General features: G+C 59.7%; 108 protein-coding genes and 2 pseudogenes (2 of these 110 running past the window's edge). 66 read left to right on the top strand and 44 right to left on the bottom strand.

Annotated elements, in window-relative coordinates; genetic code table 11:
- Nucleotides 1–1,247, bottom strand: partial view of a PP2C family protein-serine/threonine phosphatase gene (locus tag AC3RLQ_RS06105; RefSeq protein WP_493035313.1) — the 5' portion only. It extends 535 nt beyond the left edge of the window; only the first 1,247 of its 1,782 coding nucleotides appear in the window; its start codon is at nt 1,245–1,247; its stop codon lies off the left edge, out of view.
- A 247-nt stretch (nt 1,248–1,494) separates the two neighbouring features.
- Between AC3RLQ_RS06105 and AC3RLQ_RS06100 the strand changes: the two genes are divergently transcribed.
- Nucleotides 1,495–2,346, top strand: coding sequence for an MYG1 family protein (locus tag AC3RLQ_RS06100; protein ID WP_493035311.1), 852 nt, complete (start codon nt 1,495–1,497; stop codon nt 2,344–2,346).
- A 39-nt stretch (nt 2,347–2,385) separates the two neighbouring features.
- Here the strand turns inward: AC3RLQ_RS06100 and AC3RLQ_RS06095 are convergent, their stop codons facing one another.
- The 7 genes and pseudogenes from AC3RLQ_RS06095 to AC3RLQ_RS06065 form a co-directional block, all read right to left on the bottom strand.
- A complete protein-coding gene (locus tag AC3RLQ_RS06095) occupies nt 2,386–3,009 on the bottom strand; it encodes a hypothetical protein (RefSeq protein WP_493035309.1) in 624 nt (207 codons plus the stop codon).
- Between the two features lie 214 nt (nt 3,010–3,223).
- Nucleotides 3,224–5,185 carry a threonine--tRNA ligase gene (thrS, locus tag AC3RLQ_RS06090; RefSeq protein ID WP_493035307.1) on the bottom strand — a complete coding sequence of 654 codons (1,962 nt, stop codon included), beginning with the start codon at nt 5,183–5,185 and terminating at the stop codon, nt 3,224–3,226.
- Between the two features lie 167 nt (nt 5,186–5,352).
- Nucleotides 5,353–6,219 (bottom strand): transglutaminase family protein, encoded by an 867-nt coding sequence (locus AC3RLQ_RS06085; protein ID WP_493035305.1) that lies wholly within the window; start codon nt 6,217–6,219, stop codon nt 5,353–5,355.
- Nucleotides 6,216–7,058 (bottom strand): transglutaminase-like domain-containing protein, encoded by an 843-nt coding sequence (locus tag AC3RLQ_RS06080; RefSeq protein WP_493035303.1) that lies wholly within the window; start codon nt 7,056–7,058, stop codon nt 6,216–6,218. Before AC3RLQ_RS06080 ends, AC3RLQ_RS06085 begins: the two co-directional genes overlap by 4 nt.
- A 79-nt stretch (nt 7,059–7,137) precedes the next feature.
- Nucleotides 7,138–7,248, bottom strand: a pseudogene (locus tag AC3RLQ_RS06075) (alcohol dehydrogenase); the annotation flags it as partial.
- 13 nt (nt 7,249–7,261) lie between these two features.
- On the bottom strand, nt 7,262–7,471 hold the full coding sequence (locus tag AC3RLQ_RS06070) for a hypothetical protein (RefSeq protein WP_493035301.1): 210 nt from the start codon (nt 7,469–7,471) through the stop codon (nt 7,262–7,264).
- Nucleotides 7,472–7,539: 68 nt separating this feature from the next.
- Nucleotides 7,540–8,166: a hypothetical protein gene (locus AC3RLQ_RS06065; protein ID WP_493035299.1), complete on the bottom strand. Its 627-nt coding sequence runs from the start codon at nt 8,164–8,166 to the stop codon at nt 7,540–7,542.
- 223 nt (nt 8,167–8,389) lie between these two features.
- Between AC3RLQ_RS06065 and AC3RLQ_RS06060 the strand changes: the two genes are divergently transcribed.
- From AC3RLQ_RS06060 to ppsA, 19 genes and pseudogenes are all read left to right on the top strand, one after another.
- Nucleotides 8,390–9,313 (top strand): universal stress protein, encoded by a 924-nt coding sequence (locus AC3RLQ_RS06060; RefSeq protein ID WP_493035297.1) that lies wholly within the window; start codon nt 8,390–8,392, stop codon nt 9,311–9,313.
- A 118-nt stretch (nt 9,314–9,431) separates the two neighbouring features.
- The gene (locus tag AC3RLQ_RS06055; protein WP_493035295.1) at nt 9,432–9,716 is read left to right on the top strand and encodes a hypothetical protein; all 285 of its coding nucleotides are present in this window, start codon (nt 9,432–9,434) and stop codon (nt 9,714–9,716) included.
- Nucleotides 9,717–9,746: 30 nt separating this feature from the next.
- Nucleotides 9,747–10,163, top strand: a complete 417-nt coding sequence (locus AC3RLQ_RS06050; protein WP_493035293.1) for a c-type cytochrome domain-containing protein — start codon at nt 9,747–9,749, stop codon at nt 10,161–10,163.
- Nucleotides 10,164–10,170: 7 nt separating this feature from the next.
- A pseudogene (locus tag AC3RLQ_RS06045) lies at nt 10,171–10,706 on the top strand (flavin reductase family protein).
- A 67-nt stretch (nt 10,707–10,773) separates the two neighbouring features.
- Nucleotides 10,774–12,033: an ATP-binding protein gene (locus AC3RLQ_RS06040; RefSeq protein ID WP_493035291.1), complete on the top strand. Its 1,260-nt coding sequence runs from the start codon at nt 10,774–10,776 to the stop codon at nt 12,031–12,033.
- A gap of 2 nt (nt 12,034–12,035) precedes the next feature.
- Nucleotides 12,036–12,482, top strand: coding sequence for a response regulator (locus tag AC3RLQ_RS06035; RefSeq protein ID WP_493035289.1), 447 nt, complete (start codon nt 12,036–12,038; stop codon nt 12,480–12,482).
- Between the two features lie 8 nt (nt 12,483–12,490).
- A complete protein-coding gene (locus AC3RLQ_RS06030) occupies nt 12,491–13,576 on the top strand; it encodes a sensor histidine kinase (protein WP_493035287.1) in 1,086 nt (361 codons plus the stop codon).
- A 33-nt stretch (nt 13,577–13,609) separates the two neighbouring features.
- Complete coding sequence (locus AC3RLQ_RS06025; RefSeq protein ID WP_493035286.1) at nt 13,610–14,686, top strand: fatty acid desaturase; 1,077 nt, start codon at nt 13,610–13,612, stop codon at nt 14,684–14,686.
- Between the two features lie 328 nt (nt 14,687–15,014).
- The gene (locus AC3RLQ_RS06020; RefSeq protein WP_493035284.1) at nt 15,015–15,461 is read left to right on the top strand and encodes a response regulator; all 447 of its coding nucleotides are present in this window, start codon (nt 15,015–15,017) and stop codon (nt 15,459–15,461) included.
- Nucleotides 15,462–15,467: 6 nt separating this feature from the next.
- Complete coding sequence (locus AC3RLQ_RS06015) at nt 15,468–17,972, top strand: PAS domain S-box protein (RefSeq protein ID WP_493035282.1); 2,505 nt, start codon at nt 15,468–15,470, stop codon at nt 17,970–17,972.
- The gene (locus AC3RLQ_RS06010; protein ID WP_493035280.1) at nt 17,965–18,636 is read left to right on the top strand and encodes a response regulator; all 672 of its coding nucleotides are present in this window, start codon (nt 17,965–17,967) and stop codon (nt 18,634–18,636) included. The genes AC3RLQ_RS06015 and AC3RLQ_RS06010 overlap by 8 nt, the downstream gene beginning before the upstream one ends.
- 17 nt (nt 18,637–18,653) lie before the next feature.
- Nucleotides 18,654–19,373, top strand: a complete 720-nt coding sequence (locus tag AC3RLQ_RS06005) for a L,D-transpeptidase (RefSeq protein ID WP_493035278.1) — start codon at nt 18,654–18,656, stop codon at nt 19,371–19,373.
- Nucleotides 19,374–19,477: 104 nt separating this feature from the next.
- On the top strand, nt 19,478–20,086 hold the full coding sequence (locus tag AC3RLQ_RS06000) for an Hsp20/alpha crystallin family protein (RefSeq protein ID WP_493035276.1): 609 nt from the start codon (nt 19,478–19,480) through the stop codon (nt 20,084–20,086).
- A gap of 65 nt (nt 20,087–20,151) precedes the next feature.
- On the top strand, nt 20,152–20,844 hold the full coding sequence (locus AC3RLQ_RS05995) for an SRPBCC family protein (protein ID WP_493035274.1): 693 nt from the start codon (nt 20,152–20,154) through the stop codon (nt 20,842–20,844).
- A gap of 11 nt (nt 20,845–20,855) precedes the next feature.
- Complete coding sequence (locus AC3RLQ_RS05990; RefSeq protein ID WP_493035272.1) at nt 20,856–21,224, top strand: hypothetical protein; 369 nt, start codon at nt 20,856–20,858, stop codon at nt 21,222–21,224.
- Between the two features lie 124 nt (nt 21,225–21,348).
- Nucleotides 21,349–21,939 (top strand): hypothetical protein, encoded by a 591-nt coding sequence (locus tag AC3RLQ_RS05985; RefSeq protein ID WP_493035270.1) that lies wholly within the window; start codon nt 21,349–21,351, stop codon nt 21,937–21,939.
- Between the two features lie 42 nt (nt 21,940–21,981).
- On the top strand, nt 21,982–22,251 hold the full coding sequence (locus AC3RLQ_RS05980; protein ID WP_493035268.1) for a DUF2934 domain-containing protein: 270 nt from the start codon (nt 21,982–21,984) through the stop codon (nt 22,249–22,251).
- A 153-nt stretch (nt 22,252–22,404) separates the two neighbouring features.
- Nucleotides 22,405–23,106, top strand: coding sequence for a dienelactone hydrolase family protein (locus tag AC3RLQ_RS05975; protein ID WP_493035266.1), 702 nt, complete (start codon nt 22,405–22,407; stop codon nt 23,104–23,106).
- An 88-nt stretch (nt 23,107–23,194) separates the two neighbouring features.
- Nucleotides 23,195–25,609 (top strand): phosphoenolpyruvate synthase, encoded by a 2,415-nt coding sequence (ppsA, locus tag AC3RLQ_RS05970; RefSeq protein WP_493035264.1) that lies wholly within the window; start codon nt 23,195–23,197, stop codon nt 25,607–25,609.
- Nucleotides 25,610–25,689: 80 nt separating this feature from the next.
- On the opposite strand, the gene AC3RLQ_RS05965 is transcribed toward ppsA, so the two are convergent.
- From AC3RLQ_RS05965 to AC3RLQ_RS05955, 3 genes are read right to left on the bottom strand one after another with little or no spacing between them, the layout of a single operon-like run.
- The gene (locus AC3RLQ_RS05965; RefSeq protein WP_493035262.1) at nt 25,690–26,346 is read right to left on the bottom strand and encodes a lipid-binding SYLF domain-containing protein; all 657 of its coding nucleotides are present in this window, start codon (nt 26,344–26,346) and stop codon (nt 25,690–25,692) included.
- A gap of 59 nt (nt 26,347–26,405) precedes the next feature.
- Nucleotides 26,406–27,203 (bottom strand): trehalose-phosphatase, encoded by a 798-nt coding sequence (gene otsB, locus AC3RLQ_RS05960; protein WP_493035260.1) that lies wholly within the window; start codon nt 27,201–27,203, stop codon nt 26,406–26,408.
- Nucleotides 27,204–27,212: 9 nt separating this feature from the next.
- Entirely contained in the window at nt 27,213–28,715 is a 1,503-nt protein-coding gene (locus tag AC3RLQ_RS05955; protein ID WP_493035258.1) for an alpha,alpha-trehalose-phosphate synthase (UDP-forming), read from the bottom strand.
- A 103-nt stretch (nt 28,716–28,818) separates the two neighbouring features.
- Here AC3RLQ_RS05955 and AC3RLQ_RS05950 point away from each other — a divergent pair, with 103 nt between their 5' ends.
- Nucleotides 28,819–30,438, top strand: coding sequence for a trehalase family glycosidase (locus AC3RLQ_RS05950; protein WP_493035256.1), 1,620 nt, complete (start codon nt 28,819–28,821; stop codon nt 30,436–30,438).
- Between the two features lie 343 nt (nt 30,439–30,781).
- The gene (locus AC3RLQ_RS05945; RefSeq protein WP_493035254.1) at nt 30,782–31,894 is read left to right on the top strand and encodes a hybrid sensor histidine kinase/response regulator; all 1,113 of its coding nucleotides are present in this window, start codon (nt 30,782–30,784) and stop codon (nt 31,892–31,894) included.
- A gap of 12 nt (nt 31,895–31,906) precedes the next feature.
- Here AC3RLQ_RS05945 and AC3RLQ_RS05940 read toward each other — a convergent pair whose 3' ends face one another.
- Genes AC3RLQ_RS05940 through AC3RLQ_RS05930 form a run of 3 tightly spaced genes read right to left on the bottom strand, consistent with a single transcriptional unit; the run spans nt 31,907 to nt 32,822 of the window.
- A complete protein-coding gene (locus AC3RLQ_RS05940; protein ID WP_493035252.1) occupies nt 31,907–32,167 on the bottom strand; it encodes a DUF5985 family protein in 261 nt (86 codons plus the stop codon).
- 2 nt (nt 32,168–32,169) lie between these two features.
- Nucleotides 32,170–32,430: a DUF5985 family protein gene (locus AC3RLQ_RS05935; RefSeq protein ID WP_422322050.1), complete on the bottom strand. Its 261-nt coding sequence runs from the start codon at nt 32,428–32,430 to the stop codon at nt 32,170–32,172.
- Nucleotides 32,427–32,822 (bottom strand): hypothetical protein, encoded by a 396-nt coding sequence (locus AC3RLQ_RS05930; RefSeq protein WP_493035250.1) that lies wholly within the window; start codon nt 32,820–32,822, stop codon nt 32,427–32,429. The genes AC3RLQ_RS05935 and AC3RLQ_RS05930 overlap by 4 nt, the downstream gene beginning before the upstream one ends.
- A gap of 361 nt (nt 32,823–33,183) precedes the next feature.
- Here AC3RLQ_RS05930 and AC3RLQ_RS05925 point away from each other — a divergent pair, with 361 nt between their 5' ends.
- The 6 genes from AC3RLQ_RS05925 (at nt 33,184) to AC3RLQ_RS05900 (ending at nt 43,583) form a co-directional block, all read left to right on the top strand.
- Complete coding sequence (locus tag AC3RLQ_RS05925; protein ID WP_493038827.1) at nt 33,184–40,194, top strand: HAMP domain-containing protein; 7,011 nt, start codon at nt 33,184–33,186, stop codon at nt 40,192–40,194.
- Nucleotides 40,195–40,202: 8 nt separating this feature from the next.
- Nucleotides 40,203–41,891 (top strand): response regulator, encoded by a 1,689-nt coding sequence (locus tag AC3RLQ_RS05920; RefSeq protein ID WP_493035248.1) that lies wholly within the window; start codon nt 40,203–40,205, stop codon nt 41,889–41,891.
- An 86-nt stretch (nt 41,892–41,977) separates the two neighbouring features.
- Nucleotides 41,978–42,307 (top strand): hypothetical protein, encoded by a 330-nt coding sequence (locus AC3RLQ_RS05915; protein ID WP_493035246.1) that lies wholly within the window; start codon nt 41,978–41,980, stop codon nt 42,305–42,307.
- Nucleotides 42,308–42,418: 111 nt separating this feature from the next.
- On the top strand, nt 42,419–42,976 hold the full coding sequence (locus tag AC3RLQ_RS05910; RefSeq protein ID WP_493035244.1) for an HD domain-containing protein: 558 nt from the start codon (nt 42,419–42,421) through the stop codon (nt 42,974–42,976).
- Between the two features lie 82 nt (nt 42,977–43,058).
- Nucleotides 43,059–43,226: a DUF1328 domain-containing protein gene (locus AC3RLQ_RS05905; RefSeq protein ID WP_493035241.1), complete on the top strand. Its 168-nt coding sequence runs from the start codon at nt 43,059–43,061 to the stop codon at nt 43,224–43,226.
- A gap of 60 nt (nt 43,227–43,286) precedes the next feature.
- Nucleotides 43,287–43,583, top strand: coding sequence for a hypothetical protein (locus AC3RLQ_RS05900; protein WP_493035239.1), 297 nt, complete (start codon nt 43,287–43,289; stop codon nt 43,581–43,583).
- Here the strand turns inward: AC3RLQ_RS05900 and AC3RLQ_RS05895 are convergent.
- On the bottom strand, nt 43,566–44,132 hold the full coding sequence (locus AC3RLQ_RS05895) for an SRPBCC family protein (RefSeq protein ID WP_493035237.1): 567 nt from the start codon (nt 44,130–44,132) through the stop codon (nt 43,566–43,568). The genes AC3RLQ_RS05900 and AC3RLQ_RS05895 overlap by 18 nt on opposite strands.
- A gap of 190 nt (nt 44,133–44,322) precedes the next feature.
- Here AC3RLQ_RS05895 and AC3RLQ_RS05890 point away from each other — a divergent pair, with 190 nt between their 5' ends.
- Nucleotides 44,323–45,000, top strand: a complete 678-nt coding sequence (locus AC3RLQ_RS05890; RefSeq protein WP_493035235.1) for a response regulator — start codon at nt 44,323–44,325, stop codon at nt 44,998–45,000.
- 36 nt (nt 45,001–45,036) lie between these two features.
- Here AC3RLQ_RS05890 and AC3RLQ_RS05885 read toward each other — a convergent pair whose 3' ends face one another.
- Entirely contained in the window at nt 45,037–45,735 is a 699-nt protein-coding gene (locus AC3RLQ_RS05885) for a response regulator (RefSeq protein WP_493035233.1), read from the bottom strand.
- 218 nt (nt 45,736–45,953) lie between these two features.
- On the opposite strand from AC3RLQ_RS05885, the gene AC3RLQ_RS05880 reads away from it, so the two are divergent.
- From AC3RLQ_RS05880 to AC3RLQ_RS05865, 4 genes are all read left to right on the top strand, one after another.
- Nucleotides 45,954–46,613, top strand: a complete 660-nt coding sequence (locus AC3RLQ_RS05880; RefSeq protein ID WP_493035231.1) for an ATP-binding protein — start codon at nt 45,954–45,956, stop codon at nt 46,611–46,613.
- Nucleotides 46,614–46,758: 145 nt separating this feature from the next.
- On the top strand, nt 46,759–49,671 hold the full coding sequence (locus AC3RLQ_RS05875) for an ATP-binding protein (protein ID WP_493035229.1): 2,913 nt from the start codon (nt 46,759–46,761) through the stop codon (nt 49,669–49,671).
- 121 nt (nt 49,672–49,792) lie between these two features.
- Complete coding sequence (locus tag AC3RLQ_RS05870) at nt 49,793–50,503, top strand: response regulator transcription factor (RefSeq protein WP_493035227.1); 711 nt, start codon at nt 49,793–49,795, stop codon at nt 50,501–50,503.
- A 273-nt stretch (nt 50,504–50,776) separates the two neighbouring features.
- On the top strand, nt 50,777–52,006 hold the full coding sequence (locus tag AC3RLQ_RS05865) for an IS481 family transposase (protein WP_493035225.1): 1,230 nt from the start codon (nt 50,777–50,779) through the stop codon (nt 52,004–52,006).
- Between the two features lie 176 nt (nt 52,007–52,182).
- On the opposite strand, the gene AC3RLQ_RS05860 is transcribed toward AC3RLQ_RS05865, so the two are convergent.
- From AC3RLQ_RS05860 to AC3RLQ_RS05820, 9 genes are all read right to left on the bottom strand, one after another.
- On the bottom strand, nt 52,183–52,815 hold the full coding sequence (locus tag AC3RLQ_RS05860) for an RNA polymerase sigma factor (RefSeq protein WP_493035223.1): 633 nt from the start codon (nt 52,813–52,815) through the stop codon (nt 52,183–52,185).
- Between the two features lie 151 nt (nt 52,816–52,966).
- A complete protein-coding gene (locus tag AC3RLQ_RS05855; protein ID WP_493035221.1) occupies nt 52,967–53,392 on the bottom strand; it encodes a response regulator in 426 nt (141 codons plus the stop codon).
- A gap of 412 nt (nt 53,393–53,804) precedes the next feature.
- A complete protein-coding gene (locus AC3RLQ_RS05850) occupies nt 53,805–55,430 on the bottom strand; it encodes a sialate O-acetylesterase (RefSeq protein ID WP_493035219.1) in 1,626 nt (541 codons plus the stop codon).
- Between the two features lie 31 nt (nt 55,431–55,461).
- Complete coding sequence (locus AC3RLQ_RS05845) at nt 55,462–55,923, bottom strand: ferritin-like domain-containing protein (protein ID WP_493035217.1); 462 nt, start codon at nt 55,921–55,923, stop codon at nt 55,462–55,464.
- A 51-nt stretch (nt 55,924–55,974) separates the two neighbouring features.
- On the bottom strand, nt 55,975–57,150 hold the full coding sequence (locus tag AC3RLQ_RS05840; protein WP_493035215.1) for a phospholipase D-like domain-containing protein: 1,176 nt from the start codon (nt 57,148–57,150) through the stop codon (nt 55,975–55,977).
- Between the two features lie 38 nt (nt 57,151–57,188).
- On the bottom strand, nt 57,189–58,958 hold the full coding sequence (locus AC3RLQ_RS05835; RefSeq protein ID WP_493035213.1) for an AI-2E family transporter: 1,770 nt from the start codon (nt 58,956–58,958) through the stop codon (nt 57,189–57,191).
- A 162-nt stretch (nt 58,959–59,120) separates the two neighbouring features.
- Entirely contained in the window at nt 59,121–59,336 is a 216-nt protein-coding gene (locus AC3RLQ_RS05830; protein ID WP_493035211.1) for a DUF3185 domain-containing protein, read from the bottom strand.
- A gap of 238 nt (nt 59,337–59,574) precedes the next feature.
- Nucleotides 59,575–59,718 (bottom strand): entericidin A/B family lipoprotein, encoded by a 144-nt coding sequence (locus AC3RLQ_RS05825; RefSeq protein WP_422323133.1) that lies wholly within the window; start codon nt 59,716–59,718, stop codon nt 59,575–59,577.
- Between the two features lie 95 nt (nt 59,719–59,813).
- On the bottom strand, nt 59,814–60,116 hold the full coding sequence (locus AC3RLQ_RS05820) for a hypothetical protein (RefSeq protein ID WP_493035209.1): 303 nt from the start codon (nt 60,114–60,116) through the stop codon (nt 59,814–59,816).
- 236 nt (nt 60,117–60,352) lie between these two features.
- Between AC3RLQ_RS05820 and AC3RLQ_RS05815 the strand changes: the two genes are divergently transcribed.
- Both AC3RLQ_RS05815 and AC3RLQ_RS05810 read left to right on the top strand, forming a co-directional pair.
- Nucleotides 60,353–60,913, top strand: coding sequence for a L,D-transpeptidase (locus tag AC3RLQ_RS05815; RefSeq protein WP_493035207.1), 561 nt, complete (start codon nt 60,353–60,355; stop codon nt 60,911–60,913).
- Nucleotides 60,914–61,011: 98 nt separating this feature from the next.
- Nucleotides 61,012–61,260: a GlsB/YeaQ/YmgE family stress response membrane protein gene (locus tag AC3RLQ_RS05810; protein ID WP_422323127.1), complete on the top strand. Its 249-nt coding sequence runs from the start codon at nt 61,012–61,014 to the stop codon at nt 61,258–61,260.
- Nucleotides 61,261–61,635: 375 nt separating this feature from the next.
- On the opposite strand, the gene AC3RLQ_RS05805 is transcribed toward AC3RLQ_RS05810, so the two are convergent.
- The 3 genes from AC3RLQ_RS05805 to AC3RLQ_RS05795 all read right to left on the bottom strand — a co-directional run bounded on the left by AC3RLQ_RS05805 (nt 61,636) and on the right by AC3RLQ_RS05795 (nt 64,115).
- Nucleotides 61,636–62,091 carry a hypothetical protein gene (locus AC3RLQ_RS05805; RefSeq protein WP_493035205.1) on the bottom strand — a complete coding sequence of 152 codons (456 nt, stop codon included), beginning with the start codon at nt 62,089–62,091 and terminating at the stop codon, nt 61,636–61,638.
- 19 nt (nt 62,092–62,110) lie between these two features.
- On the bottom strand, nt 62,111–63,643 hold the full coding sequence (locus AC3RLQ_RS05800; RefSeq protein ID WP_493035203.1) for a phenylacetate--CoA ligase family protein: 1,533 nt from the start codon (nt 63,641–63,643) through the stop codon (nt 62,111–62,113).
- Nucleotides 63,644–63,737: 94 nt separating this feature from the next.
- Nucleotides 63,738–64,115, bottom strand: a complete 378-nt coding sequence (locus tag AC3RLQ_RS05795; protein WP_493035201.1) for a peptidase inhibitor family I36 protein — start codon at nt 64,113–64,115, stop codon at nt 63,738–63,740.
- 140 nt (nt 64,116–64,255) lie between these two features.
- Here AC3RLQ_RS05795 and AC3RLQ_RS05790 point away from each other — a divergent pair, with 140 nt between their 5' ends.
- Genes AC3RLQ_RS05790 through AC3RLQ_RS05780 form a run of 3 tightly spaced genes read left to right on the top strand, consistent with a single transcriptional unit; the run spans nt 64,256 to nt 65,412 of the window.
- Nucleotides 64,256–64,711, top strand: coding sequence for a DUF6496 domain-containing protein (locus AC3RLQ_RS05790; RefSeq protein ID WP_493035199.1), 456 nt, complete (start codon nt 64,256–64,258; stop codon nt 64,709–64,711).
- Nucleotides 64,712–64,771: 60 nt separating this feature from the next.
- Entirely contained in the window at nt 64,772–65,047 is a 276-nt protein-coding gene (locus AC3RLQ_RS05785) for a hypothetical protein (protein ID WP_493035198.1), read from the top strand.
- Nucleotides 65,044–65,412 carry a hypothetical protein gene (locus AC3RLQ_RS05780; RefSeq protein WP_493035195.1) on the top strand — a complete coding sequence of 123 codons (369 nt, stop codon included), beginning with the start codon at nt 65,044–65,046 and terminating at the stop codon, nt 65,410–65,412. Before AC3RLQ_RS05785 ends, AC3RLQ_RS05780 begins: the two co-directional genes overlap by 4 nt.
- Before the next feature lie 90 nt (nt 65,413–65,502).
- Here the strand turns inward: AC3RLQ_RS05780 and AC3RLQ_RS05775 are convergent, their stop codons facing one another.
- Nucleotides 65,503–65,733 carry a YMGG-like glycine zipper-containing protein gene (locus AC3RLQ_RS05775; RefSeq protein ID WP_493035193.1) on the bottom strand — a complete coding sequence of 77 codons (231 nt, stop codon included), beginning with the start codon at nt 65,731–65,733 and terminating at the stop codon, nt 65,503–65,505.
- 195 nt (nt 65,734–65,928) lie between these two features.
- On the opposite strand from AC3RLQ_RS05775, the gene AC3RLQ_RS05770 reads away from it, so the two are divergent.
- The 4 genes from AC3RLQ_RS05770 (at nt 65,929) to AC3RLQ_RS05755 (ending at nt 68,828) form a co-directional block, all read left to right on the top strand.
- Nucleotides 65,929–66,216 carry a hypothetical protein gene (locus tag AC3RLQ_RS05770; RefSeq protein ID WP_493035191.1) on the top strand — a complete coding sequence of 96 codons (288 nt, stop codon included), beginning with the start codon at nt 65,929–65,931 and terminating at the stop codon, nt 66,214–66,216.
- Nucleotides 66,217–66,310: 94 nt separating this feature from the next.
- The gene (locus AC3RLQ_RS05765; RefSeq protein ID WP_493035189.1) at nt 66,311–67,600 is read left to right on the top strand and encodes an amidase; all 1,290 of its coding nucleotides are present in this window, start codon (nt 66,311–66,313) and stop codon (nt 67,598–67,600) included.
- Between the two features lie 7 nt (nt 67,601–67,607).
- Nucleotides 67,608–68,378 carry a hypothetical protein gene (locus tag AC3RLQ_RS05760; RefSeq protein ID WP_493035187.1) on the top strand — a complete coding sequence of 257 codons (771 nt, stop codon included), beginning with the start codon at nt 67,608–67,610 and terminating at the stop codon, nt 68,376–68,378.
- Nucleotides 68,379–68,462: 84 nt separating this feature from the next.
- Entirely contained in the window at nt 68,463–68,828 is a 366-nt protein-coding gene (locus tag AC3RLQ_RS05755) for a four-helix bundle copper-binding protein (RefSeq protein WP_493035186.1), read from the top strand.
- A gap of 36 nt (nt 68,829–68,864) precedes the next feature.
- Here AC3RLQ_RS05755 and AC3RLQ_RS05750 read toward each other — a convergent pair whose 3' ends face one another.
- A complete protein-coding gene (locus AC3RLQ_RS05750) occupies nt 68,865–70,451 on the bottom strand; it encodes a hybrid sensor histidine kinase/response regulator (RefSeq protein WP_493035184.1) in 1,587 nt (528 codons plus the stop codon).
- Between the two features lie 230 nt (nt 70,452–70,681).
- Between AC3RLQ_RS05750 and AC3RLQ_RS05745 the strand changes: the two genes are divergently transcribed.
- The 13 genes from AC3RLQ_RS05745 (at nt 70,682) to AC3RLQ_RS05685 (ending at nt 87,216) form a co-directional block, all read left to right on the top strand.
- Entirely contained in the window at nt 70,682–71,170 is a 489-nt protein-coding gene (locus AC3RLQ_RS05745; protein WP_493035182.1) for a cupredoxin domain-containing protein, read from the top strand.
- Between the two features lie 281 nt (nt 71,171–71,451).
- Complete coding sequence (locus AC3RLQ_RS05740; protein ID WP_493035180.1) at nt 71,452–79,161, top strand: SDR family NAD(P)-dependent oxidoreductase; 7,710 nt, start codon at nt 71,452–71,454, stop codon at nt 79,159–79,161.
- Nucleotides 79,134–80,492, top strand: coding sequence for a condensation domain-containing protein (locus AC3RLQ_RS05735; protein WP_493035179.1), 1,359 nt, complete (start codon nt 79,134–79,136; stop codon nt 80,490–80,492). The genes AC3RLQ_RS05740 and AC3RLQ_RS05735 overlap by 28 nt, the downstream gene beginning before the upstream one ends.
- An 8-nt stretch (nt 80,493–80,500) precedes the next feature.
- Complete coding sequence (locus AC3RLQ_RS05730; RefSeq protein ID WP_493035177.1) at nt 80,501–81,457, top strand: fatty acid desaturase family protein; 957 nt, start codon at nt 80,501–80,503, stop codon at nt 81,455–81,457.
- A 64-nt stretch (nt 81,458–81,521) separates the two neighbouring features.
- Nucleotides 81,522–82,196 (top strand): ABC transporter ATP-binding protein, encoded by a 675-nt coding sequence (locus tag AC3RLQ_RS05725; protein ID WP_493035175.1) that lies wholly within the window; start codon nt 81,522–81,524, stop codon nt 82,194–82,196.
- 1 nt (nt 82,197) lies between these two features.
- Nucleotides 82,198–83,313: an ABC transporter permease gene (locus AC3RLQ_RS05720; protein ID WP_493035174.1), complete on the top strand. Its 1,116-nt coding sequence runs from the start codon at nt 82,198–82,200 to the stop codon at nt 83,311–83,313.
- Nucleotides 83,314–83,334: 21 nt separating this feature from the next.
- Nucleotides 83,335–84,084, top strand: a complete 750-nt coding sequence (locus tag AC3RLQ_RS05715; protein ID WP_493035172.1) for an outer membrane lipoprotein-sorting protein — start codon at nt 83,335–83,337, stop codon at nt 84,082–84,084.
- A 20-nt stretch (nt 84,085–84,104) separates the two neighbouring features.
- Nucleotides 84,105–84,425, top strand: a complete 321-nt coding sequence (locus tag AC3RLQ_RS05710) for a hypothetical protein (RefSeq protein ID WP_493035170.1) — start codon at nt 84,105–84,107, stop codon at nt 84,423–84,425.
- 109 nt (nt 84,426–84,534) lie between these two features.
- Nucleotides 84,535–84,897, top strand: coding sequence for a bactofilin family protein (locus AC3RLQ_RS05705; protein WP_493035168.1), 363 nt, complete (start codon nt 84,535–84,537; stop codon nt 84,895–84,897).
- 2 nt (nt 84,898–84,899) lie between these two features.
- Nucleotides 84,900–85,337: a response regulator gene (locus tag AC3RLQ_RS05700; protein ID WP_493035166.1), complete on the top strand. Its 438-nt coding sequence runs from the start codon at nt 84,900–84,902 to the stop codon at nt 85,335–85,337.
- A gap of 45 nt (nt 85,338–85,382) precedes the next feature.
- A complete protein-coding gene (locus AC3RLQ_RS05695) occupies nt 85,383–85,880 on the top strand; it encodes a hypothetical protein (protein WP_493035164.1) in 498 nt (165 codons plus the stop codon).
- A 44-nt stretch (nt 85,881–85,924) separates the two neighbouring features.
- The gene (locus AC3RLQ_RS05690; RefSeq protein WP_493035162.1) at nt 85,925–86,188 is read left to right on the top strand and encodes a hypothetical protein; all 264 of its coding nucleotides are present in this window, start codon (nt 85,925–85,927) and stop codon (nt 86,186–86,188) included.
- A 68-nt stretch (nt 86,189–86,256) separates the two neighbouring features.
- A complete protein-coding gene (locus AC3RLQ_RS05685; protein WP_493035161.1) occupies nt 86,257–87,216 on the top strand; it encodes a YihY/virulence factor BrkB family protein in 960 nt (319 codons plus the stop codon).
- On the opposite strand, the gene AC3RLQ_RS05680 is transcribed toward AC3RLQ_RS05685, so the two are convergent.
- Nucleotides 87,213–87,572, bottom strand: coding sequence for a hypothetical protein (locus AC3RLQ_RS05680; protein WP_493035159.1), 360 nt, complete (start codon nt 87,570–87,572; stop codon nt 87,213–87,215). The genes AC3RLQ_RS05685 and AC3RLQ_RS05680 overlap by 4 nt on opposite strands.
- Before the next feature lie 15 nt (nt 87,573–87,587).
- On the opposite strand from AC3RLQ_RS05680, the gene AC3RLQ_RS05675 reads away from it, so the two are divergent.
- Nucleotides 87,588–87,785, top strand: a complete 198-nt coding sequence (locus AC3RLQ_RS05675; protein ID WP_493035157.1) for a hypothetical protein — start codon at nt 87,588–87,590, stop codon at nt 87,783–87,785.
- A gap of 375 nt (nt 87,786–88,160) precedes the next feature.
- Here the strand turns inward: AC3RLQ_RS05675 and AC3RLQ_RS05670 are convergent, their stop codons facing one another.
- From AC3RLQ_RS05670 to AC3RLQ_RS05645, 6 genes are all read right to left on the bottom strand, one after another.
- Nucleotides 88,161–88,883 (bottom strand): response regulator, encoded by a 723-nt coding sequence (locus AC3RLQ_RS05670; protein WP_493035155.1) that lies wholly within the window; start codon nt 88,881–88,883, stop codon nt 88,161–88,163.
- A gap of 55 nt (nt 88,884–88,938) precedes the next feature.
- Nucleotides 88,939–89,964 carry an ATP-binding protein gene (locus tag AC3RLQ_RS05665; RefSeq protein WP_493035153.1) on the bottom strand — a complete coding sequence of 342 codons (1,026 nt, stop codon included), beginning with the start codon at nt 89,962–89,964 and terminating at the stop codon, nt 88,939–88,941.
- Nucleotides 89,965–90,219: 255 nt separating this feature from the next.
- Nucleotides 90,220–90,345: a DUF2934 domain-containing protein gene (locus tag AC3RLQ_RS05660; protein WP_493038826.1), complete on the bottom strand. Its 126-nt coding sequence runs from the start codon at nt 90,343–90,345 to the stop codon at nt 90,220–90,222.
- On the bottom strand, nt 90,296–90,535 hold the full coding sequence (locus AC3RLQ_RS05655; protein WP_493038854.1) for a hypothetical protein: 240 nt from the start codon (nt 90,533–90,535) through the stop codon (nt 90,296–90,298). The genes AC3RLQ_RS05660 and AC3RLQ_RS05655 overlap by 50 nt, the downstream gene beginning before the upstream one ends.
- Nucleotides 90,536–90,669: 134 nt before the next feature.
- Nucleotides 90,670–91,176, bottom strand: coding sequence for a YciE/YciF ferroxidase family protein (locus AC3RLQ_RS05650; protein WP_493035151.1), 507 nt, complete (start codon nt 91,174–91,176; stop codon nt 90,670–90,672).
- Between the two features lie 389 nt (nt 91,177–91,565).
- Entirely contained in the window at nt 91,566–92,027 is a 462-nt protein-coding gene (locus AC3RLQ_RS05645) for a hypothetical protein (protein WP_493035149.1), read from the bottom strand.
- A gap of 282 nt (nt 92,028–92,309) precedes the next feature.
- Between AC3RLQ_RS05645 and AC3RLQ_RS05640 the strand changes: the two genes are divergently transcribed.
- The 6 genes from AC3RLQ_RS05640 (at nt 92,310) to AC3RLQ_RS05615 (ending at nt 98,287) form a co-directional block, all read left to right on the top strand.
- Entirely contained in the window at nt 92,310–94,232 is a 1,923-nt protein-coding gene (locus AC3RLQ_RS05640) for a response regulator (protein ID WP_493035147.1), read from the top strand.
- Between the two features lie 85 nt (nt 94,233–94,317).
- Complete coding sequence (locus tag AC3RLQ_RS05635; RefSeq protein ID WP_493035145.1) at nt 94,318–94,788, top strand: universal stress protein; 471 nt, start codon at nt 94,318–94,320, stop codon at nt 94,786–94,788.
- Nucleotides 94,789–94,860: 72 nt separating this feature from the next.
- Nucleotides 94,861–94,989: a hypothetical protein gene (locus tag AC3RLQ_RS05630; protein ID WP_493035144.1), complete on the top strand. Its 129-nt coding sequence runs from the start codon at nt 94,861–94,863 to the stop codon at nt 94,987–94,989.
- A 291-nt stretch (nt 94,990–95,280) separates the two neighbouring features.
- Nucleotides 95,281–96,639: a cytochrome B6 gene (locus tag AC3RLQ_RS05625; protein ID WP_493035141.1), complete on the top strand. Its 1,359-nt coding sequence runs from the start codon at nt 95,281–95,283 to the stop codon at nt 96,637–96,639.
- Nucleotides 96,640–96,784: 145 nt separating this feature from the next.
- Nucleotides 96,785–97,483: a response regulator gene (locus AC3RLQ_RS05620; RefSeq protein WP_493035139.1), complete on the top strand. Its 699-nt coding sequence runs from the start codon at nt 96,785–96,787 to the stop codon at nt 97,481–97,483.
- A gap of 165 nt (nt 97,484–97,648) precedes the next feature.
- The gene (locus tag AC3RLQ_RS05615) at nt 97,649–98,287 is read left to right on the top strand and encodes a DUF892 family protein (RefSeq protein ID WP_493035137.1); all 639 of its coding nucleotides are present in this window, start codon (nt 97,649–97,651) and stop codon (nt 98,285–98,287) included.
- Nucleotides 98,288–98,498: 211 nt separating this feature from the next.
- Here AC3RLQ_RS05615 and AC3RLQ_RS05610 read toward each other — a convergent pair whose 3' ends face one another.
- Nucleotides 98,499–99,137, bottom strand: coding sequence for an RNA polymerase sigma factor (locus AC3RLQ_RS05610; RefSeq protein ID WP_493035136.1), 639 nt, complete (start codon nt 99,135–99,137; stop codon nt 98,499–98,501).
- A gap of 194 nt (nt 99,138–99,331) precedes the next feature.
- Here AC3RLQ_RS05610 and treY point away from each other — a divergent pair, with 194 nt between their 5' ends.
- Nucleotides 99,332–102,100, top strand: coding sequence for a malto-oligosyltrehalose synthase (treY, locus tag AC3RLQ_RS05605; protein WP_493035134.1), 2,769 nt, complete (start codon nt 99,332–99,334; stop codon nt 102,098–102,100).
- Nucleotides 102,101–102,154: 54 nt separating this feature from the next.
- Here the strand turns inward: treY and AC3RLQ_RS05600 are convergent, their stop codons facing one another.
- From AC3RLQ_RS05600 to AC3RLQ_RS05575, 6 genes are all read right to left on the bottom strand, one after another.
- On the bottom strand, nt 102,155–102,490 hold the full coding sequence (locus tag AC3RLQ_RS05600) for a hypothetical protein (RefSeq protein WP_493035132.1): 336 nt from the start codon (nt 102,488–102,490) through the stop codon (nt 102,155–102,157).
- An 83-nt stretch (nt 102,491–102,573) separates the two neighbouring features.
- Nucleotides 102,574–103,158: a YciE/YciF ferroxidase family protein gene (locus tag AC3RLQ_RS05595; RefSeq protein WP_493035131.1), complete on the bottom strand. Its 585-nt coding sequence runs from the start codon at nt 103,156–103,158 to the stop codon at nt 102,574–102,576.
- Between the two features lie 74 nt (nt 103,159–103,232).
- Entirely contained in the window at nt 103,233–105,365 is a 2,133-nt protein-coding gene (glgX, locus tag AC3RLQ_RS05590; protein ID WP_493035129.1) for a glycogen debranching protein GlgX, read from the bottom strand.
- Nucleotides 105,366–105,444: 79 nt separating this feature from the next.
- The gene (locus AC3RLQ_RS05585) at nt 105,445–107,499 is read right to left on the bottom strand and encodes an amylo-alpha-1,6-glucosidase (RefSeq protein WP_493035127.1); all 2,055 of its coding nucleotides are present in this window, start codon (nt 107,497–107,499) and stop codon (nt 105,445–105,447) included.
- Nucleotides 107,496–109,388 (bottom strand): malto-oligosyltrehalose trehalohydrolase, encoded by a 1,893-nt coding sequence (treZ, locus tag AC3RLQ_RS05580; RefSeq protein ID WP_493035125.1) that lies wholly within the window; start codon nt 109,386–109,388, stop codon nt 107,496–107,498. Before treZ ends, AC3RLQ_RS05585 begins: the two co-directional genes overlap by 4 nt.
- Nucleotides 109,389–109,496: 108 nt before the next feature.
- On the bottom strand, nt 109,497–110,267 hold the full coding sequence (locus AC3RLQ_RS05575; protein WP_493035123.1) for a metallophosphoesterase family protein: 771 nt from the start codon (nt 110,265–110,267) through the stop codon (nt 109,497–109,499).
- Nucleotides 110,268–110,355: 88 nt separating this feature from the next.
- Between AC3RLQ_RS05575 and AC3RLQ_RS05570 the strand changes: the two genes are divergently transcribed.
- From AC3RLQ_RS05570 to AC3RLQ_RS05560, 3 genes are all read left to right on the top strand, one after another.
- Complete coding sequence (locus AC3RLQ_RS05570) at nt 110,356–111,156, top strand: nucleotidyltransferase family protein (RefSeq protein WP_493035121.1); 801 nt, start codon at nt 110,356–110,358, stop codon at nt 111,154–111,156.
- Nucleotides 111,157–111,248: 92 nt separating this feature from the next.
- Complete coding sequence (locus tag AC3RLQ_RS05565; protein ID WP_493035119.1) at nt 111,249–112,907, top strand: ABC1 kinase family protein; 1,659 nt, start codon at nt 111,249–111,251, stop codon at nt 112,905–112,907.
- A gap of 119 nt (nt 112,908–113,026) precedes the next feature.
- Nucleotides 113,027–113,932 carry the 5' portion of an NAD(P)H-dependent oxidoreductase gene (locus AC3RLQ_RS05560; protein WP_493035117.1) on the top strand. It continues 603 nt past the right edge of the window, so the window shows 906 of its 1,509 coding nt (coding positions 1–906); the start codon lies at nt 113,027–113,029; its stop codon lies beyond the right edge, outside the window.

Raw genomic sequence — 113,932 nt, 5'->3', positions numbered from 1 at the left:
TGATTGATCTGAGTGAGCAGGTGGCCGGGATCAAGGTCTGTCCCGCTGTGCTGCTCCAGCAGCGCGCGCATCATGCTGGTGACGAGGGCGGCGCGTACGCCATGGCCCATGACATCGCAAATAAAGACGCCGACCCCGGTTTCCGAGACAGGAAAGACGCTGAAGAAGTCACCGCTCACCACGCCTGCGGGCTGATAGATGGAAAAGAACTGCAGGGCGCTGTCCCCGACGGCAGCGGAGCGGGGAACGCTGGGGAAGTGATCCGGCAGCAGTGCAAACTGCAGCTCGCGCGCCATCGTCAGCTCCTCCTCCATCTGCTGGTTCTTCGCGCTCAGCTCCCGCGTGCGCTCGGCGATGCGCTGCTCCAGTTCGCGGTTCAGCGCCTCCAACGCAGCCTGCGCCGCATTGCGCTCGCTTTCCGCTTTGTCGATGCGCCGCCCCACCAGCCGCGCCACCTGGGAGATCACGGCGGTGATGATCAGGATGTAGAGCAAGGTGGACAGCGCCGAAGTCAGCGCGGGATTCAGCGTCCAGTCGATGATGTAATGGGTGCGCAGCAGGCCCTCTGCCAGAGCCACCAGCACGACTGCAGGCAGGAACCAGCGGAGTAGCAGTGCCCGGGTGGAATCCCCCTGCCAGTTTCGAAACGGCCAGCACTCCGCACCCACGGCCGCGATGATGCTGCTGCCGAGCAGGATGAACGCCGCCGCCGTGGGCAGCGCCACCGGGATGATGGTTCCACCATAGAGCAGCGGCGTGCCATGCATGTAGCCCAGCACGACCACTGCACTGATAGCCAGCACCACCGCTGCAGCAGGCCCCGCCCAGAAACGCAGCCTCACCTTCAGCAGCGCCAGAATGGCCACACAGATGACCAGAAAATTCAGCGCGGTGATCGGCGACATCCGCCCCGTGCGCACGGCGCCAAACATCGCCGGATCTGCCACCAGCCATTCTTCCACGCCGAGACTCCTGCCGCTGAAAAACTCCACCAGCTTCCCGCTGGCCACGATCCCAACCACGACCAGCAGCAGCTCAGCCACCGGCCGCCGGAACTTCGGATGCTCCCTCAGCAGCATCAGCATGCCAAGCAGCGTAAACGCCAGCGCCGTGCTCGGTGCCATCGGGATGTAAGTCGTGCGGATGCTCGCCAGCACTTCCAGTCCTGAAACCCAGCCGATGAGTGTGAGCGCTCCCAGTGCGCCTGTCAGCAAGGCGCATACAAAGCTGATTCGGCGATAGATCATCTTCATACGAAAGCGATTCCCGCAGATGGTTGGTTGGACCAGCGGCCAGACAAAAACACCCTTGGGACAAAAGACAATGGAAACCGCACGTGGTGGTGGATGCCACATAGGCTGGATTTTCAATAATCCAGCATTGGCAGTGCTCAGTCATCGTGCATCGCCCTTCATGACTATTCCTTGACCTCTCGGCCACCTGCGCTCCGCTCCAGCCCCCCAATCGGACTGTCTCCCAATCTCATTTTCTTCCATGTCTCTGACCCTCATCCTCACCCATCCCGGCGGCGCACATAAAGACGAGCTCCTCGCCTGCAGCCTCCTCGCCGCCGTGCACCGCGTGCCCATCGTCCGCCGCGAACCCACCCCGGAGGATCTCGCTGATCCCACGATAGCTGTCGTCGATGTCGGCGGCGAGCATGCCCCGAAGTGCAACAACTTCGACCATCATCAATTCCCTGCCGATCATCCGCCCGTCTGCGCGCTGAGTCTCGTTCTGCAGCATCTCGGCGTCTATGAAGACGCCCGCCAGTTCTGCGACTGGCTGGAGCCTGCCGAGTGGTTCGACACCCGCGGCCCCAACGTCACCGCCAAGTGGCTCGGCGTGGACCGCGGCACCATGAACAAGCTCAACTCCCCCATCGACATCACCGTGCTGCGCCGCTTCGCCAAAGCCAAGCGCCTGGAGCCCGGCGAGCCCCTCTGGGAAATCCTCAGCTACATCGGTGCCGATCTCCTCGAGTACCTGCGCGAACTTCGCACCCGCCTCGACTACATCGCCCAGCAGGCGCAAATCTGGACCGTGGACGACCACGAAATTCTCTTCCTCCCCCGCACCGATCCCATGCCCGACGAGCCCTCCGCCGGCATTGATCGTTATCTCGCCACCATCGGCAAAACCACCACCGTCGCCGCCCTCATCTACCCCGACCGCCGCGGCTCCGGCTACGGCCTCTCCCGCCACAACGACAACCCTCTCTACGACTTCACCCGCATCGAAAAACAACCCGACGTCCACTTCGCCCACGCCCGTGGCTTTGTGGCGAAGACCTCGGCGGCGGAAATTGAGCGCGTGAAGGAGCTGCTGGGATTGGCGCGGGTGTAGGGATCATAGCCAGAAAGCAGAGCCCGTCGGCCGCATGGACTATTCTCCAGGCATCATCACCGACAGGTCATCAACATCGCAGAATCCTTCCGCTTTCAGCCAATCAACAAGCTGACGACCGTGTTCCACCAATCTGGCATCGTGGGGCAAAGTATGATTGGCCTCCAAGTTAATCTGGCATCGACGCCCTCTCAGCCGATGTGTCATCTCGACCAGAAAACCCCGGTGAGGTTGGAGCAATGCCAAGACCTGATCGGACTCAAATTGCTCTTCAAAATCTCCAAACACAGCCATCCGTTCGCGAATCCGAGTGAATGAGTATTCCTGAGGATGCCCAAAAAACAGCATGCTCGTGGATGGCAGGTTCATTGTCATGCCAAGGCCGTCCGGAGTCTCAAGGTTTACCAATGTTCCCGAAGCACCGGCTTCCACAAAGGTGCTCCAGTTCCTGTCGCGGGGATATGAGGTATCTCTCCGTATGCTCCACTCAATGAGCTCCTCCATGGAAAACGGCGTCACATCAAGTCGCGTCAGCTCATCTGGATCATGCCACCACACATAAATCTCACCCGAATCACTTGAGATAAAGTAAGCATGCCCATCAGAATCGCCACCTAACTCAAAACAACGATCAGGCGACTTGATCAGATCGCTCCCTGGCATTGATTGCAATTCTTCAATCGAACCTCGAAGACTTACGATATGATCTGAAAGACTTTCTGTTGGGGGGCAGACCCAGCACTCTCCTCGCGCAAATGACAATCGGGATCGAGCCCAGAGCCGTCCCCCAAGATTCGAATTCGGAGCCGAGAATGAACCGAAATCCTGACCTGGGGAACTCAAGCTATGGAACCGCATGGGTTAAAGATCAGAGCCTCTACAGCCTCCGCTCCTTCACCTCCGCCGCAATCTCAGCAAGGAACTCAGCAATCGGCTTCACACCCAGATCACCCTTCTTGCTATGGCGCACCGCCACGCACTGCGCTGCCGCTTCCTTCTCACCCAGAACGAGCATGTAAGGAATACGATCAAGCTGGGCCAAACGGATCTTCGCACCGATCTTGTCAGCATCGTTATTGAGCGACACACGCAGGCCAGCATCCTTGAGCTGCGCATAGATCTCATCGGCAAAGGCGTCCACCTTCTCGCTGATGGTCAGGATGCGCACCTGCTCAGGCGCAAGCCATGTCGGGAAGTGACCGGCGAAATGCTCGATGAGCACGCCGCAGAAACGTTCCATGCTGCCAAACGGCGCACGATGGATCATCACCGGACGATGCGGACGGTTGTCAGCGCCGTTGTAGGTCAGGTCAAAGCGCACGGGCAGGACGTAGTCCACCTGCACAGTGCCAAGCTGCCATTCGCGGCCGATGACATCCTTGATCACGAAGTCGATCTTCGGTCCGTAGAACGCAGCTTCGCCGGGCTCTTCGGTGAAGGGCACGCCGAGGGTGGCGGCGGCTTCGCGGCAGGCGGCTTCCGCCTTGTCCCACTGCTCAGGATTACCGGTGAACTTGCTGCTGTCCGGATCACGCAGACCCACGCGCACGCGGTAGTCGTGCATGCCCAGGGTGTTGAGCACGATCTTCACGAGGCTGAGGCAGCCGAGAACTTCCTTGGCCACCTGGTCTTCGGTGCAGAAGAGATGCGCGTCATCCTGCGTGAAACCACGCACGCGCGTCATTCCATTCAACTCACCACTCTGCTCCCAGCGATACACCGTGCCGAACTCGGCCAGGCGCACCGGCAGGTCGCGATAGCTGCGCGGCTGGCTATCGTAAATCTTGATGTGATGCGGGCAGTTCATCGGCTTCAGCAGGAAGCCGTCGAGCAGCTTGTCATCCGGCAGCACCCGGTCCTCAGTGATGACCTCCTTGCCGGCACGCTCATTGAGCTGCTGGCGCATGCGGGCAGACACGGCACCGAGACGCTCCATGACTTCACAGCAGCCGCAGCCTTCCTTGATCACCTTGGCGAGATCGTCGTTCTCAATGACGGGCGCGAACTGACTGTCCTTGTAATAAGGGAAATGTCCGCTGGTCTTGTACAAACCCACCTTGCCGATGTGCGGCGTGAAGACCTGGCTGTAGCCCTGCTTGCGCAGCTCTTCGCTGATGAAATTCTGCAATTCCTGACGCAGGATCGCGCCGTTCGGCGTCCACAGGATGAGCCCCTGCCCCACTTCTTCGTCGATGTGGAACAGCTTCAATTCCTTGCCCAGCTTGCGGTGGTCGCGCTTCTTGGCCTCTTCGAGCTGTTCCAGATGCTTGGCGAGTTCTTCGCTCGTCGGGAAAGCCGTTCCATACAGGCGCTGAAGCTGCGGCTTCGTGTCGTCGCCCATATAGAAGGCGCTGGCCACGGACATGATTTTGACATGCTTGCACTTGCCGCTGTAGCCCACGTGGGGTCCGGCGCAGAGGTCAATGAAGTCCCCGTTCTGGAACGTCGAGATCTGCTCGCCTTCAGGAATCTTTTCCAGCAGGTCCAGTTTGAACGTGCTCGGATTTCCCGGACGCTCCGTCAGACCACCCAGACGGCCGGACTTTGCCATGGCGATGGCTTCCTCACGGGTGACGCCCTTCCATTCAAACTTCTGGTTCTCCTTCGAGATCTTCTTCATCTCCGCCTCGATCTTCTCGAAGTCATCCGGCGTGATGCGGTGATCCGGGAGATCAAAGTCGTAGTAGAAGCCGTTTTCGACCGGCGGGCCGTAGGCAAACTGGGCGTTTGGCCACAGGCGCAGGATGGCGGTGGCCATCACGTGGGCACAGGAGTGGCGCAGGCGGTCGATGTCAGACATCTGAGCGCGTTCTTCGAGGGTCTTGCGGGCTTCGGACATGGTTGTAAGTGGGGCCGTGTCCATGCCGCAGGACGCGACGAGATTCAAGATGATAACGACAGGGAAAGCAGCCGGGGGTCATCTCTGCCACCCGTCACCCCTGTTACCCTCCACTTTTGGCAAGTCACCGCCCACATGGAAGGCTTCTCCCAAAGGAGGCCCTACTGCTACGGCGTCGAAAACTCCACGCCGACCTGCATGCTCAGAAACGCTCCGGACGGCCCGAAATACCGTCCGCTCACCGGCATCACGCCGCGCGGATGGTGGCTCGTCCCGGTGACGATGTGCCGGTGCTCGCACCGTTTTCCCGTCGTCGGGTCAAAGCCACGCCAGCCAAGCTGGGGAAAATACACCTCCGCCCACGCATGGGTCGAGCCACGTGCCGCACGCGTTGCCTGGCAGTCCAGGTAGCCGCTGGCAAAGCGCGCGGCGATGCCCAGATGCCGCAGCGTTTCCATCATCAGCGTCGCCACATCGCGGCACGATCCGCTGCCCAGAGACAAAGTTGTCCCTGGCGTCTGCCCCCCCTTCTGCTCGCGGCGCATGTAGCGGACCTTTTGGTGAATGCCTTCCGCCACTTGCAGCACGAAAGCCTCGGCACTGGGAAATTCCCTCGGGTTTGGCAGCGTGGCGATCCACGCATCCATCGCGGCCGTTTCCTCGGCGAAGACCGGTGTCATATAGCCCTTCAGGATGGCCTGCTCCAGCAGATCATATTCCAGCGGATAGGGATTGGGGCTGTGTGACTTTTGGGGGGGCGTATCCGGCGAAAAAAAGCGCCTCACCACCACATCCACATCAAATTTCAACTCCCTGCCCGGCTCACTAAAATGCGCGTAGGCGATTGAGTTTCCAAAAATATCCCATGCCCACGTCACATCCGCCGCAGGCGTGATGGACAGACTCAGCTGCTCCACCCGCAAGTCGTGCCCCTCTCGCGGGCGGATCACCAGACGATGCATGTCGAAGGTCACCGGTTCCGCGTATTGGTAGTGCGTGCGGTGAATGATTCTCAGCAGATGGCTGTCACTCATGGCTCGATCAGTACGGCCCTGCCCGCCAGATCGGCGGCACTGAGCGGTTGAAATTCATCCGACACACAGGACACCGACATGCCGGTCATCTGCATCTGTCCAAAAATCGTGGCCACGGCGGCGTCCGCAGCATCGCGCCCGGTGGCGGTGCGGACCAACCCGTTGAGCGCAGCCCGTTGCGTGGGATCAAAAATGAACCACCGGTTTCCGATGCAGGCCTCAAAACAGGCGTGAAAATCTGGCGGCTGCATGCCGCAGGCATATCCCGCAAAATAACGGGCCGGGATAGAAAGCGCCCTGCAGAAAACGATTCCAAGGTGCGCAAAATCACGGCACACACCCGCACGCTGTGTCACCGTGTCATAGGCGGAGGTCTCCTCATTCGTCGTGCCGCTGAGGTAGTCAATGTTTTCAAAGATCCAGTCCGCGATGGCCACCGTCTGATGATAGGGATGCTCGATGTTGCCAAACATCTTCATCGCCAGCCGCCCCATCCGGTCAGACTGGCAGTAGCGGCTCGGGAACAGATACGAAATGGCCGAACGATGGATCTCCGAGATCGGGATGCCCTGAATCTCTTCGTGCTCGACCATCTTGTGCCGCGTCTCGGCCACCACCGCGTAGCTCACTTCCAGCTTTGTGGCATCTCCTGTTTCCAATCGGATGTAGCGGTTCCCGCTCGCACCTGCCGGCAGTTCTTCCCACACCACGCCAGGCGTCACAGAGAAGGATTCCAGCCGCAGCTTTTGATTCTTTGTGGCAAGCGCATGGATGCTCAGCAGCATCGTGCTTCTCATCAGCACGTCATATTGAAGTTCAGTGTTGATTTGAAAAGCCATGTCTCGGAGCATCGCCCTGAAGAATGAACAAGCAACGGGCCAATCGCCAGGATCTCACATCACTCTCAGCGCAGGTCGGCGGGAAACAGGCGCGCGCATCCGCCACCGCATGCTCGGCATAGCCGCCGTCGAGGGTAACGCCGGTGAACTTGGCCTCATCGCACAGGTCTTCGCGATCACTGCCGCTGTAGACCGAAAGTTATTCAGCGCCCACCACGCGCGGACTGTGATTTCGGGCTCGCTTTCACCTGACGAACCCCTCGGTCCTCGCGCAGATCTTTGGACTGCTTGAAGTTGTTGTCATGCTTGCGGGGCCGGCTGGCGGTCTCGCTGTGGTTGGCCCCCAGCTTGCGTGGAAGAGGCTTCGCTGGGGTTTCAGGGGTGGCGTTCGCGGCTGTGGTTTTCGTTTTCATGGCGGTGATGTGATCTTGTCATGGGTACGCATCTGCGGCTGCTCGTGATTTGGTCATTGCCGGGCCGATCATGCGCTGACGGGAGGCTTCGCTGCGGGTGCGTCATTCTTCTCAATGTCCTCAAACGAACGCCTCACCGTTTCAATCTGCTGCCGGTAATGCTCGGCGTCGCCGTAGTCGAAGAAGTGCCGGTAGCGGCTGTGCATGGACTTCATGCGCAGCGCGTGCTTGATGGGGCACCAGTACTGCTCCGTGCGCGCGGCGATCTCCGAGGCGCAGGCCAGCACGCCATTGGCATAACCGCAGTACTCGCAGTTGAACTTCTCCGCCCAGTTAAGGTAGGCCAGGTGCCGCCGGTCCAGCCGGATGTAGTCGCTGCGCTTCACCTTCGGAATGCCGTAGACAGGAAAGCAGATGGCCTGGTACACGATCATGGCCACATCCAGCAGTGCGATGGGGATGAAGCACGCCCAGATCACCGGCGTGGTGAGCAGGATCATGAAACGCGAATCACGGATGTAGCTGGCAAATCTCTTCACCAGCAGCTTGTGCCGTGCGTGTGCTTCCTCAGTGAAGCGCACCTTGCCCTGGCGCACCTCGTAGAAGAACTCCAGCTCCTTCTTCTGCAGCTCGCGCAGAATTTCCTTTTCCAGCGCGTGCATCTTTTCCAACAGGGTGTCGAGTTTTTCGTTCATAAGCTGAAGATTTAAATCATCCTCCGAAGCTGAGGCCCGAAGCGGCTCATGGCGATGCTTATCATGCAGCGCGGGTTGTCTTCCATGCCTCCATGGGTGCGCCCAGGAGCTAAAGCTTAGGATCAATATCCGCACAGGATTCGCAATGATATGACGCGAAGAGCCCTTTTATCAGCCTGCGGGATTACGTTTAAATGAGTGACAATTTCATCCCATCCATACCATGAACACGCTCAACACCATCCTCGTTGCCGTTGATTTCTCCACCGGATCTCGCGCCGCGCTTGAACAGGCTTCCCGGATTGCCCGGCTGCAGGGAGCCAAACTCCACGTGCTGCATGTCGTGGATTTCTCAGCCGTGGCCACCCTGGCCGCCAGCCGTGAATCCGCCTATGAAAGCCAGGCCACCACGGCGACGGAGGGTGCCCGGACTGCGCTCCATGCCTGGCTGGCACAGTCAGAGGTGCCTGCCGATACCGAGGTCACCATTGCCATGGGCACCCCGCTGCATGAAATCCTTGAGCACGTGCGCAGCTTGAAGGCGGACCTGCTTGTGGCCGGGATCGCAGGCACAGGCCAGACACTCGCAGGAGCGGGATCCGTCTCCGGCAAACTCGCCCGCAAGTCTCCGTCCCGCGTGCTGCTTGTGCGCTCCACTCACCCGCATGCCTTTAAGAAGGTCGTAGCCTGCATTGACTTCTCAGACACCGCCAAAGAAGTGGTGGCTGCGGCGCGCCGTATCGCCATCAAAGACTCGGCCAGCGTGGATTTCCTGCATGTGTGGCAGGAGCCGCTGATCTCCTCACCCTATGGCGGGTCAGCAGATGCATTGATCGGCATTGGCCGCCCCACCGTGGTATTCACGCCTGCGGAGCGGCAGACGCTCATCGAGGGCCTGCGCCGGGAGCTGCACGAGTTCGTCAAGGAGGCCGCCGAAGGCATCCAGGCCGGAGAAGTGCTGCTGGAATCATTGAACTACGGCAATGGCATCGTCGCTCATGCCGAGGAGGCAAAGGCCGACTTGATCATCGTCGGCGGCAAAGGCCGCACCAATCTGCGTTACGTCCTCATGGGATCCACGGCGGAGCGTTTGCTCACCCGGCTGCCATGCTCGGTGCTCGTGGTCAGGCCGCCCGTCGCAGCCTGAGCCGTTTTGTCCCCGCACCTTGACTGCACAAGAACGGAACCAAACACGCCACCTCAGGCTGAGCAGGCCGGCATGCCGCGTGTCATCATTCAACCAACCATCCACCCACCCCACCACCATGATCGCCAAATTTGAAATCGAATACGTCATCCACCCTCAGCACAACCACCGCGTGGACACTCACCGCACGGACGATCCCGTCGAAGCTGAGGACTTCCTCATGAACCTGCTCGTCGTCGGCGCACGCATCCATTCGATCAAGCATGAGGGCGCCGAACTCGAAGCGGGGCAGGCAGACCGCATGCTGCGCGTGGCCGCAGAGCGCCTGGCCTCGCGCCTGCTGGGCAGGTCTCTGGATCTGGACTCGGTGCAGGTGAAGCATCGCTTCGGCTTCGCCGCCTGATTCACTGCCCCCTCCACCCATCCCCTCCCTATGAAACTCAAGCTGTTCTCCGCCATGACGGCACTGCTGGGATTCGCCTCCTGCATGCAGATGGAGCCCCCTCACCAGGTGGACTTTGTGACCGAAGTGAAACCTCTGCTCGAAACACGCTGCCTGGAGTGCCACCAGCACCACTACGTCTGCGCAGGGCTGAATCTGGAGACGAAAAAACTGGCCATGAAGGGCGGCCGCAGCGGTGCGGTGATCATTCCCGGCTCACCTCACCAAAGCCTTCTCTACAAAGTACTGCTGCTGGGCCACGAAAGCCCCGTGGCCATGCCCCCCACACCGGAAGGCATGGAGCAGGAAGGCGCTCAGCTTCTGCATGACTGGATTCAACAAGGCGCCACCTGGCCGGAGAACACACGTCTGGTGCCGCCACAGGAATGGAAGAAAAAACACAGCTGATCAAGCCATGGCCCGCAGATCCTACCCTTTGTCCAAGGTTTACGGACTGCTGGAGCCCGGCCCCGTCATTCTCGTGACGACAGCCCACAAGGACCGCCGCGACGTCATGACGCTGTCTTGGCACATGATGCTTGAGTTTGAGCCCCCGCTGGTGGCCATCGTCATGAGTGACCGCAACCATTCCTTCGACCTGCTCAAAGCCAGCAAGGAATGCGTCATCAACATCCCCACCCTGGAACTGGCAGACAAGGTGGTGGGCTGTGGCAACACCACGGGTGCGAAGATCGACAAATTCAAACGCTTCAGCCTCACGCCGATGCCTGCCAAAAAGGTCGGCGCACCACTCATCGCCGAGTGCCATGCCAGCCTGGAGTGCCGGGTGGTGGACACGCGGATGGTGTCCCAATACTCGCTGTTCGTCCTCGAAGTCGTTCAGGCATGGATGGATCCCGCCGTGAAAAATCCCGCACCCTGCATCATCGCGGCTACGGCAGCTTCATGGTGGCCGGTGAAACGATCAAACTGAAATCGAAGATGAAGTAACAGGATCTGCACCTGCTCGTTTTTTTCATTGTGCTTTGGCATGGAACCTCGCCACAATTAAGCACGAATGACTGACTACTCCGGCATGACCAAAGCTGAGCTCATTGAACGGCTCAAACTCCTCGAGGCAGACCACCTGCCCGGGGTCAAACCGCCCGACGGGCAGCACATTCTGGTCAAGGAGTTGATCGATCTCAAGGCGGCGCTGGACGCCCATTCCATCGTCGCCACCACAGACGCACGCGGCATCATCACCTATGTGAATGACAAGTTCTGCGAGATCTCCAAATACAGCCGCAGCGAGCTCCTCGGTCAGGACCACCGCATCATCAATTCCGGCCATCATTCCAAGGAGTTCTTCCACGACCTCTGGAGCACCATCGGCCATGGCAAAACATGGAAAGGTGAAATCCGCAACCGCGCCAAGGACGGCAGCATCTACTGGGTGCACACCACGATCTTCCCCTTCGTGGACGCCGCCGGCAAGCCCCAGCAGTACATCGCCATCCGCACCGACATCACCCAGCGCAAGCGCGATGAAGAAAAGCTCGCCGAACTCGCGCAGACCCTCGCCGAAAAGAACAAGGAGCTGGAGGCCATCGTTTACGTGGCATCGCACGATCTGCGCTCCCCCTTGGTGAACATCCAGGGCTTCAGCCGCGAGCTTGCACGCACCTGCGAAGCCCTGCACAAAACCCTCGCCTCCACACCAGACGCCACCGTGCCCAAGGCCGATCTGCGGCCGGCCATCGAGGAAGACATCCCTGAATCCCTGGGCTTCATCCAGGCCGGTGTCTCCAAAATCGACTCCCTGCTCAAAGGCCTGCTGCGCTTCTCGCGCCTGGGCCGTGCGGCCCTCACGGTCGAGCCCTTGTCCATGCAGGAGATGATCCAGCAGATCGCCCACTCCATGGAGTTTCAGCTCCAGCAGGCCGGCGCCCGGCTGGATATCAGCCCTCTTCCCGACTGCCTCGGTGACGCCACGCAGATCAACCAGGTCTTCTCCAACCTCCTCGACAACGCCATCAAGTACCTCGATCCCACGCGCCCCGGACTCATCAGCATCAGCGGCCGGACGGAGGGCACCCACGTGACCTACGAGGTCAAGGACAACGGCATCGGCATCGCCCCCGCTCACCAGCAGAAGGCATTCGAAATTTTTCACCGGCTGAACCCCTCGCACAGCCAGGGAGAAGGCCTCGGCCTCACCATCGCCCAGCGCATTCTGGAGCGCCTGGATGGAAAAATCTGGGTCGAGTCCAGTCCGGATCATGGCAGCATCTTTTTTGTCAGCTTGCCAGCCTTGCCCACCAAGTCTAAGCGTTGATCATGACAGAAGAGGTAGTGATAATCATCGCCGAAGATGACGCCGGCCACGCACGGCTGATTCAAAAAAATCTGGGCCGCGTGGGCCTGCACAATCCAGTTCAGTTCTTTGAGAACGGCCAGGATGTCCTCGACTTTCTCTTTCGCCGCGGTCCCGGACCGCACCGCAAAAGTGACACCGCCTATCTGCTGATGCTGGACATCCGCATGCCCAAGGTGGACGGCGTGGAGGCCCTGCGCCAGATCAAGGAAGACCCCTCCCTGCGCAAGCTGCCCGTGATCATGCTCACCACCACGGATGACCCGCGCGAGATCGAGCGCTGCCACCTCCTCGGCTGCAACAGCTACATCGTCAAACCCGTGGACTATGACAAGTTTGCCGAGGCCATCAAGCAGCTCGGCATGTTCGTCTCCCTCGTGCAGGTGCCTGAGATCAACGGCAAGCCCTGATCCCCGTCATGTCCGCCACTCCGCCGCCAGTCACAATCCTTGTGGTGGATGATGATCCGGGGCTGACCCGCCTGATCGGCCGCGCACTGCAGCGGGAGGGTTATCAGACCACCGCAGTCGGCTCAGGCCTGGAGGCCACGGAATGGTTGAAGCACCACCGCGCAGACCTGCTCCTGCTCGATCTCAAACTGCCGGACATGGAAGGCCCCGCTCTCATTGAGTCCATGGTGATCATGGGCCGCTCCGTGCCCTTCATCATCATCACCGGTCAGGGGGACGAACGCGTGGCCGTGGACATGATGAAGCGCGGCGCTCTCGACTACCTCGTCAAGGACGTGAACTTCATCGAGTTCGTCCCCACCGTGGTCCGCCGTGCGCTCTCGCAGTTGGACAAGGAGCAGCGCCTTGCCGCCGCCGAGGCCGACCGCCACCGGCTGGAGCAGGAAATCCTTCAGATCAGCGAACTGGAGCAGCAGCGCATCGGCCGGGATCTGCATGATGATCTCGGCCAGCAGCTCGCCGGCCTCAGCATCATGGCCACCATGCTCAGCCGCAGCCTCGCCAGCCGTGCCGCGCCCGAAGTGCCTGAGGCCGCCAAGATCACCGAGCTCCTGAAAAAGACCGTCGCCATGACCCGCAGCCTGGCCCGCGGCCTCCACCCCGTGGCCGCAGAGCCAGACGGCCTCATGTCCGCCTTGCATGATCTTGCCGCACGCATGACCAGCTTGTTTCATATCGACTGCCAGTTTGAATGCTCCGGCTCGGTTCAGATGAATGACAACACGGCGGCCACGCACCTCTATCGCATCGCCCAGGAATCCGTAAGCAACGGCGTCAAGCATGGTCACGCCAAGCATGTGCTCATCGGGCTCTCGTCAGATTTGGAAACCCTCACTCTCACCATCAAAGATGATGGCATCGGCATCGGCACGCCCGATCCGCAGCGGCAGGGCATGGGCCTGCGCATCATGCATTATCGTGCTGGCATGATCGGTGCCAGACTCGCCATCGAGAAGCAGCGCAGCGGCGGCACCCGCGTCACCTGCAGCCTGCCCAGGGAACAAAACGGGGCAACGAATTCGCAAGACCCGTAGTGCATTGCGCCGCAGGTGTGGTAATGTGTTTTCATGAGCACCACCCTTCAACCGGTGCCGACTCAAGAAAGCCGGATCCCCAGGCGCGACACAGCCGCTTGGAAGGCGATTGTTTTGAGATATCAGCAGCCCTCCCTCGGGCGCGCCATCTGGCAGTTGGTCGACACCCTCGTCCCTTATGCGGCACTCTGGTACTTGATGTACCTCAGCCTCTCCTACTCCTACTGGCTCACCTTTGCCCTCGCGGCGCTGGCGGGTTTGTTTCTCATCCGCATTTTCATCATCTTTCATGACTGTGGGCACGGCTCCTTCTTCAAGTCACGCCTGGCCAATGACATCGTCGGTTTCATCACCGGCGTGCTGACGCTCACCCCCTACTACCACTGGCGCTGGGAGCACTCCATCCACCATGCCACGGCAGGCGCGCTGGACCGGCGCGGCACCGGCGACGTATGGACCATGACCGTGGAGGAATACCTCAAAGCCTCACGTTGGAAGCGCTTTGCCTACCGTCTCGCTCGCAATCCCTTCGTGCTCTTTGGCATCGCCCCTCTTTATCTCTTCGTCATTTCACAGCGCTTTCCATCCTCCACGGCCAGCCCGCGCGAGCGCGCCTCCGTGCATTGGATGAACCTGGCCATTCTCAGCGTCGCCGTGCTGCTGAGCTGGGCGTTCGGGATCATCCCTTACCTCCTGATTCACATGACCATCGAGATGGTTGGCGGCGGCATCGGCATCTGGATGTTCTATGTGCAGCACCAGTTTGAAGATGTGTACTGGGAGCGCGATGAAAACTGGGACTACACCGCAGCCGCCCTTCAGGGCAGCTCCTTCTACAAGCTCCCCAAAGTGCTCCAGTGGTTCTCCGGCAACATCGGCTTTCACCATATCCACCACCTCAGCCCGCGCATCCCCAACTACAATCTGGAGCGCTGCCACAAGGCCGACCCCATGTTCCATGAGGTCAAGCCCATCACCCTCTTCTCCAGCCTGAAGTCCCTGTCACTCCGTCTGTGGGATGAAAAGCTCGGCAGGCTGGTCGGCTACCGCCACATGAGAAAGGTGCGCAAAGAGCGCGCCGCCGCATCGGGACCCGATCCTCGTTCATAAGCGCCCACCGTCTTTCTGGGGCCCCTCAGAATGGTTAAAATTGGGCATCAAGATGACAGCGGCGGCTGAGCCTGCAGGCCAGCCCTGTGGCAGGATGGAATTCATCGTGCCCCGTGCCATGCCTGTCCCAAACCATCCTTCCGAACGCACCGCCGCGCAAAAGTCGTCTCAGAGAAAACTCGCAGGCCATCTCAGCCATCGGCTGAGACGTGAACTTCCTCTGCCTCGTTGTTGCCTCCACCTGAGTGGTTCATTTTCAATGCGTATTGAACATGAAAACTGAAGTCCTTCTGCAGACCCTGGCCCCCACCTCGAGGAATCCATGACCATGATGCAGGAATTGGTGATCATCATCGCGGAAGACGACGCCGGACACGCACGGCTGATTGAAAAAAGTCTCAACCGCGGGGGACTTCACAACCCCATCCTGCGCTGCGAAAACGGCCAGGAGGTGCTGGATTTCCTCTTCCGTCTGGGACCCGGCCCACATCGCAAGACGGACACTCCCTACCTGCTGCTGCTCGACATCCGCATGCCCAAGGTGGATGGCGTCGAAGCCCTGCGCCAGATCAAGGAAGACGTCTTTCTGCGCAAGCTGCCGGTCATCATGCTCACCACCACGGATGATCCGCGCGAGATCGAGCGCTGCCATCTGCTGGGCTGCAACAGCTACATCGTCAAACCCGTGGACTACGACAGGTTCGCCGAGGCCATCGCGAAGCTCGGCCTCTTCGTCTCCCTCGTGAAGGTCCCCGAAATCAACGACCAACTCTGACCCCTCATGGCCCAGCCGCACACGCCAGCGACCATTCTTGTGGTGGATGATGATCCGGGCATCTCTCGCCTCATCACGCGTGAGCTGGAACGAGACGGCCATCATGCCCCCGCCGTCCACTCCGGCGAAGATGCCGTTGTTTGGTTGAAGGACAACGCCGCAGACTTGGTTTTGCTGGATCTAAAGCTGCCGGGGTTGCGTGGAAACGATCTGATCGACCACTTGGATGGGTTTCACGATCACCTGCCCTTCATCATCATCACCGGCCAGGGGGACGAGCGCGTGGCTGTTGAGATGATGAAACGTGGGGCTCTCGACTACTTGGTCAAGGATGCAAACTTCATCACCATGGTGTCCACCGTGGTGCAGCGCGCGCTGGCACGACTGGAAGAGCAGGCGCGCCTCACCGCCGCTGAGCAGGCGCTGGCCCGTTCCCACGCCGAACTCGAGCGCCGTGTGATCGAGCGCACCGCGGAACTCACCCAGGCCAATCAGTCGTTGCGCGACTCACGGGTTGCGGCGCTCCATCTGATGGAAGAAGCCATTGATGCCCGGGAAAAAGCCGAGCAGGCTCAGGCGGCGCTGCGCGAGAGCGAAGCACGGTTCCGCGGCTTTTTTGAAAACGTCGGCGTTGGCACCGTCGAAGTCGGGGCCGATGGGTGTTTCACCCGGGTCAATGACCGCTTCTGCTCCATCACCGGTTACAGCCGCGAGGAACTGCTGGCCGGCATGTCCCCACGAGACCTCACCCATCCAGACGATGAAGTTATCAACCGGGAGCGCGTGGAGCAGGTCTTGCATGGAAAGCTCCCCACCTATGAAACGGAGCGCCGCTACCTGCGCAAGGACGGTGCCACGATCTGGGTCAGCGGCACAGCCACGACCCTCTACCATGAGGACGGCTCCGTTCGCTGCATTGTGGGCATCGCGGAGGACGTCACCGACCGCAAGCAAACTGAGCAGGCCCTGCTCGCCAGTGAGGAGCGCCTTCGCCTCTTCATCAAAAATGCACCCGCACCCGTGGTGATGTTTGATCGCGACATGCGCTACCTCATCGTTAATGACCGTTGGGCGAAGGATTTCCGGCTCCAAACCGGCGACCTCATCGGCCGGTCACATTATGAAGTCTTCCCTGACATCCCTGAGCGCTGGAAGCAGATCCACCAGCGTTGTCTGGCCGGTGCCACCGAGAGCTGCGCGCGCGACCAGTTCCCCGGCGCAGACGGCAGCATCGACTGGGTGAAATGGGAGTGCCGCCCCTGGTTCGATGCGAAGGGCAAAATCGGAGGCATCATTCTCTTTGCCGAAATCATCAATGACCGGGTGCAGGCAGAAGATGAAATTTTGAAAGCACGGCACTTCGCCGAGTCCACGCTGGAGGCCATACCTGCAAGCATTGTCGTGCTGGATGCCCACGGCAGGATTATCAGCGCGAACAAGTCCTGGACAGCCTTCGTCCAGGAGAATGGTGGAACCATCAATGCCGGGGGCATCGGCTCAAACTACCTGGAAGTGTGCGATTCGGCTGCGGCGAAGGGATTCGAAGAGTCGGCACGCTTTGCCGCCGGCATTCGCGATGTCATGAGCGGTGAATCCTCGCGCTTCAGCATGGAATACGCATGCCATTCCCCCACCCAGCGGCGCTGGTTTGTCGGTTACGTCACACCTTTCACTGGCAACGGCCCTCATTCCGTCGTCATCGCCCATGTCGATGTCAGCGAACGCAAACGCGCCGAGCAGGTGATCCGCCGGCTCAATGACGAACTGGAGAAACGGGTGGAGGAACGCACCCTTCAGCTTCAGCACACCAATGCCGAATTGAAACAGCAGATTGCCGCGCGCAAAAAGCTCGAAAAGGAAATCCTCCACATCAGTGAGCACGAGCAGCAGCGCATCGGCCAGGATTTGCACGATGACCTGGGCCAGCAGCTCGCCGGCCTCTGGCTGCTCAGCGACTTGCTCAAATCCCGCCTGATCGAGCAGAAATCATCCGAAGTCGAAAGCGCGGACAAAATCGCCAGCCTGCTCAAGGAAGCGCTGGCATTGACACGGTCACTCGCGCGCGGGTTGCACCCTGTGGCCGTGCAGGCGGGCGGTCTCGTTGCCGCGCTGGATGAGCTGGCCGCGCGCACCAGCCAGATGTTCCGCATTCAATGCCGCTGCAAATGCCCGCCATCCATGGAGACGGACAACACCACGGCCACGCACCTCTACCGCATCGCCCAGGAAGCAGTGACCAACGCCGTCAAGCATGGACAGACCAAGGAGATCGACATTGAACTCTCCACCAATCCCCACCGCACCGTGCTTTCCATTCACGACAAGGGCAATGGCAGGGGCATCACCGAACTGGACCCCAAACGCCTGGGCATGGGCCTGCGCATCATGAAGTACCGCGCGGACATGATTGGCGGCATTCTTGACATCCAGCGCAATCAATCCGGCCTCGGCACCACCGTTTTCTGTACCATTCCCACATCACATACCTCAACCCAGCACCACCATGGCTAAAACAGCATCCGGCCCGCCCGCTAAAAAAGTGTTCATCGTCGATGACCACCCCGTCTTCCGCGATGGCCTCGTCCGCATCGCCGCAGCCATTCCCGGTGTCGTTGTCTGCGGTGAGGCCGACAACGCCCGCGACGCCTTTGACTCCATCTCAAAGCTCAATCCCGATCTCGTCCTCATGGACATCAACCTCCCCGGAAAAAGCGGCCTTGAGCTTCTTCAGGACGTCCATGCCATCCGGCCTGAACTTCCCGTGCTCGTCATCTCCATGCATGATGAGCAGCTCTATGCCGAGCGTGTGCTGCGTGCCGGCGGGCGCGGCTACATCATGAAACAGGAAGGCCCCGAAAAGATGCGCGATGCCATCACCAAAGTTCTCAACGGCCAGGTCTATGCCAGCGAGCGCACCGCCTCCGCCATCCTCGACGCCCTCTCCCGCCCCCGTTCATCAACCAGCACCTCCACCGTGGGAAAACTCACCGACCGCGAACTCGAAATCCTCCGCCTCACCGGCCAGGGCAAGGACAACCGCGCCATCGCCCAGGAACTCCACATCAGCCTCAAAACCGTGGACACTCATCGCGGCCACATCAAGGAAAAGCTCGGCCTGAAAAACGGCACCGAACTCATCCACTACGCCGTCCGCTGGGTGGGGGAGCAGGTATGAAGCTTCCTTGTCCTGCCATGTCTTTATTGGCCCGCTTTACCCTCCTGATCTGCCTGGCATGCCAGGTCTGGCTGGGCCAGACCACGCTGCATGCCGAAGCGCCGCTGGAAGCCGTGACTTTCGCTTTGGTGCCCGGTGTCATTTACGTGCCGCTCAATGAAGCAGCGGATCAGTTGCACTGGAAAGTGCAGCGTGATGAGATTGGCCGCTGTATTCGTCTTCACGACGTTGCCGTGCCCGCCGGTTCATTGCGCCAGCTCATCGATGGCACGGAGCTCATCCGCACCAGTGATCTCGAACTGGCAGGCGCAAGAGTCTTCATCCGTGACGAAGACGGCCGCATCGTGGTCGGGTGGGGCTTTCACCGCTTCACCCTCATCGTCAGCCCCAAGCAGGTGGAAGTCAGCCTGGCCAAACAACAGCTCCGTGCCTGGCAGGGCAGCCGTCTGGTGTTGCAAACCCACATCAGCTCCGGCCGCAATGGCCGCACCCCGGCCGGCAACTTTACCGCAGGCCCTTTCCGCCAGCGGATGCATTACTCCAAGCTTTTCAACAACGCGCCCATGCCATGGAGCGTGCAGATCTACGGCAACGTCTTCATCCACGGCTTCACCTCCGTGCCAAATTACCCAGCCTCCCATGGCTGCATCCGCGTCCCCTTGGACGGCGGCAATCCCGCCAAATTCTTCTACGAGTGGGTGGACAACGGCAGCCCCGTGCGCGTGGTGCGGAACTGATGCGGGCATTCGGCCACCAAGCCGGGATCGCCTCAGCCATTGGCTGAGATGCGTCGGGAGAGTCTCCCCATTGCCCATGCCTGCGCACATTTTAGCATCGGCGCATGAGAACTGGAAACTTTCAGCAGGAGACACCAGCCGCCGGGAACGTCCGCCATCTGAGACAGGAAATTTTAAGCGAAATTTCCGGTGGTTGCATGCCCGCACACTCCAGGCAGCTCCGGCCATTTTTGTCTGACGGTGAAGATTCAGACGGAGGAAACTGCCACACTTCCCGCGATCTGAATCTGACCAGTCTCGCCCGTCGGTTCGGCTCACTTTTCAAGCACCGCTGGCTGAGGGACCTTGGCAGCCAGCGTAAACTGCATTCGCAACCGGCTTTAAACCCGGCCTGTGACTTCCTTGAGTGTGAGCATGAATACATGGTCACGGCACACCTGGCGGAAGTCGGGCACGATCAAGTCATCGCGATGGTGAACGGCGATGTGCTGACCATCTCCGCTGAGCTCACCAGCGAATTTGAGGAGAACAACAAGGAGAAGCATTATCACCGCCTCACCAGCCAGCACAGCAGCTTTTTGCTGAACTTCACCCTGCCGGAGGATGTGGTCAGCGAGGCGGCGAGCATGGAGTTCAAGGGGGATCTTCTGATCGTCCATCTGCCCAAGCGTGAAAAACCTCGCACCCGCATGACCGACGTCGAAGCACGCTAGCGCCGCATGGCGGCCCTTCGTCCGCCTCCCCCCCAGCAATCCCACTTATGAGCCAACCATCAGCCATGAAAATCAAGCGTTATCGCCAGGAGCGCAGACACCGCGGCCACGCCACCCGGCGGCATTCCCAGTTCCCACGAATCAAGGCCGGCAAACAGAAACGGATGCCACCGCCCCCTAAGCAGCAGGATGCGGGCACTGAGCCTTCCTCATTGGAAATCGTGTGCGAAGATGCGGTGCTTTCTGGAGACGGACTGAACCTCATCCTCAGCACCTTCAGCGATGAAGAAGGATCTTATCTGGTCATGTCCATCGAGGTGCCGGTGCCGTTCACTGCAGCCTATGATGCCTGGATCAGGTTTGATGAGTTTCCCCATTTCATGCGGGGTACTGAGCTGCCCGAGTCTCATGATGGCAGCCGCATGACCTGGCGCATCCGGACTACGTTCGACCAGTTTGCGTGGCAGGCGAAAGTTTGCGAGCAGGTGCCCTTTGACCGCATCGCCTGGAAGAGCGTTCAGGGCACACCTCACCCCGGCTTTGGTGCCGTATGCTTTGAGCCAATCAGCCATCTCCGCACCTGGATCATGGTGCAAGTCGGCTTCGACTTGAGCGGCGTGTACCGATGGCTTGGCGATCCCATGCCTTCGCTCAGCCGCTCCCTGGAGCATAGCATGAAACGCTTTCAAGACTGCATGGCCCAAACCGTGCACGCAGTGAAAACTCAAGAAACAAACCTTGCAAGAATTGAGAGCTGATCTCGCATCCCATGAAACAAGCACTCCAGGTTTTCGCCATTCGTGCGGCAGTTTCTGATGCAGAGCGTCAGCCGCCCTACCGCAACTTTCTCATCATCGCCCCTGAGCCCGTCGCATGCGGCTCGGTTGCCCTTCCGCCCGATGACAGGGTGAAGGCTCTGGCGCACCACCTCAACCACGATGGCTATGCCTATGTGGCGCGCTCCAGCCAGACGGAGATGGAGGACGATTCAGAAGGCGTCCGTTATCTGCCGCTCCATGAAGTTCTGCCCTCATTTGCCGTGATGACAGCCGTGATCGTGATTGCTGACGCAGCATGGGCGGCACGCGCAGCGGCTGCGTATCCCGGGGCTGACATCTTTCTGCTGAAGCTGTCCTGAAGCACATGTGCGGTGGCAGCATTCCTCCTCCCCGCCGGACTGAGAGCCAATAAGCCATTGGATGATAAGCACAGAGAGACTCTGCTCATTGTCAGATTTTTCACCCCTCAGCATCCTCCCTGCCATGCAACACACCGCGCCAGCACCCACACTGCATCAACCGAACGCCAGGGCATCCAAACCCGCTTTTTCTGTCATTGCCATTCATGATGGCTTCTTCACCGGCATTCGTGCGATGGAGGCCTTGGAATGGCTCAAGTTCACCCTGTGTCCCGATCTGCAGGTCTATCCGGTCACATGGAGCTTTGACAAGTTGGAAAGAGTGGAGGAGCGCCCCACGTCCATCCGTGCGGCAGCGGCGGCGGATTTGCTCATCGTCTCCGCCGCAGACGAGTCGCCGCTGCCCCGGCACATCAAACAGTGGTTTGACTCGGTTCACAAACTGCAGCGCGAGAGACGTCCCGTCATTGTCGCCCTGCATGAAGACGACTCCGGGTTCAACAGCAAAGCGGGACCGCTTTGCGCTCATCTGAAAGAGCTCGCTGACACTTGGCAGACCGAATTCATGTGCAACGAAGATTTTGACCAGCGCCTGGACTGCAACTTTGCCACGCAGCTCGTCGGCAGCAAGAGTCCCGCCTCCATTCATCACCGGGCCAAGCCCTTCGGCGGGGAGTTCCAGTCCGCTCCACGTTACTGGGGCATCAACGGCTGAAGCAGCCTCAATGAGACTTTTTCATTCCCATACCACACGCCCATGAACACCATGCCCAACCACCGCACCGAAGACCGCTTTGAAATAACCAGCCAGATTGCCCACCACCTTTGGCGAAAGGCTGGTTGTCCCCCTGTCGAGGATCTCAATTTATGGCAGCAAGCCGAGAAACGGTTTTTTGACAACCTCGACGGGCAGTCCACCGCCAAAGCAAAAGCAGCAAACGCGGCCAGGCCTGCCACTGCGTCCTCTGGCAAAAGACTGGTCAAGAGCCAGCCCAAGTCCGCACAGCAGCACGCCAAATCCCGGTAATTTTTCGGTGCAGCTGGCCCCGCGCACCAAAAGCTAAATGATGGGGCCATAAGGCGGAGGCAGCCGGTGTCACGCTCGCCGGCTGTTTCTCCTCTGTGATTTTCGCGCCCCATTTTTGTGAGAAATTTCAAACCGGGAGAAATGAGCAACTTCATGAAAACATTCACTGCCATTCCCTCATTTGCATCGCGCGCCACCGTGAAAATCCCCGCTGGCCATGTGGAGCTCGAAGGTGAGCTGAAACTGCCGGATGACGCACCCGGCGTGGTGCTGTTAACACCTGGCAGTGGCAGCAGCCTGCACAACCTTCACGAACAATATCTCGCAAAAATGATTCGCGAGTCAGGCCTCGACACTTTGCAGTTTGATCTGCTGACACACAAAGAAAAGCAGCAGGATGCAAGCACCCCTGCCTTGCGCGTTGACATAGACCTGCTGGCACAACGCCTGATCGGCGTCACACGCTGGCTGGAAAAGCAGACGGCGACGCGTGGCCTCAAAGTGGGATATTTTGGTGCAAGCACCGGCGGCGCAGCCACGCTCATGGCGGCGGCGGCACTTGGTGAGCGCATTGCAGCCGTGGTCTCACAAGGCGGACGACCTGATCTCGCAGGCAATGTGCTTCATTTGATTCGCTCTCCTACGCTTTTTGTCGTGGGTGGCTGCGATGACTTGGTGCTCTGCTGGAATGATGAGGCCTATGGCAAGCTGTGCTGCAAGAAGGATTTTCGCGTCATTCCCTGTGCCACGCATCATTTTGAAGAGCCTGGCAAAGTGGAGCAGGTGGCTCACCTCAGCACACACTGGTTCAGCCGTCATATGGGCCCATCCACCGACCGGGAGGAAACCGCTTGAACCCGGCTCATTCGCGCAGGCCACATGATCGGCCCAGTGTTCGCCAATGCTGGCCGAGCAAGTCTGCCAAGACGTGAAAGTTTATATCATGACCACATCACCTCGTTTCATCCGTTGGTTCGCCGATATCTCGATTGGCGACATTCCACTCGTCGGCGGCAAGAATGCTTCGCTTGGTGAGATGTTCCATGAGCTGAGCTCCCAAGGCGTAAAAGTGCCCGATGGCTTTGCCGTCACTGCGGAGGGCTACCGGCATTTCCTTCAAAGCACGGGCCTGGACAAGCGCATCCAGGAAATCCTCGGTGGATTGAACACCGCCGACATGGACAACCTCCAGCAGCGCGGCAGCGAGGTGCGTCAGGCCATCCTCGCCACGGCGCTGCCTGAGGATCTGGAAGATGAAATCCTGAAAGCTTATCTGGATCTCAGCGGCCCCGGGAAGCTGCCGCTGGATGTCGCCGTACGCAGCAGCGCCACGGCGGAGGATCTGCCAGATGCCAGCTTTGCAGGCCAGCAGGAGACGTACCTCAATGTGCAGGGCAATGCCTCGCTGCTGGAGCACTGTCGGCGTTCGTTTGCCTCACTCTTTACCGACCGCGCCATATCCTATCGCGTGGATCAGGGCTTTGAGCACACCGCCATTGCGCTTTCCATCGGCGTGCAGCGCATGGTGCGGTCTGATCTGGGATCTGCGGGCGTCATGTTCACCATCGACACCGAGACCGGCTTCCGCGACGCTGTGCTCATCAATGCCGCTTATGGTCTGGGCGAGAACGTCGTGCTCGGCTCCGTGAATCCAGACGAATACTATGTCTTCAAGCCCACCTTGAAACAGGGCTTCCGGCCCGTTCTGCAGAAGCGCGTAGGATCCAAGGAGTTCAAGCTCATCTATGACAACGGTGGCGGCCGCATGGTCAAAAACGTGCCCGTCTCCCGCGGAGACCGCGCACGCTTCGCGCTCAGTGACGATGACATTCTGCAACTCGCCAGGTGGGCCTGCATCATCGAGGACCACTACTCCGCCAAACGCGGCCAGCCGACGCCGATGGACATTGAGTGGGCGAAGGATGGCCGCACGGGCGAGTTGTTCATCGTTCAAGCCCGGCCTGAGACCGTGCAGGCGCAGAAAGACCGAGACGTCATCCAGAACTTCAAGCTCAAGCAGCGCGGCAAGGTGCTCATCACCGGCCGCAGCGTCGGTGAGAAAATTGCATCCGGCCCCGTGCGCGTGGTGAAGAGTGTGGAGTTCCTGCGTGAGTTCCGCGAAGGCGACATTCTCGTGGCCGACAAGACCGACCCCGACTGGGAACCGGTGATGAAGAAGGCCGCCGCCATCGTCACCAATCGCGGTGGCCGCACCTGCCATGCCGCCATCGTCAGCCGCGAACTCGGCGTGCCCGCCATCGTCGGCACCGAGCACGGCACCGAACTGCTCAAGGAAGGTCAGGTTGTCACGCTCTCCTGCGCAGAAGGAGACACCGGCTTTGTCTATGAAGGCAGTCTCCCCTTCGAGGTGCAGCAGACCAACATCAAAGACCTCCAGCGCCCGCGCACCAAGGTGATGATGAACCTTGCCAATCCCGAGGAGGCCTTCGTTCTTTCATTCCTCCCCAACGATGGCGTCGGCCTCGCCCGCATGGAGTTCATCATCAACACCTACATCAAGGTCCATCCGCTCGCGCTGCTGGACTTTGACAAGCTCGCGGACCAGGCGGCCAAAGCGGAGATCGAAAAGCTCACCAGCACCTACACGGACAAGCCGCAGTTCTTTGTTGATCGCCTCGCACAAGGCGTCGCCATGCTCGCAGCAGCATTTTATCCGAAGGACGTTATCCTCCGCCTCAGCGACTTCAAATCCAACGAGTATGCCAACCTCATCGGCGGCAAAGCCTTTGAGCCCGTGGAGGAGAACCCCATGATCGGCTTCCGTGGTGCCTCCCGCTACTACCATCCGCGCTATCAGGCGGGCTTCGCCCTCGAATGCCAGGCCGTGCGCCGCGTGCGTGAAGACATGGGCCTGACCAATCTCAAAGTGATGATCCCCTTCTGCCGCACCATCGAAGAAGGCCAGCGCGTGCAGGCGGAGATGGAAAAGCATGGTCTCAAACGCGGAGCCAACGGGCTGGAGATCTACGTCATGTGCGAGATTCCGAGCAACGTCATCCTCGCAGCCGAATTCGCCGAGATCTTTGACGGCTTCAGCATCGGCTCCAACGATCTCACCCAGCTCATCCTCGGTGTTGATCGCGACAGCGAGATCGTCGCTCCCATCTTCAACGAACGAAACCCAGCGGTCAAAACCATGATCGCTCAGGTCATCAAGGTCTGCCGCGAGAAACACCGCAAGATCGGCATCTGCGGCCAGGCTCCGAGCGACTATCCCGAATTTGCCCAGTTCCTCGTCGAGCAGGGAATCGACAGCATCTCGCTCAATCCAGACACCGTTCTGAAAACCAGCCTCGCCATTTTGGAAAAGGAGCGGGCGCTGGCCGCAGCTCCATGAGCTGCGGCGCGTCACCGACGAGACAGGCTCTCAACTGACTGCAATGCGGTTTGAGGAGCCTGAGGACTTCGGTTGAAATGTCACAGGCTGCTGATCAACTGCCCGGAACTGGCGGGTTTGTGCCCGTTGCCTCGCAGGATGGAACTCGCGCTGATAGGGGTCTGGTAGTAGCGCTGATTCGCCTTCTTGTTCGTGGCGACCACCGCTCCTTCGAGCGATGCGCCGGCAAACAAGCCCTGGCTGCGGCTGTAGGAGTACACGGCCGCCTTCGGCGTCACCCCCGCTTCGGCATTTCTGCCCACCGGTCCGGCTGCCACGCTGAGGGAGCCGCCCAGTTCCACATTGGCATCCTTGGCAAACGCCTGCACGGCTTCCGGTGTGTTCAGCACCAGCACGTATTCCGTGACTTCAGCACCGATCTGCGCACCGAAGCCGACACCGCCGGTGCGGATGAACGACGGCCCGGACCAGCCGTTCTTCGTCCGTGCCACCACGACGCCGTGGCCACCTTTGCCCGACCAGATGAATCCACCCTTGGTCACGGTGAGAATGGCCAGACCTTTGGCATCACGCATGACGTGGTGTGGGATGTTCTTTTCAGGCATGGATCTGAAGCGATGCATGATCGCGGCGGCCTGCTGTACTTCCTGGTCTTCTTTGGTTCCCGCTTTCAGCGATGTTCCCGACACGGCCAAGGCCAGGAGAGCTGCCAGAAGAACAAAACGTGATTTTTTCATGATGTTAAAATCCTTTCACTTTGGATTCGGCAATGGTGATGAAACCGGTTTTGTTTTTCTCACCGCATCACGTGGGCGGCGGCCCTGACCTCAGACATCCATTTCAGCAGGGCGGCGCAGTCCTGCACATCACGCACCCAGAGCCGCGCAGCCGGGTCGGCTTCATCTCCCACAAAGAAAGTCCATCCATCCGGCAGTTCGCGGAATGCATCACCGTCCGTGATGTCATCACCCAGGAAAGCGGTGGCTTCTGCGGACACTTGCTGGCGTTGCATGAAGTGGCGCAGCGCCTTGCCCTTGTCCCAGTCAATCACAGGCCGGATTTCCCAGATGCACTTGGCAGGTTTGACGATCAGATTCTTATTATCAACCACTGCCTGCCTCACAAGCCGCTCGATCTCCGCATGGCGGCTGTGCTCCGCTAGGCGATAGTGCACGGAGAGCGTCAGCCCTTTGTCCTCGATCCACACACCTTGAATCGGGTTGAGCAAAGACGTCAGCCCATTCTGCACTTCACACATGGCAGGCAGGCTTTCCAGAACACTAGGAGCCACAGTGACTGAGCCCCCCTGCCCTGTCATCTCGAGCCCATGGTTGCCCGCATACAGCGCACCCGGCAGACCCACGCGCTGCTGCAAATCCTCCAGTGACCGGCCGGAGATGAAGGCCAAAGTGACACCTGGAAATGAAATCAGTCGCTGCAGCACCGCCAAGGTGGATGCCGGAAGACGCGCATCGTCCGCATGCGCCACGATGGGGGCCAGCGTGCCGTCGAAGTCACAGCCGATCAGAACTCGCGGACTCATCAGCAACCAGTGCTGCAAAGCGCTGCGTTGTTCAGTCCAGTGCGGTTTCATGGTTTCAAGTCAAGGAGACTCGGGAATGTCCAGCTTCATGAGACGGGAGAGTATGCTGCCCGCCCAGCGATAGACATTGTTATACGCCACCTTTTCCCGCATGGCTTTCATTCGCCGCTCCCGCTCCTCCGGCTCCATCATCAGCGCCTGATGGATGGCCTCCGCTGTTTCTTCGATCGCAAAAGGGTTCACCCCCAGCGCGGTGTCTAGCTCGCGGGAGGCGCCGGTAAAGCGGCTCAGGATGAGCACCCCGTCATTGTCGTCACGGCTGGCGGCAAATTCCTTCGCTACAAGGTTCATGCCATCGTGCAGCGAGTTCACGATGAAAAACCGGCACAGCCGGTGCAGGGCCGCCATGTCCACCGGGCCATGCTGCTTCTTCAGAAACACCACCGGCTGCCAGCCCATGCGGCCCCAGCGCCAGTTCAGGTGGTCCACCAGCCCCTCGATCTCATCCTCCACGGCCTGATATTCCGGCAGGTGCGACCGGCTGGGCGCGGCGATTTGGACAAACGTAAATTTCCCTCGCCATTCGGGATGCGCTTCAATGAAGCAGTCCAGCGCGCGCAGCCGCTCTGGGATGCCTTTCGTGTAGTCCAGCCGCTCGATGCCCACTCCCAGCAGGCGATCTCCCAGCCGCAGCTTTCGCCGCCACTTCTCCATGGCGGCCTGCACCTCCGCGCTGGTGCTCAGCGCCGTCGCTGCCTCAAAGTCGATGCTGATCGGAAACGGGCGCACACGCGTGACGTGGCCGCCACGTGTGATCTGCCAGCTCTCGCGGTCCAACATCGCTTCCAGAGAGCGGTCCACCGTCTCGAAGAAATTCTGGCAGTGGTTCTGAATGTGAAAGCCCAGCAAGTCATTGCCCAGCAAACCTTCCACGAGTTCCTGCGACCACGGGCAGGCGCGAAACATCTCGGGGTTCGGCCAGGGAATGTGCCAGAACTGGGCGACAATGAGCTTCTCATGCCCCATCTCTTTCAGCATGTGCGGCAGCAGGCAGAAATGGTAATCTTGAATGAAGATGATGGCAGACTCATCCCCCGCCTCCTCGATCACAGCCTTGGCAAACAAGCGGTTCACCTCCTGGTAGCTCTCCCAGTTGGCTTTTCGAAACACCGGGCGCTTGAAAGCGATGTGGCAGAGCGGCCACAGCCCTTCGTTGGCAAAACCATAGTAGTAGCCCTCCTCCTGCTCCGGCGTCAGCCACACACGCCGCAGCTTGTAGCTGGGATTCCCGGGCGGCACGGCCAGGCAGTCGTGCTCATCCACCGTGTCACGGTCCGCATTGCCCGCACCATGGGCGATCCACGTGCCCTTCGTGGCAGCCAAAATGGGCCTCAGGGCCGTTGCCAGCCCGCCGGTCGTCTCAATGCATTCCAGATCTCCTCCCTCCCCATAGCGGTGCATGTGCGGCTCACGATTGGAGACCACGATGAACTTCACCCCTCCAAGCCGGGTTTCAATCAACTCACTCAGCAGCTCCCGGGTCCATGTGCGACTGGAAATCATAGTGCTGACCGGATGGCCCGGTGGTTTTTCGGTTGAATGTCACATCCCACTTCCGCGTGTGAATCGATATGTCTCACACAGTCAATCGTCCTCCCGCTGACAAATGGCGGTAGAAAACTACAAACCGCCCCTCTCTGTGATCAAGGAAGAACCCATATTTCCGTCCACAGCCGACATCGCCCGGCTCGTCCACCATATCCAGTCAGAGTGGCACGGCCTCAGCCGCGGGCTGCGCCAGGTCACAGAGGCCCTGAGCGATGTCAAACTCGGCGAGGACAGCACCCACTCCAGTCCGGTGTACATCTCCGCTTCAGAAGATCTCCCGCGCGTGCAGCGCATCTTTGAGAAATCCTCCAGCACGGGCAGAGAGACCACCGTGCGGCTCAAGGTGCTGCCCTCAGATCCCGCCCGCATTGAGGAGCATGGCCTGCTCTTTCTGCCCGGACGCTACGTGGTGCCCGGCGGTCGTTTCAATGAGATGTACGGCTGGGACAGCTACTTCATCGCGCTCGGCCTCCTGCGGCAGGGGCGCGTCCCCATGGCACGGGCCATCGCGGACCAGTGCCTCTATCAGGTGGAGCATTATGGCACCGTCCTCACGGCCAACCGCACCTACTACCTCACCCGCTCTCATCCCCCTTTTCTAGGCCGTCTGGTGCTGGCCGTTTACCGTGCCTCGGGTGACATCACCTGGCTGCGTCGTGCCCTGCCCCTGCTGGAAAAATTTTATTACTACTGGACCGTGCCACCGCACCATGTCTCCGGCATCAATCTGTCCCGTTACTATGACTTTGCCCAGGGACCTGCGCCAGAGGTGGTGCGCGGGGAGGTTGATGAAAACGGCCACAATCACTATGAACGCCTGCGCATGAACCTCGCTGCAGGCGGTGAGTACGTGCAGGATGCCAGCAGCTTCCTTGATCCGGAAACCGGCGCGCTGACGCCCCACGCCTACCATGCCGACCGCAGCATGCGCGAGTCCGGTTTTGATGTCAGTGGCCGTTTTGGCTTCGCCAATCTGGATGTGCTCGACATCCTCCCCGTCTGCCTCAACACGCTGCTTTGGAAGCTGGAACTCGACATCGCCAAAATCCGCGAGTTTCTCGATGCCACCGCCACTCTCGATGTCTGGCTGGATCGCGCCCGGCAGCGCGCGGCGATCATGAACGCTAATTTCTGGGACGAAGAGGCCGGCATGTTCTTTGACTACGACGGGCGGGCTGGCAAGCGCCGCACCTATCCCTTTGCCACCACCTTCTGGCCCATGTGGGCTGGCTTGGCCTCGCGAGAGCAGGCCGCACGCATCGTCTCGCGCCTCCCGGAGTTTGAGGCTCGCGGTGGCCTGCTCACCAGCCTGCACCTCAGCGGCTGCCAGTGGGACAAGCCCTTTGGCTGGGCACCCCTGAACTACCTGGCCGTCATGGGCCTGCACCGCTACGGTTACCGCCATGAGGCGCGCCGCATCGCACGACGCTTTGTAACGTTGGTGATCAATGAGTTCCGCCGCACCGGGCTGTTGTTTGAAAAATATGACTTGGAAAACATGACCAGTGATGTGGAGGGCAAGATCAAATTCGGCTATCCCACCAACGAACCCGGCTTTGGCTGGACCAATGCCTGCACGATGGAGCTGCTCGACTACCTTGGCTGTCTGGGTGACCTCGACGTGGAGCAGACCTTCACCTCAAGGATCCAGCTGCCACCACGCACGACCGCCGCTTGAAGCTGCAACCGGCCGGGATGCGCGAAATGAGTCGGCAGCTATGACTTCAGCCCTGTCTAATAAATAGGTACAACCACAAAGTATGGCAAAGACGAATTTCCGCCAAGCTCCACCCAAGAATCATGAAAATAATTCTGAAAGCCAGCCTCAGCCCCTGCTGCGCGCCGCATTTCTTTTCTCGCTGCATTCCGGGCACTGACACGCGAGATGCTGGCAGCTACACCCCTCGCGGCATGAACCTTCATTCATGAGGCATGCAGGCAGAGCAATGTCATTCGTTGAACATGACGAAAATAATTTGAACAATCATCTCCTCAGCATCATCGACTAAGGCTAACACTTCATGAGTACACCGGACAAAGTAACAATCCTCATTGTTGATGACCAGGAGGAGAATCTCCGGGGCATTGGAAACGTACTCACCATGATGTCCTATGAGATCACCCTTGCCCGCAATGCGGAGCAGGCCTTTCAACAGCTTTTCTCATGCACCCCTGACCTCATCCTGCTGGATGTCATGATGCCGGAAATCGACGGTCTCACCACCTGCCGCCAGATCAAAACCAACGCCAGCTGGGCAGACATCCCCGTCATCTTCCTCTCGGCGGACGATGATAAAAACGTCATCGTGCAGGCGCTCGAAGCAGGCGGCGTGGATTACGTCACCAAGCCCTTCAACATGGCGGAGCTGCTCTCCCGCGTCCGCACTCAGCTGGCACTCAAGCGCGCCAAAGACCAGCTCCGCGCACTTGTTGAGGACAAGGATGAAATCATCGGCATCCTTGCCCATGACCTGAAGAACAGCCTCGCCGGCATGAAGCTCAGCGCCAGCCTGCTGCAGTCCCGGCTCTCGGAACTTCCCCCACGCTGCACGCCGCTGGTGGAGAACATCGTGAACGCCAGCGAACGCATGCTCTCATTCATGCAGGAGTTCCTGGCCAATCAATGCGCGGAGCAGCTTCAGTTGAAAAGCACCGCCGTGAACTTGTGCACCGTGGTGACAAAAATCGCCTCCAGTCACCAGCCGGCGGCGAATGCCAAAAAAATCGTTTTGACCACCCGCACGCCCACGTCCGAGGTGTTTGTCAATGCAGACACCGAGGGTCTGACCCAGGCTTTGGAAAACCTCGTTTCCAACGCCATCAAGTTTTCATCCGAAGGCGGCATGGTGGAGGTCACCGTTCACGAACCCATGGCTGGCATGGCCAAGTGCCATGTGCGCGACACCGGCCCTGGCTTCACCGCTGAGGATCGCACCAAAATGTTCCGCCGCTACGGACGCCTCAGCGCACAGCCCACGGGCGATGAACCCTCCACCGGACTCGGTTTGTCCATCGTGAAGCGTTTGGTGGACAAAATGGGCGGCACCGTCATCCTCGCAGAAAACGAAGCCCCCGGAGCGGAGTTCATCATCTCGCTGCCCCTGGCGGCAAATTCGAAGCCCCCCGCCGCCTGATCCAGCGCAGTTTCAGAAACGGCGGTTCTTGTCCACCACGGCGGCAATGATGGTGACGAATGCGGCGAGGCGAATGAGATAGACGTACGGAGCCCATTCGGTGTCCACCGCCATGACGGCACGCACAATCCGCTCCACCATCAGGATCGTGAATGCAGAGGCGAAGTAGAGGAACAGCCTGTCTCGTGTCCTTTTCCAGAACCGGATAAAAAACCACGAGATGACCAGCAGGCTGATGGTGGCGGCACCGTTGAAAAATTGGTTCAGCATCATGGCTAGTCAGATTCAAAGATGAGTCCGTATAAAAGAACGAGCAGCGCCACCTGCGTGACAAAGTTCCGCCACGGCAAAATGTACACATCTGGAAACACCACAAGATCCAGGATGAGGAGACCATTGGAGACCGCCAGGATCGCAAAACACAGCGAACTCCAGTACAGCAGCCGCTGGCGGCTGCGACGATACCCCCGCCACAACAGCACCGCTGCACCAAGACTGGTGAAAGCACACAAGAGGTAGATGATCGAACCTATCATGACTTTTGATCGTTGTTTTTGATTTTGAACGCATCAGCGAAACTCTGGGCGGCGGTTGTATCGCGACGATAGATGGCCTCAATGACTCGAACTGGCCGGGTACGGTAAATGTTTCCGAGCTCTCTCATCTGGGCAATCAGGCTGGCCTCTGCCGTGCACCGATAGCAGACGGCCGGTTCTGCCATCTTTTCCAGCAGACCGTTCCTCACCATTTCATCGAGCCACCGTTCCACGGATTGAGGCGTGCTCAAAATGGTGTCGTAAACCTTCTGGACCGTCCATGCAGTGTTCGCTTCACGACTAAGCAGAATCAGAATCTCCAGCTGTTCGACCGAGCGGACATGACGGGAGATGAAACTGCGAATAGAAGGTGGGAGTTCCTGTTCGAACACGAGAGCGGACAAATTCCAAAAATATAAAGTCCTGCCACACCGCTGTTTGGCGGCTGACCGTTTGGAAGCAATCGCGGCGGGAGATGCTGGCGGATGTATCAATTTTGTGTCGGCGACACGAAATCGTCCTCACACCCCGGATTGGTTGGCAAAAAAAGTTTCTGATACACCGATCAGGACACATCCTGATGGTCGATGAGGTGCGATAGGCCAAAGATCGCTTTTTGCCATGAGAACAATTTCATCTCGCTCCCCTGCTGGTTCTACCGCCCCACCCGCGCCGAGGAAACGGGCCGCTGAAAAGAAAAATACCAGCACGAATGGCAGTGGAGAGTCCTGGGAGCTTGAGCTTCTGGCCGCCATGCTGGCCTTTCGCAAGGGGGACTTCACCACCCGTTTGCCTGAGGGCTGGACAGGCGTGCGTGGCAAGATCGCCGATGCCTTCAATGATGTGCTCGGCATGAGCGAACGCCGCGCCGGTGAGGCGGCCCGCGTGTCCCGCGTGGTGGGCAAGGAAGGACGCCTTCGCCAGCGCATCGTCATCACCGGCATGGTAGGCGGCTGGGCGGATGAAGTGCAGGCGCTCAATACGCTGATGGACGACCTGGTTCGTCCGACGACGGAAGTCACGCGCACCATCGGTGCCGTGGCCAAGGGTGATCTCGGGCAGTCCATGGCCATCGAGGTTGATGGCCGCCCACTGGAGGGCGAGTTCCTGCATTCCGCCAAGCTGGTGAACCGCATGATCGACCAGCTATCCGTGTTCACCTCGGAAGTGACACGTGTGGCACGCGAAGTGGGCACCGAAGGCAAGCTCGGCGGTCAGGCCCAGGTGAAGGGCGTCTCCGGTGTGTGGAAGGATCTGACCGAATCCGTGAACCAGATGGCGGGCAACCTCACCGCCCAGGTGCGTAACATCGTGGACGTAACCATCGCGGTCGCCGCCGGTGACTTGTCGAAAAAGATCACGGTGGACGTGCGCGGTGAAATTCTTCAGCTCAAGGAGGCCATCAACACCATGGTGGACCAGCTCCGCTCCTTCGCATCAGAAGTGACCCGCGTGGCGCGCGAAGTGGGCACGGAAGGACGACTCGGCGGTCAGGCCGTGGTGCCCGGTGTGGCCGGCACATGGAAGGATCTCACCGACTCCGTGAACTCGATGGCCTCCAACCTCACCGCCCAGGTGCGTAACATCGCCGCCGTGACGACGGCCGTGGCTCGTGGTGACCTTTCCCGCAAGATCACGGTGGACGTGAAGGGCGAAATTCTCGAACTCAAGGAAACCATCAACACGATGGTTGACCAGTTGAACGCCTTCTCCTCCGAAGTGACGCGCGTCGCACGTGAAGTCGGCACGGAAGGCAAGCTCGGCGGTCAGGCGGAAGTGTCCGGTGTCGCCGGCACCTGGAAAGATCTCACCGACTCCGTGAATGCCATGGCCTCCAACCTCACTGGCCAGGTGCGCAACATCGCTGACGTGACCACCGCAGTGGCCCGTGGCGACTTGTCACGCAAGATCACGGTGGACGTGAAGGGCGAAATTCTCGAGCTCAAGAACACCATCAACACCATGGTGGACCAGTTGAACGGCTTCGCCTCCGAAGTCACGCGCGTGGCACGTGAAGTCGGCACGGAAGGCAAGCTTGGCGGCCAGGCCATCGTACCCGGGGTGGGGGGAACGTGGAAGGATTTGACCGACAACGTGAACTCCATGGCGTCCAACCTCACCGGCCAGGTGCGCAACATCGCCGACGTGGCCACCGCCATCGCCAAAGGAGACCTTTCGTCCAAGATCACCGTGGAAGTGAAGGGAGAAATCCTGGAACTGAAGAACACGATCAACACGATGGTGGACCAGCTCAACGCCTTCGCCTCCGAAGTGAGCCGCGTGGCGCGCGAAGTGGGCACCGAAGGCAAGCTCGGCGGCCAGGCGCAGGTGCAAGGTGTGGCGGGAACGTGGAAGGATCTCACCGACAACGTGAACTTCATGGCCAACAACCTGACCGACCAGGTGCGCAACATTGCGGACGTCGCCACCGCCATTGCCAGCGGTGACCTGTCACGTAAAATCACGGTGGACGTGAAAGGTGAAATTCTCGAACTGAAGAACACCCTCAACACGATGGTGGACCGTCTGAACGCCTTCGCCTCCGAAGTGAGCCGCGTGGCGCGCGAAGTCGGCACCGAAGGCAAGCTCGGTGGCCAGGCGGAAGTGGGCGGGGTCGCTGGCACTTGGAAGGACTTGACCAACAACGTCAACTCCATGGCCTCCAACCTCACCGGCCAGGTGCGCAACATCGCCGAAGTGGCCACCGCGGTGGCCAATGGGGACTTGTCCAAGAAAATCACCGTGGACGTGAAGGGTGAAATTCTCGAACTGAAGAACACCCTCAACACGATGGTCGATCAGCTCAACGGCTTCGCTTCTGAAGTCAGCCGTGTGGCCCGCGAAGTGGGTACCGAAGGCAAGCTCGGCGGTCAGGCCCAGGTGCGTGGTGTGGCGGGAACGTGGAAAGATTTGACGGACAACGTCAACTCCATGGCCTCCAACCTCACCGGCCAGGTGCGCAACATTGCCGACGTGGCCACCGCCATCGCCAAAGGCGACTTGTCACGCAAGATCACCGTGGACGTGAAGGGTGAAATTCTGCAGCTCAAGGAAACCATGAACACCATGGTGGACCAGCTCAACGCCTTCGCCTCGGAAGTGAGCCGCGTGGCACGCGAAGTGGGCACGGAAGGCAAGCTCGGCGGTCAGGCCCAGGTGCCGGATGTGGGGGGCACATGGAAGGATTTGACTGACAACGTCAACTCCATGGCCAACAGCCTCACGGCGCAGGTGCGTAACATCGCCGAAGTGACCACGGCGGTGGCACGCGGTGACTTGTCGCGCAAAATCACGGTGGATGTGCAGGGGGAAATTTTGGAGCTGAAAGACACGATCAACACGCTGGTGGACCAGCTCAACGCCTTCGCTTCCGAAGTGAGCCGCGTGGCCCGTGAAGTGGGCACGGAGGGCAAGCTCGGCGGTCAGGCCCAGGTCTCCGGTGTGGCGGGCACGTGGAAGGATCTCACCGACAACGTGAACTCCATGGCCTCCAACCTCACCTCCCAGGTGCGCAACATCGCAGAAGTGACCATCGCCGTGGCCAACGGTGACTTGTCCAAGCAGATCACGGTGGACGTGCGCGGCGAAATTCTCGAACTCAAGGAAACCATCAACACGATGGTGGAGCAGCTCCGCTCCTTCGCTTCCGAAGTGACCCGCGTGGCGCGTGAAGTGGGCACGGAAGGCAAGCTCGGCGGTCAGGCCCAGGTGCCCGGTGTGGCGGGAACGTGGAAGGGTCTCACCGACAACGTGAACTCCATGGCCTCCAACCTCACCGGTCAGGTGCGAAACATCGCCGACGTGGCCACCGCCATCGCGAAGGGCGACCTTTCCCGCAAGATCACGGTGGACGTGAAGGGGGAAATTCTGGAGCTGAAAAACACCGTCAACACAATGGTCGATCAGCTCAATGGTTTCGCCTCCGAAGTGAGCCGCGTGGCCCGCGAAGTGGGCACGGAAGGCAAGCTCGGCGGTCAGGCCCAGGTGTCCGGTGTGGCGGGCACGTGGAAGGATCTCACCGACAACGTGAACTCCATGGCCTCCAACCTCACCGGTCAGGTGCGAAACATTGCGGAAGTGACCATCGCCGTGGCCAACGGTGACCTTTCCCGCAAGATCACCGTGGACGTTCGCGGTGAAATTCTTCAGCTCAAGGAAACCATCAACACCATGGTGGAGCAGCTCCGCTCCTTCGCTTCGGAAGTGACGCGCGTCGCTCGCGAAGTCGGCACCGAAGGCCGTCTCGGCGTGCAGGCCGTGGTGCCAGGTGTCGCGGGCACGTGGAAGGATTTGACCGACTCCGTGAACGCCATGGGCACCAACCTCACCGACCAGGTGCGAAACATCGCCGAAGTGACCACTGCCGTGGCTCGTGGTGACCTTTCCCGCAAGATCACCGTGGATGTGAAGGGGGAAATTCTGGAGCTGAAAAACACCATTAATACGATGGTCGATCAGTTGAACGCCTTCTCCTCCGAAGTGACCCGTGTGGCACGTGAAGTCGGCACCGAAGGCAAGCTCGGCGGTCAGGCCGTGGTGCCAGGTGTGGCGGGCACATGGAAGGATTTGACCGACTCCGTGAACGTGATGGCCGCCAATCTCACCGACCAGGTGCGCGGCATCGTGAAAGTGGTGACCGCCGTGGCCAACGGCAACCTCCGCCAGCGTCTCTCCGTGCAGGCAAAAGGTGAAGTGGCGGCGCTCGCTGAAACCATCAACAACATGACCGACACGCTGGCCACCTTTGCCGATCAGGTGACCAACGTCGCGCGTGAAGTGGGCGTGGAAGGCCGTCTCGGCGGTCAGGCCAACGTGCCCGGTGCCGCTGGTACTTGGAAGGATCTCACCGGTAACGTGAACCTCCTCGCCGCCAACCTCACCACCCAGGTGCGCGCCATCGCTGAAGTGGCCACCGCCGTGACGAAAGGCGACTTGACCCGCTCCATTCAGGTGGAGACACGTGGTGAAGTGGCCGAACTGAAGGACAACATCAACACGATGATCGACAACCTCCGCGTCACCACGGAGCGCAACAAGGAGCAGGACTGGCTCAAGACGAACCTCGCGAAGTTCACCCGCATGCTCCAGGGCCAGCGCGACCTTTACACCGTCGGCCAGATGCTGCTCTCCGAACTCGCGCCGCTGGTCGATTCGCAGCAGGGCACAGTCTATCAGCTCACTTCTGGCGATGATGAAAACCCACGCCTGCAACGCCTCGCCGCCTACGCGAATGAAAAAGATCTGCCCGACCAGATTGAACTCGGCGACGGCCTCGTCGGCCAGTGCGCAAGGGAAAAGCAGCGTGTGCTCCTGACCGACGTGCCGAAGGATTACACGCCCATCCATTCCTCCCTCGGCAGAACACGGCCCGCCAATGTGGTCGTGCTTCCCGTGCTCTATGAAGGCCAGACCAAGGCGGTCATCGAACTGGCCGCCATGCACCCCTTCACCGACGGCCATCTCAACTTCCTCGAACAGCTCACGCAGTCCATCGGCGTCGTGCTCAACACCATTGAGGCGACGATGCGCACGGAAGGCCTCCTGCAGCAGAGCCAGCAGCTCACGGCTGAGTTGCAGTCAGGCCAGAAGGAGCTGCAGCAGACAAACGAAGAGCTGGAGCAGAAAGCTCAGGAACTCGCCGACCAAAACGCCGAGGTGGAGCGCAAGAACAAGGAGATCGAGCAGGCACGGCGCGCGCTGGAAGAGAAAGCTGCGGAGCTGGCGCTGACCTCGAAGTACAAATCCGAGTTCCTTGCCAACATGTCGCACGAACTGCGCACACCGCTCAATTCGATCCTCATTCTCGGCCAGCAGCTTGGCGAAAACTCCGTGGGTAATTTGAATCCAAAACAGGTCGAATTCGCCCGCAACATTCACTCCGCCGGCTCAGATCTGCTCAATCTGATCAACGACATTCTCGACCTCTCGAAGATCGAGTCGGGCACGGTCTCGGTGGATGCTGAGGAGATCAGCTTCAACTCCCTGCGGGATTCCGTGGAGCGCAGCTTCCGCCACATCGCGGAAAGCAAAAACCTGCCCTTCATCATGGAGTTCGACTCCAATCTGCCCTTCGCCTTCACCAGCGACTCCAAGCGTCTCCAGCAGATCATCAAGAACCTGCTGTCGAATGCCTTCAAGTTCACGGCTGCCGGGCATGTGCGCATGAATGTAAAACTGGCCGAGGGCGGCTGGAGTCCCGACCATCCCAATCTCAACCGGGCGGGCGCCGTTATCGCGATTTCGATCACAGACACCGGCATCGGCATCGCCCCGGAAAAGCAGCGGCTTATCTTCGAGGCTTTCCAGCAGGCGGATGCGGGCACCTCCCGCAAGTATGGCGGCACCGGCCTCGGTCTCGCCATCTCGCGTGAGCTGGCGTCTCTGCTCGGCGGTGAAATCCGACTCGCCAGCACGCCCAATGAAGGCAGTACCTTCACTCTCTTCCTGCCGCTGGTCTATTTCGGCCCTTCCAATTCATCGCCCAATTCAGCCAGCGAAGGTAAAAGCAATCCCCGCCCCTCCATCGCTCTGCCAGTGGCCATGCCCCGCGACGAACGTATCGAGGACGACCGCGCCAACGTGGAGGTCGGAGATCTCGCGGCGCTCATCGTCGAGGACGATCCCCACTACGCACGTGTGCTCCTCGGGCTGGCGCGTGACAAGGGCTTCAAAGGTCTCGTCGCCACGCGCGGCCACGAAGCGTTGACCCTCGCGCGGCAGTATCACCCCACGGCGATCACGCTCGACATCTTCCTGCCGGACATGCTCGGCTGGACGGTGCTCAACAATCTCAAGCTCTCTCCCGAAACCCGCCACATCCCCGTGCAGATCATCACTCTGGAGGAGGAGCGCAGCCACGGCTTGTCACGCGGTGCCTTCTCCTACCTGGTGAAACCGGCGACCACGGAAGATTTGGAAAGCGCCTTCGACAAAATCAAAACCTTCGTCGCTCCACGCACCAAGCGTCTGCTCGTCGTCGAAGACAACGACACCGAGCGGCAGAGCATCGTCGAACTGCTCGGTCACGACGACATTGAGATCAAAACTGTAGCAACGGGTGAGGAAGCTTTCACCACGCTGCTCGACCGCCACTTTGACTGCTGTGTGCTCGATCTGCGCCTGCCTGACATGACCGGCTTTGATCTCCTCGACCGCATCCATGAAGAACCCAGCCTGAGAGATGTGCCTGTCGTGGTCTTCACTGGCAAGGACCTCTCCAGTGCGGAAGAAACCCGTCTGCGCACCATGGCCAAGAGCATCGTGCTCAAGGACGTGAAGTCGCCCGAGCGCCTGCTGGATGAAACCGCCCTCTTCCTGCACCGCGTGCTGGCAGACCTCCCGGAAAGCAAGCGGCAGATGCTGGAAAGCCTGCACAGCACCAACGAGGTGCTGCGCGGACGCAAAGTCCTGATCGTAGACGACGACGCACGCAACATCTTCGCCCTCTCAACGGTGCTGGAAAACCAGGAGATGGAAATCCTCAGCGCCACCAACGGGCGTCAGGCCATCGAGCTGATCCAGGCCAACGATGATCTCGCCATGGTGCTCATGGACATCATGATGCCGGAGATGGACGGCTACGAAACCATGCGCGAAATCCGCAAACAACCCGAGTTTCGTAACCTTCCGATCCTTGCACTGACCGCGAAGGCGATGAAAGGTGACAGAGAAAAATGCCTGGAAGCCGGTGCGAGCGATTACATCGCCAAGCCGGTCAACACCGACCAGCTGCTCTCATTGCTCCGGGTCTGGCTGCACCGCTGACCACCTCCATGCCTCTTGATTCCTCCACTCACAAAGTGCCGCTGCGGGACAAACCCACGGTGCTCGTCGTTGACGACGACAGCAAAAACCTCCTGGCGATCGAGAGTGTTCTCAATGGCGCCAGCTACAGGCTTATCAAGGCACAGACCGGAGCCGAGGCGCTGATGGCTCTGATGAATGGAGATTTCGCGGCCATCGTCCTGGACGTGCAGATGCCTGATATGAGCGGGATCGACCTGGCAAAGATGATCAAGGAGCGCAAGCGCACCCAGCACATCCCCATCATCTTTCTCACCGCTCACTACCGCGAGGATGAACACGCCGTGATCGGCTATGATGTCGGGGCGGTCGATTACCTCACCAAGCCGATCAATCCCGCCGTGCTGCGCTCCAAGGTGAACGTCTTTGTCGATCTCTTCGGCAAGACCCGCGCTCTCGCCGACATGAACAGCACGCGGCAGGCGGCGGAGGAGGCCCTCCGCATCGCAAACATGGAGCTGGCCGCACGCAATGAGGCGCTGGAGCGCGAGGCCGAGGAACGCGAACGCCGCATCCGCGCGGAATCCGCGCAGGCCGAGGCCGAGGAGGCGAACGCCGCCAAGGATCGCTTCCTCGCGATGCTCTCTCACGAATTGCGCACCCCGCTTTCACCCATCGTCCATGCAGTCACCCTGCTGGAGGAGATCGAGTGTCCTCCCGCCGTCCGCGAGCACATCGCCACCATTCAGCGCAATGTGCGGCTGGAAGCGCGCCTGATTGACGACCTCCTCGATCTCGCGCGCATCCGCAATGGCAAGCTGCGCCTCGAACTGCATCCCGTCGATGTTCACGAGGCCCTGCACCAGGCCATCAAAACCTGCCAGCCGGATCTTTCCGCACGACGGATTCGAGTGGCGGAAAAGCTGGAAGCCCCCGACCCGCATGTGCGCGGAGATTTCGCACGGTTGCAGCAGGTCTTCTGGAATCTGCTGACCAACGCCGCGAAGTTCAGCCCCGAGGACAGCACCATCGAAGTGAGCACCTATGTCACCGAACCGGGAGGCCGCATCAGCGTCCAGATCGCGGACCAGGGCATCGGCATCGTGCCCGACAAGCTGGACCGCATCTTTGATGCATTCGAGCAGGGCGCGCTGCACACTCAGGCGGGCCTCGGCCTCGGACTGGCCATCTGCAAGGCTCTGGTGGAAATGCACAGCGGCGTCATCGCTGCGCACAGTGACGGCCCCAATTGCGGCTCCAAGTTCACCGTCCGTCTCCCCTCCTCCATGCCTTCGGATCAGCCCAACGGAGAATCGAAGCATCCGCTCTCGGCCCCTGAAGGTCTGCGCTTGCTGGTCGTCGAAGATCATCCTGACACGCTGGGCACGCTGACACGACTGCTGACGCGGCGCGGTTACATCGTCCGCACCGCGGCCTCCCTCGCCGAGAGCCTCGAAGTCGCGCGCGGGTACGAATTCGACCTGCTCATTTCGGACATCGGACTGCCTGACGGACGTGGCACCGAACTGCTGGAGCAGTTCTTCGCCCTCTACGGCTGGCGTCCGCCTGCCATTGCAATGAGCGGCTTTGGCATGGACGATGATGTGGAGCGCAGCCAGCAGGCCGGGTTTTCGGAGCACCTCACCAAGCCGGTCGAGTTCTCCGCTTTGCAGGAGGCCATCTCCAGGCTGGCCTCCCGCCAGTCCGGTAAAGGCTAGTTCGGGACAGCTCGTGGTGGGGAACCCATACAACCGCAGCGCCCGTTGCAGGCGATTATTCTATGAACCCTCAACTAGCCAACACCATGAACAATCCATCCATTCCCACGCTGGACGATCCTGAAAACCTTTCCGAAAAGGCGGCTCGTGTCTGGGAAAGTGCCACAGCAAGTGAGACGGCTGGAACGGCAGACCGGGCATTGGGAAGAACCAAAGAAAAAGCTGCCGAGGTTTTGCATTCCGGCGAACGTCTGCTGCGTGAACATCCAGGCACCTCAGCACTGGGCGTGTTCGGCGCAGGAATGCTCGTGGGAGCATTCGTCGCCTGGTCCATTGCGCACGAACAGCGGGACGACACAGCAGACCGCATTCACCGGCTTCTCAACCGCCTGGCACGCAAGCTGAACCTCGACTGACCGTCGCCAGTTCCTCCAGCTTGCAACGACCTGCCTAAGACAAAAAACAGGCGGTGTTGATCAGTCCACATCCGGATTCCGGGGCTGGCACGATTATGCGGCATGAATGTCATGGCCTCTTTTTTCTACGACCAGTTGCACGAGCAGCAGGCGGACATCGCAGCCGCCATCTCCCAGCCCCTCTGGCAGAAAGCCGCCGCATTTGCCGCACAGGCCCATGCTGGCGAAGTGCCCCCCAATGAAGTCCCGCCGTCGTTCGCCCAGGCCACACGCGTGGCTGTCACGCTCACGGCGGTCTATCATTGCCAGGAAGCTCCCGTGCTGGCCACCGCGCTGCTGCACAATGTGCTGGAGAAAACCGATGTCTCGCTGGAAGAAATTGAAAGCCAGTTTGGCCGCCTCATCGCATCCCGGGTGGAGCGCTTAAGCCGTGCTCCAGACTTGGACGAAGGCGTTCATCTCAAGCGGCTCCAAGCCTGCGACTGGCAGACGCGGCTGGTCAAACTGGCGGACGCAGCAGCTCATCTCGATGACGACGACGAGGCCTTGGAGGAGCGCATTCATAAAACCATGCCGGTCCTCGATCTGGCCTTTGGCAATGAGCAGCCCGTGCTGCGGGCCCAGCGTCACCTGCTGACGCTCATCGAAAACGCCCGGATGGACGCCTAGTCACGACACACCTGCCAGCGGCCAAATGGATACGGCCGCCCATGCCGTCACACGCGAACCATAAGAAACGGAAAGGCATATTATGTTATCCTACACTCTCACATTTCTCATCATCGCTCTCATTGCTGGGGCGCTTGGATTCAGCGGCGTCGCTGGAACGGCGGCATGGATCGCCCACGTTTGCTTCGTGGTTTTTCTCGTGCTGTTTTTGCTCTCGTTCATTTCAGGCCGCCGTCCGCCTGTCGTGTGAATCCTGTCAATGAGCCGGGCGTTCCAATTCGAACGGCTGTGATGAACCTGCATCCCCCCTATGTCCCAGTGCAATCCCCTTCCCGCATCAGTGCCGCCCTTTGCCGGGTCCACGCAGAACAGTGAACTCGCAGCCGGTGCCGCCGGCTCCTTCGATTTGCTCTGGCTGTCTGACCTCATCATCTCGGTTCTTGAGAATGACAGCATTGCCGCCAGCACAGGAGCCGGCCAGTCGGCTGCATTCTTTTTCTACACCGAGGAAACATCGTGCCTGGCCGACCCGGAATATCCAAGCGTGAAGACGGCTGATTCCTCCGCCATCATCGCTGGAATGTTGGCATCACTCCACGCACACTGAATTGAGGCTCATCTGCGCGCTAGGGCTGCTGTGTTTCGTCTTCAGCATTTTGTGACCGTTCGCCGGCGTGTGCGCAGCCTCGTTCCGGCTGTGGTTGCTGCTACCGATGGTGCCCCGCCAGCCATCTGGCAAAACGACCGCTCCCTCGATAAAATCTTTGAAGCGCAGCAGATCTCCCACCACCCGCGCCTTCACCAGCCCCAGTGCAGCGGCCGCCTTCTCAACAATCCCCTCAGGCTTGTAGTTCAGGTGCAGATGCACGCGGGTGCAGTTCATGCCCAGCGAAGTGAAAACCACCCTTCCAGAAGTCACCACTCCATTCGTGCTGCGCCATGCGATGCAGGCATCCGGCACTTGCTCGATGATCTCCGCCAGCCAGGTCTTCTTTTTCCCGCCCATCTTCACCTGCCATTCCACCCGGTCACAACCCAGCTGATGCACCTCGGTGACTCCGTCCATGAACAGCGGAAAATCCTCAAACCGGGTCCATTGGTTGTAAACGGTCTGCAGAGGCAGGTCGATGTGGATCGCTTGGTCAATGATTTCCATAATGCAAATCGAGGTGAGATTTTAGAATGACCATCGCAGCTCGGGCCCGTCCCGGACGCGTTGAATTTCTCGCCCCACCACTTTTTTCATCAGCGGGGTACAGCCCATTGCTCCTCGACTTGCGAAGCTCATGTGAATCAACTCCCGGCGCAGGGCTTATTTGCGATTCAACCACCGCTCTGTTCTCCTGATGAATCCGATCACCATTCTGCTCTCTGAAGACCACATGATTCTCCGCGCAGGCCTGCGTTCGCTGCTGGCGGATGAAAAAGACATCAAGATCATTGGCGAAGCCGCCAATGGACACCAGGCCGTCGAACTTTGCCTGCACCTGCAGCCCCACATTGTCGTGATGGACATTCACATGCCACGGCTCAACGGGCTGGAAGCCACCCGGCAGATCATGCAAGCACTGCCTGCCACCAAGATTCTCATTTTGTCAGCCTCCAGCGATCCCATCCATCTGGAGGAGCTGATGAAGCTCAAAATCTCGGGGTATCTCCTCAAGCAGTCCGAGGCAGAACTCCTGCCCGCCGCCATCCGCGCCGCACACAATGGCGAATCCTATTTCAGTCCCTCCATTGCCAGACATTTGGAGCGCGAGTCCGGCAACAATGCCGACCAGGAGCAATCCTGCCTCACCCAGCTCACCTCTCGCGAAGCCGAGGTGCTCCAGCTCGTCGCGGAAGGCAGCGCCAACAAACAGATTTCGGCTGCCTTGCACATCAGCGTGAAGACGGTCGAAAAGCACCGCCAGAGCCTGATGAAAAAACTCCGCATCCATGACATCGCCGGCCTCACCCGCTACGCCATCGACAGAGGCATCATTGAAAGTGAGGTCCGGATGGCCGAGGCAGACTTCGTATGAGCTGGCGCTGCCGCCGGCCATGAAAAAAGAAACGGCTCAGTCTTGCGACACCGCGACCCATTCGATGGCAAACCTCATCAGTTCGTCCGCATCCTTAAACCCCAGCTTTTCTTTGATATGCATCCGGTGTGTTTCGACCGTCTTCACACTGAGATGCAGTGCGTCGGCGATCTCGCGCGTCGTCTTGTCGCGTCCAAACAGTTGCAGAACCTCAAGCTCACGATCAGAGAGCTTGTCCACGGGCGATCCCAGGTCCCCTTCGCTGCCTTGGATGGTCTTGAAAATCAGCTTTTCGGTGAAGTGCGGACTGACATAGATGCCGCCCCCGATGACTTTGCGCAGTGCTTCCAGGATGTTTTCCATCGCCTGTTGTTTCATCACATAGCCCTTCGCACCAGCCCGCAAAGCCCGCAGGGCGTAGAGGGATTCATCGTGCATGGAGATCATGAGAATGATCAGCGACGGCTGCTCCGCCAGCATGTGTTTGATCAGCTCAATCCCGTTCGTTCCAGGCATGGACACGTCGAGCAGCGCCACATCGGGCTGGTGCAGCCGCATGGCCGCGAGCGCGCTCTGCGCATTGGACGCCTCACCGCAGACAGAAACGTCGCTGAACTGGCCCAAAAACTGGCAGATTCCGTGCCGAAACACGGGATGATCGTCCACGACCAGCAGTCGTTTGCCAGCGGTGGCTGTCGCAGGGGAAACCATGGTGGTCTGGGCAGGGGCGCTCATGGTCTCCTGGATTCCGGAGCCCAGTTGATATTAGTGCCGCACCAAGTGGGCACACAGAACATGCGTGAATCTATCATATCCCCAAACTTCGCAGCTAACAGCCCGGCTGGTCGTGCCAATTTCTGCCGGCTGCCACTTCAAAGGCACTTGTCAGAGTCGCTTGTGAAATAGATGAGTTTGTGACAACCATGCGCTCTGCACCTCGCGTACAGAACAACATGAATTCCGCACCTGAAATCCCTTGGAAACGCGTGGCCGGGTTTGTGCGGCAGCACACGCATGATGTACGCAACGGCTTGAACAGCCTTGATCTGGAAACCACCCTCCTCAACGAACTCGTGACGGATGGAGAAGCCACGGCCAGCGTGGAGCGCATCCAGAAGCAGCTCCGTGCGCTCGCCGTGCAGCTGCGTTCCCTTGCCGCTCTGTTTCAAGACCCGCAGCCTTTCGCAGCGCCCATCCCCGCCCGCGTGCTGCTCGAAATCTGGCGCGAGAACCATGCGGCGCTGCAGGATGTTCTGGAGGTTCATTGGGTGGACGAGCTCGGCGACGAACGCGTCAATGTGGACGTGTCCATGATGGCGACGGTTTTTCGCGAACTGCTGACCAATGCGACGGATTTTTCCACGGGCGATCCCGTGACGGTCACTGCCCGCGCAGCCAACGGCCATGTTTTGTTTGAACTGAGAGAGCCGAAGAAGGAAGCGCTGGACACCAGCAACTGGGGCCAGCCCCTTTCCACGACACGTCGCGGCGGCTATGGCCTCGGCTTGTATACGGCACACCGCATGTTGCAGTCAAACGGCGCGTCCTTGCTGCAGCGCCATGTACCTGAAGAAGCTTGTCTGCTCTCCCAGATCGTCCTCCCCGCCCTGTGATTGAGATGCGGGCCCCTTTTTCTCCACATCTGCGTTTCAGTTGCCCCGCCTGTCTCAAGCCCCAATCATTCGCCAGAACTTGTTTCCCTCATGAGCCTGTGTTCCGCACCAGCGCCATGAGCATATGCCATGTTGCCACAATGCCATGAAACCTTCGTTTCTTCAATCCGTCCTTCTCGCCGCCGTTTTCATGCTGTTCGCTGCCGGCCTCTATCTCTCCTCCGGCGTGAGAGTGGGTGATTACTTCATGCCCCATTCCCACTGCTATTTGTTCAATCAGCAGCTCATGCAGCTGCATGGCGGTTCGGACTTGCTCATCGGCTTCTCCTATGTGGCCATTTCGACGACGCTGGTCTGGATCGTTTATCGTGTGCGGAATGAACTGCCGTTTCATTGGATCATGATCGCCTTCGCCATCTTCATCGTGGCCTGTGGCGCCACACACTTCATGGAAGTCTGGACTCTCACGGCGGAGAATCCCCGCTACTGGCTTTCCGGCTGGGTAAAGCTCATCACCGCCATCGCCTCAGTGACCACGGCGGTGGTCCTGCCCCCGCTCGTCCCGCACATCCTCAGCATGCTGAAGGCCGCGCGTCTGTCTGCGGAACAAGGAGTGAAGCTGGAGCGTGCTTACGGCGAATTGAACGACCTCTACAAAAAGGTCACCCAGCTTGACCAGCTCAAGACCAACTTCTTTGCCAACGTCAGCCATGAATTGCGCACGCCGCTGGCACTGATTTTCGCCCCCGTTGAGCATCTTCTCCAGACGGCCAAAGACCCTGCGGCACGGCGCGAACTCACCGTGGTGCGCCGCAATGCGCTCCTCCTTCACAAATACGTCAATGATCTGCTGGATGTCTCAAAGCTGGAGTTCGGCAGGCTGGACCTCCATTACTCACGCATCGATCTGGCCGCCATGGCACGCGCCATGGCCAACATCTTCGAATCCATCGTCAGCGAGCGCGGCATCAGCGTCGCGCTTCAGGCGCCTGCGGAGGTGGTTGCTGAAGTGGATGGCGACAAAGTGCAGCGCGTCTTCATGAATCTGCTTTCGAATGCCTTCAAATACGCCCCCAATGACAGCACTGTGCGCCTCTCTCTGGCAGAGGACGGCGACCAGCTCTCCCTCACCGTGGAGGATGCAGGCCCGGGCGTGCCTCCCGATTACCGCGAAACCATCTTCGAGCGTTTTCAGCAGGGGGACAGGGACACCCAGCGGCGCTATGGCGGCACCGGCCTCGGACTTTCCATCGTGAAGGAATTTGTCGAAATGCATGGCGGCACCATTTTCGTCGGCGAGAGCGCTGCCGGCGGCGCTCAGTTCCGTGTGCGCCTGCCGCGTCATGCCCCGCACGGTGTGGATGTTCAGACCTCGGCGTGGAGCGGCACAGATGCCGTGATGCAGCGGCTGGCCAATGCTCCAGCCACCGCACCTGCGCAGACTGATCAGCAGCCCCCTGCCCAGCCTCGGGTGTCGGCACGGCCGGATGTTCTCGTCGTCGAAGACAATCAGGACATGCGTGAATTTATCTGCCGTGTCCTTGAGCCTGATGCACAGACCCGGACGGCAGAAAACGGCCAGGCGGCCTTGGCGGCCATCCGCGAACGCATGCCGGATCTCATTCTCACAGACATGATGATGCCGGTCATGACGGGTGAGGAACTCATCGCCGCTCTCCGCCAGGACGAGGCCCTGCGGGACCTGCCGGTGATCCTGCTCACCGCGAAGGCCGACGAAGAGACAAAACTCAATCTCCTGGTCGAAGGCGCGCAAGACTATGTGCTGAAACCTTTTTCCATCGATGAGCTCCGCGCACGTGTGCGCAATCAGCTTCAAACAAAGCTCGCCCGCGACACGCTGCGCCGCGCCTTGGATTCCCGTTCGGACGACCTCGCCTCCATGGTGCAGGAACTGGCCGCCGCCAGAACCACCGCCGTGGCGGCCAATGCGGCCAAGGATGATTTCCTGGCCGTGCTCAGCCACGAGCTGCGCACCCCCCTGACACCCGCCCTCGCCGCCACCTCCGCTCTCATGAACGAGGCCGCAGATGCCTCGGAAGTCCGTGAATACCTCGCCATCATTCGTCGCAACATCGAGCTCGAGGCACGGCTCGTGGACGACCTTCTAGATGTCACCCGCATCACTCAGGGCAAGCTTCGCATCCACTCCACCCCGACGGATCTTCATTCCATTCTGCGTGATGCCCTCGCGATGATCAAACCCGTCCTGCAGGAAAAGCAGATCACCCCGGTATTGGATCTGGCCCGGGACAGGCTGATGATTCGCGGGGATGCCGCACGCCTCACCCAGGTGTTTTCAAACCTCTTCGGCAACGCCGCGAAATTCTCCCACCCAGGCGGCCAGGTGACGATCCGCACCATGCAGTCGGCAGACAAGCTGAGAGTCGAGATCGAAGACAATGGCATCGGCATCGTCCCGGAACTGATGCCTCAAATCTTCGAGCCTTTCCGCCAGGGCCAGGCCGGCACCACAAGGCGTTTCGGCGGCCTGGGGCTGGGCTTGAGTGTCGCCAAGGGGCTGGTGGAAGCACACGGCGGCACCATCAGCGTGCGCAGTGCCGGGCATAAGCAGGGCGCCACATTCATCGTCGAGCTTCCTCTCAGTGCCGCCGGGAGCGTCCCGGAAAATGCGCATGCCACGCCCAGCATCGATCCCTTCGCACCAGCTCGGTCCTTGCGCGTGCTGCTCGTCGAGGACCATGACGACACGCGCCATGTTCTCCACCGGCTGATGACTCGCTGGAATCACGCCGTCACTGTCGCCAGCACACTGGCGGAAGCACGCCAGGCGCTGGCGGAGGGCACCTTCGATCTCCTGCTCAGCGACATCGGACTGCCTGATGGCTCCGGTTATGAAGTCATCGCAGCGCTGCGGGAAAAGTCCGATATCCCTGCCATCGCCATGAGTGGTTACGGCATGGAGGCTGATATTGCGCGCGTGCATGCCGCTGGCTTCACCGAGCACATCGTCAAGCCCGTCACCGCCGAGGCATTGCGCAAAATGCTCCACCGCTTTTCCACCCGCCCTGAAACCTGAAACAGCCCTGAACCACTTGCCGGCGGCACTCTCGCCTGAAGTCCATAATGTCGGTAAAATGCAGCTTGCCCGCCCCGGTTTGACGTTGTTTCCTGTGGGCACCCAACTGATCCCGTTTCTCATGGCGAAAGTCTCCAATAGCACACTCGGAACGAAGGAATCTCCTGCCAAAGAGCTGAAGCGGCGCGTCCTCATCGTGGACGACCATCCCATCTTCCGCGACGGCATCACCCAGCTCATCAATCACCAGCCGGACATGCTTGTCTGCGGCGGCGTCTGCTCCGCCGCCCAGGCCATGTCTTCCGTGGAGGAACTCAAGCCGGACATGCTCATCGTGGACATCTCCATCAATGGCACCAACGGCATTGAACTGATCAAATCCATCCGCGCCCAGTTCCCCACGCTGCCGGCCCTCATGCTTTCCTCCCATGATGAAAACCTCTACGCCGAGCGCGCCCTCCGCGCTGGTGCCCGCGGTTACATCATGAAGGCCGAGGCACCTGAAAAAGTGATCGAGGCGATCCGCCGTGTCCTCTCCGGATCGCTCTACCTCAGCGAAGCCATCGGCGGCCGTCTGCTCGATACTTTTCTCAATGGACGCACGTCCAATGGCAGCGGTTCGGCCGTGGACCAGCTCAGCGACCGCGAACTGGAAATCTTTCACGCCCTCGGGGAAGGCCGCAGCACTCGAGAGATCGCCCTGACTCTTTTCCTCAGCGTCAAGACCGTGGAAACCCACCGCTCCCACATCAAGGAGAAGCTCAAGGTCCAGACCGCCCCTGAATTGATCCGTGCCGCTGTCGAATGGGTCAATAGCCAGTCCAACAAATAGCCAGTCGTTCGACTCTTTTTTCAAGTTCAGGGCATCCGCTTTCATCGCGTAGACCGATTGCCTCTTGAATAGGCGGCGAAGAGAAAACCTTGATTCTCTTCACTCAAAACCCCCGCTCTGCTTGTTCTCAGTCCTGTCCGGCATCTTGCCGGACAGGGCTTTTTTTAGGCGGGCATAACTCCGCTCCCCCTCCCCGCCGGCTTTCTTACCGATGGTATGTTCCGGGCACGTTGGTGACACTTTCTCCCGGGGACATGGGTGACAGGGTGACTGATGCCCTGGAACCAAACAGACGAGATGAAGGAACGGTTGAAGATGATCGGCGAGTATTTGAGCGGCGGCTATGGGCCAGCGGAGCTGGCCCGGCGATACGGCGTGAGCCGCAAGTCCGTCTACAAGTGGATCGCTCGCTACGAGCAGGCAGGAGCGGAGGGATTGCAGGAGCGATCCAGCGCACCGCATCACCATCCCAACGCCACGGAGTTGGAGGTCGTCGAGCATATCCTGCGGCTCAAGGCTCGCTGGCCACACTGGGGCGCGCCAAAGCTTCTGGCACGGCTGCAGCGCGAGTCTGAAGTGGGGCCGCATCCTGCGGAGAGCACGGTCAGCGACATCTTGCGCAGGCATGGGCTGTCCAATTCGATCAAGCGACGTGCGCATGCCAGCGCAGTGCCCAGCAGCCAGCCGCTGGGGCATGCACGTGCACCCAACGAGGTGTGGTGCGTGGACTTCAAGGGATGGTTCCGCACGGGCGATGGCAGCAAGTGCAGTCCACTGACGCTCACCGATGCCAGCAGCCGTTACCTTCTGCGCTGCCAGTGCCTGGGCAGCAAGACCGGAGGGCCGCTGGTGCAGCCCATCATGATCAGCGCGTTCCGGGAGCATGGGATGCCGTGCGCGATACGCTCGGACAACGGGCCGCCCTTTGCCAGCCGCACGCTCGGCGGGCTCAGCGCACTGAGCGTGTGGTGGTTGCGGCTGGGCATCAGGTTGGAACGCATCGAGCCGGGCAAGCCGCAGCAAAACGGACGGCACGAGCGCTTTCATCGCACGCTGGAACAGCACACCGCATCACCGCCAGCACGAACGCTCAAGGCGCAGCAGCGCTGCTTTGACGAGTTCCGCCGCGAGTACAACCACGAGCGCCCGCACGAGGCGCTGGGCCAGACCACACCTGCGGAACACTACAGGCCATCGAGCCTTGAGTATCCTCAGCGACTGCCTGATGCGCGGGAGTTCCCTGAGGAGTGGCACCGGCGCAAAGTGAAGCCAGGAGGCACGATCAAGTGGAGCGGCCATGAGGTGCATCTCACACAGGTGCTCAGCGGCGAAGATGTGGGGCTGGAGCCGGTGGGAGACGGGCGCTGGGCAGTGTGGTTCCAAGACCTTGAGCTGGGCGTTTTTGATGAGCGCACCATGAAGGTCAAAGGGCATAAAAATCTGCCAAAACAGGCTGGGGCCAAGCCACGTGAAGCCGAGGATGGGAGGGGCGGTGTTTTGTGAGCCTGCGCTACGGGCGTCTTCCCGGCTCGGCTGAGGCCTCGCTCGGAAAGCCACCCTGCGCGCAGGCTCACAAAAACAAGGTGCTGCATGCGCTTGGATGAGCCGCCCCAGCCATAAAAAAGTGTCACCTATGTGCCTGGGAGAAAATGTAACCCTTGTGCCCGAGTGCACACCGATCAGGAATACTGCAGGTTTTCCATCTCATTCCGACCGCGAAAGGACGACCGCAGTTTCTTCAAGCCGAGTTCCATCCGTGTCTTCACCGTCCCCAGAGGCGTGTGCGTGACTTGCGCCACTTCACGCTGGCTCATCCCCTTGAGGAAGGCTAGGTCGATGACCTGCTGCTGGTGGGCCGGCAGCCGGTTCAGGTGCTGATGCAGCACCCGTGAAATGTCGGCGTGCTCGCAGTCGTCCGCCGCATTCGTGGTGAACGGACTCAGCCGGACCTCATTTTCCATCCGGTCCTTGGCGTTGTTGTAGGCTTGAGACCGGCGCAGATAGTCAATCGACCGGCGTTTGGCCAGAGTCACGATCCACCCCAGCGCCCTGCCTTTCTCAGCAGAAAAGTGATCGGCATGATTCCAGACCTCCAGAATACACTCCTGCAGGACGTCGTCCGCAGCGGTGGAATCCGGCACAATTCGCATGATGACACTTCGGAGCAGTGTCCGGTAGCGCTGAAACAAGGTCTCCATGGCCAGTGGATCTTGCATCTGAATGGCACGCATCAGTTCCTCGTCAAGCGGTTGCCCTTCATGGCTGGGGACATCGCTGGATGACGAGACAGTGAAGGATTGGAATGTTTTCATGGCAAACCACTACGCCCCCGCATGCACCTCACAACCCGACCCCGACCTGCTCCTCCCCTCAGGCTATACCTGATGTTTTCACCCAAACATCAGGGCGCTCCCTGACCCCTCTATCGGGTCCCTTCTTCTCCGCAGCTCGTCAGGCGCCGCTTCAATCGGCTCCGGTGAACCACACGCCACCTCTTTGAATCGCGTTCACCGCCTCCACCAGACTTCCCAGCGAAGCCTCCTTCCCAATGAAGCCCTTGGCACCGCAGGCTTTGGCCCGGTTCGGGTAGCTCTTGTCCGTCTGCGCAGACACCATCAGCACCGGCAGACTTGGAAACTGCTTCAAAACCTCGAGGATGAATTCAAAGCCGTTGCCGTCTGGCAGCTCCACATCCATCACCAGAAAATCCGGCTCGTCTCTTGCGAGTTTGGCACGTGCATCAGTCAACGAGGAAGCCATCCACGCCATGGTGAGGTCGGGTGTATCTTCCACCAGCGTCAAAAAGACGCCGCGGATGATCGCGTGGTCGTCCACTACCGCCAGGCGCTGGTGTTCATTTGGGAGCTTTGTAGAAGGAGTTTCTTGCATGTTCAGAAAGCGTTTCGGCACTCTTGGGTGGCAGTCAGTCGCCAGACAAGACGCATTTGAGAGAGCCACCTGGGACCTGCCCCCTCTCCTCAATGCCCCCCCAAGACAGCAGCATGGTTGACTTCACGGCATGCGCCTGAGCAAGGCAACAGGAGGCCTCGCCACCTGCAAAAACAAACGAGAGAGCAGCCTCCTGCGTTCGAAAAAAGGGCCGTTTTTCCAGCGTGTCCGTCATGATCCTGACATCGCGCATGCCAGTCTTTTTGGTTGTATGAAACTGGCTGCCATCCACTCCCCTTCAATGACTGCCACTCAGGTTTCGTTGCATGACATATGAAGGCCGCTTCGAGGTGCTGCTCTTTGCCCCTTAAAGACTGACGAAAGTTGGCAAACCGCTCGTTCCATCCGCTCTCTACGGCTTGCTGACTCCGCCCTTGGGCGGCAGCGATGCATTGTCCATCGGCCAGTCATCCGTTCGAAACGGCGCCGCAGGCATGCTGGCCGCATTGATCAGATTGACCTCGGGATTGTTCGCCCAGGCATAACGCACCGCCACCGGCTTCTGAATGCCGCTTTGTGACACGATGACCTCCTTGCCTTGGATGCGCGCATCCGCCCACTGCCAGTGCTGGCTTTCATCGGCAATGGCAAAACCTTTTACCACCGCGCCGCCGTCGGCCGTTTTCAGCCCTTCAGCATGCTGAAATCGAATCACGACTTCACTGCCCTGAACAGCATGGCTTTCATACTGCGGCCCGCTCCACAGGATTTTTTCACCATAGACTTTCGCCCGCGCCCACAGTGCAAGTCGGTGCCCCACCTGCAGCTTGTTCGTGGGATGCAGGTTCACCGCGTCGCCAATATCAAGATTGACGGTCATCCCCGTATTGGGAACCGCGAGCGCCTTGGACTGCGCCTCACGCAGCCGCGCCCAAGTGGCGGGGGCATTCGGTTCGGCTTCACGTTTTTGGAAATTGGGCAGCTGCACCCAGGCGAAGGGAAACTCCTTGCCCCAGCGCGCGCGCCAGTCGCGGATCATGAGAGGAAGCTGCACGGCATAAAGCGGACCATTGCCCGCGTTCGACTCGCCCTGATACCAGACCGCTCCACGCAGCGCGTAGGGGATCAGCGGCGCGATCTTTCCATTGAACAAGTTACCGGGGCGGTTGGGATGGAGAGGATCGCTGCCCACATAAGTCGGCTGTGGAGGTGGGGGCAGCTTGGCCGCCTGCGCCGCTTTCACAGCATCCTGCCATTGCTTTTTGGCGGCCTCATTTTTCGCCCGGTTGTCGGGCTGCTCAAACAAATCCACGTCCTTCTGCCAACGCTTCAGCAGCGGCTGCAGCGCCGCTTCCTTTTGCATCGCCTCCATGCTCGTCCAGGATTCGATCGCCGTCCCACCGACGGATGAGTTGATCAATCCCACGGGCACTTTCAAAGTCTGATGCAGCTCCCGCCCAAAAAAATAGGCGACCGCCGAGAAATTGGCAACGGTTCGCGGGGAGCAGCCCTGCCACACACCCTTGCTCTGCTCCTGCGGCGTCGTGGCCGTGAAGGACTGCACAAAATACATGCGAATTAGGGGGAAATCAGCCGCCGCCATTTCCTTTTCGGCATCCGCCACCCCTTTGACCGTCATCGCCATGTTGGACTGTCCGGAGCACAGCCACACCTCCCCCACCAGCACATCTTTGATCACCTCGGTGCTTTGTCCGGACACTCGCAGGATGCCCGGATCTTTGCTCGCCGGCAGCGGGTCCAGCACCACCTTCCAGTGGCCGTCTTTATCAGCCTTGGTGATCTTGGTCTGTCCCGCAAAACTCACATTCACCTCCTGCCCGGCCTCCGCCCAGCCCCATACCGGGACGGGCTGGTCACGCTGCAGCACCATGTGATCTTTGAAAATCGCCGGCAGGGTGATGGCGGCGCGGGTGCTGAGCGTCAGCCCGGCGGCAAGCAGCAGCATCAGACAAGTACGCATGGCATTGAAAGGAGGCTGGTTCATGGCGGTGCGTCTGCGGTTAGATTTGGGCTTCATGTTGAATCAGTGGTACCGCACCCTCCACCCATCACTCGGCTTCGATCACGGGGTTGTCAATTCCCAGCGCCTCGGCCAGATCCATGAAATGATCCTGCTCCTGGGCGATGATTTTGCGCAGCACCTCACTCAGCGCATACTCTCCCATGGACTCCGCCTGGCGTATTCTCTGCCGATAGTTGCGGATCGTCTCCATCTCATTCTCGAGGTCAAATCTCAGCATCTCCTTCGGCTTGTCGGACATCTTCACCTCTTTGGGAGTCGTCGTCGGTGTACCGTTGAAATAGTCGATCTGCTTGGCGATCTGAATGGCATGGCTGAGCTCCTCCGCGGCATGCAGAGCCAGTTCATCCGCGATGCTCTTGTATTCCGCCCCCTTCAACGTCTGGCTGTAAACCACATAGGCAATGATGGCTTGGTACTCGCGGGCAAGATCTTCATTCAGAAGATCGATCATTTCTTGGCGGCTGGTGATCGGAGCGGGGGTGTTCATGGCAATGGGTGGTTACTCAACCATCGCGTTCCATCCCGTGTATGGATGTGCTCAATTCCAGCCGGACCTGGAGCTACGGCGGGGAGAAGTCTCTCTTTTTTGCACAAAGTATTGGGCCACCCCCAGATCCAGCCGGGTGAAAATGAAGCGGGCCAGCTTCTGCTTCAGTCGCTGCCACCAGTTGGACGGCCTCCGCCATGAAAGGGGCTTCACCCGCACACTGTGGTCAAGATCCCTCTCAAAAGTGCACCGCGCCTCTTTCGCCAGCGCCGCGCTGCGAATCCGCAGCATGACTTCAAAATTGATGGCCAGGCTGCGTGGATCGATGTTCGAAGATCCGATGTAAACAATGTCATCGAGAATGAGCACCTTGGCATGCAGCACCTGCGGCTGGTATTCATGGATCTGCGCGCCACGGCGCAGAAAGCCCGAGTAAAGCGCACGCGCCGCGACCTGCAGCAGAGGCACATCACTCTTTCCGGGAAGCAGCAGGCGAAAACTGTGCGCATGTCTGGCGGCGCGCAGCAGCATTTTTTTGACGCTCCCCACCGGCAGGAAGTATGCCGTGGTGATGGCAATGTCACGTGCATGCCGAAGATCATTGTGCAGGGCGCGCTGAAACACCCCCTGCTGCAGCCCCGGCCGTACGAGCAGCAGTGACACGTCTGCTCCAGCCTTCACCCAGCCGCTGCGGCTGTTTTTGCGCGCACGCCATATTTGATTCCCGGCGATCTCCACCTGCGATTCAATCGAGGCGGCAAGGTGCCGCACCACCGGTCCTTCGACAGCGATGCCACCATCCCGCCAGCCATCATCAACGCCGTTTCCTGCATATTCAGGAGCGACGTTGCACCCGCCGACGAAGGCTTGGGTGTCATCCACCACGAGCAGCTTGCGATGATCACGAAACGACCAAAAACGCCAGCGCACAGGATTGAACCATACAACCTTTCCTCCCAGGCGGATCAGCTCGCTGAAGTAGTTCCGATGCAGCCCCCAGCAACCCACGTCATCCAGCAGCAGCGTCACCTGCACACCCCGGCCAGCGGCTTCGGTCATGGCATCCCGGAATCGTTCTCCTGCCTTCGATGCACGAAAGAGATAGCACTCAAAGAGAATGCTCGTCTGTGCCGTGACGATGGCTTCAATCTCAGCGCTGAGATACTTCTCTCCCGTGTCATACCAGCGAAAAGCATGACCGTCCGGCGTGGTGAGAAGCGGTTGCACATCCATAGATGAGGCAATTGGGGCGCGGTGTCATCAGCTCATTGCACCAGGTTTTCCAGCACCTCCCGCGCTTCTTTAAATGAAGACACCACCCAGGTCGCTCCCGCTTCACGGAGCGGCTTGGGGTCGTGCTCCTGTCCAGGAAGGCACCAGCGGCAGACGAGGATCTTGAGGTCAGGCAGTTTGCCTCGCACTCGGAGGCAGAGATTTTTGGCATCGTGCCGCGCACGCAGGGGCATTGCGCTGATGCAAAACACGGCCGGCTTCTCCACTTCCAGCTCATGCATCAGCTCGCCAGTGAGCCTCGGCCCATCATCCACCTTCAGCGCGATCGAGCCGGGCAGAATCGCTCCAAGCATCTCCAGCGCCTGCGCATCGGCCTCGCCATGCAGGGCCCGCCCATAAACCCTCAGCGCCTGCGTTGCACCAGCAGCACCACTGTCAGTGCTCTCCTTCAACGACTGGAAAGCTGAGCGCATGCTTCGATAAATCTCCGCCGATTCCTCACGATCAAGCTTTCCCAGCACTTCCTCGCGTCGTGTCAGGGCCAGTGCAGGAAGGGCAATGTCTTCCAGCGTTTTTTCATAGCCTTCTTTTTTCAGCGACAATTCCACCAGGTCCTGCGCGGCGTCTTCATTGCCTGCCAGATGGTATTGATAATAGCTCAGGTGCGGCTGCGGCAGTGGATTTTCCCCCATCAGAATGTCCACCCACTCAAGTGAAGGCGCATGCTTGCAAAACACCACGATGCAGACCGTGAGCGGCGTCGCCAGCACCAGCCCCACCCCGCCCCAGAGCGATGTCCAGAAAGCGATGGCCAGCAGCAGCGCAAAGTCTGACAACCCCACGCTGTGCCCATAAAGCTTCGGCTCCAGGAACATGTTCGTCAGCAGTTCGAGAACGATGATGAAGGTCACGACCACCAGCGGCTTCGTCCAGCCATCAAAGATGGTCAGGCTCAAACCAAAGAGCAAAATGGCCACAATCCATGAGCCTGCATACGGAATGAAACGGGAGACCGCCGCCAGCACCCCCCATAGCAACACATAGGGAAGCCCGATCACGCTGAGCCCTATTCCCAGCACCAGCCCATAGATGGCATTCACCGTGCTCTGCATCAGAAGGTAGCGGCTGATGCGGTCGCCCGATTCATCGATCGCCTTCGTCGTCAGCGTGAGCCGCCCATAGCCCACCAGTCGCGCAACACGCTGACTGATGTCGTTCAGGCGCAGGAGCATGAACACCACAAACAAAATCACCACCGCCGCCATCCCCAGCGCATCGGCCAGCGTAGACACCACCATGTTGAAAGCCTTCATCAGCATGCCCTCCCCGTTAAACTGGGATGAAAGCGCGGCAGCAGGCGGAACTGACGGTGCAGGTGCAGCGGGCGCAGCAGGTGCGGCAGGAGCCGCAGCAGCAGGTTTGGGCTGGCTCACATCACCCACCAGCTGGCGCAGTCGCACGATGATCTGGGTTTCTCCAATTTTATGCAGCGACTCCACGCGGCGCTGAATGTTCTGCTGATGATTCGGCAGATCATTCGCGAGGTTCGCCAGTTCTCCGCCCAGCAGCCACGCCACCAGCGCCAGGCTGGAAAAGCACACCATCGTCACCATGCCAAGACTCAGCACACGCGGCACCCCCCAGCGGCACAGTCTCTTGACCAGCGGATTGAGCAGAAACGTGAACAAACTGGCTAGCGCCAGCGGGATCAGCACCTCCCTGCCCACATAGAGTGTGCCGATCACCAGCAACGCGCTGACGAATTTGATAAAGTGCGACAGCGTGCGGTTGAATGTGTCCATGAAAATGTTTGTGAGGAAGCCATGATCAGAAGGCCTTCCTTGCGCTTGTTAATCTTGATCCGCACCACTTCTGGATGTGTCAAAACCCTGCACAGGCGAGATTGCCCCGGCTGCTTTAACAACGGCTTCCCAGGATGTCACCACGCTCGTCTGGCTGCCAGGCTAGTTCCCTTTGGACCTGAGCAGCATCAAAACACCGCCGATGACCAGCACGCCGCCAAGGACTGGCGGCAGGTAAACGAAGTGCTCTTTTTCTGCAGTCACCTGGATGGGGCCCAGGTCAATGGCCTTCTCCCTCGTGGTGTAAGTGAAGCCCTCGTAGGCAAGCATGACGCCGCCGATGACGATGAGCAGGATGGCAATGATGGATGGTTTCATGGTAAGATTGATTGGCGGGTAAAAAAACGATTTCGTAGAATTGGCCTCAGGCCAGCTTCACGGATCAGCGGTGGATGACGGAGCTCGTGGTTCAGTGGCGCAGAAGTCATCCATCTGGCGCTGCGCTTCACGGGCATGAAACTCTTCCATCATCGGCCTCTCCACGCCATGAACCAAGCGTTGATTGCAAGCCTGTCGGCTGCATTGACAACGCTTGATTCAAGAGTGTGGGCATCGGCTATCGCGAGGCACGCTCAATGTGGCTGCCCACATGTTCCACGTCCTGGCCAAAGCCACGAACGGTGCGGCAACTGGTGCCGATGAGAGTCCAGGCGGCAGACGCAAGGACAAGAAGAGCGAGGCGTGTGGTGGATGTTTTCATGGTGTTGTTGTGCTGGAGGTTGCGAGTTTGGGGGAAATGGGCTGCATTCATAAGAGCAGGCTCATTCGCTGAGCCCGCTCCCGGCGTGAGCCTTGTTACTTCTTCTCCGCATCCACTTTGGCCTTGGCGGCCGCCGCGTCGGCATCGGCTTTTTTCTTTTCAGCATCCAGCTGCGCCTGGTCCGCTGCCTGCTTGGCTTCGATGTTGGCCTTTTCGATCTTGGCATTGATTTCCGCCTGCGCTTTCGCCTCTTTGGCCTTGGCGTCCACGGCATCCTTCTGATGCTCGATCGCGGTTTTAGCCGCATCGTTTTGCGCGTCAATCGCTTGCTTCTGCTTGTTGCAACCGACGGTCAGGACGGTCGCAAAGGTGAACATGATATATAGAATGTGTTTCATAGGTATCAGGGTTGGCGATTAAAGAATCGTCTGTCAGAGTCCGGATGGATGGGTCTGCTTGATGAAGTGAAGCCGTCATGACAAACGTTGCGCCTCGAATGCCCGTCCACATGGGAAGACATCCACGATAAAAAGATATGAAACAGCCAACGAAGAGCCTGCTGGCCATCGCACATCTGTCTCTGTTCCTCCTTCCGTGGGGACTCTTGAGCTGCGCGCCGTCATGCCCCTGCCCCATGCCGCCGCCGAAAAAACATTCATCATGGCTCGCCATCTTCTCCCGGCCCTGTCCCTGTCCTCAGCCGCCGCCGACTCAGCGCATTGTCGTCAGTGTGGAGCAGCAGATGATGGTGACGTTTGAAAACAATGTTCCGAAAAAACGCTACCCCGTCAGCACTTCCAAGTTTGGCCTGGGCGACAAGCTTCGCTCCAATCAGACACCCTTGGGTCGGCTGGAAGTCCTCGACATCATCGGCGAAGGCCTGCCCAAGGGCTCCCTGCTGCGTGGACGCGAACCCACCGGACAAATCCTGCGCGCCAACACACCCGGGTGTGATGCCATCGTCACACGCATCCTGCGGCTGCGTGGCAAGGAGCCGCAGAACGCTCGTGCCTTCAAGCGCTGCATCTACATCCATGGCACCACCGCTGAAAAATGTCTGAAAACCGCCGCGTCATGGGGATGTGTTCGCATGGGCTCACGGGATATCATCCGCTTGTGTCACTGGGTAAACCCCGGAGCCCGCGTGGACATCGTTCCCGGCAAACTGCCTGCTCCAGAGATGCTTCCACAATAAGTCCTCCTCATAAAAGAATCCTGCATTCTCATGCAGCCGCATTGTCACTGCGCGGCGATGTGACGATGTAACTCACACCCTTCCACCCCACTTGATTTATGTCTTTTCTCTGGATGCTTCTTATTGGACTCTTCGCCGGCGCCATCGCCAAATTTCTCACCCCCGGCAGAGATCCCAGCGGTTGCCTGGTGACCATGCTCCTGGGCGTGGTGGGCTCCATGCTGGCCGGATACCTTGGCCGCGCTGCGGGCTGGTATGCTGAGGGCGAACCCGTCGGCTTCATCGCCTCGGTCGGCGGTGCAATCATCATCTTGCTGGTGTTTCGCATGATCAAAGGACGCTCTTGATCCGGGTTGCCCGCGCTCAGGACCAGTTCTCACCCCTTGCGCGCAGCCTCTTATATTACGGCTCGCATAATTGGCAGACATTAGATCTTCAAGATAGTTCGGTTCTGCCCACAGGCACCAATCTTTGCGCTCCTGGCAGGGAGCAGAGAAATTAGCCGGTGGTGCAGCGAGGCTTGCCGAGCGAGAACCACCGGATCACACGAACGATGCATTCTTACTCAAGAGCGCATGCCGGAGGTATGCGAGAACCGTGCGCAGACTGCTCGTCGATGCTAGGCGGCGGAACGCTGCACAGCTTGGTGGTTACGCTTCGCTTGCTCCACAATTGTATCCCTCTAGCGAAGCCCTTCTGCCACTCTCATACACGCTCCTCCATTACCCCTTGCGCGCAGGTGCCAGTATCCGGGTCACCGTCGCTGGAACCGTCAGCCGTTTTTGCTCCGCAGGCACCATTCCATTGACGAATTCGGTGATCCATGGCCGGGAGCATTGCACTTCAGCAATCTCCAGCACCGTCGGGCTCTGCACTCGGTAATGCACGGTCAGTTCAATCAACTCCTTCTCACCGTGAAGATCCATCACCAGAAAGATCTCCTGCGCAGCACTGTCCAGTTTCAACTCCTTGATGCGCCCAAGCTTTTTTAAATGATAACGATTGGCGAACCACATCGCCAGATGCTCCAACGCCGCGTCTTTGAAGTGGCTGGCCCATGAAGAAAAATCCATGCAATAGAATCGTTTGTGGTCGGTTTGTTGGTGGCAGTTCTGCTCGATCTGTTCAGATAGTTGATTCCGCATGCCTGCAACCACCGCCACATGATTCTGCATCATTGCTGAAATTTGGCAGCCCTCAGGAGATCAACACCGCAGAACCATTCTCTTCAGTCGCAAAATCTTCTGCGACGCTCTTCAAAGAAGGATCCAAATCTTCAGGAATCCCCGCGCGACTCACCATGCGACGGAACTTGGCCGTGCGCGCATCCGTTGTCAGATGCGGCACTGACTCCAGGCGGATGTCCAGATCTTGCCGCAATCCAGCCAGCTCCAGCCGTTCATCCAGCCGCTTCCTCGCTGCCACCAGATCAGGAGTGGCTCCAGGGATGGGCTCCAGCCTGACGACAATGCGGTTCCTCTCCACCTGCTCAGCCTGCCATTCACGCACCTCACGCCGGTAGTCGAAGGCATGCTGGAATGGATAGGCCGTCAATGGGCGGAAGCCCGTGGCTGTGTGCACCCAGAAAAAGTCCGCGGCTCGTCCCACGATCTTTTCAATCCGTGGCATTCGATTCCCGCATCCGCACGGCTCCGTGGCCATGATGATCCTGTCACCGATCTCATAACGAATAAAAGGCTGCACGGTGTTGGCCAGATTTGTCATCAAAACTCTGTGTCCCAGCTGCCCGGGTGGCACCGGCTGGTAGTTTTCATCCACCACCTCCAGAATGGCCCAGTCGGCATTCACATGCGCTCCCGGTGCCGCCGGGCAGCCATTGGTCAAAAACATGCATTCTCCTGAGGCATAGTTGTCCATCAGCGGCACTCGAAAAGCCTCCACAATACGTCGCCGTGCAGGCGGCGTGAGCGTTTCGCTCCAGGTCACCACCTGCCGCAGCTTCGGCAGGCGAAACTGGTCAATCTTCAGTGACAGCAGATCCAGCGTGGTCGGTGTGGCGCTCAGCACATTCGGACTGAACTCATTGATCTTTTTCACCAGATCGGGATCATTCGCCGGCACAAACAGAAAGCTCATGTACACATGCATGTACTCCGGCAGCCGCTGCCAGACCCACGCGGAAGGAAAGAACCCTTGCTGATTGATGACCACCGCCAGACGGGCCGGCTCGCGCAGCGTGCGCACCGCATCAAGGAAGCCCAGGAAACCGCCGCGATGACCGAAGTGGCCCCGCGTCATCTGAAAGGCAAACAGCAGATCCAGCACCAGTTGATTCTGCACGATCAGTGTGGGCTGTCCCTGGCTGCCTGAGGTGTGTGAGACCGCGTATTTCCCGAGAAACGGCTGCTTCACATTCCGAATGTCCTCAATGAACTGCTCCACTCCGGCACGCGTCACCGCAGGATCAGTCACCACCTGGTCGAAATGATTCATCAGGTCCGCCTTCGTCGTCACCGGAAATTTCTCAAGGTCCGTGCAGCCCACATCAAGGTGGCGAAACTTCTCCCGGTAGTAGGACGAGCGCACTCGGGCGATCTCAAGCAGGTGCTTCAGGCGCTGCCGCTGCTCCTCCTGCACACGGGTTGGGTTCATGCGCGTCGCCCGAAATTGCACGCCAGTCCAATAGGAACGCTCGATGCATGACAGCACGTTGCCCGCCTTGGTGCTGCTAGTCTGGTGCAGGGAGTTTTTCATCGCGTCAGGCTTCATGGGCGTGCGGATCCTTGCTGACTTGGCTGTGAGAGAAAAAAATGGCAGCCTTGCGTGGCAAGGAGAGCCACTGCCCTCCCTGCTCACGCATCACTTACGGCTGACGATCAAACACCTTGATGGATTCCGCCTGATCATCCATCTCCCCAAGGTTGGCAGCCGTCGTGTTGGGGCCGATGATGATGCTGGCATCTTTGAAGTCTTTGTCCTTGTAGAGGACAAGCCAGCAGCCAGGGCCGGTCTGCACACTGCCGATCGTGTTGTCCCAGTCACGCCCCTTCAGGTGTTTGAGGGAGGAGTAGGATGATGGGCCTTGAACTTGCACCACCTCGCCACGGAATCCCTTGTGTTCGTAGAGGTTAGCGTAGCAGTTGGGATTGTAGTATGCGGGGGATGTGTTGGGCAGATGTCCCGCGCAGCTCGCCAGGGTCAGCACTCCAATCAGAGTAATAATAGTTTGATGCAGTTTCATGATCGTAGGGGGTAGTTTTCCTTCACCCTCCTATCGGTTCACTGACTTCACGTGGATGGGGAAAATTCCCCCGCACCACTCCGCACCCGCCCGTTGATGATTCATCCGGCCGCTCTCGCGTTGATTTACGAAACAACGGCATGCCCCGTCAACGCACCATCGCCCTCGCACGCCGCGATCAGCGCCAGGGCAAATCAGCCTCCACCCAGGCTGGCAAGTTCGTTCGCGAAGAGATCGAATTGATTCGCAAGGGCGCCCACGGTGCACGCTCCACCAAAGAAGCCATTGCCATCGGTCTCTCCAAGGCACGACGTGCGGGTGTCAAACTGCCGCCACCAAAGCCTGGCAAAGCATCCGAAAAGACTCGTGAGAAAGCCCGGCGTGATTTGGACAAGGCCAGTCAAGGCGGCCACCAACCCGCTTCACGCAAACGCTCGCGTGCGACGCTGGACGCATTGAAGCGTGAAAGCAGAAAGCCAGCCTCCAAGTCCGCGCTCTCACAGCAGGCGCGTGCCGCCGCAAGCCGGCGCACGCCCGCCGAGCGCTCTGCATCCGCCAAAAAAGCCGCTCGCACTCGCGCTGCACACAGCCGCTGAGCAGCCCTGTCCGCGCACAGCATCCTGATCAATCATCTCACCACCTTTCAACCCTCTCATATGAATACCGAACCCATCCCCCAAACCACCGAAAATTTTGTCCATCGTCTCGTGCATGACGCTGACACCATGGCCCGCAACGAACCCGCCAAAGCCGTGGCCGCAGTCATCGGCCTGGGCCTGGCTCTCCACGTGCTTCCCACCCGCTTGCTTGTCGCCAGCGCGACCGCCGTCACGCTCACCATGCTGCGTCCCGCTCTGCTGACGCTCGGCATGGTCAAAGCTTTCGAACTCTGCACTCCTCCCGCCAAACAACCTCAAATCCTCCTGCCATGATCGATCCCTCTGTCATTCCACCCACGGACGAAGAAACCCCCGTCACCCGGGCCGCCCCTGCCACGCCTTTCAGCCAGTTCGAAAGCCTGATTCGTCGTCATCCTTTCACCGCCGCCTTGGCCACCCTCGGCTTCGGCTGCGCTGTCAGCCTCGTCGTACGAGAACTGCTGGCTCCACCACCCTCCCCGAAACAACGTGCCCTTCAACTGCTCGAGGATATCCAGAGCCGTCTCGCTGAAATCGCCGAACCCGCCTATGACCGTGCCAGCGATCTGGCCGATGAAGGTGTCAGCACCGTGAAGCGCGGACTGGATTCCGCGAGCAGTTCCAGGCTGGGCAGCCGGCTCAGACATCTCTTCTCCTGAGCAGTTGCGAACTTGGAAAATACAGAGCTGAAGTCCTTCGACTTCAGCTCTTTTTCTGTCCGATCTGTGAACCGGAGCGGGTCCGTTCCACTAATGATAGTAACGGTAGTGGCGGCGATCATGCGCACCGCCAATCATGTTTCCCGCCAGTGCGCCGAGACCTGCGCCAACGGCAACGCCGCCAAGATCCCGGCCGATGAGACCGCCCGCGACACCGCCGCCGACAGCACCTATCACCGTGCCTCTGCGGGCTGCCGGCCCGTTGCTACAGGAGGAGAGCGAAAGAGAAGAACACACAATGACAAATAGGATGGTTTTCATGGAAATGAGGATTGAGGGTTTCGGCAATAATGTTTCATGCCAGATAATTTTCGGACCTCGTCCCTCTGACGGTTGTACTTCTCCTGTCCGGAACCCATGCCGCGCACTGCACCCGGCGCCCTTTGTTTGCGAACGATGCAGCCATCGCGCCAGTCAGCCACGATTCCGTTGCACATTACAACCTCTGAATTGATCATGAAAACACGCCCCATCATCTGCCTGTTGTTCGGCTGCACGCTGCTCCTCTCCTCCTGTGATTATCCAGTGTACCCCGTGGGTGGTGTCGGTGTGGGTGCCGGCTATTACAGCACACTGCCTCGTGGTTATAACTCGCCCTACTATCATCACAACAACCGCTACTACTATGGCGGGCGTTATGAGCCCGGCCGCTTCTTCTACAACGGTCACCATTACACCGGCCGCTACTATCACGGTGGTCATTACTTGTACGGCGGCAATCATTACGGCCATCACCATCATTGATCGCACAGCTTGGATGCGGTCAGCCTGACATTCACGCATCAGGAACTCTTCAGTTGTGAGCCTGCCTGCCTGAGCACCCATACAATGCATTCAGATGAAAAAACATTCCTGCATCACCCCACACGCCTTGATTTCAGGAATGTTGCTGGCGGCTTTGTTGGTGGGCTGCTCCATCGAAAATCGTCGGACCAGACACGCGCGCGAGCACGCCTTCATTGAGTATCATCCGCTGCTTGATGACAGCGGCCGCCTGCGGCTGGCGGTCAAAGACAACATCGACCTCAAAGGAGAGGTCACCTCGGCCGGGTCCGAATACCTGTCCCGCACCAGCCCGCCCGCAGCTCGTGATGCTCCGTGTCTGGCGATCGCACGGGAGCGCCATATACCGATCATAGGAAAGACCAATCTCACAGAGCTTGCGGTGACAGTCTCCGGCGAGAACAGCCATTTCGGCACCCCTCGCAACCGCTTCGATGGCAGACATGAAGTGATCCCTGGTGGCTCCTCCAGCGGCTCGGCCGTCGCGGTCAAAACCGGCATGGCAGACGTGGCCTTCGGCACAGACACCGCAGGCTCCATCCGCGTGCCCGCAGCCTGCTGCGGCGTGTACGGCTTGAAGACAACCTTCGGTCTCGTGCCCATCCAGGGCGTGGTTCCCATTTCCCCCAAATATCTGGACACCGTCGGTCCACTCGCCAGAGACATCGATCATTTGGTGCAGGGCATGGACCTCCTGCAGCGCGGCTTCAAAGCCCGCTATGCCGCAGCACGTGCAGCAAAGCCAGCGGCCAGCCAGATCAAAATAGGTCGTCTTTATCTGGATGGCACCGACCCCGCCATCGACAAGGCCATCGACGACACCCTCGCCGCCAGACATTTCAAAGTGATCCCCCTCTCTCCCGCCTTCAAAAAAAGCTGGGAGCAGGCGCAGAAAGACGGAAAAGTGGTGGCGGCAGCGGATGCATGGCTCAGCAACCGCCAGTATGACGACAAGAAAGGCGTCAGCTTCCTGACCAAGGCCGTCTTTGCACTCGGTGAAGTGCAGTACCACACCAGCTATGCCGCCGCGCTCCAGCGCCGCGCACAGTGGCAGCAGACGCTGCGTGAAGTCTTCAGGCAGGTGGATTTCATAGCCGTGCCCACTCTCCAAAATCTCCCGCCCAAATTTCCCTTCTGGGGGTCCACCGTCGTGTTTGAACTGCGCGTGTTCAACATGCAGAACACGGCGGGGGTCAACTATGCCGGCAATCCCGCGCTTGCGGTCCCCATTCCCCTGCCAGCAGTCAAGAAAACCGTGCCCGTCACCAGCCTCCAGCTCATCGGACGCCCTAGAAGCGAAGCAGAGCTCCTGAATGCAGGCCGCTTGATCGAATCCAAATCCTGATACTGCCATGCCACTCCCCTCATTCATCCAGGCCCTGGGCTTCACCGCCATGCTGCTGGCAGGCACGCTCTCCTGCCCCGCCGAGACCGCGGGCGAACTCATCGCTAAAGGGGACAAATACGACGCCACCTTTGATGCCAACCGTGCGCTGAACTACTACCTCCAGGCGGCGGAGCTCGAACCGAACAACGTGCCGCTGCTGCTGCGCATGGCGCGTCAGTATCGCTACCTGCTCGCGCAGGCCAGGTCCCCTGCGGAAAAGCTCAACTATGGCAACACCTCGCTGGGCTACGCTCTGCGTGCGGCCAAGCTCGCACCGCACGACTCCGAGGCCCAGCTCTCCCCCGCCATCACCTACGGCAAGATGCTGCCCTTTGAAGGCAGCAAGGCTCAGGTGGAAATCTCGCCGCGCATCAAGGCCGCCGCCGACAAGGCCATTCGTCTTGATCCGCGCAATGACACCGCCTGGCATGTGCTGGGCCGCTGGCATCAGGTCCTCGCCAACGTGGGAGTGCTCAAACGCGCCCTGGGCGGAATCATTTATGGCAAGCTTCCCGTCACCACCAACGAAGCAGCCGTCAAATGCTTCGTCCAGGCCATCGCCATCAATCCTCACCGCCTGCGCCACTACATCGAACTCGGCCACACCTACGCGCAGATGGGCAACAGCACCGAAGCACGCCGCTTCCTCGAAAAAGGTTTGTCCATGCCAGATCAGGAGCATGACGACCCGGAGCTGAAAGTGAAAGGCCGCGAGACGCTGGCAAAGCTGCCTTGACGTAAAGCATGCTCCGGCTGCAGAAAGCACGCGCATTCCACCACAACCATCCGGGCATTCAGCGGCGATGTTTTATCAGCCCCTATGAATCCCCACGTCACTGATCTCACGCAGGAGGAATGCCTCAAGCTCTGCCTCGACTGCCACCACATCTGCCTTGAAATGGCGATGCACCACTGCCTCCAAACCGGCGGCAAACACACCGAGCCGGAGCATTTCCGCCTCATGCTCAACTGCGCAGAAATATGCCAGACAAACGCCAACTTCATCCTCAGCAGCTCCAATCTTCACGTCCTCACCTGCGGGGTGTGCGCAGAGATCTGCCGCCTTTGCGCCTCAAGCTGCGAAGCCCTCGGCGAAATGGAAGGCTGCGTGCAAGCCTGCCGCGCCTGCGCCGATTCATGCGAACGCATGGTGGCGCTGCATGCTCTTTCGAAGGCTGTGGTGTGATATACCACACCCGGCAGACAGGGTGGGGCGGCCTCTCTACCTCTCCCCTTTTAGGCTCATCAGATTCTGGATGGCCGCCACCAGTTCCTCCGTGTTCACGGGCTTGCCCAGGTGCATTTGAAATCCGGAGCGCAGACTGCGAATGCGGTCCTCCTGTCGCAGCAGAGCCGTCAGGGCAATGGCGGGTATCGAAGCCCCGTCTTTGAGATTTCTCATTTCCCGCAGGAGGTCATACCCGTCGCGCCCCGGCATGCCGATGTCGGTCAGCAGCAGATCGGGCTTGAAGGTCTCCAGGCATGCCAGGGCTTCATCCACGGAAGCCGCCGCATGCACCACGGCATGGTGCCGCATTAATATTTTCTTGAGCACCGTGAGGGAATCCTCTTCGTCATCGACTGCCAGGATGCGATAGCCAAAGAGGTCTCCCTTTTCCATCCCTGCATCCAGCATTGCATTCCTGTGGGCCGCCGTGGATTTCCTTTCATCATAATGCGCGGCCGCCACGGGCAGTGAAATAATGAACGTGGCTCCCTGATCCCTGCCTCCGCTGCGTGCATTCAGGTGGCCGCCATGCAGCTCCACCAGGTGCTTGGAGATGGAAAGGCCCAGGCCCAGCCCGCCTTGGTGGCGGGTGGAGGAGGCGTCCCCCTGGCGAAACCGTTCAAAAATCAGTGGCAGCAGCTCGTTGGGGATGCCCATGCCATTGTCACGCACCGCCAGTTCCAGATGCGAATTCACCCGTTCCAATGTGATATGAATCCGGCCGCCTTTCGGGGTGAACTTGGCGGCATTCGTGAGCAGGTTCCAGATGATCTGCTGCAGCCGGTTGCGGTCCCCCATCACCACGCCGTTGACGCTGTCAAAGGCGGTGGTCAGTCGCAGGTCTTTTGCCTGCAGCATGGGCTGGATGGAACTGATGGCTGCCGTGCACACGGCCGCCACATCCAGAGCCTGCAGATCCAGCACAATCTTGCCCGTCTCTATGCGGCTCATGTCCAGCAGGTCTTCGATCATCTGCACCTGGCTGCGCGTATTGCGCTCGATGGCGGCCAGCCCCTCCTCCAGCTCCGCCTTTTCCAGATGATCGCTCTTGAGGATTTCAAGCCATCCCACAATCGCATTGAGCGGTGTGCGCAGTTCATGGGAGAGAGTGGCCACAAACTCCCCCTTCATGCGGTCATTCCGCTTCACTTCCTCCATCATCAGTGCCAGCTGCCGCTGCGCCTCCTTCTGCTCGGTGATGTCCCGCGCCACCTTGGATGCACCGATGATGACACCGTCGTTGTTGCGAATGGGTGAGATGGTCACTGACACATGAATCTCGCGGCCGTCTTTCCGCACTCTAACAGTCTCGAAATGATCCACCCGTTCCCCTAGTTGCAGTCGCCGCAGGATTTCCGGCTCCTCCTCCGCGCGCTCTGGTGGGATGAGCATGGCAATGGGATTCCCGATCATTTCCTCCTCGTTATAACCAAAGATCCGCTGGGCCCCTGAATTCCAGCTGGTGACAATGCCCATGAGGCTCTTGCTGATGATGGCGTCGTCCGAGGATTCAATGATGGCGGCCAGCAGAATTTCCGCAGAAGGACGATCATTGGCAAACATGGAAGAAGGATTCGTCATGGCTGAAGTGGGTGCACGGATGCCTTCGCGTGGTGCACAACGGGGATAATGTCAAGGACCCGGATCAAGACCACCTTTCATTCCCGCGAAAGCAACTACTTTACCCGGCACCTCCCCCTCGGGCAGATAAAGTCAGCGAGCGAGTAAGAATTGCGCCCTGATCCCTTTGTCAGGCATTTTGCGTATGACATGGGCACACGCGCTTCCATGAGTTCTGCCGAACTAAGGGCATGAAAGCGACAAACCTTATCATACTGGCTTGCGCTGCAGCGATCTCCTTCACTGCCGCGGAAGATAAAACAACGAACAAAACCACCGGCGAAAAGGCCAAGGAGTTGCTGAAGAAGGCCGAGGATAAAACCGTGGCCGCCGGACATGCCGTGATAAACGGAACCAAGAAGGCTGGCCGCGCCATCGCCGATGCCGTCACCCCGGACTCGGACGCCGCCAAAGTCGATGTGAACATCAGCGACAGCGACATCTCCATCCCGAAAAAACTCAGCTCGGGCAAGACCGCTTTCCTCGTGAAAAACACCGGCAAAGAAAAGCACAACTTCCACATCAAAGGCAAAGGTGTGGATGAGAAGTTCCTCTTGGACATCGCGGCCAATGACACCAAGGTCATGCACGTCCAGTTGAAACCCGGCACCTACCAGGTCACCTGCCCTGACAAAGAAAAAGAAGGTGCCGCAATGAAGCACACGGTGACCGTCGAATAAAACGAAACGGCACCCCGGCACGCTGCGGCGAAAGTGCTTCCTGTGAGGCCATGGCAAGACGCCATGGCCTCACTTTTTTTGCAACATTGCATCCGCGGCAAAAGTCCACGGCGCTCATCAAACCCGACCCAGCGGCGAAAAGCGTATCAGAGAATCCCGCAGGTGATTATGGAAATAAACACCCCGATGCCATCATGAGGCAAATTCCTCATTTTTTGTCACTCCATCAAGGCCAAGCCGCTTCGCAGTTCCGAATTAGCCGAAGTAGAAAAACTTATCTTATGGAAACAAACAGTAACGAAGGTATCGCGATCATCGGCATGGGCTGCCGCTTTCCAGGCGGGGTCAACGACGCGGAGTCATTTTGGAAAGTACTCACTGAGGGCCGCGATGTGATATCTGAAGTACCCTCCACCCGCTGGAACGTCGAACGTTTCTATGATGCTGAACCAGGAGTCGTTGGAAAGACCATCGCCAAGCGCGGCGGCTTCATTGATGGCATCGATCAGTTTGATCCGCAGTTCTTCGGCATCTCACCACGCGAGGCCCCTTACATTGACCCGCAGCAGCGCCTTCTTCTCGAGACCGCCTGGGAGGCCATTGAAGACGCAGGCCTTGTGCTGAATCTGGAAAAGGGCACGGACATCGGCGTTTTCGTCGGCATCTCGCACAATGACTACCAAGGCATCCAGCACACCTCCACGGATCGCAGCGGCATCAGCGCGCACACACCCACCGGCAGCGCGCACAGCATCGCTGCCAATCGCATTTCCTACTGCTTCAATCTCCATGGCCCCAGCCTCGCCATGGACACCGCTTGCTCCTCCGCATTGACAGCGGTGCACGTGGCCTGCGAGCACCTCCTGTCCGGCCGCTGCAAAACCGCCATGGCCGGCGGCGTCACCGTGATGATCAATCCGGACGGCTTCATCGGCTTCTCACAGGCAGGAATGCTATCTCCTGATGGGAAATGCCAGGCCTTCGACGCCGCCGCCAATGGCTTCGTGCGCGGTGAAGGCGCGGGCATGGTGCTGCTCAAGCGGCTGGAAGATGCGCTCAATGACGGCGATCCCATCCAGGGTGTGATCATTGGCACCGCCATCAATCAAGACGGCCACACCAATGGCATCTCCCTGCCCAGCGGCGAGGCGCAGGCCCGCCTCGTGTGCGATGCCTGCGACAATGCGCAGATCGATCCTTGGGAGATCGGCTACGTCGAGGCCCATGGCACCGGCACCGCCGTGGGAGATCCCATTGAAGCCCATGCGCTCGCAGACGCTCTCTGCACGGATCGCGCACCCGACAATCCCCTCGTCATCGGCTCCGCCAAGACAAACCTCGGCCATCTGGAAACAGCCGCTGGCGTCGCCGGTTTGATCAAAGCAGTGCTCGTGCTCAAGCACGGTCAAATCCCCGCCAGCCTGCATTTCAACACGCCAAATCCCAACATCGATTTTGAAGGCCTCAAGCTGCGCGTCCCCACCAAGCTCGAACCCTTTGCCGGCACACCAGGAAAGCGCATGGCCGGGGTCAATTCCTTTGGTTTCGGCGGCGCCAATGCCCACACCATTCTCAGAGAGCCGCCACCTCCACCCCAGCGCGCCCTGCTCAGTTGCAACAATGATCGCGCATGGCCGCTGATGCTCTCCGCACGCTCGGAGGCCGCGCTGCGCGCTAACGCCTGGCGCTTGAGCACCTGGCTCGAAGACCATTCACACATGAATGGCAGCTCCCCGCTGCTGCCAGACATGACCTACATGCTCGGTGCCCGGCGCAATCACCACTCGCATCGCCTCACGCTGACCGCACGCACCATGGCCGAGGCCGTGCAGGAGCTCCATGCCTTCTCCACCGGCCAGCCCGGTCCGAAACTGCGCACCGCCTTCACGCCACGGCGTGAGCATCCCGCCCGCGTGGTCTTCGTCATGAGCGGTCAGGGCCCCCAGTGGTGGGGCATGGGCCGCGAACTCATGAAGCATGAATCGGTGTTTCGTCGCATGATCGAGGTCTGCGATGCCGCCATCAAACCCTGGGCTCGCTTCTCACTCATCGAAGAACTCGCACGGGACGAAAACACATCGCAGATGCAGCGCACCGAGATCTCGCAGGTGGCCATCTTTGCCATGCAGATGGGACTCGCAGAACTATGGAAGTCATGGGGCGTTCGACCAGCCGCAGTCATCGGTCACAGCGTGGGCGAAGTCGCCGCCGCTTGTGTCGCAGGCATCCTCACCTTGGAGGAAGCCGCGAAGATCATCGTGCATCGCGGACGCTTCATGGATGAATGTGAAACCCATGATGGCACCATGCTCGCCGTCGGCACCTCGCCAGATGAGGCTCGCGCCGTCATCGCCCGTCATGGCCGCACCGTGAGCATCGCCGCGTTCAATGGCCCGCGCTCGCTGACATTGTCGGGTCCCCGCTCAGAGCTGAGCGCCATCGCCGCTGAGTTGGAGTCCCAGGGCGTCTTTGCTCGCTTCCTGAAAGTGAGCCATCCCTTCCATCATGCGCTCATGCAGCCTGCCGCAGATGCTCTCAGTAAAGTGCTGGCAGATCTCTTGCCTGCGGCGGAAACCGTGCCCTTCTTCAGCACGGTCACAGGCCGTCGCATGGATGGCGTGGACTGCACCGCAGACCATTGGTCCGGCGGCGTGCGGCAGCCGGTGGAGTTCGCTGCTGCAGTCGGTGCCGTGGCCGAGTTTGGCGCGGATGTTTGGCTGGAGCTCGGCGCCCACCCTGCCCTCGTGCGTTCCATTCAGGAATGCCTGGGCGATCATGCGGCCAAGCAGCCCATCCTCGCTTCCGTGCGTCGAGAACGCGAACACGAATCAATCCTGGAAACCGCCATGGATCTTCATCTCGCGGATGTGGCTCTCCACTTTGCCGCCATGACGCCCTCGCGCCGCATCCTCACCCTGCCCACCTACGCGTGGGATAAAAGCCAGTGGTGGCATGAGTCAGCCGAAGTGCGCGAAGGCCGCCTCTCTGCCGGTGGTCGTGGCCTTCTTGGCGTGCGCACCGCACGCGCCACTCCCACCTGGGTCGCCCGTCTGGACAGCCGCCACATGGCCTTCCTCAAAGACCATCGCGTGGAAAATCTCGTCGTGTTCCCTGCCGCAGGCTTCGTCGAGATGGTGCTGGAGGCCGGTGTGCAATACTTCGAAGGCAGACCCTTTGCAGTCGAGGATTTTGAAATCCGCAAGCCTCTCATCGTCCCGGATCCACCCTCAGGTCTTCAGCTCGAACTCTCCTACGATCCAAACGAGCGCACCTTCCAGATTCAAAGCCGTTTTGACAACACCGCCTCATGGTCCGTGCACGTCGTCGGCTCCATGCGTGGCGAACGTGTCGAATCCCCGTTTGCCTCCTCCACCTGGAATGATGAATCACCCTCCTCTCTGCCAGAGATCCAGGTGGACGCCTTCTATGAACACATGAGCGACATGGGCCTTCGCTACGGCGAAGAGTTCCGCCCCATCCGCGAGCTCTCCGCCGGAGACGGCAGATCCACCGGCAAGGTCACACTGTCGGAAGCCATCTCGCACCGCGCTCCAGATTACCCGCTGCATCCCGTGCTCTTTGACGGCGCGCTGCAGATTTTCTCCGCCGGAGCCGCCACCGTGGAAGGTCGCACTGCTGGCATGCGCCTGCCCGTGCGTTTTGCGCGCATCGTGTTCCTGCGTTCACCCGGTGCCTCCGGTTTTGTGAAGGCAGGTGTGAAAGTAGCCAATGACGAACTCGTCGAAGGCGGGATCGATCTCTATGATGAAACCGGCAAACCCTGCGTCCGCATCGATGGCTTCCGCGCCATCAGCGTCGAAGGCGCGCGCCGCTCCAGCAAGACCGGCAAAGGCCGCGATCTCATCTATCACGTCGCGTGGGAGCGCACCCCCGCTGCGGAAAAACCCGCGCCGCTGCAGCCGCTGCCACTGGCTCGTCTGCATGAGGCCGCACAGCACGCGTTGGATTCAGCCTTGGACATGCGCGGTCGTGAAAATCTGCAGGACGCCAGCGCGGCTGTGGATGCACTCACCGCCGCCCATGTCGCCAGCGCCTTGAGTGAAATGGGCGCAGAGGGCGTGTTCACCGCCGAATCCCTCGGCGTCGCAGCATCCATGCGTCCGGCCTTCTATCAGTTGATGGCTGACTTCGTGCACCTTGGTCTGCTCATCCCCGTGGAAAATGGCTATCAGCCCACGCCTGCATTCTTCACCACGGCGGATTCTACGGCGGCACTGTTTCGCTCCACCCTGGCCGCGCATCCCGGCCATTTGCCAGACGCGCTTCTCAGCGAGATCGCCAGCGCTGAGCTCGGGTCCATCCTGCGCGGGGAGAAAGACGCCGTGCAGGTCCTCTTCACCGGAGCCGGAGCAGATCTCCTGGATCAGTTTTATGGAGACGGCCTCTTCTCCAGCACCTGGCTCGCAGCCATCGCCAGCGCCGTGGAGGAGGCCGCACGTCATCTTCCCGAAGGACGCGGACTGCGCATCCTGGAGATCGGTGCCGGCACCGGTGGCCTGGCCTCACAGTTGCTGCCGCTCATCGAGCGCGGACTGCACACCTACGTCTTCAGCGATGTCTCCGCAGGGTTCTTCCCCAGCGCAAAGCAAAAGCTCGCCGCCTTCCCCGAAGTTGAATACAAGATCTTCGATCTCGAAAAATCCGGCGCAGAGCAGGACCTCGATGCAGGTTCCTTTGATCTCATCCTAGGCTCCAATGTCGTGCATGCCGTGAGCGATGTGCGCACCGCGCTGCGCCACCTTCACACTCTTCTCACACCGGGCGGCACATTGATGTTTGTTGAAGTCGCCACGCCTCATCTTTGGTTAAACGCCGTCTTTGGCCTCACCAGCGGCTGGTGGCGCTTCACAGATCGCGCTCTTCGTCCGCACCATCCGCTGCTGCATCGCCCGCAGTGGGAAAAAGTGCTTCAAGAAGCAGGCTTCAGCGAGACCACGTCGCTCCCCGGCCTGCTGCGCCAGGAGGGCGGAGAAAGCCTCATCGGCCTTCTCGCCCGCAAGGAATGGATCACTCCGAAACTGCCGACGCCGGCAGATCTGGAACCGCAGGCGGAAAAATCATGGCTCGTCCTCGCGGATCGCGGTGGCGTCGGTGATCGCCTCGCCACTGAGCTGCAGCTCCACGGCATGCGCTGCCGCATCGCTTATCGGGGCAGTTCGTTTGACACGGACACCACCGATGTCTTCATGCTCCGCGCCGAATCACCCGAAGATTGGACCCGTCTCTTCGAAGCCTGCTCTGATGAACCGCCTGAGCGTTTCGTCTGCCTGTGGAACCTGGATGAAACCCTGCCTGGCTCCGGTCCGGAGGCCGCTCATCTCGGCACGGATGCTCTCTTCCATCTTGCCAAGGCCCTCGAAAGCCTGAGCCCGAATGTGAAGCGGCATGTGGATCTCGTGACTCGTGGCGCGCAGACCGTGGGCAGTCAGCCACAGCCGGTGTCCATGGCGCAGACAGCCGCCGTCGGCCTGATGCGCGTGGTCGCCAATGAGCATCCCCAGCTCATCTGCCGCAGCATTGATCTTCCTCCCGCCGCCTCCGCCGCAGACAGCCGCATGCTCTGGAACGAGCTGCTGCAAACAGATCCAGAACGCGAAGTCGCCTTCCGTGGGGAGGGCCGCTACGTCCGCCGCATCGGTCGCGGACTGCCACAGCGCGAGCAGACGCTCGATGTCTCCGTGCCGCTCCGTTTGGAATCCCGCGAACGCGGTCTGCTGGATGCCCTGCGCCTCAGCCCCTTTGCCATGCCAGAATGTGCCAGCGGTGAAGTGCTGATCGAAGTCCGCGCCGCAGGCATGAACTTCCGCGATGTGCTCAAGGCTCTCGCTCTTTATCCTGCCGAGACCGCAGACGCTCGCATCTTTGGCGATGAAGTCGCCGGCATTGTCAAAGCCGTCGGCAGCGCTGTCACGCATGTGAAGCCGGGAGACAAGGTCTTTGGTCTCGCCGTCTTCGGTCTCGCCACGCATGCCCTGGCACGCGGTGGCGATGTTCGCCTCATGCCTGAGTCGCTCTCCTTTGAAGCCGCAGCCACTCTCCCAGTGGTGTTCATGACTTCATGGCACGCACTCAAAACCGTGGCGCATCTGCAGAAGGGTGAACGCATCCTCGTCCATGCAGGCGCAGGCGGCGTGGGCATGGCCGCCATCCAGATTGCGCATCACCTCGGTGCGGAGGTCATTGCCTCGGCTGGCAGCCCCGCCAAGCGCAAGCTGCTCAAGGACATGGGCGTCCGCCACGTCATCGATTCACGTCGTGCCGACTTCGCCGAAGCCGTCATGGACATCACCAACGGCAAAGGCGTGGACGTCGTGCTGAACTCTCTTGCGGCGGAGGCCATTCCCATGGGCCTCTCCTGCCTGGCTCAGTTCGGCCGCTTCATCGAGATCGGCAAGCGGGACATCTATCAGAACTCCCGCATCCCTCTCTGGCCCCTGCGGAAAAACTCCTCCTTCCATGTTGTGGCCATGGATGCCATCTTCAGCGGCGACGAGGAGCAGACTCGTCAGATTCTGCAGACCGTCTCCTCGCTGGTTGATCAGGGCTCGCTTCATGCGCTGCCCTTCCGCTCCTTCCCCGCCTGCCGCCTGGATGCCGCCTTCCGCCTCATGGCGCAGGGCAAACACACCGGCAAAGTCATTGTGTCATTCCCTGACCCCTTTGTGCCTCGGCGCTCGGAGCCGCTGATCCCGGGCTTCGCGGTCCAGCCAGATGGTGCCTACCTCATCACCGGCGCCTTCGGTGGTTTCGGCAAGGTGCTGGCCGGTTGGCTGGCCGACTGCGGCGCCCGTCATCTCGTGCTCACCAGTCGCAAAGGTGCCACCACTGCGGATGCCGCAGCCTTCGTGGATAGCCTGCGCGGACGCGGCGTGGAAGTTCAGGTGGTCGTCGCAGATGTCGGCTCTGCCGCCGATGTGAAGCGGATCTTCCAGGAGATCAATGCAGCAGGTCACGAGCTCAAAGGCGTGTTCCATCTGGCCATGGTGATCGATGACGCGCCCATGGCTTCCCTCAACCGTGAGCGCATGCTCAGCGTGCTGGAGCCGAAAGCCTATGGTGCCTGGCTGCTGCATGAGGCGACCAGCAGTCTGAAGCTGGATTGCTTCGTCATGTTCTCTTCCGTTTCCAGCATCTTTGGAAATCCGGCTCAGGCCAACTACGCCGCCGCCAATGCCTTCCAGGATGCGCTGGCGCATCACCGCCAGGCCGCCGGTCTGCCCGCCCTGGTCATCAACTGGGGTGCTCTCGGAGGTGAGGGCTACGTGGCGCGCAATGAACGTGTCGCGGAATTCCTCGCACGTCAGGGCACCACCGCTCTGTCTCCCCGCGAAGTCGTCGGTCTCTTGGAAACCTTCCTCGCCACCGGTGCCACGCAGGCCATGGCTCTGCGCGTGGACTGGGCCAAGTGGCGGCAGTCTTTCCGCAGCAGCCAGGAAAGCCCCTTGCTGGAGCGCATTTTCGCCGCAGGTGTCGAAGGCACTGAATCCAGCGGCACAAAGAGCGACTGGCGCCGCAAGATCGAATCCGCCGCGCCCGAAGAACGCACCGAAATCGTCGGCCATGCCGTGCGGGATGTGGTGGGCTCCGTGCTGCGCGTCAAACCCGAAGGCTTGCGCGATGACCAGCCGCTCACGGATCTCGGTCTGGATTCCTTGATGGCCGTCGAAATCGAAAACTCGATTGAAAGCGCCATCGGTGTCGCACTCCCGCCTGCCAGCCTGATGCGCGCGCGCACGATCGGTCAGATCGTGACATTGATTGCCGAGCATGTCGGTGGCACCGCAGCAGCCCCGGCGGCACCTGCTCCATCTGCAGAACCGATCGCTGCCGAAAATGTGGATCTGGAGGCGCTCTCTGATGAGGAGATCGACCGGCTCCTGGATGATGAAGCGGCCCATGAAGACATGGCACCGCAGTGGAACCCCGAGCCTGAAACACCCGAATGTCCCAAGAAACTCGAACACGCCTGAAGCAGTGGCTTGAGAATGGCGAAGCACGCCTTCAGCCGCTGACATTGCCCCAGCGGGAATTGTGGGAGGCATCCCCTGTTCCTCCGGGGGATGTGGCCAACCACATCTGCGCCTTGATCAATGTGCGCGGCCCCATCACCCAGCAGGGTTGTGAGGCCGCCGTGCAGAAGGTGGCGGACCGTCAGGAGGTGTTTCGTCTCTCATTTCTCCCCGGCAAAACCCAGCCGATGCAGCTCATCCGCAAAACCAGCCGGCAGACCATCAAGTTTCGCGAGCTCTCATCAGCACAGCAGCACCCGGAGGCCATTGAAGAAATGGCGCAGGAGATTTTCCGCAGGCCTTTCGACATGGTCGGCGGGCCGCTCTACCGCTACGAAGTTCTCCGCCGCTCGGCGGATGACCATGTGCTCGTGCTGGCGATTCATCATGCCATTGCGGACGGCTGGACCGTGGGCGTGTTCGTGCAGGATCTCTTTGCCGCCTACATGATGGATCTGCGCGGCATCGCTGGCGGGCTCTCACCCGTGCCGCTTTCCTACACGGACTGGGGTGCCGCCGAGCGCGCCTTCTGGCAGCCGGCACAATTGGAACCTCGCAGCGCCTTTTGGAAGGAGCGTCTGGAAAAACTCACCCTGCTATGGGATCCACCCACCAGCCCCGCGGCCCTGTCAGGAATACGCCAGCGCTGGGTGTCCTCGGCTCCGGCCACAGTCGGCCGTGCCGTGCGTGAACTGGCCAAACGCCATGGCACCACGCTCTTCAGCACGCTCCTGGCCGCGTTTCAGGTCACCCTGTCCAAATGGACCGGCAAGGATGACATCCTCGTGGGTACCCCCGTGGCCAACCGCACCAAACAAGCCGTCAGGGAGACCATGGGCTACTGCGCTGGTATTGTGCCGCTGCGCGGTCGCATTGACCGGGACAAGACCTTCTCGGAGCGGCTGCGCACCGTCCATGAGTCCACCATCGACTCCTTTGCCAATGCCATGCCCTTTGCCGAACTGGTGAAGGATCTGGGCGTGACGACCAGACCCGGATGCAATCCCCTTTTCCAGGTGCGTTTCGCTTTGCAAAACCATCCTGTTCCTGACATCTCCGTGAACGGCATGTCGCTCAATCTGCAGATGCGTTCCACCGGCACCTGCCGCTTTGACCTCGCCTGTGAGGTCACGGAAGAAGGCGAAGCCCTGGAAGTCGTCTGGCTCTTTCGTCCGGATCAGTTTTCCCTGGAAGACATCCATTCTCTGCACCGCATGTATCTCGGTGTCCTGATGAGCGTTTGCAGCTCCCCGGAAATCCTGACCGCCGCACTCATGACAACCGCCCTGTGATGAGTCCCATGCAAACCAGTGACAGCCTCATCGAACCGCACGAGCCTCATTGGCTGAGTCGTTCGGCGTTTCAAATTGTCGTCATCCTCTTTTTCATCACGGAAATCGCGCTGGCGGTGGTCTTGCAGCGCGGTGAGCCGCTCTGGCTGGCCCTGCCTTTTGTCCTGCTCGCCAGCCATTTCATGCACGGCGCAGCGGTGGGTTTTCATGAGGCCACGCATGGCCTGCTCAGGCGCAACCGGAGCTTGAATGAGTTTGATGGTGTCTTGCTCGGCGTGTTCAGCTTCATGAGCTTCAGCCTCTACCGCGCCGCGCATCAGCTTCACCACATGCACCTGGCCACGGAGCGTGACGAGGAGCTCTGGCCCTTCGTCCATCCGGACAAGCCGCGCTGGGTCCGTGTGCTCGCCGCCGTGGCGGAGCTCACGTTCGGCCTGGCCTTCCTGCCGTGCTTGTTCCTGCGGATTTTCCTGCGCGCCGGATCACCCATTCGCAGCAAAAAAGTGAGAAAACGCATCTGGCAGGAGTTGGCGCTGATTGTCGTCGTGTGGACGCTGATCTTCGCAGCGGTCGCGTACTGGGATGCATGGCGCTACTTTATCTGGATGTATCTCGTGCCCGCATGGCTGGCCGCCAATCTGCAAAGCTGGCGCAAGTACATCGAGCATGTCGGCCTTCTCGGCAGCACCGCCAACAGCTCCACTCGCAGCATCGTCGCACGCGGATGGCTTGGCAGACTCGTTTCGTTCACGCTCCTGCATGAGCCTTACCACGGCCTGCACCACATGCATGCCGGACTGCCTCATGCGGAGCTGCCGCAGCTCGCCGCAGAGCTGCAGCCCCGCGCCGCCGAAGATCATCCCCCCTTCCCCAGCTACACGCATGCCCTCGTGCATTTGTTCCGCAGTCTGGCGGATCCACGCGTGGGGGCGCAATGGCGCAAAACTCATTCAGCTCGTTCTTGAAATGATCCCTCCTCCCTTTCCCCCCTTACAGCCTGCGGTCTACGACAGCACTCCTTTATCAGGCATGGATTGCGTGTTCACGGCGGCGGAACTGACCAAGGAATTTGATGACGGCAGCGTGCAGGCCCTGCGCGGCGTGGACTTCCGCATCCAGCCGGGTGAGTTCGTCGCCATCATCGGCCCCAGCGGATGTGGTAAAACGACCTTGCTCCAGATGCTCGGTGCGCTCGACCATCCCAGCTCAGGCACCTTGCACTATCGTGAGCAGTCGGTTCCAGACCTGCCAGATCCAGCAGCCTATCGCGCCCACGAAATCGGTTTTATTTTTCAGGCCTTTCATCTGCTGCCCACCTTCACCGCTTTGGAAAATGTGCAGATGCCGATGCTCGAAACCCACCTGTCTGCCGCCGAGCGCCGCAACCGCGCGGTGACTCTTCTCAAGTCCGTGGGCCTGGAACATCGCATTCATCATTTCCCCGCCAGGATGTCCGGTGGTGAACGCCAGCGCGTCGCCATCGCCCGCAGTCTGGCCAATGGTCCCTCCGTTCTCCTCGCAGACGAACCCACCGGCAATCTCGACAGTGAAAACTCGGCTCTCATTCTCGAACTCCTCATCCGCCTTCATCAGGAGCAGAAGACGACGCTGGTGCTGGTGACGCATGATCCCTCCATCGCCCGTCGGGCCTCCCGCACCATCCAGATGAAGGACGGGCGCATCGTTGCCGACAACACCCGCTGACATGACTTTTTTCACCATCATCGTGCGTGGACTGTGGCGCCGCCCTGTGCGCACCGGATTGACGCTTGTGGGCATCGCTGTCGGCATTGCCGCCGTCGTGGCGCTGGTCGGCATCTCGCGGGGCTTTGAAAAAAGCTGGGGCGCTGGAGCCAAGGAACGCGGCATCGACATCGTGGTCAGCACTCTGAGCAGCGGACTCACTCCGAAACCCTTCAGCATGACCGTGCGCGACCGCATCGCCAGCATGCCGGAAGTCGCTGCCACCTGCTCGGTGTTTGTGGATCTGACGAGCGTGGAAAGCGCATCCATGATGATGGTCTCTGCCCGCGAGTGGGGCGGCTTCTCCTGGAACAACCTCAAGCTGATCTCAGGCCGCATGCCAAAGGATGCCATGGAGCCCGCCGTGGTCCTGGGCCAGACAGCAGCGGAATCCCTCAAGAAAAAAATCGGCGATCCTCTCCAGCTTGAATCCAAAGAACTGACCGTCGTCGGTATCGTGGATGGGGGTGCACTGGTGGAAAACGGCTCCGTCGTGCTCTCCCTCCCATTGTTTCAGGACATCACGGGCAATCAGGACAAGATCAACATCCTCGACGTGCGCTCCGCTCTTGAATTGAACGAGGACGGCATGAAAAAGCTCTGCGAGAAGATCAACCGCCTTGTCCCGGAAGCCAAGGCCGTGATCGCAAGCGAGCACATTAGCAACAGCGAGGCTTCTCGTTTCATCCGCGCCATGAGCTGGGGCACTTCACTGCTCGCAGTGTTCGTCGGCGTTCTCGGCGTCATGAACACCATGCTGATGACCGTCTTTGAACGCAGGCAGGAGATGTGCATTCTCCTCGCCATCGGCTGGAAGCGTGGCCGCATCACCCGCATGATCTTGTGGGAGTCCGCGCTGCTCGGCCTGCTGGGCGGCAGCGTGGGTGTGATCATCGGCTGCCTCGGCGCGAAGATGCTGGAAAGACTGCCATCCGTTCATGGACTGCTGGAGCCCGATCTGAGCCTGCAACTGATCGTCACCTCCGTGATCCTTTCTGTCGTGGTCGGCGTGATCAGCGGCCTCTACCCCGCCTGGCGCAGCTCACGCCTCACCCCCAGCCTCGCCCTCCAAGGCTGACTTTTTTGCCGAATCCGACACATGAAAACGCTCTTCGTCCTTATCGCCTGTACGCTCACTGCCGCCGCCGACCCCGCCACCGATCTTGCCGCACAGCTCAACGCCTTGCAGCAGGATGGCACTTCATTCATCCGCCTGAAGATGGAATTCCAGCAGACAACGCTGCAGGTGCAGATCAAACAACGCCGCACCCAGTCCACCACCGAAGTGGTCTATCAAGTCCTCTGGCCCAAAGAACGCGCTGGAGAAGGTGTGCTTTTGCGCAAGACAGCGAATCAGGCTGCATCAGGCGCCGTTTTTGTGCCGCCTGACACCACAAGCACGCTCACCTCCGCCCAGATGAAGGAGCCGCTGCTGGGCAGCAGCCTCTGCTACGCCGACGTTCTGGAAAACTTCTTCGCCTGGGAACACCAGGCAATTGTTGGCAATGAAGTGCTGGATCGTGCAAACTGCGTTGTCCTCGAATCCAAACCCGGCAAGAGTGACCGTTCCGTTTATTCCTCCGTCCGCACCTGGGTGGACTCACGCCGCCTAGTGCCACTTCGCGTGGAAAAATACGCCTTCTCCGGCCAGCTCGCACGCCGCATCGACACCACTCGCGTCGTCACCAATAACGGTCATGCCATCCCAGCCAACATGACGGTTCATGATGCCCAAAAAAACTCCACCACCGATCTGGACGGCTCGAACATCAAGCGAGGGGTGATCTACGATGACGCCACTTTTACCAAGGAAGGTCTGAGGCAGACCACTGCACCGCGCACACCTTGAACAGCTAAACCACTCATTCCGTGACTCTTATGCTGCATGTGATCCAGCTGCTGCTTCCGCTCTACACGCAGGACCAGCCGACAACTCCGGCGGATCTTCTGCATGCCATGGTCAAAACGGAGCTGACGCGATACTTTGGCCGTTGCATCACCCATACGCGCTCCCCATCAGGAGGCCTGTGGCTGGCCGGCCCGCTGGGGAGAAGGGATGAGGTTGTGATTTACGAAGTCATGCCCCGTTTGCTGGATGCCCAATGGTGGGACTGGTATCAGGAGGTGCTCGAAGCCCGGTTTCACCAGAAAGAGGTGATCATACGTGCCCTGCCGTTGATGAGTTTGTGAGTGTTTTAGAAAACCACGATTTCGTACGGCCAGAAGGCGCAACGCTCGCGTAATCTCCGCAACTGAGCGGTGCAGCCAGTCATCCCTCATGTGACCTAGAATGACCTCGATGAACCACCTTTCTACGCATGTTGAGATCAAGGGCTCTCTCACGTTTTCACAGGAACTCCTGCTGGAAGGCAGAGTGGAGGGGGACGTGACCTCCACGGCTGCGCTCACCATCGGCGAGAAGGCCTTTGTCAAAGGCACGATCAAGACGCGCAGCATCGTCGTCAGCGGTCGAGTGGAAGGAAACATCACTGTCCAGGAGCGCTGCCAGGTGAAATCCACCGCCACCATCCTTGGCAACATCACCGCCGCCACCTGCTCCATCGAGGCAGGGGCGGTGTTTTGCGGTCATTCACAAGTCCGGGCACCCGCAGCAGCAGCAGCAGCCAACCCTCCACCGAACAAGCCCCCCCGCACCGCTTGAACATGCCAGTCACTGCGTCGACGTCTTCTCCTCTCAATCCACCCAATGCGCGACTACGTCTCGCCGTGGTGGATGACCACGCCATCATCCGCGGTGTGTTTGTGACGCTCGTGGAAGATGCGCCGGACATGATCATGGCATGGACGGCCTCCTCCCTGGCCGAGGCAGCGGACAAACTTCGTTGGGACATCCCCGATTTCCTGGTGGTCGATGTCGGTCTGCCGGATGGCAATGGGTTTGATTTCACCGTGGAAACCTTGAGCCGTATACCGCAATTGCCCGTGTTGATCGTATCCGCCAAGGAGGATCACAGCTTTCCGGGACGTGCAGCCGCTTGCGGAGCCAGAGGTTTCATTGCCAAGGAATCATCACTCGAGCAACTGGTGGATGCCGTGAACACCATCCAGCAGGGGGGCAAATGGTTCCCTGCCGCCGAGTAAAACACGGCACACACAACCACTCGGGCGTTCGGCCACGATTCTTAGATGATGCAAACCGAACTCGCAACTCTCGCACATCGAACGGATCTGATAGATCTGGCGACATTTGACAACCAAAGGGCCGCAGAACTCTTTTGTCAGTATTTGGAGGATCACGGCATTGAGACCTCGCTCTATGACGAAGGAGACCTGCAAATGTTCGTGTTCCTGACCAAACCGGGAGCGAATCTGAAAGTGCAGGTGAATGAAGAAGACTATGCCGAAGCCGTGACCTGCCTCATTGAATTTGAGAAACAGAATCCGCAGCTGCTTCAGTACGTTTATTCCTGCCCGGACTGCGGCTCCTTTGCAGTCGAATATCCGCAGTTCAGCCGGAAGTTTGTCACGCCGCTGTTCTTGGAATGGTTGAGCAATCTGGGGCTGTTTCCCAAGCAGTGCTACTGCCGGAAGTGCCATTCCACCTGGACGAAGGCCCGCGTCTTCCAGATCAATCCACGGCACCTGGAATGGAATCCGGACATCTCCGTTCCTCCCCCCGCCTGACAGCGGATGCCCGGCGTTCGCAACCTCCCAAATCCCCGCACGCTATGAACCCTCACTTAATTCCCAGCTACCTGCACACGACCGAACTGGCGGCCGATGCCATGATCAGTGAAGGCGGTGCCATCCGGCAGCCCTCCAAGCGAGACGCTGAAGCAGCGTACGCGCGTCTCAGCAAACCCTGCGGCTGGCACTTCCATTTATGGAATGAATGGGTGCACAACCCCGTGGCCATGTTCTGGACGGGTTTTGCCACCGGTCTCGCAGTCGCCCTGCTTGAACGCGCGAACCACCCGAACACGCGGGCATGACCGGAGGGAAGACAAAGCAGGAGCGCGCCGCACTCTTCCAACTGAACTCCGTGGTGCGCGGACATCTTGTGTCTTGGCGACGCACCTCCGCCGTGTTTTTAGCCAGGCATCCATTGCTGGGATGGGTGAAACGTGTTGTGCAGATGTTCTGGGTGGCGGGACTGAAGTTTTTCAACATCGACGCCGAGCAGCGTGCGGCCGCATTTGCCTACTACGCCTTTTTTGCGCTGTTTCCGCTCCTCCTTCTTTTCGTCATTCTGGGTTCCCAAATCTGGGACCATGCCACGGTGGTGAACTACATCATCGACAATGTCGGGCAATACCTGCCCTTCAACGCCACCGACCGGCATACGGTGGACAACGCCATCCGCACCATTGTGGATGCCCGTGGAAGCGTCAGCACTCTGGCCATGCTGGGTTTGGTCTGGAGCGCCTCCCGCTTTTTCCACAGCATGGTCCGCGGGGTGAACAGCGCCTGGGACACGATTGAGCACCCTTGGTGGCAGCTGCCTCTGCATAGCCTGATGCTGCTGGCCTTGGTGGCGAGCGCGCTTTTCATCGGGATGCTGGTGCCGCTGGTCCTGGAAAATCTTCGGCACACGTCGCTGGTGCCCTTGCGAATGTTCAGCGGCCCTCTTGAGATTGTGATCTGGTGCGCGCCGTCGCTGGTGCTGTTTTGCGGCCTGAGCGTGTTCTTCAAAATCTCTCCGCGCCGACGCACCCAGTTTTCTGAAGTCGCGTTCGCCGCTTTTCTGACGACCGTCCTGCTGCAGGTCTGTCGTCGTCTCTTTGAGCACTATGTGTATGACCTGAGCAACTTCAACACGGTCTATGGTGCGTTCGCCGTGGTGATTGTTCTGCTGATGTGGATCTACCTTTCCGGGGTCATCATCATGTACGGCGGCTGCTTGTGCGCCGCCCAGGCCAGCGTGTTCGGCATTTCCAGGCGGCAGCCAGGGAAGCACGGCCGGCGTATCCTCGGTCACTGGGCGCGGAGGAGAAAACAGCTCCGCCGTGAGGGCTTTTAAATCCGCCCAAGCCGGGTAATGAACTGCTGCAGCCGCTGCAACAGGGGTTCTTTGACCTCACGCGCAGAACCGGCCAGAAATACCACGCGGTAGCCATTCATGTGGTCCCATGCATCCGGGTTCCATTGGTCATCAAACACCAAAGTCCTGCCCTCTTCACAGAGAAACATCTGATTGGCCACCTGAAAGCGCAGCTCTTCACTAGGTTCAGGCAATAGGCGGTCCTGATCCGAACGCAAAATGCCCGCCCAGGTGACTTGGAGAGAAGAAACTTTATGGCGGCGTGAGAACACGGCGGCAGCGTCTTTGGAAATCCTGCCGAGCTGCTGTGCGGTCGTTGTGAAAAGTCTGCTCATGCCATCGGTCCATAGATGAAGGCTGCCCGCAGCTGCCGTGCTCTGGAGGGTGTTTTCACCTGGGTGCTGGGTCATGTTCATGATCTTTTTTTGAGTTTAATGGCTGGCTTTTCATCCCGTCTGTTCCCGACACCATCGTTTCCTGTCGTCTGCCTGGATGCCAGAGCGGTCGAAATTCCGAGGATTTGCCTCAAAAAAAAAACCGCCCATTGATGGACGGGTTCGAGGACTATGGAGCCAAACTGACGGAGGCTCGTCATCGGCACAGGCCAGCCCTGCGGATGTATGGCCAATGCGGGCAATCCCGCTGCTTTTCACTTGGGGAGACAACCGGAACAGGTGCCATTTTTTCGCCACCCTTCCCCGCCCAGCCCTGATGCCTCATTCAGGTGCAAAGCACGTACGTTCCCGACAAAAAAGAGTCCTGACCAACAGAAGAGTCAGTCAGGACCAAAGGCATTTCGGTTGCTCAGTCCATCGCTGGTCGAGCTGCTTTTCACGCCTCACAGATCTATCGCAGGAGCCTGGAAAGCGGATGGGTTTTCTCTCACAAATCTACCGGGCTCGCCAACATCCGTGAAGATGGGTTTAGAGATTGGCCTCGCCATTGACCCATTCGACAGCGGCGCGCACCAGTTCAGGGGCGGTCTTCAACTGGAGCTTTTCTTTGATGTGCGCGCGGTGGGTTTCCACCGTCTTGACGCTGAGGAAGAGCGTGCGTGCAATTTCACGAGTGCCACGCCCCTCACCCACGGCGCGGAAGACTTCGATCTCGCGGTCGCTGAGCTGTTCGACGGTGGAAGAGCCGACATGGGTGGAGCGGCCATTCAGGAAGGTGTCAAGCAGGCGACCGCCAATGGCTTCACTGAGATAGATGCCGCCGCTGAGAACGCGCCGGATGGCATCGATGACCTTTTCGGAGGGCGCGGCTTTCATCACATAGCCGCGGGCTCCGGCGCGCAGCGCGCGTTCGGCGTAAATGCTCTCGTCATGCATGGAAACCATGAGGGCGGGCAGGCTTGGATGCAAGGCACGGATGGACTTCATCAGTTCGATGCCATTGGTGCCCTGGATGGACAGATCCAGCACAACGATGTCTGGCTTGAGCTCCTCCACGGCGCCGAGGGCCTGGGCGGCGGAGCAAATTTCTCCGCAGACGTGGAGATCAGGCTCATGATTGATGAGCTGGATGATGCCGTTGCGAAAGATGGGATGGTCATCCACGATCAACACCTGCCGCTTGGCCTGCTCAAAAGCCGGCTGCTGGACGGTGGCGGGGATGGGGGTGGATTTGGAAGCTGTTTTCGCCATATGAACGAGTGGGTGAGATCAGGAGAGGATCATGACAGATGCCAGTGAGAAAGCTTTAGGTCGGAGGGGGCAGGCAGCACCGGACGACCGTACCGCCCGAGGGGCGGCTTGCGATGCTGAGCGTGGCTCCAATGGAACTGGCCCGGTGGCGCATCAGCTTCAAGCCGAGTCCGGGAGATTTCTCGTAATCTGGAGGCAGGCCAACGCCGTCATCGGTGATCGAAAGCATGATGTCCTTCTGCCGGACGCCCAGGTGGACGCTGATGTGGCTGGCATGGGCGTGGCGGGAGGCATTGAGGACGGCCTCCAGCACGATGCGGTAAAGATGCATGGCCACATCGTTGTCATGCACTGGAATGGCTTCATGACAATACAGCACACAGCGGGTACGACCTGGCACGGCATAGCAGCCGACCAGATTGCGCAGGGAGGAGACGAGGCCACTGGCATCCACATCCGCCGGATGAAGCGCCCTGGCGACATCCCTGACGTCATTGTTGGCGGCGCGGATGAGGCTGGCGATCTCCTTGAGCTTGGCGGCCATTTCAGGATCGGACTTCTGCCCGAAGATGTCACTTAGGGTGGTGGCTATCATGACGACACCGGCCAGATGCTGGCACACGCCGTCATGCAGCGCCTGGCTGAGATTGCTGCGCTCGCGCTCGGAGAGTTCATGTTCCAGGCGCTGACGCTCCTTGAACTCATGATGCAGCTCCCTGTTGGCGGAGGTCAGTTTGGCGGTGCGCTCGATGACGCGCTGCTCCAGCTGCTCATTGACTTCGGCCAGCTCAGTCTGCACGCGAATGAGGTCTGCATGGAGGCTGGCATAACGGCGCAGCGTGTCTTCCTCCTCTTTCTTTGCCGCGCTCAAAGAGTCATTCTGCACTTCCAGCAGATGCTGCCTCTCCGCAGGCGCGCGTTTTTTCACATTCACTCCATCTTTCGAAGAAGTCCGGCGGCGCGGTGTGGTGGAGGCAAGGCCGTCCTGAGGAGCTGGCCGCTTGCGCGTTGAAGGCTTCACACCCTCAGCGCTCCGCTGTGGCGGGGAGGTTGCGTTCTTGATCAACCGTGAGGACTTCATGCTTCAGGCCATAGCCACCTCACGTTGGCCTGACCAGTCAATCCTGTTGCCAATGATGCACGGCGGCAGATCATGCGCCTGATACAGGGCCTTGATGCCGTAGAGGACGCCCAGGCTCACACGCCGGTCGGCAAGAGACTGGGAATTTAACAGACATTGTGCGCACATCTTGGTTCCTTTCCAAGGACAGGGCCAGGAGCAGGGCTGAAGTGGATGACTTGTGGACATAGATGCAGGGGGGGGACAGTTTGACTGCTAGGGTGTGACCGCATGGGAACCGTCACGGATGATCTCCTGCTCAGCCTGCCACCAATGCTGCTCTTCACGTCCTTCAGGGCAGCCTTGCTGCTGCCAGATTTTGTAAGCGCGGGCAGCGATCAAATCCGCCGGGGGCCAGTCGCTGCCGTTTGGCTTTTCCGCCTGCTGACTCGCAGAAGGCGAGGAGTTTTTCCTGAGACTTTGACCGGAAGTTTTTTTGGTTCCAGCGCTTGTTTTTTTGACAGTGGCAGGTTTTGGATTGGCTTGCGTTTTCATGGTTGTGAATGTTGGGATCATGAATGGTTTCTTCCATCGCGACAATCGGGCCAGCACCTGCTTGTCCGGTCAGGCAAACCCTTACCTTCCATGGGCGGTGATGCCGGAAGTGTGCGGCAGCTGGGAATGAGAGCCAGGCCCCCTTCCCAGCTGCCGCAGTGGGGTGGCGCTTTATTCAGCGTTCGCCAGCTCAGCAGCATCGACGTTGATCGTGGTTTCTGCCAGCTCGGTCAGCTTTTCGTCGGCAGCCCTTTCTTCATCGAGGGTCTCATTGAGGAGCCGCACCACATCGCCGAAGCCAAGGCATTCGGCGAGAGCGCGGGCGGTGCCATAACCGGCCATTTCGTAGTGCTCCACACGTTGAGCGGCGCCGATGAGTCCGGCATCACGCACCATGTCTTCAGCATCCTCGCTGATGAGTTCGGCGCCCTCCTCGATGAGGCCTTCCATCGCTTTGCATCGATGGCCGGTGAGTTTGCAGCCGAGGGTTTTGGCGGCCTCCTCCAGGCGGGTGACGTGGTTGCGGGTCTGTTCCAGATGGTCTTCGAAGCCGGTTTTGAGGTCTTCGTTCGTGGCGGCCTTCACCATTTTGGGCAGGGCTTTCACGAGCTGGGTCTCGGCGCTGTAGAGGTCTTTGAGTTCATGAACGAGCAGGTCTTGCAGTGTTTCGAGTTTCATAATGCAGGGTGGTTTGGGGTTTGCGGTTAGCGCCGTGATTTCGGTATGACTGCTGTCTATGGTCGTCTGTACCCAGGATGATTTTCGTCATGATGAAGACTTCAGGCTGCTGCCTGAGCACTGGACGCTGCGAGCGCTATTTCAATCTGGCTCGTCCAAGTGACTTACTACCCGGTTATTCCCACCTCAGGAGGCTGCCTGAGAGGGTTATCAGGAGGCCACGAGTCTCCTTCGGGCAGCGAGTGGCTGGAGGGACTTCAGCCAGTGTTATCTCCGGCCCGGATCGCGGTTGTTCACACTGCAGCAGCGAGGCTGGGCGCTTGAATGCTAAAAAAGCCGGGGCGACCTGTGGCACGCCCCGGCGTGGCGGTTTCAATGGCCGACTCTAATCAGCTTTCGTCTCGATTGAGATCATCTTGGAGTCTGATGATCACATCGGCCTCGTTGTCAGCCTGGGTGATGGCCGCTTCCAAGGATGAGACGCATTTATCGAAGGCATAACGGGGACCGGACAAGTGGATCTTGATCGTCTCGCTGTCCAGTTCGCCGAGTTTGGTCGTGAGGTAGGCGCGTTGTTCCTTCAGGGCTTGCAGCCGAAGCTGGAAGTAGCCAGGAGCAGTCGTGCCAGCCTTGGCGGCCACAGCATCGATCTGTTTGGTGAGATCGGAAAGCGTGAGCTGGGCGCCCTCTTTGAAGGTGGCCCAGTCATCACTCAGGTAGGCTTTGCTTTTGACCCAGAAATGGCGCATTTGCTGGACCACGGATTCTTCTTTCGCAGGAGGTGTGTCGGCACGGCCTGGTGTCAGGCCCATGAGCAGAGCCGCGACTGTGGTGAACAGGATGGGTTTCATGGTTCTTTGTGGGTTTGATGTTGAGAACAATCCGCCGTCATCGGGATGCCTCAGCGGAGAGGGCATTGGTGCGGATTCCACTCATGGATACGCGTTCAGCAACGCTCGTGGAGGCAGCTGCTGCTTCAGGGCAGCCCCCGGTCCGGCCCTAAGCCTGAGAATGGCCAGCCAAATACGCTGATCCACAAAGCCGAACCGGGCCCGGCGCACGATTCTTTAATGAAGAGGGAGCCTTGTTGGAAACTTAAACTCAAATCGCTCAACCACCCCTCACTCATCCCCATGGAGCAAAGAACTTTACTGGTCGTGGACGACAATGCTGAAGCCCGTGCCAACGCCATCAACCAGATCCGGCGCGACTTAAACTTCACCTACCAGGTCATCGAGTCAGGCACTGTCGCGGAAGCGCTGGCGGCGGCGGCCCAGACACCGCCCGACTGCGTCATCATCGAGCCAAAGCTGCCTGACGGCAACGGCCTCGACTTTCTGCTGAACGCCTGTGACATGCACGGGCATCTGCCCTTCCCGGTTATCATCACCGCCACGGCAGGAGATCTGGAATCCGCCGTGGCCTTGATGAAGGCCGGGGCGATGGAGTACCTGGTGAAGTCCGCCGTGGGCAGCGACTCCATTCGCCTGGCCGTGAATCAGGTGATTTACAAATTTCATGTCGAGCGACGCATCGAAGAACAGCAGATGGAGCTCAAGCTGCTCTACAACGTAACCAGCGTGGACAATGACGCCCTGCGTGCGGCCAATGCCTCCAAGGATGATTTCATCGCGATGCTCAGCCACGAGCTGCGCACCCCTCTGACGCCGGTGCTCTCGCTGGTGTCAGCGATCATCAATGACAAGAGCTTGTCGGCCGATCTGCGAGAGGCATTTTCAATGATCCAGCGCAATGTGGAGCTGGAGGCGAGGCTGATCGACGACCTGCTGGACCTGACACAAATCGCGAGCGGTCGGCTCAAGATTGAAAAAGCCCCGGTGAACATCCACCGCTGCATCGAGGCGGCACTCAATGTCTGCCAGGAAGGCTTTACAGAAAAACGGCTCATTGTTCGCACGGATCTGGGCGCGTCAGAACCCGTCGTGATGGGAGATTTTGCGCGGCTCAACCAGGTCTTTTGGAACCTGCTCAAAAACGCGGTGAAGTACTCCCGCCCACACGGCCATGTGACCATCACGACGGCCAGCAAAGACCACCATGTCATGGTAGAAATTCGTGACAACGGCCAGGGGATTGAGCCATGGCGGCTTGCCTCCGTCTTCGGAACCTTTCATCCGGTCAAGCCACGTCCCAGTGACACGGGCATTGGCCTGGGACTGGCCATTGCGCGTGCGATCGTGGAAGGTCATGGGGGTGAGATCCATGCAGAGAGCCAAGGCAAGGATCAGGGCGCGGTCTTTCGCATTCATCTGCCCGTGGCCCAGGCGGCACCTGCGGGAGATGACACACAGGCGACGCCCACCTCGACTGCCGCCATGCGCGGCAAGAGCATCCTGGTGGTGGAGGACCATGAGGACAGCCGACTGGCGCTGTCACGCGTGCTGAAACGCAGAGGGTATGAGGTGACGGCTGCGGACAGTGTCGCGGCAGCGGTGGAACAGTATAATGCCACCACCCCGGACTTGGTCATCTGTGACATCGGACTCTCAGACGGCACCGGCTGGGATTTGATGAAGAAGCTGCATCTGCAAGGACCGGTGCGCGCCATCGCAGTGAGCGGCTACGGAATGGAACATGACGTCAATAAAAGCCGCGAGGCCGGCTTTCTCCAGCACCTCACCAAGCCCATCAACATTTCCAATCTGGAGAACACGATCGCCACGACACTCATGGATGCATCACAACCGGCCTGCTCTACCAGCGGCTCAGCGATGCCGGCCAGAAAAACGATCAGCCGCAGTGAACTGGAACAATGGCAGAACGCCAACCGCCGCCTTGCGTTGATTGATGTACTGCCGAACACTTTGAACCGGGACCGGCGAGTGCTTGAAAAGCAGGCCAGTGAGTTTCTGGAAAAGATCTCCCGACTCGGGATCGGCAAGAACGAGCCGATCGTTCTGTATGAGCGAGGTTCTGCATGCATCGAATCAGCCGCAGCGTCTGATATTCTCAGGCAGGAAGGCTTTCAGGAGATCTATTGCTTTACCGGCCCGCAGTCCGCCTTTTATACCTCGCAGCACGGTGCCATGCAGTGACCCGCAGGTTGCACGGCCCCTTCATTTCATCACATCCGATTTTCTGTTATCTCACGTTTCGTTAGCAAACAGCAAGGGAGACATCATGAAAACCATCGTCGCTTTAGTGGACTTCTCGGATTCCACCGCCAAAGTTTTAAACTACACGCTGAAGCTGGCCACGGCCCTCGGCAGCCAGGTGATTTTGCTGCACATCGTACCGCCGGAGATTCCAGTTGCGGCTTATGGGGCAGAAGTCCCGCCTATTCCGGTGGATCCCTCGCCAGAAACAATGCGGGACAATCAGGCCAAGCTGGATGTTTTGCTGGAGTCTTGCACGCGGCAAGGACTGAACGCGAGAGCGGTGCAATCCAGAGGACCGATCTCGGAAACAGCGCTGGCTGAAGTTGCGCGCTTGAATGCGGACCTCGTCATCATGGGGGCACATCACCACAACGCGCTCTACCATTTCTTTGTTGGCAGCACATCTGCGGATGTGCTGAAACGCGCCACTTTCCCACTGCTCCTCATCCCATGTGATATTGCGGAAAGTGACACATCAGCCTATGGCGGCTGATTTCTAATGCGCGTGGGGACAGGGCTGACTGTCCGGCGCATGGACCAAGGCGCGCTCAGAGCACTGATGCAGATGCCTGACGTCCATGTCGCAGGGGTGACCTTTGGTCGTCAATGCGGCTTTGGCTATGGCTGCATTTTCCGCCTCATGGAGATCATGCCCCTCGACATGGCAACGCAGCAGGAAACGGCCGGTGTTTAAGTCATGGATAATGGCGCGGTAGCTCATGCTATGGCATCAGGTTAAAAGTGTGAGGTGCGCTTCCATGAACGTCTTCTCCAGAGAAAAGGTCGTGGGTGTGGCACGTGCTTTCATGGGGAGCAGCAATTTCCCATGCAATCGCAGCCGCTGATCCAACCGGATGTCTGCTTTGAAAAATATCTTCGGCCGCAGGCAAGACACCGGGCCGGAAGACTGAACGACCAGGCCGGCGGGCAGTTGCGATTCATTTTATGACAAGATCCACGCCACCCCCATACCCCGACCACCGCCATGAAAAATCCATTTCGCATTCCTCGTTTCGTGCCGGCTTGCGCAGCCGCACTGCTTGCGGGCGGCCTGCTGGCCGCTGCAGAAGAAGACTTCGACTCTCTCGTCAAACGCCTGCAGCAGGAAAAGGCCGCGTTTGCCGAGCGACAGCAAAAGCTGCTGAACGAACGCTACGACCTCACAGACCGCCCCACCAAGGAGGTAACGATGGCACGCGGCAAACCGGTGCAGACCGGCGTGCGTGTGAAACTGCCGGAAGGAATGACGTGGGACAAACTGGCAGCGATGTCGCCTGAAATCATCCAGAGCAAGGATCTCTGGCCGCAAGGTTTTTACCCGCTGCCGCACCCTCACCACGAAGCAGGTGGAATGGTGTTCCCCAAACCGCTCATTGAAGAAACGCAGAAGCAGACTGCGCGCGATCTGTCGCGCTTCGACCTCGACTATGATCTGCCCCAGCATTTGCTGCCGGAGTTTCCCGCGCCCATCTACCTCACCACACGGCCTGATCTTGGAGATGTATCGCAGGGGAAACTGGTGACGCAGACCAATTTTTACGGGCTCTTCAAAGACATCCTCAATCCCAAGCAACTGGAAGGCCTGCGACTGCTCGTCACCCCCTTCCCGCAGCAGCAGTTCAACAGCACCGAAGACCGCCGCAGCCTTCACCCGAGCCTGGGCGTGGCCTGCTTCGACTGCCATGCCAATGGCCACACCAACGCAGCGACTCATACGGTGGGTGACGTACGACCCAACGAATACCGTCACCGCGTTGACACGCCCTCCTTGCGCGGAGTCAACATCCAGCGGCTCTTCGGCTCCCAGCGTGCGCTCAAAACGGTGGAGGACTTCACGGAGTTCGAGCAGCGTGCGGCCTACTTTGACGGCATCCCGGCAGACGCCGCACGGAAAGGTGTGAACGTTCTTGAACGCGGCAGCCAGGTTCACTTCATGGCGGAGTTTCAGGAACTGCTGGATTTCCCACCCGCACCCAAGCTTGATGTGTTCGGCAAGCTGCACCCCGCCAGGGCCAGCGAGGCCGAACTGCGCGGGCAGGCGCTCTTCTTTGGCAAAGCGCAGTGCGCCGTGTGCCATCCCGCGCCCTACTACACCGACAACAGCATGCACAACCTGCAGGTGGAACGCTTCTTCAAGGAGAAGATGATCAATGGCCGCAAAGCGAGCGCCGACGGCCCCATCAAGACCTTCCCGCTCCGCGGCATCAAAGACTCACCCCCGTATTTGCATGACGACCGCCTGCTCACGATCCCGGACGCCGTCGAGTTCTTCAATCTGGTGCTTGAAATCCATCTCAATGAAGAGGAGAAAAAAGACCTCGTGGCCTTTTTGCTGACGCTTTGACTTCGCATCTCGCAGTGAAAGAGAGGCGACCGCTGGATTCACCGAACAGGACATCCGGAGGTTCTGACATCTGCGATGGGATGAAAAAAAATCTGACCTCGGGGCAACCCATCGCCTGGTCTTGGGCTCATTTCTCAAGCTTCCAATGAACCTCCAAGCACCCGCCGCCCCCAGCGCGCCAGCAGCGATCAGCGCCGGCAGGCGACTGCTTGTCGTGGATGATCATCCGGTCTTCCGCCATGGCATCTGCCAGTATCTCAGCCACGCCTCCGATGTGACCATCTGCGCGGAGGCGGCCAATGCGAAGCTTGCGCTTGAAGCCATGCGTCTGCATGAGCCCGACATGGTGCTGATGGATGTGTCAATGCCCGGGACAAACGGGATCGAACTGATCAAGCATATGCTGGCCGAGCGCCCTGCACTCATCATTCTCATGCTCTCCATGCATGACGAATCAATCTACGCTCTGCGCGCGCTGCGAGCAGGCGCCAGGGGTTACGTGATGAAGCAGCAGGCGATGGAAAACATTCTTGATGCACTGAAAAAAGTCAGCAGCGGCGGCATCTATGTCAGCCCGAAGTTCAGTGATAAACTGATTTTCAAAACCATCGCCGGCAGCACCGATGACTGCGGCTCCCCGCTGGAAAAGCTCTCAGAGCGTCAGCTCGAAGTGCTGCAATTGTTCGGACGCAGCAAGACCACGCGTGAGATCAGCGAAACGCTGAATCTCAGCGTGAAGACCATCGAAACCCACCGTTCACACATCAAGGAAAAGCTTGGCTTCAAAGACTCGGATGAGCTGATGGATTTTGCGATTGAATGGATGACCATGCAGGAGGGCTGACCGGTTTGGCCTGCTGTCCCGACGGTCCTGACAACCTGGGATTGTTTACCTGATAGCATGACCAGCACTGCGCCTGAAGCGCAGGCAACACCCGAAGTGCGTATTCACAGGCAACGTGGAGCAGGCGACTCAACCCGGTTCACGACATCCCTTTCCACCGATCTCATGACCACCCAAGACGAACTCATCGACCGACTGAGCGACATTTATGCCTTGGGTAAAACCTTGGAAACAGCCCTGAAGAAACTGTGTGACAATCCCTCCCACTGCCCCGCCATGCGCAAGCAAGCGGCGCAACACAGCGGCGAAACGCGGTGCCATGCGGAAGCCATCGCCACCTTTTTGAAGCAGCTCGGAGCCGCCCCTGCAGCGCTGCTGAAAACCATGAAAGCTCCGGAGACGGGAATGGATCTCGTGAAGAGCACAGGCACGGCCTTTGCCCGGGATGAGCGCATCAAGGACGTCCTTATGGTCCTTGTGACGGAGCATTTTGAGATCGCCTGCCATACCATCCTGCGCACACGCGCCTCGCAGCTGGGCCTGCTGGAAGTGGTCCGCATCTGCGACCAAATTGTGGCTGAAGAAAAGCGCATGGTGAACTGGCTGCAGCAGAACATGCCTCCCATCTTTGCGGCCTATCTGGCGCAAGGCAAAGAAACAGAAGCTGGGGAGAAAATCTTCGGCCGGCCCCATCAGGTGCGGGCCAGAGGCAAGATGTCCTGGGAATTTGTGCAACTGGCCGACAACGACTCGCTTTTTGGCGGCACGCTCCGGCAGCCCAGCTCTGTCTACATGCTAAACTAGAACCACCTCGTACGTGGGCCCTGTGTATTCTCAGGTTTCGAGACCGTTCCTGCGGCCGGTGATGACAGGCACTGCTGCGCAAAGAAGTGTAGATGACACCTTTCGTAAATTTTGTGCATTTTGGGACACCCAAAAAAAAATCCTCCATCCCAGCTGCGGGCGCGGACGCCATGGCTGGGATGGAGAAAAGAGTGTCGGGGCTGTCGTTAGATCAAGCGGCCTGCAGGGTGTGAATGGCGCTGCGGGTGCGGAAGGTCTGGCGCAGCTTTTTCAGGCCGAGCTCCATGCGGGTCTTGACGGTGCCAAGCGGTGAATGGGTGGCCTGCGCCACTTCACGCTGGCTCATTCCCTGCAGGAAGGCGAGCTCGATCACCTGCTTTTGTGCTTGTGGCAGCAGGGAGAGATGCTGGCCGAGCACGCGTCCGAGATCGGCCTGCTCACAGTCGGCAGCAGAGTCCTGCGTGAAGGTCTCGGTCTGCTGGATGGCGTCTTCCATACGGTCTTTGGCGCGGCAGTAGGCCATGGAGCGGCGCAGGTGGTCGATGGCCCGGCGTTTGCCAAGGGTCATGAGCCAGGCGAGGGGCCGGCCCTTGGCGGGTGAGTAATGATCCGCCTGCTTCCACAATTCGAGAAAGCATTCCTGGAGGACGTCTTCGGCGGAGGCGTCATCATTGACGGTGCGCATGATGGCGCTCTTGAGGAGACGGCGATACCGCTGCATCAAAGTTTCCAAGGCAGCGGCGTCGCGCTGTTGGATGGCGGCCATGAGATCTTCGTCGGGCGGGAGCTGGGCGTCGAACTCATGGCGGACCGATGACAATGTTTCGGAGGATGTGGTGAATGTTTTCATGATGGGATGAGATACAAAAGAGGAGGATCTCCCACAACCCGAGCCGGCCCTGTTCACCTGCTCAGGGTATTCCTGATGGCTGGGTGGCGGGATCAGATTTGCTCTGACAGGTCTTTTTGACTGTTTCACCGGAATGGCTGCTGGAGCAGGAGCCATGCAGCCACACTGAGACCCGGGACCGATCATGCGGTGAAATGAATGCCATCCCCACCGCCACCTACCGTCTGCAATTTCACCGTGGGTTTACCTTTGCCCAAGCGCAGGCGGTGGTGCCCTACCTGGCCCGGCTGGGCATCAGCCATGTGTATGCCTCTCCGTTCTTCCGCGCCGCGCCGGGCAGCACGCATGGCTATGACGTATGCGATCACAACGAGCTCAATCCCGAGATCGGCACGCGTGCGGAGTTTGAGGCCTTGAGCGCCGAGTTAAAGAGCCACGGGCTGGGCTTGATCGTCGACTTCGTCCCCAACCACATGGGGATCGAGCATGCCGTGAACCCGTGGTGGCGCGACGTGCTGAAGAACGGGCCTGCGTCAGCCTATGCCTGCTTTTTTGACATCGACTGGCAGCCGCTGAAACGAGAGCTGGCAGGCAAGGTGCTGCTGCCGGTGCTCGGTGAACAATATGGGCGCACTCTGGAGAACGGCGGTTTTCAGATCGAGTTTGCCGGGGGTGATTTCACCGTGCGTCATGGCGAGCTGACGCTGCCGCTGGCCCCCCAGACCACGCTCCCCCTGTTAAGGCAGGCCGTGGCGCTGCTGACTCCCCCGCCGCCGGAACTTGAGAGCATCCTCACCGCGATCGAGCATCTGCCGCCACGCACGGAGGCCGCCAAGGACCGCATCGCGGAACGCATGCGTGAGTGTGGGATCATCCGTGAAAGGCTGACGCGGCTGTGTGCAGAGATGCCCGAGGTAGGTGATGCCATTCACAGTGTCATCGCGGCATGGAACGACTCCTCGGACCCGGCTCACTTTGACCGGCTCGATGAACTTCTCAGCGTGCAGTCCTACCGCCTGAGCTCCTGGCGCGTGGCCTCGGAGGAGATCAACTACCGCCGCTTTTTCGATGTGAACACGCTGGCAGCCATTCGCATGGAGCTGCCCGAGGTGTTTGAAGCCACGCACCGGCTCCTGTTTGAGCTGATCGATGCCGGGCATCTGGCGGGTGTGCGCATTGATCACATCGACGGGCTCGCGTATCCGCGCGAATACCTGGCCCGTCTGCGCGAACGTGGCGGTGAGAAGCTGTACCTCATGGTGGAGAAAATCCTCGGCCCCGATGAAAAGCTCTGCTCAGACTGGCCGGTGCAAGGCACCACGGGCTATGAGTTTGCCAATCAGATGGTGCAGCTTCTCATACCGGCGCAGAACGCGGCAAAGACTGCCGCAGTCTACAACCGCTTTCTTGGCAGTCGCCCCAGCTACCAGGAGATCGTCTATCGCAGCAAGAAACTGGTGATGGAGTCCGCCATCGCGAGCGAGGTGAACGTGCTGGGCATGCTGCTGAACCGTATTTCCGAAAGCCACCGCTGGTATCGTGACTTCACGGTCAACGCGCTCACCAACGCCGTGCGTGAGGTCATCGCCTGCTTTTCGGTGTACCGCACTTACCTTGATCCCGCGCAGCCTGCGGACGAGTCCGACCGCCGCGTCATCCAGCGCGCCCTTGCGCTGGCACGGCGGCGCAATCATGCGCTGGAGCTCTCCGTGTTCGAATTTTTGCGCGATGTGCTGCTGCCGCCCAAGGACAACCCGCATCCCGTGGATGAAGAACTGCGGCGTACCTTCGTGCTCAAGTTCCAGCAGTGCACGGGGCCCATCGCCGCCAAAGGTGTGGAGGACACGGCATTCTATGTGTTCAACCAGCTCGTGGCATTGAACGAAGTGGGAGGTGAGCCTGCGGCGACCGGAATGACTGTGGAGACGTTTCACCGCCAAAACGCGGCGCATCTCGCGGAGTTTCCGCACTGCCTGCTGGCCACCTCCACGCATGACACCAAACGCAGCGAGGACGTCCGTGCGCGCCTGGCCGTGCTGGCCGAACTCCCTGAGGAATGGGGCCATGCCGTGCGCCGCTGGCAGGTCATGAACCGAAAGCACTGCAGCGAAATCGAAGGAGAAACAGCCCCTGACTCCAATGAGGAGTTCCTGCTCTATCAGACCCTCCTCGGGGCGTGGCCGCTGGAAGGACTGCATGAAGGGAACCGCGCGGAATTCATCCAGCGCATCCAGGACTACATGATGAAGGCGTTGCATGAAGCCAAGGTGAACAGCAGCTGGCTGGAACCCAACGCCGCGTGGGATGAGGCCGTAAGCCGTTTCATCGCAGCGATTCTCTCACCCGGCGGGCGCAATCGCTTTCCGCAAAGCATGTCATCACTGGCGGAGCGCATCGCCCAGCACGGCGCGGTGAACTCCCTCACGCAGACGGTGCTCAAGCTCACGTGCCCGGGCGTGCCGGATGTTTACCAAGGCAATGAGCTGTGGGATTTCAGCCTCGTGGACCCCGACAACCGCCGTCCGGTGGATTTCGCCTTGAGACAGCAGCGGCTGGCAGACATCGCACACTCCGCCCCCCGCGTTCTTTTGGAGCACTGGCGGGATGGCCGCATCAAGCTCTTCGCCATTCATCGTCTGCTGACACTGCGCCGCGAGCTGCCCGCACTGTTTGCCAGCGGCAGCTACACCGGTATTCCCGGGCGGGGTGTGTTCGCAGACAAGGTGGTGGCTTTTGAAAGGCGTGATGGCAGCGAATCAATGATCGTCATCGTGCCACGTCATACCACACCGCTGGGTTTTCCACCCTTGGGTTCGGTTTGGGAGGATACTCATGTGCTTGCTCCCGGGGACGGCGCCGTCCTGCGTGACATCTTCACCGCCCGTGAGCATGCCGGGCCCAATCTGGCCCTGAGTGAAATCTTGTCTGACCTGCCCTTTGCCGCGCTTCTGTTGCAGCATTGAGGGGATGGCTGAATTGATTGTCGTCAGGTTACCAGGTGGCAGAAATGCAGGAGACTACCGTTTGGAAGAAAGTCTCAACAGACCTGAGATGGCAGCTCCGACAACGAAGGCGACGCCAATGGACTTCAGCGGATGAGCCAGCACCCAGCCTGCAGTCTGATCGTACTGCGCAGCCGCGTAGCGCTCCGCCTGGGAGACCTGCTGGGAGAGGCGGTCGCGGGTTTGCTGCATGGCATCGCGGGCGTAAGCACTGGCGCGGCGCGCGGCTTCGAGGGTGGGATCAACCACCTGCTGACGGGCCACTTTCAGCGTGTCATCCGCGAGAATGCGGACGTCTTTCTTCAGAGTTTCCGCAGTGGGGGGGTCGGGGGCGAAGAATGAAGTTCTCATGAGGAGTGTAGGGTTTTGTTACAGCCTTGAATCGCTGCTCAGCGGCCACGCGGTCTTGTCAAAGCATGGCGCGTCATCAGGGGTTAAACGCCTGACACCCTGAATCCGCTCCCGCACATGAGCCGCATCGCGGCAACGGAAGCGCCGCGAAAGGCTGATGCAGCCCTGTCTGCGTTCACCCTCCGGTGGTTCATGAGTGACTTCGCCAGCCGGGCCAGCCTGCCATCCAGTGTTTTTTGAGCAGTTAGATTGACCCGGATCAGGGCTTCCACTTCATCAAGGCCAAGACGTGACGCAAGCACCCGGGCAAGCTCATACCTGTCGATCTCATAACCGATGTAATTACGAGCGGAAGTGATCAGGCTTGCGTCATAAGTCTCGCTCCTGGCACGCGCATTGAGGAGGCTTTCCCTTTCTTCATCTTCGATCAACTGTCTCAGCCCCTGGCAGCGTGAGCCTTCCAAATTTTTCCCAAGCCGTCCGGCAATATGCTCCAGCTTTCTGAGCTGCCCGCCGCTGTCCTCCATACGGGCCAAGAAAACATCCCGCAGTTTCGGATGACAGGCGGCCTCAGCCATTTTCGTCAAAGTTTCGAACGTTTGTTTTTCGGCGCAGTAGAGACTCCGGAGTTCCTGATGGAGCAGATCTTCAAGAATGTTGGGTTTCATGTGCGTTGTTATCGTGGAACATTGGAAGACCGGATGTATGCCGCGGCATGATAAAAGCGCCGCCCGGAAAGCTTTCATGAGAGGCGTTTCAAGAGCAGCAGGCAGCGCTCAGGCAGCGGCAGCACGGCACCGGCTTCGCACTCAGCAGGTGGCTCCACAAAGCCCTGCTCTGCCGTGGTATCCAGCAGGAGGGCCCAGCGCCGCGCGCCGAGGCTGGGGAGCGTGAAGTCCACGGGCTGGTGCGAGGCATTGAAGAGAATCAGGAAGGTGTCGTCATGCACCGGAGAGCCGTGCCAGTCACGCACATCCAGCGCATCTCCGCTGAGCAGCACGCCGATGGTTTTGACGAAGTGGGTGTTCCATTCCTCGTCGTTCATCTCCTGGCCTGCGGGATTCAGCCACATGATGTCCTTCACGTCCGCACCGCGCACTTTGCGGCCATAAAAGAACTTGGGCCGTCGGAAGATCGGGTGCTCACGGCGCAGGTCGATGAGCTTTGCGGTGAAGGCCTGCTGCGCGAGCTCATCCGGTGTGCGTTTCCACCGCAGCCAGCTGATCTCGTTGTCCTGGCAGTACGCGTTGTTGTTGCCCTGCTGGGTGCGCCCGTATTCATCGCCGCCGCAGAGCATCGGCACGCCCTGGGAAAGCATGAGGGTGGCCAGGAAATTGCGCTTCTGGCGGCGGCGCAGCGCGTTCACCGCAGGATCATCCGTGGGTCCTTCAGCTCCGCAGTTCCACGAGTGGTTGCAGTTGTCACCATCATTGCCGTTCTCGCCGTTGGCCTCATTGTGCTTGTCATTGTAACTGACGAGATCATGCAAAGTGTAGCCGTCGTGAGAGGTCACGTAATTGATGCTCGCGAAAGGCCGCCGCCCATCATCCTGATAGAGGTCGCTTGACCCTGTGAGGCGTGCCGCAAACTCTCCCACCTGGGAATCATCCCCCTTCCAGTAGGCCCGTACGCAGTCACGGTATTTGCCATTCCACTCCGCCCAGCCGACAGGAAAATTGCCAACCTGGTAACCGCCCTCGCCCACGTCCCAGGGTTCGGCAATGAGCTTCACGCGCTGCAGCGCGGGATCCTGATGGATGATGTCAAGGAAGCCGCCGAGCTTGTCCACTTCATGCAGCCCGCGGGCGAGGGTGGAGGCAAGGTCAAAGCGAAAGCCGTCCACATGGCATTCGGTGGCAAAGTAGCGAAGGGAATCCATTACGAGCTGCAGCACGCGCGGATGCCGCATGTTCAATGAATTGCCGGTGCCGGTGTAGTCCATGTAAAACCGGGGCGCATCAGCCACGGTGCGGTAGTAGCTCAGGTTGTCGATGCCTTTGAACGAGAGCGTGGGGCCGAGGTGATTCCCCTCGGCAGTGTGATTGTACACGACATCCAGAATCACCTCGATCCCGGCCGCATGCAGGTTCTTCACCATCTGCTTAAACTCCACCACCTGCTGCCCCGGCTCGCTTTTGGATGAGTAGCGCAGCTCCGGCGCAAAGTAGCCGATGGATGAGTAGCCCCAGTAGTTCGTCAGTCCTCTTTCCTCCAGGAAGTGATCGTTCACAAAGTGATGCACCGGCTGCAGCTCAATCGCATTGACGCCGAGCTGCGTGAAGTACTCGATGGCCTGAGGAGAGCCGAGTCCTCCGTAGGTGCCGCGCAGTTTTTTGGGCAGCACGGGCCACAGCTTGGAGAAGCCCTTCACATGCACTTCGTAGATCACCGTTTCGGCCATGGGCCGGTCAATGCATTCGTCACCGCTCCAGTCGAAGGCAGGGTCCACGACCACGCAGCGGGGCATCCGCGCGGCATTGTCGCGCTCGTCCATGTCAAAGTCTTCATTGCCGCCGATGCGGTAGCCGAACATCTCATCGCCCCACTGAAATCCGCCGGTGATGGCCTTTGCATACGGATCCAGCAAGAGCTTGCGCGGATTGAAGCGGTGCCCCGCCTCCGGCTGCCAGGGACCGTAAACACGGTAGCCGTAGAGCATGCCCGGCTTCACGTCCGGCAGGTAGGCATGGAAGACATGATCCGTCTTTTCGGCCAGCCAGCGGCGCGCCACCTCCTTTTGAGGATCCTGGGGATCAAAGAGGCACAACGCCACCTTCTCGGCGTATTCGCTGAAAAGCGCGAAGTTGGTGCCCTCGCCGTCCCAGGTGGCCCCGAGGGGATAGGGGTGTCCTAGTCGAAGTCGGAATGGATTCATGTGGGAGTATGGAAATAAGCTCCGCTGATTCGTAGATCAGGGGTGAGACGGATGTGAGCATCGGGTCTGTGAGGCACCTTTAATTGGAGGGTGGCTCGGCGGTCTTGGCCCAGCAGCGCAGCACTTCCGCCACGCTCCACGCCTGCGCGATGCAGGCGCGCTGCGTGTATGGCTCCTCTGCATCAAAGACTTCGCTGATGGAGCCGACGCAGCCCTGATCCAGATGCTGGATGAGTCCATCGAGAAAATGACGCGCGCCTGCGCGATCCTCCGGATGCACCTTGAGCCAGGCATCAATGAACGGCCCGATGAGCCATGCCCACACGGTGCCTTGATGATAGGCGGCATCCCGCGCACGGAGGTCTCCAAAGTAGCGCGCCTTGTAGTCCGGGTGGATGCGTGAAAGGGAGCGAAGCCCCACGGGTGTGAGCAGCTCTGCGCGCACCTTTTCCAGCACGGCAGCCCAATGTGCCTGATCCAGCACGGGATGGCGCAGGGAGATGGAAAAAATCTGATTGGGGCGCATGGCTGCGTCATCGCCATGCTCGCCATCCACCACATCCAGCAGATGACCGCGCTCTTCGGACCAGAAGCGGCGGTTGAAGGAGTCACGTGCGCGCTGCGCGTATTCATCAAAACGATGCGCAGCATCCTCCCCCTGCTCAGCACGCAGCCAGTCTGCCAGCAGGCGCAGGGCGTTGTACCAAAGGGCGTTGATCTCCACGGCTTTGCCACGGCGTGGAGTCACCACCCAGCCGTCTACTTTCGCATCCATCCAGGTGAGCTGGTAGCCCTCCGCTCCTTGGCGCAGCAGGCCGTCGCCATGGTCCACACCGATGCCAAAGCGTGTGCCGCGCAGGTGATGCTCCGCAATGTCCACCAGCTTTGGAAGCAGCTGCTGCAGCGTGCCGCGATCATTTGTCGCGTCCAGATATCGGTCCAGCGCATGGAAGAACCACAACGTGGCATCGGCCGTGTGGTAGACGCCTTCACGCTCCCCGTCGGGGAAGTAATTCGGGATCAGTCCATCGCGGATGTAGTAGGCAAAGGTGCGTAAAATCCATGCGGCCTCATGGTAGCGCCCGGTGGTGAGCGTGAGGCCTTCCAGGCTGATCATGGTGTCGCGCCCCCAGTCGGTGAACCAGTGATAACCGGCGATCACCGTGCGCACCTCATCCCCGCCCGCCTTGGCACGCGCCGCGTCTTCGATGCGCCCTGCAGGCGTGATGATGAACTGATCCGCCGCGAGCACGAGCTCCGAGGCTGGCGGGCCTTGCACCGCAGGCGCGGCCACAGAGACCAGTCTGCGACGCCGCGCCAGATCGGCGGACAGAGCGGATTCAGGATCGATCGCGAGGATGGAGGCCCAGTCTTCCGTGGAAGCCACGAGTGTCACCGGACGGTCTGGACGAAGATCCAGCGTGAACGCGCCCGGAGACCACAACATACCACGGGAGTGATAGCCGCGGTCCGCCTCCGTCTGGTAGCCGATCTCACGCACCTGGCCGCCTTCATGCCGGAAGCTGGCCTTGGAGTCATTGATGTACAAACGCAGCGCATAGGGCAGCCCGACAGTGGAGAGCTCATAGCGCCGCTCATGAATGAGCAGCGAATAGCCTGCGGCAAAGGGCTCTGCCACATCATGCTCATAGCGGCGGAAGTGCACCGAGGGGCAGAGCTCCAGCTGCGCGGAGTCCTGGCCGGAGAGCAGCCGGTAGGTGATGTGCACGGTGTTCTGCCCGTGGATCAGCAGCACGCGCTTTTCAATGGTGTAGCCCCAGGCTTCAAACACCCACACAGGCAGGCCATGCTCCAGCCGGAACTCACGCACGTAGTGCTCCTGCGAGCCGTTTTCCCCTGCGGTGCGGGCCTCCTCGCCGCCAATCAAAACGCGACGGTTTTCGGCGAGGCGCAGATGCTCGGCCAGATGATTCAGCATGACCACACGGCCAAAAGGTGCGGGAAGCGCCGCCACCAGCAGGCCATGGTAGCGCCGTGACACCATGCCGCAGATGGTTCCCGAGGCGTAGCCTCCCAGCCCGTTGGTGATGAGCCATTCGCGGCGGAGGATTTCACGGGCGTTGTCGGCTTGCGCCTGGGCGACGTCGATGCGGCGGATAAGATCGGCATTCATGGTGCGGAGATGGGGGTGAGGAGTGCGGCGGATTCAGCAGGGAGATTCCAATTGTCGTCAGAGTCGATGGCAGGCGTTCCTCCGCCGCCATAGCGGGGATCCTCGCTCGACCATGCGGTCTCCCACAAACAGCCGAGCGGTGGCGCCAGCAACGGCTCGGGTGCGGGGTCCAGATGAAGATGCGCGCCCAGATTGATCAGCAGCAGACGGTCATTCTGATCGCGGCCGAAGAAGCGCAGGACGAAGGCGGAGGGGCCAAGCACCGCGCCATCAAAGGTGCCGCGCTGCGCGCGCGCCAGCAGCGGATCGTCCCTTCGCAGACGCAGCAGGTCACGATGCAGCCGCAGCACCTCCGCATTTTTTTCACGGTCGGCGAAGTCCAGCTTACAGCGCAGGAAGGTCTCTTCGAGCTCGGGATTTGGAATCAGCGCCGCCACATCTTCAGACGCGATGCTGGGAAACTGCGCAAGGAACTGCTCGCGGCCTTTCGCGACCAAAACGGCCAGATCCGGCTGGTGATCGGCAAAATAGAGAAACGGGGATGACGCAGCAAACTCCTGCCCCTGAAAGAGCATGGGCGTGTTTGGCCCCAGCAGGAGCAGCGCGGTCAGCGCGCGCAGCTTCGCAGCACTGGTCAGCGTGTGAGCGCGGCGGCCCCAGAGTGAATTGGCAATCTGGTCGTGATTTTGAAGAAAGTTGACGAAATTGGAAGGTGCCAGATCAAAGCATGGAGTGCCACGGCGGGCGCTCTGCCACTTGTAACGCTGGCCTTGGAAGAGGAAGCCCCACTTGGCGGAGGAGATGAACTCCTGAGAGGAGCCATGATAGTCGGTGTAATAGGCTTCATTGCGCCCCGTCATGGCCACGATGGCCGTATGATGAAAGTCATCGTTCCAGAGTGCATCCAGACCATGGCCGCCCTGGGCGCGCGGGCGGATGAGCTGCGCATGCTGCGATTCATTTTCTCCCACAACATAAATGCTCCGCCCGCCGCCTGCGGCATGAGCACGGCGGGTGACGGCTGCCAGCATGTGCTCCTGGGAGGCGTCATAGATGTTCTGGGTCGCATCAAGGCGCAGGCCATCGCAATGAAATTCGTCGATCCAGTAGCCCGCATTGGCGATGAAGAGCTCGCGCACTGGCTCGCTGAATTCGCCGTCGAAATTCGGTGGCTCGCCCCAGTCCGTGGTGTAACGCGAGCTGAAGTAGTGGGGGGTGAACTCCCGCAGGTAGTTCCCATCCGGGCCGAGGTGATTGTACACCACATCCAAAATCACGCCGAGCCCGAATGAATGCGCACGGTCCACAAAAAGGCGAAAGTCATCCGGGCTGCCATACAGCCGCGTGGGAGCGTACAAGTTCACCCCATCGTAGCCCCAGCCGAAACGTCCCGGAAAATCCGCCACCGGCATGACTTCCAGCAAGGTGACGCCCAGATCCGCCAGATGAGGCAGTTGTTCAGTCGCAGCCGTCCACGTGCCTTCACGAGTGAAGGTGCCGATGTGCATTTCGTACACCACCTGGCCTTCGCGCGTTACGCCCTGCCATGTTTTATCCGACCATGCAAAGGCATTGGGATCGACGATGAGCGAAGGTCCATGGGGACCCTGGGGTTGGAAGCGTGAAGCCGGGTCAGGAAAATCTTTGCCATCCAACCGGAGGCGGTAGTGCATCCCGGCACGCGCCGTGGCGCTCCATCCCGACCAGTAGCCGCCGGCTTCGGAAGTGAGCAGCAGTTCATCACCATCGGTCAGGTCTTCTCCCTCAGCCACAATCACAGCCACCTGCTTTGCTGACGGTGCCCAAGTGCGGAAGTGCACACCACCTCCGGGTTGAATTTCGGCCCCCACTGGCAAGCGGCGTTGCGCATGGTCGAGGGGTTCAGTCATGGTTGGGACGGGGGAGAAAGGAGGCGATTTCAAAAGGGATCTCATGGAAGTTGTTCTTCCACTTATCGTGCGGGACAGGGCGGATGAGCGTAGCCATCATGCCCTGCCTCATCCGTGCTCACTTGCAGCGGCATGGTTTTCATTCAGCTGCAAAATTCGAAACGCAGGCCGGTCCGGGTACGACTTTTTAAGCAGTGGATGCGAGACATTGTAGACGGGCACGCCCGAACTCGTGCGGCCTTCGAGCGAGCCATGGTGCGCATGCCCATGAAAGGCGGCGGTGACATGGTGGTGATTCAGCGGCTCCTCGAGACGCGTCGAACCCATGAAGGGAAAGACTTCAGGATTCTCCCCGGCCACCGTGGCACGAATGGGCGAATAATGCAGCAGCACCACCCGGTGCGGTGTTTCCAGGCGGGCCAGCGCACGCTCCAGCCGCATGGCCTGGTTCACGCCTTCCTGCACAAACGCTTTGATCAGGGGCTCGCCCCAGGCGCTGAGCATGCTGCTGTCAAAACCTCCGCCGAAACCGCATACACCGGCAAAACCCACGCCTTTGATTTCCACACATTCGCCATCCAGCATGGTCACCCCTGCCTCCACGAGAGTCTTCGTGACCTTGTCGGCGTGGCCGGATTCGTAATCGTGATTTCCCAGAACGGCGAGAACCGGAATGGTGACGTGAGTCTTGATGTCATGCGCCAGAGCGCGCGCCTCGTCCACCTCGCCGTAGTCTGTCAGATCGCCGCAAAGCAGCAGGACATCTGCAGCCGCCGAAGCCTCCGCAAACAGCGCCTGCAGGACGCCTTGTGAGGATTTGCGATAGTGAAGGTCTGCTGTGGCCGCGATCCGCATGACGGGAGTGGTGGGTTCCTGCATGAAATCGTTTCAAACTACCGGGCTGCCGTGTCAAAAAGCGGTCAATTAAGCCAAGCGCAAAGCCTGCCCGGCAGCCGATAAACTCCAAATGCAGAACGAGGCGCACCATTTCTCCGACGAGCACGACTTCTACCGCTCCGCCATGGAAGTCCTGCGCTCCTCATCTGTGAACTTTCTGGTGGGCGGAGCCTTTGCGCTGCGTGTCCACTCCGGGGTCAGACGCGACACCAAGGACTTCGATGTGCTGGTGCGCCCGCAGGATGTGGAGCGCACCCTGGAGGTGCTTCGCAGCGCAGGCTTCCTGGTGGAAATGACCTTTTCCCACTGGCTGGCGAAGGTGCGGCATGAATCCCATTTCATTGACATCATCTTCCGCTCGGGCAACGGCCTCTGTGATGTGGATGACGAATGGTTCAAGTTTGCACGTGTCGCGGAAGTTCTCGGCATGCTGCTGCCAGTCTGCCCCGCCGAGGAGTTGCTGTGGCAGAAAGCCTTCATCATGGAGCGCGAACGCTTTGATGGAGCGGATGTCCAGCATCTGCTGCGCAGCTGTGGCAGAAAGATGGACTGGGACCGCCTGCTGTGGCGTTTCGGCAACGACTGGCCGGTGCTGCTGAGTCATTTGATTCTCTTCGCGTATGTTTATCCCGGCGAGCAGGACGCCGTGCCGATCGAGATCACCGAGCGCATGATTGCAATGCTGAAGCACCGGAACATTCCTGCCTCCAAAAATCTCTGCCAAGGCACTCTGCTGTCCCGACTGCAATACCTGGATGACGTGGAGCAATGGGGCTACAGCGATGCACGCACTGCCTCCAAAGTGGCGATGAATGAAACCGAACTGCGGCTGTGGACTCGGGCTGCCAGAGAGCAGGAGGCTGAGGACTGAGGCGGTCAGAAATCAAAACACGTTTTCTACGCCTGAACACGCCCCGCCCCCCGATAGAAGGATGAGATCTTTCCCTGATCCCCACCACCTCCATGAGCCTCTCCCTAAAACCCGCCAATCTGAAACGTTATCGTGATCTGCTCATGCTGTTCTACAAGTACGGCCATGGCGATCTCGTCAAAAACGCACCGGTGATCGATGATCCCCTGCCCCATGCCCCGCCTGCGCCGATGCCGCTGGAGGCAAAAGAACTGGCGAATGACATCGAAAAACTCGGACCCACCTACATCAAGCTGGCGCAGCTTCTTTCCACCCGCTCTGACATGGTGCCGCAAGGCTACATGGATGCTCTCTCACGGCTGCAGGATCATGTGGAGCCTTTCTCCTTTGATCAGGTGCAGGCCATTGTCTCGATGGAAGTGGGCGCACGTCTGTCGAAAGCATTCATCGAGTTTGATGAAGTCCCCATCGCAGCCGCATCCCTGGGCCAGGTGCACCGGGCGGTGCTGCGCAGCGGCCAGCAGGTGGTGGTGAAAGTGCAGAGGCCCGATGCGCGGCAAAACGTCTCTGAAGATCTGGAGGCCATGACCGAACTCGCGACCTTTCTGGATGCGCACTCCGATATAGGACGGCGCTATGGACTGGTTCAAATCGTGGAGGAACTGCGCAAATCACTGCTGCGTGAGCTCGACTACCGGCTGGAGGCGATGAACCTGCTGCTGATGCGCGAGCATCTGGGCGCCTTTAAAAACATCCTCGTCCCGGCACCGGTGGAGGATTATTCCACGGGCCGCGTGCTGACGATGGAACACGTGACAGGTCAAAAGATCACCAAGTTCAGTCCGCTGATCCGCGTGGATATTGATGGCGATGGACTGGCGGAGGAATTGTTCCAGGCCTATCTGCATCAGATTTTGGTGGTGGGGGTGTTTCATGCCGACCCGCATCCAGGCAATATCTTTTTAACCGATGACCACCGCATCGCGCTGCTGGATCTCGGCATGGTGGGCCGCGTGGGCCGCAACATGCAGGACCTGCTGCTGAAACTGCTGCTGGGCATCAGCGAAGGCAATGGAGACCAGGCCGCGGATGTGGCAGAGAAAATGGGCGAGCCGGATGAAGAATACGATGCGCTCACCTTCAAACGGCGCATCGCGGATCTGGTGAGCCAGCAGCGCACCGCGAACTTGAGCGATCTGCAAATCGGCCGGGTGGTGCTGGAGGTGCAGCGAATCGCCGGAGACTGCCACCTGCGCGTGCCGCCGGAGTTCACGCTGCTGGGCAAGACGCTGCTCAATCTTGATCTTGTGGGGCGCACCTTGTCGCCACATTTTGACCCCAATGAATCTGTGCGGCGGAATTCCGCCAAGATCATGCATGAGCAGGCGCTCAAGAGCTTCTCCTCTGGAAACTTGTTTGGTCTGATGCTGGAGGCGAAGGAGTTTCTCGAAAAGCTGCCTTCACGTCTCAATCATCTGCTGGAGCTTCTTTCCACCAACAAGCTGCGAGTCAAGGTGGACACGTTCAATGAAAACCTGATCATCACGACGCTGCAGAAGATCGCCAACCGCATCACGCTGGGGTTGATCCTTGCATCCTTGATCGTGGGAGCGGCGCTGCTCATGCGCGTGGACACGCCCTTCCGCATCTTTGGCTACCCCGGCGTGGCCATGGTGTTCTTCTTTATGGCCGCGAGCGGCGGACTGGCGCTGGCATGGCAGATTGTGCGGAGTGATCAGACAAAGCATTGAAGATAGTGCGATGCCATGCGCTGATTTTTTCAGTGCATGCGAAGTGGCTGACGCGCAGCAGAGCGGCCTGATGCGATTCTTTGGCATTCCAGGCGCGAAGGCGCCGGATCCGCATGGCGATGAACTCCCACCAGTCCCCTTTACCCAAGTCTCCCAAGCACCATGTGCTGGTGATGGACGCGCACCCGCGTGCGGACAGCTTCTGCCAGGCGCTGGTGGCCGCTGCGGCAAATGGTGCCAGAGCCGCGCAGCATGAGGTGCGCTGGATCGCGCTGCGCGAGTTTGCGTTTGATCTCAATCACACCGGCCAGCCCTTGGAACCCTGTCTGGAGCGATCCAGGCAGGAGCTGCTGTGGGCAGATCACCTCATCATTGTCTATCCAGTCTGGTGGGGAACGATGCCTGCCCTTTTGAAAGGCTGGCTGGACCGTGTGCTGCTGCCGGGCTTTGCTTTTGAGGAGCGCGAGGATGGTGGCTGGGAGGGACTGCTGGGCGGCAGATCGGCCACGCTGATCGCCACCATGGACACGCCGCGCTGGATCTTTGGCGGCATGCTGCACTCATGCAGCATCCGGGCGCTTCGGGATGCGACCCTGAGGTTTTGCGGCGTGGGCCCGGTGCGTGTGAGGATCTTTTCCCCCGTGCGCACCTCCACGCCCGAACTGCGGAAGCGCTGGCTGGAGCAGGCACGGCAGGAGGGATTTGAGCTGGAGAAAATCATGCTCACGGGCTGGCGGCCACGACTGCGTACATGGCTGCAGGCTTTGCGGCCGCAGTTTTATGTCTTCCCATGGCTGGCGCTGACGGCTGGTGCTGCCAGTGCCGCAACCATGAACGGCACCCCTTTCCAATGGACGCCCTATCTCCTGGCCTGGGCCGCTGCGTGGCTGCTGGAGGCCATGTCCGTGATCACCAATGAGATTCATGATGTGAAGACTGACACGCTGAACCGCAACAGCGGCCCCTTCACCGGTGGCTCGCGTGTGGTGGTGCAAAAACTCATGAGCATGGATCAACTGCGCCAC

Source organism: Prosthecobacter sp. GW821-HT29F12 (assembly GCF_058803405.1).
Note: the sequence above shows the minus strand (reverse complement) of the source record. Positions and strands in the feature narration are given on the sequence as shown.

Bases quoted from the DNA above. Each gene is read 5' to 3' on its own strand.
- AC3RLQ_RS05765 (WP_493035189.1), top strand. From the start codon at position 66,311: ATGAAAAAACATTCCTGCATCACCCCACACGCCTTGATTTCAGGAATG.
- AC3RLQ_RS06040 (WP_493035291.1), top strand. From the start codon at position 10,774: ATGACTGACTACTCCGGCATGACCAAAGCTGAGCTCATTGAACGGCTC.
- AC3RLQ_RS05870 (WP_493035227.1), top strand. From the start codon at position 49,793: ATGGCGAAAGTCTCCAATAGCACACTCGGAACGAAGGAATCTCCTGCC.
- AC3RLQ_RS05995 (WP_493035274.1), top strand. From the start codon at position 20,152: ATGAAAATCAAGCGTTATCGCCAGGAGCGCAGACACCGCGGCCACGCC.
- AC3RLQ_RS05805 (WP_493035205.1), bottom strand. From the start codon at position 62,091: ATGATGCAGAATCATGTGGCGGTGGTTGCAGGCATGCGGAATCAACTA.
- AC3RLQ_RS05735 (WP_493035179.1), top strand. From the start codon at position 79,134: ATGTCCCAAGAAACTCGAACACGCCTGAAGCAGTGGCTTGAGAATGGC.
- AC3RLQ_RS05620 (WP_493035139.1), top strand. From the start codon at position 96,785: ATGAACCTCCAAGCACCCGCCGCCCCCAGCGCGCCAGCAGCGATCAGC.
- AC3RLQ_RS05650 (WP_493035151.1), bottom strand. From the start codon at position 91,176: ATGAAACTCGAAACACTGCAAGACCTGCTCGTTCATGAACTCAAAGAC.
- AC3RLQ_RS05975 (WP_493035266.1), top strand. From the start codon at position 22,405: ATGAAAACATTCACTGCCATTCCCTCATTTGCATCGCGCGCCACCGTG.
- AC3RLQ_RS06020 (WP_493035284.1), top strand. From the start codon at position 15,015: ATGATGCAGGAATTGGTGATCATCATCGCGGAAGACGACGCCGGACAC.
- AC3RLQ_RS05790 (WP_493035199.1), top strand. From the start codon at position 64,256: ATGCCCCGTCAACGCACCATCGCCCTCGCACGCCGCGATCAGCGCCAG.
- AC3RLQ_RS05800 (WP_493035203.1), bottom strand. From the start codon at position 63,643: ATGAAGCCTGACGCGATGAAAAACTCCCTGCACCAGACTAGCAGCACC.
- AC3RLQ_RS05915 (WP_493035246.1), top strand. From the start codon at position 41,978: ATGAACAATCCATCCATTCCCACGCTGGACGATCCTGAAAACCTTTCC.
- AC3RLQ_RS05745 (WP_493035182.1), top strand. From the start codon at position 70,682: ATGAAAGCGACAAACCTTATCATACTGGCTTGCGCTGCAGCGATCTCC.
- AC3RLQ_RS05820 (WP_493035209.1), bottom strand. From the start codon at position 60,116: ATGAAACACATTCTATATATCATGTTCACCTTTGCGACCGTCCTGACC.
- AC3RLQ_RS05865 (WP_493035225.1), top strand. From the start codon at position 50,777: ATGCCCTGGAACCAAACAGACGAGATGAAGGAACGGTTGAAGATGATC.
- AC3RLQ_RS05720 (WP_493035174.1), top strand. From the start codon at position 82,198: ATGACTTTTTTCACCATCATCGTGCGTGGACTGTGGCGCCGCCCTGTG.
- AC3RLQ_RS05920 (WP_493035248.1), top strand. From the start codon at position 40,203: ATGCCTCTTGATTCCTCCACTCACAAAGTGCCGCTGCGGGACAAACCC.
- AC3RLQ_RS05880 (WP_493035231.1), top strand. From the start codon at position 45,954: ATGAATTCCGCACCTGAAATCCCTTGGAAACGCGTGGCCGGGTTTGTG.
- AC3RLQ_RS05625 (WP_493035141.1), top strand. From the start codon at position 95,281: ATGAAAAATCCATTTCGCATTCCTCGTTTCGTGCCGGCTTGCGCAGCC.
- AC3RLQ_RS06100 (WP_493035311.1), top strand. From the start codon at position 1,495: ATGTCTCTGACCCTCATCCTCACCCATCCCGGCGGCGCACATAAAGAC.
- AC3RLQ_RS05740 (WP_493035180.1), top strand. From the start codon at position 71,452: ATGGAAACAAACAGTAACGAAGGTATCGCGATCATCGGCATGGGCTGC.
- AC3RLQ_RS05910 (WP_493035244.1), top strand. From the start codon at position 42,419: ATGGCCTCTTTTTTCTACGACCAGTTGCACGAGCAGCAGGCGGACATC.
- AC3RLQ_RS06025 (WP_493035286.1), top strand. From the start codon at position 13,610: ATGAGCACCACCCTTCAACCGGTGCCGACTCAAGAAAGCCGGATCCCC.
- AC3RLQ_RS05935 (WP_422322050.1), bottom strand. From the start codon at position 32,430: ATGATAGGTTCGATCATCTACCTCTTGTGTGCTTTCACCAGTCTTGGT.
- AC3RLQ_RS05715 (WP_493035172.1), top strand. From the start codon at position 83,335: ATGAAAACGCTCTTCGTCCTTATCGCCTGTACGCTCACTGCCGCCGCC.
- AC3RLQ_RS05955 (WP_493035258.1), bottom strand. From the start codon at position 28,715: ATGATTTCCAGTCGCACATGGACCCGGGAGCTGCTGAGTGAGTTGATT.
- ppsA (WP_493035264.1), top strand. From the start codon at position 23,195: ATGACCACATCACCTCGTTTCATCCGTTGGTTCGCCGATATCTCGATT.
- AC3RLQ_RS06080 (WP_493035303.1), bottom strand. From the start codon at position 7,058: ATGGCTTTTCAAATCAACACTGAACTTCAATATGACGTGCTGATGAGA.
- AC3RLQ_RS05705 (WP_493035168.1), top strand. From the start codon at position 84,535: ATGAACCACCTTTCTACGCATGTTGAGATCAAGGGCTCTCTCACGTTT.
- AC3RLQ_RS05575 (WP_493035123.1), bottom strand. From the start codon at position 110,267: ATGCAGGAACCCACCACTCCCGTCATGCGGATCGCGGCCACAGCAGAC.
- AC3RLQ_RS06030 (WP_493035287.1), top strand. From the start codon at position 12,491: ATGTCCGCCACTCCGCCGCCAGTCACAATCCTTGTGGTGGATGATGAT.
- AC3RLQ_RS05845 (WP_493035217.1), bottom strand. From the start codon at position 55,923: ATGAACACCCCCGCTCCGATCACCAGCCGCCAAGAAATGATCGATCTT.
- AC3RLQ_RS06010 (WP_493035280.1), top strand. From the start codon at position 17,965: ATGGCTAAAACAGCATCCGGCCCGCCCGCTAAAAAAGTGTTCATCGTC.
- AC3RLQ_RS05640 (WP_493035147.1), top strand. From the start codon at position 92,310: ATGGAGCAAAGAACTTTACTGGTCGTGGACGACAATGCTGAAGCCCGT.
- AC3RLQ_RS06060 (WP_493035297.1), top strand. From the start codon at position 8,390: ATGAACACGCTCAACACCATCCTCGTTGCCGTTGATTTCTCCACCGGA.
- AC3RLQ_RS05675 (WP_493035157.1), top strand. From the start codon at position 87,588: ATGAAGGCTGCCCGCAGCTGCCGTGCTCTGGAGGGTGTTTTCACCTGG.
- AC3RLQ_RS05815 (WP_493035207.1), top strand. From the start codon at position 60,353: ATGCCGCCGCCGAAAAAACATTCATCATGGCTCGCCATCTTCTCCCGG.
- AC3RLQ_RS05615 (WP_493035137.1), top strand. From the start codon at position 97,649: ATGACCACCCAAGACGAACTCATCGACCGACTGAGCGACATTTATGCC.
- AC3RLQ_RS05730 (WP_493035177.1), top strand. From the start codon at position 80,501: ATGCAAACCAGTGACAGCCTCATCGAACCGCACGAGCCTCATTGGCTG.
- AC3RLQ_RS05900 (WP_493035239.1), top strand. From the start codon at position 43,287: ATGTCCCAGTGCAATCCCCTTCCCGCATCAGTGCCGCCCTTTGCCGGG.
- AC3RLQ_RS05895 (WP_493035237.1), bottom strand. From the start codon at position 44,132: ATGGAAATCATTGACCAAGCGATCCACATCGACCTGCCTCTGCAGACC.
- AC3RLQ_RS05695 (WP_493035164.1), top strand. From the start codon at position 85,383: ATGATGCAAACCGAACTCGCAACTCTCGCACATCGAACGGATCTGATA.
- AC3RLQ_RS05925 (WP_493038827.1), top strand. From the start codon at position 33,184: ATGCTGGCCTTTCGCAAGGGGGACTTCACCACCCGTTTGCCTGAGGGC.
- AC3RLQ_RS05680 (WP_493035159.1), bottom strand. From the start codon at position 87,572: ATGAGCAGACTTTTCACAACGACCGCACAGCAGCTCGGCAGGATTTCC.
- AC3RLQ_RS05885 (WP_493035233.1), bottom strand. From the start codon at position 45,735: ATGAGCGCCCCTGCCCAGACCACCATGGTTTCCCCTGCGACAGCCACC.
- AC3RLQ_RS05950 (WP_493035256.1), top strand. From the start codon at position 28,819: ATGGCGGTAGAAAACTACAAACCGCCCCTCTCTGTGATCAAGGAAGAA.
- AC3RLQ_RS05610 (WP_493035136.1), bottom strand. From the start codon at position 99,137: ATGAAAACATTCACCACATCCTCCGAAACATTGTCATCGGTCCGCCAT.
- treY (WP_493035134.1), top strand. From the start codon at position 99,332: ATGAATGCCATCCCCACCGCCACCTACCGTCTGCAATTTCACCGTGGG.
- AC3RLQ_RS05860 (WP_493035223.1), bottom strand. From the start codon at position 52,815: ATGAAAACATTCCAATCCTTCACTGTCTCGTCATCCAGCGATGTCCCC.
- thrS (WP_493035307.1), bottom strand. From the start codon at position 5,185: ATGTCCGAAGCCCGCAAGACCCTCGAAGAACGCGCTCAGATGTCTGAC.
- AC3RLQ_RS05980 (WP_493035268.1), top strand. From the start codon at position 21,982: ATGAACACCATGCCCAACCACCGCACCGAAGACCGCTTTGAAATAACC.
- AC3RLQ_RS05775 (WP_493035193.1), bottom strand. From the start codon at position 65,733: ATGAAAACCATCCTATTTGTCATTGTGTGTTCTTCTCTTTCGCTCTCC.
- AC3RLQ_RS05855 (WP_493035221.1), bottom strand. From the start codon at position 53,392: ATGCAAGAAACTCCTTCTACAAAGCTCCCAAATGAACACCAGCGCCTG.
- AC3RLQ_RS05985 (WP_493035270.1), top strand. From the start codon at position 21,349: ATGCAACACACCGCGCCAGCACCCACACTGCATCAACCGAACGCCAGG.
- AC3RLQ_RS05585 (WP_493035127.1), bottom strand. From the start codon at position 107,499: ATGAATGCCGATCTTATCCGCCGCATCGACGTCGCCCAGGCGCAAGCC.
- AC3RLQ_RS06050 (WP_493035293.1), top strand. From the start codon at position 9,747: ATGAAACTCAAGCTGTTCTCCGCCATGACGGCACTGCTGGGATTCGCC.
- AC3RLQ_RS05760 (WP_493035187.1), top strand. From the start codon at position 67,608: ATGCCACTCCCCTCATTCATCCAGGCCCTGGGCTTCACCGCCATGCTG.
- AC3RLQ_RS06005 (WP_493035278.1), top strand. From the start codon at position 18,654: ATGTCTTTATTGGCCCGCTTTACCCTCCTGATCTGCCTGGCATGCCAG.
- otsB (WP_493035260.1), bottom strand. From the start codon at position 27,203: ATGAAACCGCACTGGACTGAACAACGCAGCGCTTTGCAGCACTGGTTG.
- AC3RLQ_RS05665 (WP_493035153.1), bottom strand. From the start codon at position 89,964: ATGAAGTCCTCACGGTTGATCAAGAACGCAACCTCCCCGCCACAGCGG.
- AC3RLQ_RS05875 (WP_493035229.1), top strand. From the start codon at position 46,759: ATGAAACCTTCGTTTCTTCAATCCGTCCTTCTCGCCGCCGTTTTCATG.
- AC3RLQ_RS05630 (WP_493035144.1), top strand. From the start codon at position 94,861: ATGCCTGACGTCCATGTCGCAGGGGTGACCTTTGGTCGTCAATGCGGC.
- AC3RLQ_RS06095 (WP_493035309.1), bottom strand. From the start codon at position 3,009: ATGCCAGGGAGCGATCTGATCAAGTCGCCTGATCGTTGTTTTGAGTTA.
- AC3RLQ_RS05700 (WP_493035166.1), top strand. From the start codon at position 84,900: ATGCCAGTCACTGCGTCGACGTCTTCTCCTCTCAATCCACCCAATGCG.
- AC3RLQ_RS06055 (WP_493035295.1), top strand. From the start codon at position 9,432: ATGATCGCCAAATTTGAAATCGAATACGTCATCCACCCTCAGCACAAC.
- AC3RLQ_RS05850 (WP_493035219.1), bottom strand. From the start codon at position 55,430: ATGAAGCCCAAATCTAACCGCAGACGCACCGCCATGAACCAGCCTCCT.
- AC3RLQ_RS05795 (WP_493035201.1), bottom strand. From the start codon at position 64,115: ATGAAACTGCATCAAACTATTATTACTCTGATTGGAGTGCTGACCCTG.
- AC3RLQ_RS05810 (WP_422323127.1), top strand. From the start codon at position 61,012: ATGTCTTTTCTCTGGATGCTTCTTATTGGACTCTTCGCCGGCGCCATC.
- glgX (WP_493035129.1), bottom strand. From the start codon at position 105,365: ATGAATCCATTCCGACTTCGACTAGGACACCCCTATCCCCTCGGGGCC.
- AC3RLQ_RS05945 (WP_493035254.1), top strand. From the start codon at position 30,782: ATGAGTACACCGGACAAAGTAACAATCCTCATTGTTGATGACCAGGAG.
- AC3RLQ_RS05565 (WP_493035119.1), top strand. From the start codon at position 111,249: ATGAGCCTCTCCCTAAAACCCGCCAATCTGAAACGTTATCGTGATCTG.
- AC3RLQ_RS05635 (WP_493035145.1), top strand. From the start codon at position 94,318: ATGAAAACCATCGTCGCTTTAGTGGACTTCTCGGATTCCACCGCCAAA.
- AC3RLQ_RS05785 (WP_493035198.1), top strand. From the start codon at position 64,772: ATGAATACCGAACCCATCCCCCAAACCACCGAAAATTTTGTCCATCGT.
- AC3RLQ_RS06085 (WP_493035305.1), bottom strand. From the start codon at position 6,219: ATGAGTGACAGCCATCTGCTGAGAATCATTCACCGCACGCACTACCAA.
- AC3RLQ_RS05750 (WP_493035184.1), bottom strand. From the start codon at position 70,451: ATGACGAATCCTTCTTCCATGTTTGCCAATGATCGTCCTTCTGCGGAA.
- AC3RLQ_RS05570 (WP_493035121.1), top strand. From the start codon at position 110,356: ATGCAGAACGAGGCGCACCATTTCTCCGACGAGCACGACTTCTACCGC.
- AC3RLQ_RS05830 (WP_493035211.1), bottom strand. From the start codon at position 59,336: ATGAAACCATCCATCATTGCCATCCTGCTCATCGTCATCGGCGGCGTC.
- AC3RLQ_RS05835 (WP_493035213.1), bottom strand. From the start codon at position 58,958: ATGGACACATTCAACCGCACGCTGTCGCACTTTATCAAATTCGTCAGC.
- AC3RLQ_RS05940 (WP_493035252.1), bottom strand. From the start codon at position 32,167: ATGATGCTGAACCAATTTTTCAACGGTGCCGCCACCATCAGCCTGCTG.
- AC3RLQ_RS05905 (WP_493035241.1), top strand. From the start codon at position 43,059: ATGTTATCCTACACTCTCACATTTCTCATCATCGCTCTCATTGCTGGG.
- AC3RLQ_RS06065 (WP_493035299.1), bottom strand. From the start codon at position 8,166: ATGAACGAAAAACTCGACACCCTGTTGGAAAAGATGCACGCGCTGGAA.
- AC3RLQ_RS05825 (WP_422323133.1), bottom strand. From the start codon at position 59,718: ATGAAAACATCCACCACACGCCTCGCTCTTCTTGTCCTTGCGTCTGCC.
- AC3RLQ_RS05670 (WP_493035155.1), bottom strand. From the start codon at position 88,883: ATGGCGAAAACAGCTTCCAAATCCACCCCCATCCCCGCCACCGTCCAG.
- treZ (WP_493035125.1), bottom strand. From the start codon at position 109,388: ATGACTGAACCCCTCGACCATGCGCAACGCCGCTTGCCAGTGGGGGCC.
- AC3RLQ_RS06070 (WP_493035301.1), bottom strand. From the start codon at position 7,471: ATGAAAACGAAAACCACAGCCGCGAACGCCACCCCTGAAACCCCAGCG.
- AC3RLQ_RS05890 (WP_493035235.1), top strand. From the start codon at position 44,323: ATGAATCCGATCACCATTCTGCTCTCTGAAGACCACATGATTCTCCGC.
- AC3RLQ_RS05595 (WP_493035131.1), bottom strand. From the start codon at position 103,158: ATGAAACCCAACATTCTTGAAGATCTGCTCCATCAGGAACTCCGGAGT.
- AC3RLQ_RS05725 (WP_493035175.1), top strand. From the start codon at position 81,522: ATGGATTGCGTGTTCACGGCGGCGGAACTGACCAAGGAATTTGATGAC.
- AC3RLQ_RS05780 (WP_493035195.1), top strand. From the start codon at position 65,044: ATGATCGATCCCTCTGTCATTCCACCCACGGACGAAGAAACCCCCGTC.
- AC3RLQ_RS05655 (WP_493038854.1), bottom strand. From the start codon at position 90,535: ATGGAAGAAACCATTCATGATCCCAACATTCACAACCATGAAAACGCA.
- AC3RLQ_RS06000 (WP_493035276.1), top strand. From the start codon at position 19,478: ATGAGAACTGGAAACTTTCAGCAGGAGACACCAGCCGCCGGGAACGTC.
- AC3RLQ_RS05690 (WP_493035162.1), top strand. From the start codon at position 85,925: ATGAACCCTCACTTAATTCCCAGCTACCTGCACACGACCGAACTGGCG.
- AC3RLQ_RS05645 (WP_493035149.1), bottom strand. From the start codon at position 92,027: ATGAAACCCATCCTGTTCACCACAGTCGCGGCTCTGCTCATGGGCCTG.
- AC3RLQ_RS06035 (WP_493035289.1), top strand. From the start codon at position 12,036: ATGACAGAAGAGGTAGTGATAATCATCGCCGAAGATGACGCCGGCCAC.
- AC3RLQ_RS05965 (WP_493035262.1), bottom strand. From the start codon at position 26,346: ATGAAAAAATCACGTTTTGTTCTTCTGGCAGCTCTCCTGGCCTTGGCC.
- AC3RLQ_RS05755 (WP_493035186.1), top strand. From the start codon at position 68,463: ATGAATCCCCACGTCACTGATCTCACGCAGGAGGAATGCCTCAAGCTC.
- AC3RLQ_RS06015 (WP_493035282.1), top strand. From the start codon at position 15,468: ATGGCCCAGCCGCACACGCCAGCGACCATTCTTGTGGTGGATGATGAT.
- AC3RLQ_RS05990 (WP_493035272.1), top strand. From the start codon at position 20,856: ATGAAACAAGCACTCCAGGTTTTCGCCATTCGTGCGGCAGTTTCTGAT.
- AC3RLQ_RS05770 (WP_493035191.1), top strand. From the start codon at position 65,929: ATGAAAACACGCCCCATCATCTGCCTGTTGTTCGGCTGCACGCTGCTC.
- AC3RLQ_RS05600 (WP_493035132.1), bottom strand. From the start codon at position 102,490: ATGAGAACTTCATTCTTCGCCCCCGACCCCCCCACTGCGGAAACTCTG.